The following is a 111271-nucleotide window of genomic DNA, read 5'->3' as shown; positions in this document are numbered from 1 at the left end:
ACCCCGCAGCCTCATCGGTACTCTTCGGACCACTCGCCGGCTACTGGGGAATCAGCGGGGACCACTTCCGCAGCATGACCTCGACCCCTGCCTTTGCCGAAGCGCTCGAGGGGTGGACGCCACCGCCTGAACTCGCCGATTCCGTCCGGGTCGCTCTCTGCACGGCCCTCTTCAACGCGCGACTGGCATCCCCCGCCACGGTCGACCCTCTGTTGGCGCTGCTGGGAGAGCTCGGCGCCGACTCCTCGGTGCCGTCCGTCCGGGCACTGACGACGGTGATGCTCGCCGAGGTCCAGGGCGACCGGGCCGACTTGACCACCGACCCCGACCCGCTCGTGCGTGGCCTGTCGTTGCAGTTCGCCGCCCACGAGCTGGAGAACAGCGCCGATCCGCAGGGCGCCATCGACGCGGCCCGTGAAGCGCTCGCGTTGGTGCCGGAGGAGGAGGGACCTTGGCGCCGGGCGATGCTCGACACCGAGCTCTCCGGCCTCCATGCCCAGCTCGGCGACACGGAAGGCGCTGCCGCCCACTCCCGCGCAGCCATCCCGGTGCTCGAACAGTTGGGTGCCTTCGACGACGTCGTGCAGGGGCGAGCCGTGCTTGCCGTCGCGGCACTGGAACAGGGTGACCTCGACGGAGCCCGGCGGATCCTCGACGAGATCGATGAGGATCTGATCGGCGCCACCCCGGCACCGACCTGACCGCCACGCATGCGCAGATCGCGCTGGCGAGCGGCGACGTACCCACCGGCCTGAGACTGCACCGCGAGGCCGTGGAGCACGCCCACGCCCTGCATCTGCCCGGTCGCAACGACCTGCTCACACCGTGGTCGATCCATGCCGAGGCCACCGCGCTCTCCGCCTTCGCGCAGTACGGCGAAGGTGATGACGGCGTCGAGCTGTGGGAGTCCCTGGCCGCGAAGGCCCGCGACGTGCTCGACCCGCAGCGTCCCTTCATGGACTACCCCGTCGCCGGGCTCGCCCTCGTCGGCATCGGTGTCTGGGCGCTGCTCAAGCAACCGAGCCGGGTGGCCGACGCCGTCCGCCTGCTCGTGCTCGGCAACCGCTTCGCCTACCCCGGCTTCGCACCCACGATGCGCTGGGAGCGCATGCGCGTGCTCTGCGACGAGCGCGCACCGGGGTTGGTCGACACGCTGCAGGCCGAGTACGCCGGACGGCGCGGCCCCGATCTCATCGACCAGGCCCGCGCCGCCGTCGAACAGATCCTGTAACGCCTCCGGCGGTCGAGCCCCCGGAGGTCGAGCCCGTCGAGACCCCCGGAGGTCGAGCCTGTCGAGACCCCGTCAGTGATCTCGACAAGCTCGATCAACGGGACCGGAGCTCGATCAACGGGACCGGAACTCGATCAACGGGACCGGAGCTCGATCAACGGGACCGGAGCTCGATCAACGGGACCGGAGCTCGATCAACGGGACCGGAGCTCGATCAACGAGGTCGGAGGTCGAGCAACGAGGTCGGAGGTCGAGCAACGGCATCACATCTTGCGGGAGTAGTTCCGAACCGCGAGAGGCGAGAAGATCGCGACCACGGCGATGCAGCCGAACAGCGCCCAACCGACCTGGCCGGTGAGATTGCCGTCGTTCATCAGGTCACGCACCGCGGTCACCACGTGGGAGACCGGATTGATCTTCACGAAGGCCTCAAGCCAACCCGGGAGCGTCTCCATCGGCACGAACGCGTTGGAGAGGAAGGTCAGCGGGAACATGATCATCATGCCGATCCCCTGCACGGCCTGCGCCGAGCGCGCCACCGTGCCGAGCCACGCGAAGATCCACGACAGCGACCAGCCGGCGAAGACGGTCAACGCCCACCCCGCGACGACGCCGAGCACGCCTCCACCGGGGCGGTAGCCCATGGCGAGGCCGACCCCGATCGTGATCGTCGCCGCGATGCCGTAGCGGACCACGTCGGCGAGCATCGGTCCGGCCAGCGGGGCGATCCGTGCGATCGGCAGCGACTTGAACCGGTCGAAGACGCCCTTGTCCATGTCCTCCCGCATCTGCGTGCCCGTCGCCATGCAGGCGGTGAGGGCGGTCTGCGCGAGGATGCCGGGGATGATCAGCGGCAGATAGCTCGCGACGGATCCCGAGATCGCGCCGCCGAAGATGTAGGCGAACATCGCGGTGAAGAGCACCGGCTGGATCGTCACGTCGAAGAACTGCTCCGGGTTGCGGCGCATCTTCTTGGTTGCTCGCCAGGCCATGGCGAGGGTCTGGTGGACCGTCTCCTTGAGCGACGGTCGCGCGGCGAGCACCCGCTCGGGGGTCGTCGTCGCAGCAGCTGCTGGAGCGTCAGGAAGCAGTGTGGTCATCAGGCCACCTCCTCTTCGTCGTCCTCGGCGTGGTGACCGGTGAGGGTCAGGAAGACCTCGTCGAGGGTGGGTTGGCGGACGGCGGCGGTGGTGATGTCGACCCCGCCCTGGCGCAGCGCGATGAGTACGTCGGCTGCCTGGTTGGTGTCGGCGAGTGCGGCGTTGAGTCCGCCTGCCTCGGGGGTGAGCACCGGCGCCTCCATGAGGATGCGCTCGACGATCTCGGCAGCCCGAGCCACCTGGTCGCGGTCGGCGACGCGCAGGTGCAGGGTCGAGCTGCCGACGCTGGCCTTGAGCTGGTCGGGGGTGCCCTCAGCGACCTTGCGGCCGTGGTCGATGACCGCGATCCGGTCAGCAAGCTGGTCGGCCTCGTCGAGGTACTGCGTGGTCAGCAGGATGGTCGACCCCTGCGCGACGAGCTCCCTGATGGTGTCCCACATCTGTCCGCGGGTACGCGGGTCGAGGCCGGTGGTCGGCTCGTCGAGGAAGATCAGCGGCGGTCGCGCGATCAGTGAGGCAGCCAGGTCGAGGCGGCGTCGCATGCCGCCGGAGAAGTTCTGGATCTGGCGGTCAGCGGCCTCCTCCAGCCCGAAGCGACCCAGCAGATCGGCCGCCGTACGCCGTGCCTGGGCGGTGGACTGCCCGAGGAGGCGCGCGAAGAGAATCAGGTTCTCCGAGCCGGTGAGGTTCTCGTCGACGGAGGCGTACTGCCCGGTCACGCCGACGAGCTGACGGATCTTGTGCGGCTGCTTGTGTACGTCGACTCCGAAGATCTCCGCCCGGCCGCCGTCGATCGGCAGCAGCGTGGCGAGCATGCTCAAGGTGGTGGTCTTGCCGGCGCCGTTGGGCCCGAGGACCCCGAAGATCTCGCCGCGGCGTACCTCGAGGTCGATGCCGTCGACGGCACGGAAATTGCCGAAGGCCTTGACCAGGCCCGTGGCGTGCACTGCGTTGGTGGCAGTCATGGTTGCTCCCTTCCGGGCCGGGGGTCCACCCGGCCGATGGAAGGAGCATGGGCGCCGCCGGTTTCACCGTGGTTTCAGTGCGGCTTCACCTCTCCGGAGACGCACGACGTCCTGCATCCCGGTCGCGCGGGCAACCGGGATGCAGGACGTCGTCAGGTCGTCAGTCTTCGACGGGTTCGAGCACGAAGACCGGGATCTCGCGGTCGGTCTTCTCCGCATAGGAGGCGTACGTCGGCCACGTCGCCACCGCGTGCGCCCACCAGACCGCGCGCTCCTCGCCGGTGGTCACGCGGGCGCGGTAGGGCTTGGCCTCGGGGCCGTCCTGTACGTCGACCAACGGGTGCGCGACGAAGTTGTCGTGCCAGTCGGGATTCTCGGGGCCTCCACCCTTGGAGGCGACGGCGGCGTAGACGCCGTCCTTCTCCACCCGCATCACCGGATTCTTGCGGAGCTTGCCCGACTTCGCGCCGACGGAGGTGATCACCACGATCTTGTCGTCGGTGCCCGGGAGGACATTGGCCTCCGCGCCGCCCGACGCCTCGTAGGCCGCCACCTGGTCGCGGACCCACTGCTGACTGCTCGGCTCGTACTCACCTTGAAGTGTCATGAGGTGACAACCGTGACCCCGCGCCGGGTATTCCGTCATCCACTGGTCGAGCCCGCCTCGCCCATCCGTTGGTCAAGCCCGGTTCGGTGGTCGAGCCTGTCGAGACCCGCCTCGCCCACCCCGTTGGTCGAGCTTGTCGAGACCCACCCCGTTGGTCGAGCCTGTCGAGACCGGACCGGAGGTCGAGCTTGTCGAGACCCACCCCCGTTGGTCGAGCCTGTCGAGACCTTGCCCACCGCCGTTGGTCGAGCTTGTCGAGACCTCGTTCCAGCAGCGCCTGGTGGTGGTTGTCCACAGGTTGGGTTCGTGATCCCCGTGTTGTGTCGGAGCCAAATGTTGGACTGGTTCCATGATCGAAATCGACGCCCGCCACCAGCCGTACGAGGTCTCTGACCTCGATGGCGGGACCCTGCTTGGTTTCCTGGCCGAAGACCGGGTCGTCGAGTTGAAGATGGTCCGTAGGAAGCTGCGTTTGGCTTACCAGTGGGCGATCCTGCACCCGCCGTCCCCTGACAAGCCGAAGGCGGTGGTGGGTGACGAAACCCTGTTTCCCTCCGACTGTGAAGACAAGATCTCGGGCGACGGCACTCCTGATGTCGCGTTGTTCGCGGTCGAGGAGCTCGCCGCATCAGGTGGGATGTCGCGTGGTGCCGGGTTCTCCCTGATCGCCGACGCCCTCGACCTGGTCCACCGGCTCCCGCTGTTGTGGGCGAAGGTCGAGGCCCTGGAGGTTCCGGGGTGGAATGCCCGTCGTGTCGCCCTGCTCACGAGGAAGCTGTCGTATGAGGCGGCACGGTGGTTCGACGAGCACCTCGCGGCCACTGGTCTGTCGGGGTGGCCGACGATTGAGAAGTGGTTGGCGACGGCCATCGCCAAGTTCCACCCCGACCTCGTCAAAGACCCCACCACGCCGAGGGGGAAGGCGGATTGGGGTGTGTGGCTGCACCACCCCCACGCCGGACACGAAGAAGGAGCCGGCGGTGTCGCTGGTACTTCGGAGTTGCAAGCCGTTGGTGACTCGTTGGACCTGACCCGCTTCATGGACTTGTTGTCAGCCGAGGCCGAGACGATGCGGCGCCTGGGTGACACCGACGACGTGAACCAGCGTCGTGCGAAGGCGATCGGGCGGCTCACCGACGACACCGAACAACCCACACTCGACTACACCAACGCCGACAGCGCCACCGGCGGCGACAGCAGTACCGACGTCACCGACGGAAGCGACAGCACCGGCATCGGTACCGATGCCGGTATCGGCGGCTGCACCGACGGCGCGGCCGTAGGCCTGGTCGACGCTCCCGCCCCGACCAACAGCACCGGCACCTCGTCCGGCGTCCCGTCCGACGTTGCGGCGACGGGTGGTGAGCCGGTGCTGGGCAACCCGGGGATCGGGGTGAAGCCCGGTCGGTTGGCCACGACACCGGGACCGTTCGGACGCCGGCGTGGACTGCGGGTGATGGCCCACGTCAACCTCGCGGACCTGTTCGCGTTGGGCCTCGACCCCCACCAACTCGGCCTCAACGGCGACGGCATCACCTCCACCGACCGGCTCGGACAGATCCTCACCACCCAGCTACGCGACTGGCTGGCCCGTCACGGTTCCCTTGCGACCATCACCCCAGTGGTGGATTTGAATCGCACCGATGCAGTGGATCGTCACGATCCACCCGAATGGATGGACACCCTGGTCCGACTCCGTGACCCGCACTGTGTGTATCCCAACTGTGAACGCTCCAGCTGGGACGCCGACCTCGACCACATCGACCCCTACCAACCACCCGGTGAGGGTGGTCCGCCAGGGCAAACCCGGCCCGAGAATCTGGCGCCGTTGTGTCGACGTCACCACCTGATGAAAACCCACGGCCACTGGCGTTACCGACGGGCCAGGGACGGAACGTATATCTGGACCAGCCAGCACGGCAGGACCTGGCTGGTCACCCCCAAGGCACCCACGACACCACCGAGAGCCACTGAGCATCACGGCTGGCAAGACACCAGAAGCAGCGCCTGCCAAACAAGCACCACCCGCCCACCCCGGGAGAACACACGCTCTCCCGGGGCACAGGCACGCCACCAGCCTGGGAGAGGTCTCGACAAGCTCGACCACCGACGTACGGGCTCGAGCGGCGGGGATGCCATGGGCTCGAGAACGGGATCCCGGTGGTCGAGCCTGTCGAGACCCCTCAGACCCGCGGGGCAAGGTCTCGACAAGCTCGACCAACGACGCACGGGCTCGAGCAACGGGGACGCGGGGCCGGGGTGGGACGTCCGGGGTTGCCGACGGAGCGTCAAGGGGCTTGGCCGCGGCGGGCGCCCACCCAACGCAACCCACACGAAGAACCGTGCGCACGACGCGCCGCCCCAGCGAGGGAGGTTGCCCCGGACGGCACGGCCCGGGCGGGGTCTCGACAAGCTCGACCAACGGGTCACCAGCACGGCCCGGGGCAGGGTCTCGACAAGCTCGACCAACGGGGCACCAACACGGCCACCGGGGTGCGGGGTCTCGACAAGCTCGACCAACGGGTCACCGGCACGGCCCGGGGCAGGGTCACGACACCCACGTGCAAGGTCTCGACAAGCTCGAGCAACGGGAACGCTGCGCTCAGGCGTTGGCGCGCTCCAAGCGCACGATCACACTCTTGAACGCCGGCTGGTTGCTCCCCGAGGCGACGCTGCCCAGCGGCACCAGGACGTTGGTCTCCGGGTAGTAGCCGGCCGCGCATCCGCGCGGCGTGGGATAGGGCACCACGGTGAAGTCGGCAGCCCGTCGCTCGCCGTCGGACCACACACTCACCACGTCGACCTTGTCGCCCTGCGCGAGGCCCTGCTCAGCGAGGTCCTCGGCGTTGACCAGCACCACCCGGCGGTCGCCGTGGATACCGCGATAACGGTCGTTGCTCGAGTAGGGAATGGTGTTCCACTGGTCGTGCGAGCGCATCGTCTGCAGCACCAGGTGGCCCGGCGGCACGTCGGGGATCGAGCCGGAGTTGCGGGTGAAGATCGCCTTGCCCACCGGCGTACGGAAGTGCCCCTCGTTGACCGGGCTGCCCAGCGGCAGCCCGCCCGGCTTCACCACGCGGGCGTTGAAGTCGTCGAACCCGGGCACCACCCGCGAGATCCGGTCGCGGATCAGGTCGTAGTCGGCCTCGAAGGCGGCCCACGGTACGTCGACCCGGTCACCGAGCGTGGCGCGCGCCAACCGGCAGAGGATCGCCACCTCACTGAGCAGGAACGGCGAGGCCGGCTCGAGCCGACCACGAGAGAGGTGGACCTCGCTCATGGAGTCCTCGACCGTGACGAACTGCTCGCCAGTGGTCTGCCGGTCCCGCTCGGTGCGGCCCAACGTCGGCAGGATCAGGGCCGTCTCGCCGCAGACGGTGTGGGAGCGGTTGAGCTTGGTGGAGACATGGGCGGTGAGGCGGCACCTGCGCATCCCGGCCTCGGTCACGTCACTGTCAGGGGTGGCCCGCACGAAGTTGCCAGCCATGCCGAGGAAGACCTTGACCCGGCCCTCCCCCATCGCGCGGATCGCCCGCACCGCGTCGTACCCGTGCTCGCGGGGCGGGTCGAAACCGAACTCGGCCTGCAGCGCATCGAGGAAACCGTCGGGCATCTTCTCCCAGATGCCCATCGTCCGGTCGCCCTGCACGTTGCTGTGGCCGCGCACCGGGCAGGCACCGGCCCCGGGCTTGCCGAAGTTGCCGCGCAGCAGCAGGAAGTTGACGATCTCGCGGATCGTCGGCACCGCGTGGGCGTGCTGGGTGAGGCCCATCGCCCAGCAGACGATGATCCGGTCGGCACGGAGCACCTCGTCGCGCACCGCCTCGATCTCTTCACGCGTGAGGCCGGAGGCGGCGAACACCTCGTCCCAGTCGGTCTCCCGCACGTGCTCCGCGAACTCCTCGAAGCCCACGCTCTGCGCATCGATGAACTCGCGGTCGAGCACGGTGCCCGGGCGCTCGTCCTCGGCCTCCAGGAGCAGCCGGTTGAGCGCCCGGAAGAACATCAGGTCGCCACCGATGCGGATCTGCAGCAACTTGTCGGCGATGTCGGTGCCCTTGCCCACGACGCCGCGCGGCTTCTGCGGGTTCTTGAAGCGCTTGAGCCCCGCCTCGGGCAACGGGTTGACCGCGATGATCCGGCCGCCGTTCTGCTTGCACTCCTCGAGGGCCGAGAGCTGGCGCGGGTGGTTGGTGCCCGGGTTCTGGCCCACCACGAAGACGAGGTCGGAGTGGTGGATGTCGTCGAGGCTCACCGTGCCCTTGCCGACCCCGATGGTCTCGTGGAGGGCGGTGCCGGACGACTCGTGGCAGAGGTTGCTGCAGTCGGGGAGGTTGTTGGTGCCGAAGGCGCGGGAGAAGAGCTGCAGCAGGAACGCGGCCTCGTTGCTCACTCGTCCTGAGGTGTAGAAGGCCGCCTCGTGCGGCGAGTCGAGGGAGTTGAGCTCGTCGGCCAGCAGCCCGAACGCGTCGTGCCACGCGATCGGCTCGTAGTGGTCGGAGCCGGGCCGCTTCACCATCGGCTCGGTCAGTCGGCCCTGCGCGTTGAGCCACTCGTCACTGCGCTGGGCGAGCTCGGAGACCGGGTGCTCGCGGAAGAAGTCGGCGCCGATCCGGCGCGAGGTCGCCTCGTCGTTGATGTGCTTGGCGCCGTTCTCGCAGTACTCGTTCTTGTGCCGGTGCCCGACTGCCGGGTCGGGCCAGGCGCAGCCGGGGCAGTCGATGCCGTCGACCTGGTTCATGTTGAGCAGCGTCAACGCCGTCCGCTTGGGCGACGTCTGGGCCAGGGAGTACTCCAGCGCCTTCTTGACCGCCGGTACGCCGGCGGCCCACTCCTTGGGCTCGCTCACCTCAAGGTCGGGGGTGGACTCGTGCTTCGGCGCCTTGCGCATGTCGGCTCCTCCTCGGGATCGCGATCAACCGTGGGGCCAGCCGGGGTACGCCGGCGGCTCCTCGACCACATCCTCCACCCTGCCGTCCCGGATGGCACCGCGCCAACTCACCCCCGCATCGCCCAACCCCTCGATGTAGGCCGCGAAGTGATCGAGCGCGGTGCGCACCCAACCCCGGAGCACCCGCTCCGACAGGCGGCGGAGCAGCGGCGGCGCGTCGAGGGTCATCGTGACCGTGACCCGACACCGGCTGGGGCCGACCTCCTCGAAGTGCACGTCGCCTCGGTGCGCGAGGCGCCGATCCAGACTGCGCCAGCGCACGTGCGAATCCGGCTGCTGCTCGACGATCTCGGCCAGGAACTCGTGGTTCACCGGACCGAGCCGCACCGCCCAGCGGGTCAGCGATGGTCGCGTCACGTCGACGGCGCGCACCCGAGCGAGGAACCTTGGAAAGCTCTCGAACTGGGTCCACTGGTCGAAGGCGGTGCGCACCGGCACCGCCACCTCAATGCACTCCCGCACCATGCCCATGGGGACCTCCTCCGATCCCCGGTGCCCACCACGGCCGAAAGCAGACCCGGACACGTCCCCGCGACGGTTCACCTGCACCCGTTCGGCGCCACACCGACCCGATCGACTTCCCGCGAGGGTTCACCTGCACCCGTTCGGTGCCACCTCAGCGGACCTTCGGACCCTCGCGGCGTCGTACGCCGGCAAGCAGCTCGGGCGCGGCCCGGAAGGTGATCTCCTGCACCCGCCCGTCGACGATGCGGAAGTCGAAGGCGACCTTCGGCTCGCCGCGGTGGATCCAGGCGGCACCGGGGCGTTCGCCGAGGAAGACCGAGAAGGCGGCGTGCGCAGCGCCGTTGAAGAAGGTGGCCACCTCCTCGCGACCGGCAATGCGCTCGGGAGTGCCGGCCAGCAGCGCAGCATCGTCGGCAGTGATCACGGCGTCGGGGGCCAGCAGTTGCAACAACTGGGTGAAGTCACCGCCCCGGGCCGCCGCCATGAACGCGTCGACGACCTCCCAGTCGGCGAGCTGGTCCTCCGGCGCGGGTTGCGCGACCTTGGCGCGGGCCCGTGAGGCGAGCTTGCGGGCCGCGACCGGGGTGGTGTCGAGCACCGAGGCGATGGTGTCGAACTCGAAACCGAAGCTGTCGTGCAGCACGAAGGCCACCCGTTCCTTGGGGCTCATCCGATCGAGCACCACCTGCAGGGCCACCCCGACCGTGTCGGCCAGGGCGATGTCGTCGGCCGGGTCGGGCGCGGTCCCGACGACCTCGATCTCCTCATCCGGGATGGGCACCTTGACCCGGAGCCGATCCAGGCAGAGACGGGTGGTGACCGTGGTCAGCCAGCCCGGGAGGTTGTCGATCTCGGTCCTGGTGCCGTGCAGGCGCAGCCATGCCTGCTGCACCACGTCCTCCGCCTCGGCGGCGTCACCGAGCACCTGGGTGGCGATCCGCAGCAGCCGTGGACGCTCGGCCTCGAACGCAGCCGTCTGGTCGTCGGGAAGTTTTTCGGCCATGGTGGTCACACTTTCATTCCGGGGTCCGTCAACTCCATGACGGACACCGACGCACCGGTGTGACCACGAGATGGAGATGAGACCGCATGAAGACCATGACCTGCACCGACCTCGGCGGCCCCTGCGAGCTCGCGCACACCGGCGAGACCGCCGACGACGTGATCAACGCGCAGGACCAGCACCTCAAGGACGCGGTGAAGGCCGGCGACGAGGCACACGTGCCTGCCCGCAAGGAGATGAAGGGGCGCTGGATGCACCCCAAGAAGTCGCTCGGTTGGTACAACGACGTCAAGCGCCGCTTCGCCGAGCTGCCCGAGGACTGACGTGCCGCTGCGGCGGCGTACGATCGAAGACATGCGTACGACGACCCTCGCGTGGTGGTGGCTGCTCCCAGCAGCCGAGTGACGCATGTTCGCGGGCTGCACAGCAGCCCGCGACGGTCGTGGTGTCTTTCCTGTGCAGCCCTTCTCGACCGAGAAGGAGAAAGCACATGGATTCCTACGCCGCCACCGTGGCGCGTATGCCGGCCCTGGAGCAGCGGATCGCCGAACATCCTGAGGAGTTCCGCATCCTCACCGGCGACCGCCCGACCGGGCGGCTGCACCTGGGCCACTACTTCGGCACCATCCGGGAGCGGGTACGGCTGCAGGATGCCGGCATCGACACGTTCGTCCTGATCGCCGACTACCAGGTGATCACCGACCGGGAGGCGATCGGTGACGTCGCGGGGCACGTCGCCAGCGCACTGCTCGACTACCTCGCTGCCGGTCTCGACCCCGAGCGCAGCACGATCTTCGCGCATTCCGCGGTGCCGGCGCTCAACCAACTGATGCTGCCGTTCCTCAGCCTGGTCACTGAGGCCGAGCTGCACCGCAACCCGACCGTGAAGTCCGAGCTCGCCGCCTCGGGTCGCGCTCTCAGCGGGCTGCTGCTCACCTATCCGGTGCACCAGGCGGCCGACATCTGCTTCTGCAAGGGCAACCTGGTGCCCGTGGGCAAGGACCAGCTGCCCCACATCGAGCTGACCCGCACGATCGCGCGCCGCTTCAACGAGCGCTACGGCCGCGTCTTCCCCGAGCCCGCGGCGCTCCTCACGGAGACCGCCGAGTTGCCGGGCCTCGACGGCCGGAAGATGTCGAAGAGCTACGGAAACGCCATCGCCCTGTCGATGACCGCCGACGAGACCGCGGCCGCGATCCGGCGTACGCCCACCGACTCCGAGCGTCGCATCAGCTACGACCCAGCCGCCCGCCCAGGTGTCTCCGCCCTGCTGACCACGGCCGCCGTCTGCAACGGGAGCAGCCCGGAGCTGTTGGCCGAGGAGATCGGCGATCGCGGCAGCGCCGCCCTGAAGGCGCTCACCACCGATGCGGTCAACAGCTTCCTGGCGCCTCACCGCGAGCGCCGGGCCGAGCTCGCCGACGACCCGTCGTACGTCGCGGAGGTGCTCCGGCGCGGCAACGAACGTGCCAATGTGGTCGCCGAGGAGACGCTCACCGAGGTGCGCGAGGCGATGGGGACGGTCTATGCCGCGCTCTAGAACGGCGGCGGCGGCGAGTCGAGCCAGGCTCTGGAGTCGACCGGGCCGGTGAACTCGGACCAAGTGGGTGCGCGATCCTTGTCGACCAGCGCTGCTCGGACGCCCTCGATGAAGTCGGCGCTGAGGACGACGTCGCGGGCAGCGGCGCGCTCCATCGCGAGACAGTCGGTCAGGGACCGCTCCCGGCCCCAGGCCATGAGCTCGAGCGTCACCGCCAGGCTCTGCGGCGACACTGCGTGGAGCATCTCGAGCGTCCCCTGCGCCCACGGACTGCCGTCGCGTTCGAGCCGTTCGATGATGCCCGTGACGGTGGCCGCGCCGAAGCAGTGGTCGATCTGCTCGCGGTGCGTCATGAGTGTGCTCGGCAACCCGATGTCCGGGGCGAGCGCACGCAGCACCGAGTCGATCGGCCCGTCGTGCGCAGCGAGGAGGTCGGGGATCGTGGTGAGGTCAGCGGGGGCCACCAGGTGCGTGGCCATGCCGATCGCCAGCGCGTCGGCAGCGTCGATGCGGGCACCGGTGAGGCCGAGGTAGGCCCCGATGTGCCCGGGCAGCCGGGGCAGGAAGTAGGAGCCACCCACGTCGGGGAAGAAGCCGATCCTCGTCTCCGGCATCGCGAACGAGGCGTTGGACGTGACGACCCGGAAGGGGCCGTGCACGCTGATGCCCAGCCCGCCGCCCATGCAGATCCCGTCGATCAGCGAGACGATCGGCACCGGGTGGTCGCCGAGCTTGGCGTTGACCTCGTACTCGGTGGCGAAGAAGCGGTCGCTCTCCTCCGGCCTGCCGTCCAAGGTGTTCTGCCGGACCTGCCGGATGTCACCGCCGGAGCAGAAGGCGCGGTCGGATGCCGACTCGATGGTGATCGCGCGCAGGTCTTCGCTCGCCCACCCGTCGAGCGCCGCGTTGATCTGCTCGACCATCGACAGGTTGAGCGCGTTCAGCGCCTTCGTGCGGGTCAGGATGATCCGACCGACTCGGCCGGTGCGGGTGACGTGCACATCGTCGGTCACTTCTCGACTCTCCTGGCTCTGCGGGTGGCTTCGCGGTGGTCGCGCTGCGGGTGGCTGCAGTCTCCCGCAGCCCCGCCCGCTGGTCGAAATGACACGTCCATCAGGTTGCCCTCACACGTGCAGCACCCGAGAGATCGGTCGTACGACGCCACCCTCACCGGCGCCCGGCTACCTTCGAGCCAACGATCGACGACGAGGAGTGATCCATGGCGAGCGACAACACCGAGGGCCAGAAGACCTGGACCGACCGCGCCTGCGCCTGGGTTGCCAACGACGAGTTGTTCGACCATCTCTTCGCACCCGTGACCGCGGCGGTCCTGGCGGCAGCCGACATCCGCGACGGCGAGAGCGTGCTCGACGTGGGATGCGGGTCCGGAACGCTCCTCGAGGCCGCTGTCGCGAAGGGTGCCTCGGCCACCGGGGTGGACATCTCTGGACCGATGGTCGAAGCCGCACGGATCCGGGTGCCGACCGCGAGCGCGACCGAGGCAGACGCACAGACAGCCGATCTGCTCGCCCTGCCCGGGGCGCTGTTCGACGTCGTCATGTCACGCTTCGGGGTGATGTTCTTCGCAGACCCGATCACTGCGTTCGCCAACCTCCGGGCGGCCGCGCCGGACGGACGGCTGGCCTTCGCCTGTTGGCGATCGAGGGACGAGAACCCGATGTTCAGCCAGGGCATCGACCTGCTCAACGCAGAGCTCGTCGCGCCACCAGCGCCCACTCCTCCCGGTGAGCCCGGACCGACGTCACTCAGCGATCCGGACCGTCTCGACGACGTACTCTCGCGGGCTGGTTGGCGCAACGTCGACCTGCAACCGCTCGACTTCGTCTGCGACTACGGCTCCCTGCACGGCACCGACGGCGTCGAGGAGCGGCTGTCGATCATCCTCAGCACCGGCGGCCGGGACGCCCGCGAAGAACTCGAGCCGCGGCTCGGCCCTGCGGGCTGGCAGTCATTGCTCGACCGGGTCCGTGGCACGCTTCGGCCGGCGAGCGGGAGCCTCACCCATCCTGCGGCCGTCTGGCTCGTCACCGCCGACTGACTGGGCACCGACGACACCGCGTTGGGCTCAACCTGCGGGATCGAGCACGGCCATCGTCTTGCCTGAGGTCCGCAGACCGGCCGGATCGGCCATCGCCGCCGCCACCTCCTCGAGGCTCAGCAGATCGGTGAGCATCGGCCGGAGGTCGCGTCGGGCCAAGAGATCGAGGCCGGCATCGAAGCGTTCCGGGTACTCGAAGGCACCGCGGATCTCCAGCTCCTTCATCATCACGAGCAGCATGCTCACCGGCACGTCCTCGAGGTGCACGGAGGCCATCGAGATCCGGGCCCGCGGCGCGGCGTGCCCGATGATCTCGGCGAGCATCGAGGGCTGACCCGACGCCTCGACGTACCCCTGCGTCAACGGCGTCCGCGCCTCCGGATGCATCCCGTGGAGCTCGGCCAACGTGCCCCACAGCGCGGGGTCGCTCGGGTCGAGTGCGGCCTCGGCGCCGAGCTCCAGCGCGATGGCGCGTCGCGTCGCGCCCGGCTCGACGACCACGACCGAGGTGATGCCGGCGTCGAGCAGCGCCGCCAGGGCAGCCAGCCCGACCGGCCCGGCACCGATCACGGCAACCTTCGCCCCAACAGGCAGTTCGAGGCGCTCAGCCGCGTTGATGCCGACCGCAACGGGCTCGGCAAGGGCGGCGTAGGTGAGGTCCATGTCGGCCGGAACATGCAGGATTCGGCCGTCGTCGGCGTCGCGCACCGGCAGCAGCTCGGCCAGCCCTCCCGCCGGTGCACCGTTGCCGGTCCGCCCGGTCCGGTCGTCCCCCGGATGCACGACCACGCGGTCCCCCACGGCAACGGTGCGTACGTCGGCACCCGCCTCCACGACGACGCCCGACATCTCGTGGCCCAGCGCCATCGGTGCGCCCCGGTGGTGCGACGCGCCCCCGCGTTTCACGTAGGAGAGGTCGCTGCCGCAGATCCCGCAGGCCTGCACCCGCACGATCACGTCGCGCGGACCCGCCACGGGTTCGGGCACGTCATCGACCGAAACGGTCCCGTCGCAGATCCTGATGGCTCGCATGGCCGCACGGTGCCATCGTCGAGGGCGCAGCAGAAGGGGCGGTGCCGTCCTGCAGGAGGCGCCGAGCTGACGTCTCGACGCGCTGGAGGTGTTGTTCTCGACGGGTCAGAGGCGAGAGCCGAGGGCATGGGCGAGCGTCACCGCAGTCAGGCAGGCGGCCAACGACAGCACGACGTTGAGCACGGCCTGCCGACGCGCGCCGGACTCATGGAGTCGCCACGTCTCGAAGGAGAAGGTGCTGAAGGTGGTCAACGCGCCGCAGAAGCCGACCCCGATGCCCAGCACCACCTCGCGGGGTACGTCGTGGCCGACGGCGAGGCCGGCCACCAGTCCCAGCACGGCGCTGCCGATGACGTTCACCGTCAACGTGCCCCATGGCATCGGCGTCTGGCGGCGCGCCTGCACCGCGCGGTCGAGGAGGTAGCGCGTAGGTGCCCCGAAGAACGCACCCAGGGCAACGAAGAGCACCCCGCTCACGGCGCCTCCACCCCGAGCAACCGCCGCACACCCGACCAGCCGGCGTACGCAGCACCGACACCGAGGAGCACGCTCACCGCGAGATAGCCGACCGCGACCGCGGGGTGGCCGTCACCCACCAGCTCATGGCCCTCCAGAGCGTAGGTGGAGAAAGTGGTGAAACCGCCGAGCAGCCCGGTGCCCAGCAGGGGCCGCGTCAGCGGATGGACGGTCCGCGTGAACACCCATGCCATGAGCGCACCGAGGGCGCCCGAGCCGACGACGTTGATCGTGAACGTCGCCCAGGGGAACCCTCCGGCGGCGGTCGGCCAGGATTCCTCGAGTCCGTGGCGGGCAAGTGCACCGACCATGCCGCCGAGCGCAACGACGGCCAGCACCCGCCAGAGGTTGCCACTCTCGGCACGTTGGTCGGGGACGCTGAGGTCGACGTCTGGGTCGACACCGGTGATCGGCCGAGGATCGTCTGTCATGGACTTGCTCCTACCTGGCAGGAAATGTGCGAGGTAGGGACTGTTGGCAACGCGTGCGTTGCGGTTGTCGGCGAGCCCCACCGCCATCGCGGTCCACCCTAGTGGGTGGCCACCGAAAGTACGTAGCGGACCCGTGCTCCGGGTGCTCGACAACGCCGTGAGATGCGGCGGACCACCGCGTCAGCGGGGACGGGGCCAGGGTCGCCCTTCACGGGACTCGACCGCTGCGTTGAAGCGGTGCAGCAGTCGCGCGAGCGCGGTGATGTCGTCACCCGACCAGCCGGCAAGGATCTCGCGCAACCCGCGGTGCTTGATGTCGCGGTCCTGCGTCAGCAACTCGGCGCCCTCAGGGGTGAGCTCGAACTTGCGCGCGATGCCGCCCTCCGGGTCGGGGATCCGCCGGATGAGCCCCTTGCGCATCATCGCGGCCGTTTGCCGATTGAGGGTGGAGGCGTCGAGAGCGAACGCGGCGCTCATCTGCGGGATCGACAACGGACCCTCGATCTCGATGCGACTCATCAAGGTGTAGGCACTGCGCTCGAGCTTGAGCACGGTCTCAGTGTTCCCCGGCGACATGTGGCGTCCCAGGAGCATCCCCTCGAACTCGATGCCGTGCAGCGCCGACTCGATCGCGGGGGCAACTTCTCCGACTGCATGGCCCCAGTGTATCAGGCACAACTTGTGTATCAGGCAATGAATGTGCAGGACACACTGTCGAGATCAACGGGCCCCAGCACTGACCTCGGGCAACGAGCGGCCGAGTACCGCACCGACCGTACCCAGCACCGCCAGCAGCACGAGCGCCGCCTCGTTGCCCCACAGGGCCAAGGCACCCGTCATCGCGCCGGCAGCCAGCAGCAGCACCCCCATGGCGGTGTTGGCGACCGCGACGTATTCCGTGCGCCGGTCACCCTCTGCCACGTCGACGACGTACGTCTTGCGGGCCACCCTGGTGCCCAGGTGCACGAGCGCCAGCAGCAGGTACGTCGCCGGGTAGAGCCATTCGGACTCCTTGACGGGCGGCACCAGCAGCAGGAGCAGGAAGGCGGCGATCACGACCGAGGCGCCGAGGGAGCACCAGACCATGAGCAGCCTGGAGGACTTGTCGGCGAGACGTCCGAAGACCCGGCCGCCGAGCAGCTGCGCCACGCCCTGCGCGATCACGTAGAGCCCGAGGCCCGAGAGCACGTCGCCGCCGTTGGCCACGCCGAGTGCGACGACGAAGGGCGGGCTCAACGCCGAGACCAGCAGCAGCGACCGCACCCACACGAAACGACGGAAGGTGTCGTCGTCGCGCAACAGGTGCCAGGTGGCGCGCACCCAGCCCTCGTCCTGGTCGGGGTCGAGTGTCTCGCCCTCGGGTTCGCGCACGGTGGCGAAGACGAGCAGCGCCAGGATCCACGCCACCGCCGAGCCGAGCAGGAGCACCGCCACCACCGTTGCGTCGGCCTCCACCCAGAGCTCCAGCACCAGCCCCAAGACGAGGGCAAAGGCACCGGCCAGCACCGTGACGATCCCGTTGATCTGTCCGCGCTGGCCCTTCGGGACGGTGCGGCCGAGCACGTCCTTGCTCGCCAGCGAGCACAGTGCTCGACCAAGGGCGAAGACGGTCAACGCTCCCAGAACCACCAGCCCAGCGGTCCAGCCCTCCCAGCTCAGTGCGGCCAGCGCCATCACCGCGGTGGCGACGGCCTGGGCTGCGCCGCCGGCGACCCACGCCCACTTGCGGGCGCGCAGGCGTCGTACCCACGGAGTCAGTGCTGCCTGCGGCAGCATCGAGCCGGCCTCACGGATCGGCACGAGGAAGGCGAGGAGGACGCCGGGAGCTCCGACCGCGCTCATCAACCAGGGCAGGACCGTCTTGGCATTGACCACCTCGTCGCCGATGCCCTGGAGTGCCTGCGCCCCGATCTCCCGGGTGCCGTTCGCCTCGATGTGGGCGCGGGCCTCCGCAGCGAGGTGCTCCTCCTCGTGCTCGCCCTCGGCGTGCACGAGCCTCGAGTAGAGGGTCACGGCTCCTCCTCGTTCTCCGACCGGCCTCAGCATGGCACCTGCCTGCGGCGGAGGAGCACCACTTGTGTCCCCAAGTTGCCGTTCTTGCGTGCCGAACCGAGTCGTCCCCCGCTGCCTCCCCGCGCCCCGGCCGCGACGCGCATCGGCAAGACTGACGCTCGTCCATCACCACCCAGTCGAGGAGCTCCAACCCAGTGGCCACCCCCAGCCGGATCCAGGCACCCCAGATCGACCGCATCCAGCTCGGAGAGCTGCGTGACGGCGACCCGGACGACCTGGAGCGCAACACCGACCTGGAGGGCGTGCAGTACGACGGCATCCGCGATGGTGAGCTCGACCTCGGTGGCGGGAGCCTGATCTCGCAGTGTTCCTTCCGCGACCTGGTCGTCGACGAGCTGGGACTCGCCTCGTCCCGGATCCGCGAGACCCGTTTCGACCGGGTGGCCACCTCCGTCCTCAAGATGGCGCGCACCAACCTGATGGACGTCGAGTTCTCCGGCGGCCGCCTCGGCGCCATCGAGGCCTATGACCTGCGCTGCAAGGCGGTGCACTTCAACGGGGTGAAGATCAACTATCTCAACCTGCGCGGCGCCGAGCTGGTGGACGTGCTCTTCACGGACTGCATCATCGATGACCTCGACCTCAGCCAGACCAAGGCGATGCGAGTGCGCCTCACGGGCACCCGCATCGGCAACCTCAACGTGCGCGACTCGAAACTGACCAACGTCGACCTCCGCGGCGCCCGGATCGAGACCGTCACCGGACCCTTCGCGCTTGCCGGCGCCGTACTCTCCAGCCAGCAGGTCGTCGACCTCGCGCCCGCGATGGCACGCGAGGTCGGCATCATCGTCGCCGACTGATCGGGTACGCCGCCCCACCGTTTGCGCGACCTCGGCCGCGATCCGCGCGACCTCGGCCACCGTGGGGGCGCTCTCGGCAGGTCGGGGTGTGGCATCGTCGTTCCATGGCGGTGGTTGATGACGTCCGACACCTCGGGTCGGCCCTGGAACGCTCCTACGAGGTCCACGTCCGCGGCTGCCTGAAGTTCCGGGTCAAGCAGATCGTCTACGTGGCGTTCTCCCTCGACGAGTCCGTGATGGGCTTCGCCTTCCCGAAGGAGGAGCGGGAGGGGCTCGTCGGCGGTGACCCGGCAAAGTTCCTGCTGCCGTCGGCGTCCGACCTGCGCTTCAACTGGGTCCACGCCGACCTCGCCGCACTCGATCCGGTCGAGGCACGCGAACTCGTCGTCGAAGCCTGGCGCATGGTCGTCCCACAGAAGCTCTCGCGGGCCTACGACCTCGCTCCGTTCGACCTCACCCAGCCAGGCCCTCGCCGCGAGCAGTGAGGCGGGACGGCCCCAAGGCCGGGAGCCGTCAGCCCCAGTGCAGCCACGATCTGCGACCATGCAGGCGAACATCACCCAGCAGCGGTGGGCACAGGGGAGAACGCATGGCAGACGGACAGGCGGCAACGACAGGGACGCGAGAGCTCCCGGAGTGGGCCGTGGGCAACACCCACCGCGGAGGTCCGCACTTCGGCGATCTCGTCGAGCAGATCCGCTCGGTGATGGACGCAGCGCGCCAGGTCGACGCCGACGACGACCTCACCCGCGAGCTGATCGAGGACCTCGGCAAGATCACCGCCCGCATGGAGGCCGCCAGCGTCTCCGTCGAGCAGGCGCCGGCCGACTCCCGCAAGGACCTGCCGTCGCGAGGAAATGTCTCACTGCCGCCCATCACGGTTCGCGAACTCGGCCCTGAGGGCGTCGTGGTCGAGACGACCTTCCGCCCCTTCCACATGGGTCGGGGGCTGCCCACGGCGGCATGGTCTCGTTGCTGTTCGACGAGATCTCCGGCTACGCAACCATGGAACGTGCCACCCGTGGCTTCCCCCGCACGGCCTACTTGAAGGTCGACTACCGGTCACTCACGCCGGTGGGTCGCACCCTGCGCGCCCGGGTGTGGGTGGACCGGATCGAAGGGCGCAAGCTCTTCGCCCGGGGGACCCTCCACGACGGTGACAGGTTGTGCGCGGAGATGGACGGCCTCTTCATCGAGGTCATCGACCCTCAGGGCTGACCGACAGGACAGGTCACGAGCTCGGCGGGCAGAGGCAGAACGGATGCCCGTCGGGATCGATCATGACCCGCCACATGTCGCCGCCCGGCTGCTCCTCGGCCTGTGATGCCCCCAGCGCGAGCGCATGCGCGACACCAGCGGGCAGGTCGGCGACCCGGAAGTCGAGGTGGAACTGCTGCGGGTGCTCCTGGCCGGGCCACTCGGGGCGCGCGTAGTCGGTGGCGGTCTGGAAGTTGAGGGTCGCCGTGCCGTACTGCGTCTGGGCATATCCGTGTTCGGGGTATTCCCCGGTGACCTCGCCGCCGGTCAGGTCGGCATAGAAGTGGGCGAGCCTGATGGCGTCGGAGCTGTCGATGGTGAAGGCGATCAACTCGGTGACGGGATTGGTGGTGGTCATGCCGACCACTGTGCCGCAAACCTCCGACGGACCGCGAGGGCCCGCACTCACCCCGCAGCCATCTCCCCCGTCTCGGGCGTGCCCTCGGCGCGGCCGTAACGCAGGTGGACGGTGCCGCGCCGGCCTGCCTGCGGCGGCTGGAGGAGGGTGAGATTCATTGGCACCTCACCACCGTCGAAGATCGACTTGCCGACGCCCAGGACCACCGGGTGGAGCCAGAGGTCGAGACGGTCGAAGAGCGACTCGTGGAGCAGCGTCTGCACCAGGTTCAGGCTGCCGACGACCTTGATGCGTCGGTGCCGCTCCTTGATCTCGCGCACCGAGTCGACCAGATCGGCCCCCAGCTGCTCGGACCCTGTCCACGAGAGGTCGGGCCGGCCCCGAGAAGCGACGTACTTCGGCACCCGGTTGAAGAGGTCGGCGAAGTCGCCTTCCTGGTGCGGCCAGTAGGCGGAGAAGATCTCGTGGGTCCGTCGTCCGAGCAGCAACGCGTCGGTGCCCTCGTACGCCGCGGCGACCTGATCGCCGAAGGCCTCGTCGACCAAGGGCGCCTGCCAGCCGCCGAAGGGGAATCCGATCGGATCCTCGTCAGGCCCGCCGGGCGCCTGCCCGATGAGGTCGAGGGTTGCGAACAGCTCGAGGTCGATGAGTCCGGTCATGGCGTGGCTCCCTGGTTGTCGTGGTCACCTGTGTGGACCTGCCGGGGAGCCAGGACTCATCGCACCACGCGGTGGACCGTCGACCCGCTGCTCAGCTCCCGCCCGCCGGCAGCGCTTCGAGCTTGATGTCCGGGTTGTCGCGAGCCGTGGCGTTGGCGCGCCACTGGTCGGTGAAGATCGCCAGGTGGGTGCCGTCGGAGCGCTGCAGGACCTCACAACCACGCTTGCCGGAGAGCGCCGAGGCACCAGCGGCATCAGTGACGCGAGCGACCTGGTAGTCGAGGCGGGAGAGCCGGATCGGAGAGTTGAACTCGTTGGTCATCCGCTCCTGGACCACCTCGAACTGCATCGGTCCGACTGCCGCCAGCACCGGGCTCTGGTCGCCGCGGAGGTCGGAGCGCAGCACCTGCACGACGCCTTCCTGGTCGAGCTGCTCGATGCCGCGGCGGAACTGCTTGTAGCGTCCGATGTCGGCGGCAGTCGCGGTCATGAAGTGCTCGGGTGCGAAGGTCGGCACGGGCGGGAACTCGATCTTGTCGCCGACATAGACGGTGTCCCCGACCCGCAACGCCTGGGCGTTGACGAAACCGACGATGTCGCCCGGGTAGGCATGCTCGATGGAGGAGACGTCACGGCCGAAGACCGCCTGCGCATACTTCGTGGCAAACGGCTTGCCGGTCGACGCGTGGGTGACGACCATGCCGCGGTCGAACTGGCCCGAGACGATCCGGGCATAGGCAAGACGGTCACGGTGTGCCGAGTTCATCCCGGACTGGACCTTGAAGACGAAGGCGCTGAACTCGTCGTCGGGGTGCCGCGGCGATCCGTCGACGCCCTCGACGGTCCCGGGCGCCGGCGCCAGGTCGAGCAGCAGGTCGAGCAGTTGGGCCACACCGAAGTTCTGCAGGGCGCTGGCGAACATGACCGGCGTGGTCACGCCGGCCAGGAACTTCGCCTGATCATGGTCGGCACCGTCCGCGGCGAGCAGCTCGTGCTCCTCGACGGCATCGGCCCACACCGCGGCGTCGACCTCCTCCACCTCGTCGGCGGACATCCGTCGCTCGGGCGCGCGGGACGCACCACCCGCCGTACGCGTGTACTTCACGAACTCGCCGCTACGGCGGTCGAGGACGCCGCGGAAGTCGCCGGCCTCGCCGACGGGCCAGGTCAACGGGGTCGGGCGCAGCTTGATCTTCTGCTCGATCAGGTCCATCAGCTCGAGCGCGGTGAGGCCCGGCCGGTCCCACTTGTTGATGACCGTGACGACCGGGATGCCGCGCAGGGCGCAGACCTGGAAGAGCTTGAGCGTCTGCGGTTCGAGTCCCTTGCCCGCGTCGACCAGCATCACCGCGGAGTCGACGGCCGAGAGCACCCGGTAGGTGTCTTCCGAGAAGTCGCTGTGACCCGGAGTGTCGACGAGGTTGATGACGTGGTCGCGATAGACGAACTGCAGCGCGGCCGAGGTGATCGAGATGCCGCGCGCCTTCTCCATCTCCATCCAGTCCGAGACCGTGGCGCGACGGTTGCCCTTGCCATGGACGGCGCCCGCCTCGGTGATCACCCGGGCATGTAGGGCGAGGGCCTCGGTGAGGGTGGACTTGCCGGCGTCGGGGTGGCTGATGACGGCGAAGGTACGGCGGGGGCGCTTGTCTGACACTGCACGAACCTACGCCGAGTGGGCCGGGAGCCGGAAAATCACGCAGCCACCGTCGCGACGACGGCGGCCGAGTCACCAGCTCACAGGTCGAACTCCCCGGGCGCGAGGCTGCGGAGCACGCAGAACTCGTTGCCCTCCGGATCTGCCATCACGACCCACGACTCGGCGCCGGTCTGCCCGACGTCCACTCGCTGCGCACCGAGGGCCTCGAGCCGGGCGACCTCCTCGGCCTGGGTGCAGTCGATCGGGGAGAGATCGAGGTGCACTCGGTTCTTGACCGTCTTGGCTTCGGGCACCAACGCGAAGAAGATCGAAGGAGCGAGGGGCTCCCGGCGTACGGCGTCCAGCAGCTCCGCGTTCGAGCCCCGACCAGGTCCGATCTCGACCAGGTCGGCGGAGGCCTCGAGCTCGGAGTAGCCCAGCGCCGCGCACCAGAAGGCGGCGAGCCGGGCCGGGTCCGCGCAGTCGATGTTGATCTCGGTGAGTCGGGAGGTCATGCCTGCGCCGCCGGGGTCCGCTCGAGGTCTCGAGCCATCGCGTCGGCCATGGCCTGCTCCCGGCCACCACCCGCGCGCAGTCCGGCGATGACGTTGCACCTGTCCTCGTCGGTCCGGTTCTGGCTGCGCTTGGCCTTGGCAGTCACGGACTCGATCACGAACTCGATGCCCACGATCGCCTTCGCCTGCTGGGCGACGAAGGTCTCCGGTGCATCGGTGACCGCCCAAGGGGTCGGGCGATCGCGCTCGTTGAGGTCGGTCAGATCGCTGATCGCCCGGTGCAGCCACGCCTCGTCGCGGCGTACGGTCGCCCGGCCCCGGAACTGGACGGCCGAGTAGTTCCAGGTGGGTACGACGCGGCCGTGCTCGGTCTTCGCTGCATACCACTCCGGACTGATGTAGGCCTCCGGCCCGGTGACGACCGCCAACGCGGGCGAACCGTCCGCGATCTGCCGCCAGTGGTCGTTGGCCAGCGCCATGTGGAAGATCAGCCGCTCCCCGTCCCAGATGACCGGGAGCCGAGTTGCCCGCGGAAAGCCGTCGGCACCGACGGTGACGAGCTCGGCGGCGCCGACCTGCTCGACGAGCGGTCGCACCTCGCGCTCGTCCATCATGTTGAACCGGGGGTGTACACGATTTCCAGCCTGCCACGTCACCAAGTCGCGGGCCAGGGACAGCGGAAGCTTGCTGCTCGTATGTGGCACCGAACAGCCGCCATCCCTCGAGAATCACCCCAGCGCTGCAACGACCTTCGCGCCGGTGGCGGCAATGGCCTCGGCATCACCGGGCGTCGGCACCCACGGCAGACCGAGGCGGTCACGCGACTTGTCGACGTAGCGCGGGATCACGTGCAGATGGAAGTGGAAGACCGTCTGCCACGCGTCGGCGCCACAGCAGTTGAGCAGGTTGACCCCGTCTGCGCCGAGTGCCGGCACCGCAGCCTTCGCGATCCGCTGCGCCGCGAGAGTGACCGCGGCGAGGTCGTCGGCAGGGATCTCCATCAGGTCCTTGCTGTGCCGCTTGGGAACCACGAGGAGGTGGCCGTCGGAGCCGGGGTTGATGTCCATGAAGGCGTACGTCGTCTCGTCCTCCGCCACCTTCACGCTCGGGACGGTGCCGGCAACGATGCCGCAGAACAGGCACTGATCAGTCATGCCCTGCACTGTAGGGGTGCTTCCGTCCGACGGACCGGATCACCCTCGCGAGTGGAGTTCCCCGACGACCGTGACGGCGGCGATGAGCACGCCGGCAAGCAGCAGTCCGAGCCCGAGGTGCGCCTGGAGGGCGAGGGCACCAGCTGCTGCGCCCAGCAGGATCAGGGCAATGGCGAGCACTCGGCGAGCAGTGCCGCCAGGCCGGTGGGCACCGACTCGTGAGTCGGCGGCGAGTCCGGTGATCGTGCTGGTGACGACCACGGTCGTGACGTCCTTGACCGCGATGTGCCGCGCCACGGCTGCCTGCATGCCCATGGCTGCTGCAGCCAACGTCGTGGTGGTCACCATCACCGGCTGCTCGGGATGGTTGCCCGCGACCAGCAGCACCGCCCCCAGCCCGAACATGACCAGGGCGACCAGGCCCAGCAGCACCGCGGTGACCCGACTCCACCCGGTCATCGCCGTGCGCTGCGCCCTTCCGGCGATCGCAGCTCCGACCATGAAGCCGAGCAGCGCCAACGCCGGCCCGAGCACCGGCAGGCCGGTGTCGCCGACCAGGGCCATGCCGAGGATGACCACGTTGCCGGTCATGTTGCCCGTGAAGACCTTGTCCAGCCCCAGGTAGCCGACGGCATCGTTGATGCCGGTCGTGAACGTCAGCACCAACATCAGCCAGAGGTGCATCCGGCTCGCAGGAACGGCCCGCAGCCTGTCCCTGCGCGTGGGCGCCGCTCCGGTCTCCGCGGTGGGTGCGGTCATCGGCCATCTCCTGTCGTCACGCGTGGCGTCGGTTCCTCGCGTGGAATTGTCTCCCGCACCGGGCGAGCCACGACCACGGGATGCGGGAACGCGGTGCGGCGCCGACGCCGTTCGTTGGAGTGAACCTGCTGCCTTTCGGCTTGATCGGAGCAGTTTCACTCCATCGAAGGGGACCGGTTCACCCCGTGGCCGCGTTGGCCGGCGAGGCCTGCCGGAGCATGGAGCGTGCCGGGAGGACGGCGGCGACGATCGGGATCACCACGCATGCCACGAGGATCGCGCCCAGGCTCACCCACGGGATGGTCAGCGGTACGTCGTCCAACCCTGCGGTCATCGGGATCCTCAGCAGCACCCCCACCGTGACCGTGGTGATGGCCCCCAGCGTCAGTGCCACCCCGGCGACCAACCCGGCTTCGGTGACCACGAGGCGGCGCACCTGCTCTTCCGTCGCGCCGATGAGACGCGTGGCGATGAACTCGTGCCGCCGCTGCCGGCTGCCCATCAGGAGCGTGTTTGCGATGGCAATCGCGGCATAGACCGCGGCCGGACCCAACACCAGGATGACGCTCAGCTGGTTGTTGGCGCGGGTGTCCTCGTCCCGGTCGGCCACCCACGTCGCCGCCGGCACCGCTTCCCCGGTCGTCAACTCACCAGCGAGGTCGTCGACGAGGTCAGCAGCAGGCACCCCTGTCGTCGGCACCACGAACCACGTGTCCGACGGTTCGCCGCCGTGCTCCGCAGCGAGCGCCCGCGGCATCAGGAACGTCTGCTGCAGGTTGTTGGCGTCCTCGACCTCCGCGACCACCCTCAGCCGCATCCGGCTGCCGTCCGCGAAGCGCACCCGGACCTTGTCACCCAGGTGGATCCCGTAGTCCCATGCGTAGGAGCGGGCGATCGCCATGGTCCGACCCGTCAGGTCGCCGAGATCACCCTTGTGCACCCGCGTGCCACGAGCAGCCGCGGCCACGGCCGGGTCGATGCCCTCGAAGGTCTCCTCCATCGAGTCGTCCGTCCGCTCGATCGTCACCTGCAGCAGCAGGCCGTTGTCAGCCGCCTCGACGTCGGGCCGGGCCTCGATCGTGCGAGCGTCCCGCGCGTCCGCACCGGTCACCACGACGGGCGCCTCGAGCTGCTGCCTGGTCACCCCGTTGTCCCAGTCGGCCGCAAATGAGAGCGACAGGATGAGACTGCCCGCGATGGCGGAGATCGCCAGGATCGGCGCGGCCAGCGACGTCGTACGACGCGGCAGTGCCAGCAGGTTCTGGCGCGCCAGGTCGACCAGCACGTGTCGCCGCATCCCGAGCGTCAGCAGCCGCACCAGCTGGGGGATCAGCACCGGCCCCAGGCAGACGAGTCCGATCACGATCAGCTCAGGCACGAAGATCGCCAGCACCATGGCGAGCTCCGGGCTGCCCGCGCGAACTCCGATCAGCATGGCACCGGAGCCGACCAGGCAGAGCACCCCGGTCAGGGCCCGTCCCCAGCCGATGCGGCCACGCTCGACGGCCGCGTCACGCATCGCTTGGATCGGGGCGACCTTCGCCGCGCGCTTGCCCGCCGCTCGGGCGCCGAGGAGGGCGACCGCGAGTCCGATGCCGGACGCGATAGCCAAGGGAGCCCACGGAGACACGATCGGGATCCCCTCAGGGGCCAACCCACGTTGGTGCATCACCCACAAGACGATCGGCGCGAGCAGCCACCCCAGCGCGCTCCCGACCACGGAGGCGACCACGCCGACCACCAGCGACTCGCCAAGGATCATGCGCCGCACCTGCTTCGGCGTTGCACCGACGAGGCGCAGCAGCCCCAGCTCACGCTGCCGGGCATTGACCGCGAAACCGAACGTGCTCGCGACGATGAAGATCGCCATGAAGCCGGAGAAGGTCGAGACCACCCCGAGCATCGCCATCAGGTCGTCCAGGGCGACGAGCAGATCGGTGTCGGCCGGGTCCACGGTCGTGGAGAAGGCCTCCACCGACCAGATCAGGATTGCGCTGAGGGCCAGCAGCGCCACCCCCAGGGCGAGCGCAACGAAGGAACCGGCGAAGAGCGGCCAGTTGCGACGTACGTTCTTGTGACTCAGCTGGAGCATCATCGTTCGAGCTCGCTCATGTGAGCCGCGATCTGCGCTGCGTCCGCACCGATCAGGTTGCCCACGATCAGGCCGTCCTCGAGGAAGAGCACCGAGTCCGCGTACGCCGCCGCCACCGGATCGTGGGTGACCATCACGACGGTGAGCCCGTCGTTGTCGACGGTCGAGCGCATCAACTCCAGTACCTGGCGACCGGTGCTCCGGTCGAGTGCGCCGGTGGGTTCGTCGGCGAAGACCACGTCGGGCCGTGCCACCAGGGCCCGCGCAATCGAGACCCGTTGCTGCTGACCGCCAGAGAGCTCGGACGGGCGACGGTGGTACTGCGAGGCGAGCCCCACCCGGTCCAGCGCATGACGCACCATCGACCGGCTCACGGTGTTGCCGGCCAACCGCAACGGGAGCGCCACGTTGTCGTGCGCACTCAGCGCCGGCAGCAGGTTGTAGGCCTGGAAGACGAAGCCCATCGTGTCGCGACGCAGCTCGGTGAGCTGCACCTCGGAGAGCCCGCCGAGGTCGACGCCGCCGACCCGTACCCGACCCGAGGTGGGGACGTCGAGCCCGGCCGCGCACTGCAGGAGCGTCGACTTGCCCGACCCCGACGGACCCATGATCGCGGTGAAGGAGTGCGCGGCGAAGGTGTGCGTCACCCCACGCAGCGCGTGGACCTCACCCGCGCGCGACGAGTAGGTGCGGGTGACGTTGTCCAGCACGACGGCGTGGTCGACGCCGCTCGAGCGGAGGGTCTGAGCGAGATCGGCTCGCGGCTGGCGGGTTCGCATCTTCATGTCACCCAGCCAATCGTCGTCCGAGCCTGGACACGATGGCCTGGCCGAGAGTCCTGGGGTAGCGCCTGCGCTACCGACAAGCCGCGGCGCACGGCCTAGGGTCGTGCCCATGGAACGACCCTCGACCGCAGGCGCCGCGCCGACTGCCTGGGGAGCGCTGGCCGGCAACCCGCTGAGGTTCCTGACCTCGTCCTGGCCGTTCCGTTCGTGGCTCTACCTCGCCGGGTCCTCGCTGGTCGGTCTGCTCACCTTCGTCGCGTTCCTCGCGCTCGCGCTGACCGGCATCGTGACCAGCATCGTCTTGATCGGCATCTTCCTGCTCGCCTCGATTCCGCTGCTCTTCATGGCCGTCGGCGACCTCGAACGTCGCCGGCTCACGGTCATGTCACCGGGCCAGCCGCCCCTCCCGAGCCCGCATCCGCGACTTCACGCACCGGGCCCGCGCGCCTGGTTGCGGCAGCGTCGCAAGGAGTCGATCCCTGGCCGCGAGCTGGGTTACGGCGTGATCCTCGCGGTTCTCCTGTGGTGGGTCGACATCGTGGTGGCCGTCAACGCCGTGCTCCTTCTCTCCCTCATGGCGTTGGCTCCGCTGTTGGCCCACTACGAGGAGTTCGTGGTGCTCGGATGGAGCGCCGACTCCCCGTTGGAGGCGGTGCCGGTCGGCATCGTCGGGTTCTTCGCCTTCTACGTCTTCTTCGCGTACGTCGCCACCGCACTCGCCGCAGCCCAGGTCGCCCTCGCGCGGATCCTGCTGGGCGCCAGCGACAAGCAGTTGGAGCAACGGATCACGGAGCTGCGTCGCTCCCGACTCGACCTGGTCGACGCCTTCGAGACCGAACGCAGACGGATCGAGCGGCACCTCCACGACGGGGTCCAGCAGCGGCTGGTCGCCCTGACGATGACGCTGGGACGTGCCGAGCTCGACGTACCCGAGGGGCCCGGACTGGACCTGGTGCGCCAGGCGCACGGTGAGGCCGAGGCGGCGCTCTCCGACCTGCGTGAGGCGGTTCGCGGGATCCACCCGCGGGTGCTGATCGATCACGGCATCGAGGCGGCGGTGCACGAGGTCGCCGACCGGATGCCGATCCCCGTGGCCGTCGACATCACGCTGTCCGAGCGCCTGCCGGCTCCGATCGAGGCGGCGGCCTACTTCGTCGTCAGCGAGGCGATCACCAACGTGGCACGCCACGCCGAGGCGTCGTCGAGCCGGATCACCGGCTGGGTGCACGAGGGCAACCTGGTCATCACCGTGACCGACGACGGAGTGGGGGCGCGAGCATCGGCGCCGGCTCCGGACTTGCCGGGCTGATCACGCGCCTCGACGCGCTGGGTGGAAGGCTGGAGGTCGACAGTCCCCTCGGTGGTCCGACCCGGATCAGGATGGAGTGCCCGTGCCGGATCGATCCCTGAGAGTGGTGATCGCCGAAGATCTCGCCCTGCTGCGGGAGGGCCTGGTCGGCATCGTCGAACGGGGTGGCCACGAGGTGCTCGCGGCCGTCGACACCGCGGAGGCCCTCGTCACCTGGGTCCACAACGACCCTCCCGACGTGGTGATCACCGACGTACGCATGCCGCCCGGTCTCTCCGACGAGGGGTTGCGTGCGGCGGCCACGATCCGCGAGCAGCACCCTGGGGTAGGCATCCTGGTGTTGTCGCAGTACGTCGCCGACGCCTACCTCACCTCGCTGCTCGAAGCGCCCGGCCCCGGCGGCACCGGATACCTGCTCAAGGACCGGGTCGGCCACGTGCGCGAGTTCCTCGAGAGCATCGATCGGGTGGCCAGCGGCGGGATGGCGATCGACCCTGAGGTCGTGCGACAGCTGCTCGGCCGGCGCCGCGACGACGGTCCACTCTCCGCACTCACCGAGCGGGAGCGCGAGGTGCTGGCGCTGATGGCCGAGGGACTGACCAACGGCTCCATCGCTGCCCAACTGGTGGTCAGCGAAGCGGCGGTCCGCAAGCACGTCGGCAACATCTTCGCCAAGCTCGACCTCGAGCAGGGCACCGACCGACGGGTCTCGGCCGTGTTGACCTATCTGCGCGGTTGACCCGCTCCCCGACGTCGGGGCTCAGCGCGAGACCTCGACCTCCCGCACGATCCGCGAGAGCTTCTCCGGATTGCGCACGGCATAGATCCCGCTGACCAGTCCGTCGTCGACCCTCAGCGAGATGATCCCGTCCAGCTCCCCGTCGAGCCTGATGAGCAGCGCGGGCCAGCCGTTGACGAGCACGCTCTCCACCTCCAGCGCCGCGCCGAAGCCTCCGAGCGTGGCCAGGCCCGCGCGGAGCAGGCGCGACACCTTGTCGACCCCGCTGACCGGGTTGGGAATCGCCTGCTTGATGCCACCGCCGTCGCCGACGATGACCACGTCGGGCGCCAGGATGTCGAGCAGTTCCTGGAACTCACCAGTGTCGAGCGCCCGCTGGAACGCCGACAACGCGCTCTCGGCGTCGGCTCGCGACGTGACGCCCTGCGGCCTCCGCTCGGCGACGTGGGTCCGGGCCCGGTGCGCGATCTGCCGCACGGCCGCGGGTGTCTTGTCGACCGCGGTGGCCAGTTCCTCGTAGTCGAAGCCGAACACGTCATGCAGCACGAAGACCGCGCGTTGCGTCGGAGTGAGGGTGTCGAGCACGAGCAGCATCGCCATCGAGAGGCTGTCGGCGAGGTCGACGTCGTCGGCCACGTCGGGGCTGGTCAGCAGGGGTTCCGGCAACCATTGGCCGACGTAGTCCTCCCGGCGCCGAGAGAGGGTGCGGATCTGGTCGAGGGCAGCGCGCGTCACGACGCGCACCAGGTAGGCACGCGGGTCGGCGATCTCCGACTGGTCGACACGGGACCACTTCAACCAGGTCTCCTGGACGACGTCCTCGGCGTCGGCCGCCGATCCCAGCATCTCGTAGGCGACGGTGAAGAGCAGCCCCCGATGGGTGACGAACGGATCGGCTGTCACGGGGCAGGCACCTCCTGGCGGGTCGGGGTGGCGAGCGGCTGCAGACCACAGGCTTCGGCGTACTCCGCGGACCGGATGCCCATCGCCACGTTGCCGCGGGCGGTCATGTTCATCATGCCCACCTTGGCAGTCAGTTCCACGAGTCCGGCCGCACCGATGTCCTCGAGCAGTGCTGCCGACATCGCCTCCGTGACGGTCGGCGGGGTCTGGCACATCGCTGCGGCGTACTCCATCACCCGTCGCTCCACCGCAGTGAACACGTCGGACTCGCGCCACCGGGGCACCTGCTGTGCCTTCTCCTCATCGAGGCCCTTGTCGTGCGCCATGAAGTAGTGGAGGTCCAAGCAGAAACTGCAACCGATCTCCGCTGCCGCTGCCATCGCGGCGAGCGTGCCCAGGCTGCGGTCGAGCTCGTGCCACTTCTCGGTCCTGGCACCGAACTTCATGGTGTCCATGAAGACGGCCCTGTGGTTCCACATGACTTCAGCGCCCTCGGGCACCGAACCGACCTTCTTCTTCATTGCGAACTTCAGCACCGCCCCGAGGACACCGTCGAGCTGTTTGCGGGGGATGCGGGTCGTGCCTGTCATCTTCTTCTCCTGTCGTTGGTGACTCGACATGAAGACGCCGGCCGGCAAGGTCCTGTGACACCCCGCCGAGGACTTCTGCCGGGATCGAGCAAGAACGGTCATGCGCCAGACCCCGCCGAGGGTCGATGCTGGTGTCATGCCCGTTGGTCCACCCACGCCCGATCCGTGGCGGCGCCTGCTCGACGCCGTGCTCGACGCCGACCACCAGAGCCTCGACGACATGGCGAACGGTGCCCACACCTCGCCGTTCCACTTCACCCGTCAGGTGCGCGCCCGATCAGGGGAATCGCCTGTCGCCATGCGGCGACGGGTGACCCTCGAACGTGCCGGATGGCTGCTGCAGCGCGGCATGTCGGTCACCGATTGTGCCTTCGACTCCGGCTATGAATCGGTCGAGGGGTTCTCGCGCGCCTTCACCCGCGCCTACGGCCACCCGCCGACCGCGATGCCCCCGCCGGCGAGCGCGGCCACTGGCTCCCTGCCCCCAACGGACTCCACTTCCACTCCCCCACGGTGCTGTACGTCGACTCCGGCGGTGCCGAGGAGCAGTCGGCCGGCGACGTGCTCGCCCTGCTGGTGCGCCATGACCTCGATGACGTGCGCTCGCTGCTCAGTGCCGCGACGGGACTCACGGACGCCGACTACCGCAAGCAACGCCTGCCTGACCACGTGGTGCTCGAGTGGCACGGGCCGGAGGAGTCGATTGCCGACGTCCTCACCACGCTGGTGCGCAGCAAGCTTCCGTGGCTGGCGACGATCGAGGGCAGCACTGCTCCGGCGACGGACGCACCCGACGACGTCGCGCACTTGGCCCTCGAGCACGACGAGATCGCGGCCCGCTGGCTCGCGATGATCCGCGGCGTCGAACGGCGCGGAGCCTGGGCAGACCTGGTCATCGACGCCTTGTGCGAACCGCCGGAGTCGTTCCTGATGTCGCAGATCGTGGCCCACGAGCTGACCTTCTCGGCCCACCGCCGGCAGCTGATGCGCTGGATGCTCAACGATGCCGGCGTCGTACGGACGACCGCGCTCGACCCCGACCCGATCATGTGGCACCGCGCCACGTGGCAACCCCCGACGCCGACCAACAGGGATGGAGAGCCATGACCCGTTTCCGCTTCTACACCGCGACCACCCTCGACGGCTTCATCGCCGACGAGCACGACAGCCTCGACTGGCTGCTCGACCAGCCGATCGACGAGAGTGGTGCGCTCAACTACACCGACTTCATCGGCGACATCGGCGCCCTCGTCATGGGCGCCACCACCTATCAGTGGGTGCTCGACCACAACGAGTCGACAGGTGAGTCGTGGAGCTACACCCAACCCACATGGGTGTTCACCCACCGCGACCTCGCTCCGGTGACGGACGACGTGCGGATAGTCTCCGGCAGCCCGACCGACTTCCGGCAGGAACTCGTCGATGCCGCGGGCAAGAAGGACGTGTGGATCGTCGGCGGCGGCGACCTGGCTGCCCAGTTCGCCGCCGCCGGGATGCTCGACGAGGTGATCGTGTCGATCGCACCGGTGACGCTCGGCGCTGGCCGCCCGCTGTTCACGAAGGCATACGACCTGGAGCTGCGCGAGTTCGACCGCAACAAGGCATTCCTTTGCGCGCGCTACGACGTGGTGGGCCCGCGCCCCACGCGGTGAGCCCATCCGGTCACTGCGGCATCTCGACCCACTGCACCAGTTGCCAGACCAGTCCGTTGTCGTCGGCGAACTGGCAGTAGCGCTCACCCCAGGGCTCCGTCTCCGGCTCCGTGACGACCGTGGCGCCACCGCCGGCGATGCGGGCGAACTCGACGTCCAGGTCGTCGACGACGAAGGCGATCAGCATGCCCTGACCGGCCGGGCCAGCGATCTCCTGCGGCTTGAACGTCGACAGCCCGGTCCGCAGGAAGACGACGTTGATGCCCGCGGTCGGGTGCTCGAGGGAGACGAAGCCGTCGGCCGACATCGTCTCCGTGAACCCGAAGTGTGTCGTGGCGAAGCGTGCGGAGGCGTCGACGTCAGCGACGTTGAGCGAGAGGGCGGTGGACGTGACCTGCATGTTGCTCTCCTTCGATAAACTCTGTACGGCGTACAACGTACGGCGTCATGGAATGATTCCCGACATGGAGTTGCAATGCCGCGGTCGCTGATCGACCTGCTGTGGCGCGAGCATCCGAGTGCGCCGGCACCCGGCACCCGGGGGCCTCGCGCACGCGTCTCCACCAGCGCCGTGGTGGACGCAGCGCTCGGCCTGGCCGACGCCAACGGACTCACCGCCGTCACGGTCCGACGGCTGGCAGCAGACCTGGGCGTTTCGCCGATGTCGGTCTACACCCACGTCAACAGCAGGGACGACCTGCTGGTGTTGATGGTCGACGCCGTGCACGCGCGGATGGAGCGAACGTCGTACGGCCGTCTCAGCTGGCGTTCGCGGGTACGCCGCGTGGCCGACTCCAACCTGGCGCTGCTGCGCTCACACCCGTGGCTGCTGGACCTCACCGACGAACGGACCGCGCTCGGGCCCGGCACGATCGCGAAGTACGACCACGAGCTCGCTTCCTTGGCCCCGCTGCGACTCGCCCCGACGACGTGCGACGCAGCGCTGACCTTCGTGCTCGACCACGTCCGCGGCGCCGCGCGGGCGCTGCGCCCCGACCCACGGGCAGGAGAGTTCGCGCAGCACTGGCCACAGTGGAGCGAACGTCTCGCGACCTATCTGGGCGATGACCACCCACTCGCCCAGTCGGTCGGTGCAGCCGCCGGCCAAGCGATGCAGGGCCCCTCCGACCCGTTGCTGGCGTGGGAGTTCGGGATCACTCGGGTGCTCGACGGACTCGCTGCATTGGCGCCCTGAGGAAGGTGTCCCGGGCGACCGGCGGTCAGTCGGCCTCCGAATGGGTCACGTGGGAACAGCTGCCACTGTGGTCGAGCTCCAGGCGAGCACCGATCCTCCCACCGTCGAAGTAGCAGTCGCCCTCGGTCATGGTCGAGATGCCTTCCGGACTCTCGACGTCATAGAAGAGGTCCTCCATGTCGCCGAGCAGCTCCAGGTGCCGCGTCACCGTGGCCGAGACCTCGTCGGGAGTGACACCGCGCGGCACCGAGAGCGTGACGAAGTCGATGCCGTAGGAGCGGACCACCGCGCCCTCGGCCAGCCCCGCGGCCAGCTTCTCGAAGAGAGCCACCTGCGCGCTGTCGGGGAATCCGAGGTCGGAACCGATCAGCCATCCGTACTCATCACCGGCCTGCACGCGCCACGAGGCATCAGGGAGGTCACCGTGTGCCTTCTCGAGATCGGCAAGCATCGTGAGCACGGCGTCCACACTCGACTCGGCGACGGTGAGCGTGTACTCCGTGAACACATGTGGCGCCCTGGTGACGTCCTGCGTGTTCACGTAGGCCTTCACGGCCCCCGAGGAGAGCACCGACATCGCCGCCGCGGCCGCCTTCGCCACGTCGTCGGCATCGGCTTCGGCCTCAAAGCTGCGGAGATGGATCACGTCGTCCCCGAGCACGATGTCGAGATCGCCCTCCTCCCCCTGGTGCGCGTCGCTGAAGGCGTCGTACGCCGTCGTGACCACCTCCACGACCGACTTCGTACTTGCGTCCTCCTCCATCCGCACGGAGAGCGCGATCTTGCCGGAGTCGAGGGTGACGGGCTTGCTGTAGTCGAGGCTGACGTCGGAGACACCGGACAGTTCGGAGAGGACCTCGCGCAGGTCGCCGGCCTCCGATGATCGATCGGGGCCGGCGCAGGCGGAGAACAGTGGAACCGAGAGGAAGACGAGGGATGAGAGGAGCACAGCGGGCTTCATGCCTCAAGCCTCACGAAACAGACGGGCGACGTCATGAGGCTGCGTACTCATTCCCGGGCATCACTGCACGACCCCGCGCCCGTGGTCGTCACCTCATCTTCTTGGCCGTGACCTTCACCAGCTTCTTGACCCGCGCCTGGGGCACCTTTGCGTCCTCCCGGTAGGCCTGGGCCACCGCAAGGCGCTTGCCCTTGCGGATCACGACGACCGCCACGCGGTCGACGTGACGGCCACGGTGGTCGGTGAGAAGTGGCCCTCTCTCGATCTTGAGCATCCCGAATCGCTGCTCACCGACCTTGGGGACGTGGTCGAGCCGCTTCACCTTGAACTTCCGTCCACTGCTCGTGGTGAACTTCGAGCACTTCTTCGCGACGCGCTTGTATGCCCTGAAGGCCGACTTGGCCCGCTTGACCGACTTGAACGCCGCCACCTCGACGGCGGCACCGCTGTCGACGTAACCGCCGAGGGAGAACGAGTACGCGGACTTGGCCACCACGGGCGCGTGGTCGCCGCACGTCTTGGTCGGCACCCAGATCTCATCGCTCGCGTACTTCTCGGGCAGCTCCCCGTTGAGCTCAGGGAAGATCTTGACGAGCGCCGACCTGCCGGGCACGTTCTTCTTCGTCACCTTCGCTGCTTGTGCCGGCGGCGCAGAGCCGAGGAGCAGCGCAGCAGTGAGGGCGCCCACCGCGAGGGCGGACATGCGGCTGCGATTCACTGATACCCCCGGAGTTCGTGATGGTCTGGGGTCATCCTCACCCGTTCACGCACGGACCAAACCGCCAGGAGATGGATCGGATGCCCCAGGTCACCGCACGTGTCGTCGTACCGCTCGACCCGGCCACGGCCTTCGCGGTGTCGCAGACCACCGGCGAGGTGCGGCTGACGTGGGACCCGTTCATCCGCGAGCAGCACTTCCTGCACGGCGCGACCACGCCCGGCAAGGGTGTGCAGACCCTGACCAAGGCACGGATCGGGCCGACGATGATCAGCCGGTACGCGTCGTACCGCCCACCGACGAGTGTGGGCATGACGATGGTGAAGGGGCCGTGGTTCTTCGCCTCCTTCGGTGGCGGCTGGCGGTTCAAGCCCACCGACGACGGTGCCACCGAAGCCGTCTGGAAGTACACCTACGCGATCAGGCCGTCGTGGCTGCGCTTCGTCGCCGAGCCGATCGGCCAGTGGTTGCTCGGGCGCGAGATCCGCGCCCGCATCGACGCCTTCGCAAGAGCCTGCCAGGACCCCGACGTGCTCGCTGCGGTCGCCGATCCCTCAGCTCCCTGACGGGGTCACAGCCCCGCGCTGGCACCCCATGTGCCGGCGAAGACGAACTCCGACAGCTCCTTGCGCACGCGCGGCCGCCGGTCGCGCTCGACGAGGGCCGGGTCGGCAGCCGACGGATCGCCGTACGTCCCGATCGCGATGGCGGTGGTGACGCGCCAGTGCTCCGGCACGCCGAACTCCTCGGCGACCCCATCGTGGTCGAAGCCGGCGAACTGGTGCGCGGTCAGGCCGAGCAGACCTGCTTCGACGGTGAGCATGGCGGCTGCCTGGCCGAGGTCATACATCGCATAGTCGGAGAAGGCCGGCGCATCGTCCTCCGGGCCCGAGGCCACCTGGTGGGCCGTGATCAGTACGGCGCTCGCGGCCGGCACCCACGAACGGTTGCCGGCTGAGAGGTGCTTGACGAACCGGTCGTGGGTCTCGTCGCCCCGACACGCGACGAGAAAGCCCCACGGCTGGCTGTTGCCCGCCGACGGCGACCACTGCGCAGCACGGAGCAGCCGCGCCAGCTGTGCGTCGCCGAGCACGTGCTCGGGGTCGAGGATGCGCAGGCTCCGCCGGTTGCGCAGCACATCGGACAGGTCGCCGGTCAGTTCGGTGGTCACGCAAGGGCAACTGCGCGCAACGGCAGGAGATTCCGTGCAGCCGGTCGCACACCCGTGTGCTGCGAGTGCCGTGACACGTCGAGGGCTGTTAGCCTCCTCCCCATGACCTGCGTGAAGCACTAGGAGACCGCGCCGACCTCGGCGCGCTGTCTCCGACCTCGCTTCCACGGCCCCTCGGCCGCTTCACGCTCTGGAGTTCTCGATGTCCCGCACCCACGGTGCTGGCACCTACCGCATCCTGCTCGCCGACAACCGGCTGCGTCGGACCTTCGCCCTGGCCATGCTGGGCCGGCTGGGATACGCGGTGTTGCCGCTCAGTTTCATGTTCACGGCCGCCGAGACGTCGGGGTCCTTCCGCACCGGCGCTGCAGCGATCGGCATCTTCGGCTTTGCCGGCTTGTTGATGCCGTTCCAGGCGCGGCTGATGGATGCACGGAGCCAGCGCGCCGTGCTGCCTGCCTTCGGTTCCATGTTCCTGGCAGCGATGACCGTGGCCCTGGTCATGGCCGCCACCCATGTCGACTCACCCATCGCCTGGTTCGCGGTGGCCCTCTTCGGAGGCGCGTCAGCGCCTTCGCTGGGTCCCGCAATGCGGGCCCAGTGGCGGGCCGCCACCACCGAGGCCGACCTGCCCACCGCCTACTCGCTGGACTCCGTCGCCGAGGAGTCTGCCTTTCTGGCCGGGCCGGTGATCGCCGCCGGCATGCTGGCCCTGGGGCCGGCCTGGCACGGCGCCCTGCTGGCGGCGATGCTGATCCCTGTCGGCGTGATCGGATTGGCCCTGTCTCCGTGGGCATCGATCCGACGGGAGGCGGAGGACGGTCCACGCCGGGGGATCCTCGGTCCGCTGCGCCGCGGCCGGTTCCGGGTGCTGCTGGTCGTGATGGCCGTCGGCGGATTCGCCGGCAGTCTCCACCTCACCTCGGTGGCCGGTCTGGCAGATCTCTCCGGCATGCCGGCAGTCACCGGACTCGTGGAGGCTGGTTGTGGCGTGCTCGCGGTCCTCGGCGGACTGTGGTGGGGAAGCTCGCCCGCGCCTCCACCTGGGCCTTCGACCTCGCGTCCGTCTCACTGACGCGGGGCCTGCTGCTCCTGGCCTGCGGCCTGGCTCCGTCACTGGGCGTGGTCTCCGCGGCACTGATCGCCTCCGGGGTGTTGCTCTCCCCGTGGTTCGTCTCAGCATTCACGGCTGGTGACCGGCTCAGTGATCCGACCCAGCACACCGAAGCGAGCACCTGGGTGACCACGGGGATGAACATCGGCTCCTCGTTGGGTGCCGGCAGTGCCGGTTGGGCAGTGGCAGGCGGCCACCTGTCCGTCCTGTTCCCCGTCACGGTGGTGGCCCTCGTCGGCGCGGCCGCTCTGTGCCCCTTGCTCACGACGCAGCAGGACGGCGGGCGAACCGGCTGGATGCGCGCGTGACGGATGGCCCTCAGGCCGTGATGCGTGGAAGCCGCTCGACACCGCTGATCACGTCTTCGGCGGAGGCCGTGGCGATGTAGCTCAACCTGACGTGGGGAAGCGTGGGCCCGGTGGCGACGTACGCCGTGCCGGGGGTCAGCGCGACACCGGAAGCGAGCGCGGCGGCGACGTACTGGTCGGCATCGTGGTGTGACGGCAACCCGGCCCAGAGGTGGTAGCCACCCCGCGGGACGAGGCGCAAGGAGCTCTCTCCGAGCACTCCGACGAGAGCGGCAGCGGTTGCGTCTCGCCGGCGGGCGAGCTCACGGCCCAACGCGTGCATCGCCCGGCGCCAACCCGGTGCCGTGACCACCTCCAGTGCCGTCAGCTGGAGCGGCGTCGGGACGGCCATGGAGTCGATGACGAAGGCGGCACGCAACCTCGCCATCACCGGCCCACGTGCAGCCACCGCCGCCACCCGCACGTTCGGCGACGTCACCTTGGTCAGGGACCGGATGTGGACGACCGCACCGTCCGGGTCCTGGGCGATCAGCGGAGGCGGGAGCGGCGCGGCGTCGGCATGAGCCATGTGGCGGGCGAAGTCGTCCTCGACCACGAACGCCCGGTGCCTGCGGGCGATCTGCAGCAGCTGGGCCTGCCGCTCAGCCGTCATGGTCGCGCCGGTTGGGTTCTGGAACAGCGGTTGGACGACGACCACACGGGCCCCGGAACGTTCGAGGGCGGCGTCGAGGTCGTCGGGGCGGATGCCGTGCTCGTCCATCGACACGGGCACCGGACGCAGGCCCGCCGCCAGCACGGCCGCGATGGTGCCCGAGTAGGTCGGCGTCTCGATCACCACCGGATCCCCCGGCTGGGTCAGCGCCCGGCTGATCGTGGCCAGGGCGCTCTGTCCACCTCCGCAAACGAGGAGGTCGTGGCGGCTGAGCCCGCCGCCGATGTCGGCGCTGAACCAGTCGCGCAGCTCCGGCAACCCACCCGCCGGCGGCCGTCCCCATGCCTCGGTACGTCGTGCCGCCCGTCCGAGCGCCCCGCTCAGCAGGGCGAGGGGCTGCAACTGCGGGTGGAGGTAGCCCCCGACGAGGTCGACGACGTCCGGGCCGGGCGTGGTCAAGGTGTTGAGGAGGGCCGCGCTGGTGAGGCGTCGCCTGTCGGCGCCGGCGACGTTCTCGGTGATCTCGAGCGCTGCGTCCTGCCAACTGGTGTCGCCGACGAGAGTGGAGACCCTGCCGTGGGCCCGGAAGGTGCCGGAGCCCGGACGTGATTCGACGAGCCCCCGCTGGGCCAGGAGCGCAAGGGCATGCGCCACGGTGGTCGCGCTGGCGCCGAAGCGCTGCACCAGGGCGCGCTGGCTCGGCAACTTCGTGCCCGGCGGGTCGGCTTCGACCTCGGCGGCGAGAGTGGTCGCCAGCGCCTGCGCTGCGCTATCGTTGTCCATGACGGTTCAGAGTAGCGCTATCGCTCGCGCGGAGGAAGTGCCATCGACCAACCCGGGCGCCCTTCTGGCCGGCCTGGGCGTGGTCGCCTTCTCCTTCAGCTTTCCGGCCACCGTCTGGGCGCTGGACGGCTTCGGCCCGTGGACGGTGACCGGATTGCGCGGCGTGCTGGCCGCACTCCTGGCCGGGGGCACGCTCGTGGCGCTGCGGGCACGCCTTCCTGCCCGTGGGGACTGGCCAGCGCTGATCGTCGTCGCCATTGGATGCGTGCTCGGTTTTCCCCTGCTCACGGCGCTCGCACTGCAGACCTCCGGCACGGCGCACTCCGCGGTCGTGATCGGCGCACTTCCCATGGCCACCGCGGTGATCGCCGCACTGCGCACGGGGGCACGCCCTTCGGGAGTCTTCTGGGGCGCGGCATCCGTCGGCGCCTTGACCGTGCTCGTCTTCACCCTCGCCCAGAACCACGGGCGGCCGACCCTCGGCGACCTCTTCCTCGTGGCCGCACTGCTGCTGTGCGCCGCCGGGTACGCCGAGGGTGGGCGGTTGTCGGCCCACCTGCCGAGCTGGCAGGTGATCGCGTGGGGCGTGGTCATCGCCGCGCCCGTCAGCATTGCCGTCAGCGCGGTCGCGTTGGCCCACGAACCCGTTGAGTTCACCGGCAGCGCCGTCGGCGGCCTGGTGTACGTCGCCGCCGTGTCACAGTTCCTCGGCTTCGTGGTCTGGTACCGAGGCATGGGTCTGATCGGGGTGGCGCGTGCCAGCCAGCTCCAACTGGCACAACCGCTGCTGACCCTCGTGTGGGCCGTCGCACTGATGGGCGAGGAGCTCACGGCCGCCGTACCTCTGACCGCCGTCATCGTGCTCGGCTGCATCGTCGTCACCCAACGCGCCCGCACCGGCTGAGCGCGGATCGTGGGCCCGTCGGGTCCCGATCACCACGGCCCCGGCGGCGTCTCGACGCGGATGCCGTTGTCACCTGCTGGCGTCATCCGGACCGGGATGCCACGATCGATGCATGAAGGTCCGGCGCCGTTGGCCCGCAGGAGTTCTTGCCACTCTCCTCGTCCTGACCGGCTGCACCTCGACGACCTCCGAGGACCCCGACGCGGACCCCTCCGCATCGGCAACGTCTCCCTCGTCCGACTCACCGACGCCCGACCCCACCGCACCCACGAGCCAGGTCACGGAGCCACCACACCCGATCTCCCTGGCGGCACTCGGGCAGGCCGACCTCACGGGTGGCGACCTGCGACTGGGCGCCGTGCGGGAGCAGACAGCTGCCTTCACCTCCTACGACGTCACCTTCGCCTCGACCTGGGCCGGTGCCGGCACCGGCCGCCTGAGGATCAGCGGCGTGCTCAACGTGCCGACAGGCCCCGGGCCGTTCCCGGCCGTGGTGCTCGCCCACGGCTACGTCGATCCGGCGATCTACAAGCGCGGCCAGGGCATGACCCGGGAGCGCGGACGCCTCGCCGACCGCGGCTTCGTGGCCCTGCACGTGGACTACCGCAACCACGCCGAGTCCACCGATGACCCGCGCGTGGACACCGCCGTACGCCTGGGCTACACCGTCGACGTGATCGCTGCCGTCCACGCCCTGCGCGACTCGACGGACGTGGCCGTCGACCCCGACCGGATCGCACTCTTCGGCCGGTCCATGGGCGGTGGCGTCGTGCTCAAGGCGTTGGCGCTGGAACCGGGGCTCGTCGCTGCCGGCGTCACCTGGGCATCGGTCTCGAGTCTCGAGGCTCAGAACTTCGAGCACTTCATCGCCTCGGATGCCTCGCGGGCCGACCTGCGTGCCGCCCTCCGCCAGCGACACGGCCTGCCCGATGACGATCCGGCGTTCTGGCGCGGGATCTCGGCGCGGCCCGCCTTCGACCAGATCACCGAACCGGTGTTGATGGCCCACGGCAGGTACGACGACACCTGCCCACCGCAATGGGCACGCGCCAGCCAACGCACCCTCACCGCGGCCGGCGTCGACTCGACCCTCGAGTGGTACGACGACGGGCACGCCTTCGGTCCCGCCTTCGACGCCGCGATGGACCGGACCGTGACCTTCCTGCAGGCACGGATGCCGGGTTGAGTCGGCGCTACGGGGGTCACCTGGAGCGGATCACGCGCCAGAGCAGGAGGAGGGAAGCCAGTTGGAGCAGTGCGATCACACCGGCCAATGCCCGCACGTGATCGAGGACGAGCGCGCCCGCGAGGACTCCACCCACCAGCGCACCCATTCCTTGCACCGCCGCGAAGACGCCGTAGGCCGTGGCGCGCCGCGCGGCCGGCACGAGATCAGCGACGTACGCCTTGACCGTGGAGTCCTGGACACCGGTGGCGATACCCCAGATGCCGACACCGATCAGGACCACCCCGAGTCGATCGGCGAACACCATGAGCGGGACCGCGGCCACCAGCGGCGGCACGATCAGGAGCGTGCGAGCCCCCAACGATCGAACGCGTCGCCGGTGGCGAGTGCCGCAATCGCCGCGGCAGCCATGCCCAGCGCGTAGGCGAGCGGGACCGCGGCCAACGACATCATTCCGGCATCGACGAAGCGGTAGGAGATCACCCCAAAGGTCATGAGGCCGGCGGTCGCGAGCGCGGCGGACGCCGACAGCAGGTGGAAGGCACGGGGCAACCCTCGGCCGAACGCAGCGGCCACGAACGGCGTTCGCACGGCCTGCGGCTGATCTTCTGGATCGGTCTCGGTCAGGCCTGGCGCCCGCCTTCGCAGTAGCGCCAGTATGAGCAGGGACAGCGCACCGGGCACGGCGAGCACCGCGAATCCGGGCCACAGCACGCCGGTCAACGCCGTGATCCCGGCCAGCAGCAATGGTCCGGAGAAGCCACCCACCTGGTCGAGGGCCTTGTGCACAGCAAAACCTCTGCCCGTGCCCGTGGGCTTGGCCATCCGGGCGAGCAGCGCCGACTTGGCGGGGCTGCGGACGGCCTTGCCCGTCCGCTCGAGCAGGATCAGGGTGACCGCCACTGCCAGACCCGCCCCGCCGATGAACGGGGTGATGGCGAGCAGTGGCACGCACACCGCCGTCATGCCGTAGCCGACCACTGTGAGCCGCCAGTGACGGTGACTCCGGTCGGCCCAGGGGCCGGTGACCAGGCGCAGCATCAGCGCGATGGCCTCGCCGGCGCCGGTGACCAACCCGACCGTCAACGCAGAGGCGCCGAGCGAGCCCAGGAACGGCCCTGCCATGGAGCGCATGCCCTCATAGACCATGTCCGCGGCCAGGCTGACCATGCCGAACCCGAAGATGGCCTGCCAAGGCGTCCAAGCGCGCCGCGGTCGTTCACTCGCAGCGGCCGACGATGTCTGGGTCACGTTGCACGATCATCGCACTGCGAGGTTTGCTCTAGGGTGGCCTCCCCGCCCTGCTCCGGGCATCGGCCCAGGAGGTGATCCGATGAGCACCGTCGATCCAGCAGTACGTCGTCGCGACGACCTCTTGTCTCGCCGGGGCGATCGAGGCACGCTCGCCGTCGCGATCTCGGGCCTGCTCCTGATCGTTGCGGGCGCGAGCGGAATCGGCATGTTTGCATCGCTGATGTTCGAGGACCTCCGTCACGGCGTGATCGACTCCGTCTTCGACGACCGGACGACGACGATGTCGCGCAGCATGTGGCTGCTGCCGGTCACCATCACCGTCGGGGTGGTGCTGGTGTTCGCCGGCTCGGGCATCTACAACTGGGCGCTGCGTCGCTACCTCGGCGGCGAGGCGCCGTGGTTGCTGGCGGGGCCGATCGGTTTCGCCGCCTTCACCTGCGGCTTCATCGCGCTGGTGCCGACCTGGCTCGAGCCGATCAGGATCGGCACCGCGGTCGACCCGATCTTCGAGACCGATGACTCGTGGGGCTGGGGCAGCTGGATCCTCTACCGGAGCAACATCTGGATGCCCGTCCTGTTGGTCGCCATTGCCCTCCTCTTCGCCTGGGCGGCCCGGGCCAGCGCGCGGACGCGGCGACGCATTCTGGAGGAGCGCGACCGTCTCCTGCAGACTGGGCAGCGAGTTCCGGGCCAGATCCATGACGTGAAGGTCCACTACTCCTCCGACGACAGCGGTTCTCGTCGCGCGACCGGCGCCACGCTGACGGTGAGCTATCTCGACGGCGCCCACGTGATGCGCTTCGTCGAGCGGGTCACCCGCGGCGCCGGAGCAGTCGAGGGATGCAGCCGCGCCGAAGTGCTCTTCGATCCACTCCGGCCCGACGTCGAGACCTCCGTGTTCGTCACCTTTCAGCGGATGCCGCTCCCCGGCGACTGGATCGGGCCGACTCACAAGAGCATGGGCCGGCCACGCTGAGCGCCCGGCTATAGTCTGCCCACGTGAGTCGCGTGTCGACGGCGGACAGCGCCGGGCATGGAGGCGAGCGAACCGAACAGGTGCGACATGCCAGTCAGCTTCAACCACACGATCATCGGGGCCCACGAGCCCCAACTCTCCGCCGACTTCTACCAGGCGGTCCTGGGCGCCCGACCGGCTCCCAGTTGGGGGCCTTTCGTCAACCTGACGTTGGATGACGACACGCTGCTGCAGTTCGCAGTGGCCCCGGTGAACGATCCGATCCACATGGCCTTCCTGATGACCGCGCCCGAGTTCCACCGCGGTCTCGGTGTCCTACGGGAGCTCGGCGTCGACTACTGGGCCGATCCGCGCATGCAGCGGCCACAGGAGATCTCGGACTCCGAAGAAGACGGGCTTCGCGTCTACTTCCGAGACCCCTCCGGCCACTTCTTGGAGATGCTGACCAAGCCGTATCTCTGATGCCAACGTCCAGCATCACGTCGACCACCTCGTCGCACGGCTCGACGACCCACCAGGTCAAGCGCCAGGAGTGAAACCCCGTAGACCTGAAGTGCACTCCAGGAGTGACACTGGGACCATGACCCGCCCTGTTCTCACCATCGCGCAAGCGGCCGCTGCACTCGGCCTGACGATCGACACCCTGCGCTACTACGAGAGGGACGGGCTCCTCCTCCGTCCGGTGCCACGCTCGGCGAGCGGTCACCGTCGCTACGACGAGGAGGACGTGCACTGGATCACGCTGGTGACCCGGCTTCGCTCCACGGGCATGCCGATCCGCGACGTACGCCGCTACGCCGACCTGGTACGCGCCGGCGACGGGAACGAGCCGGAACGACTGGCGTTGCTGCAGAGCCATCGCGAGGAGGTGTTGCGCCAGCTGACGGAGGTGACCGGCCACCTCGGCGCGATCGACCACAAGATCGGTATCTACGAGGACCGGCTGCGACGGGCGTCGCAACAGAGCGCTTGACCTGGAGCGCACTCCAGCATGTTTGCTGGGCAGCATGACCCTTTCCACGCGCACACTCGGCACCGACTCCCCGCTCGCCGTCTCCACCCTGGGCCTCGGCTGCATGGGGATGTCGGAGTTCTACGGCACCCCCGACGAGGCTGCCGGCATCGCCACGATCCACCGCGCCCTCGACCTGGGGGTGACCTTCCTCGACACCGCCGACATGTATGGCCCCTTCGTCAACGAGCAGCTGGTCGGCAGGGCGATCGCCGGTCACCGTGACCGGGTGCAGCTCGCGACCAAGTTCGGCAACGAACGCCTGCCTGACGGCTCCCGCCTCCGGGTCAACGGCCACCCCGACTACGTCCGCAAGGCCTGCGACGCCTCGCTCCAGCGCCTCGACGTGGACCACATCGACCTCTACTACCAGCACCGCGTCGACAAGACGGTCCCCATCGAGGAGACGGTCGGTGCCATGAAGGAGCTCGTCGAAGCCGGCAAGGTGCAACACCTCGGACTGTCGGAGGCATCGGCTGGCACGATCCGGCGCGCCCATGCCGTCCACCCGATCACCGCGTTGCAGACCGAGTATTCGCTGTTCACCCGTGACCTCGAGGACGAGATCCTGCCGACGCTGCGCGAGCTCGGCATCGCTCTGGTGCCCTACTCGCCGCTCGGCCGCGGCCTGCTGACGGGAGCCATCGTCTCCGCGCCGCCCAGCAGCGACAGCCGCGGCAGCGGCTACTTCCCGCGCTTCAGCGGCGACAACCTCACCACCAACCTCACCCTGGTCCAGCGGATCTCCGAACTGGCAGCAGCACATGGCTGCACCCCCGGCCAGTTGGCCCTCGCCTGGGTGCTCGCGCAGGGCGACGACGTCGTACCCATCCCCGGCACCAAGCGGGTGGCCTACCTCGAGGAGAACGTCGGCGCAGCCGAGCTGCACCTGACCTCCGACGACCTCAAGGCGCTCGAGGCCGCGGTGCCACGCGGGGCGGTCGCCGGGGAGCGGTACGGCGACATGGGCACCATCGACGCGTGAAACCGGGCGGGGTGGCGCCCGCCCGTCCCCGCTCTCGCTGGAAGAACACCACTCACTCAGCGGGAGTGTCGCCAAACGGCCAGGCCTGCGCAACACACTCCTGCTCGGGTCCGGTTCCCGGTCCCGCCACCACGACGTCTCGCGCCCGGCCGAGTCGGGCGCGCCCCTCCTGAGGAGACCTCATGCGCACCGGCATTGCATCCCCGATCCTCGCCCTGTCCGGCGGCCGTCCGGCCTGGGAGCACGAGGCCGGTCCTGCGGAAGTGGTCACGTTGGCCCGCGCGGCGGATCGCCTCGGCTACGAGTTCCTCACCTGCCCCGACCACGTCACCGTGCCGGTGGGATTCAGTGGCGGCGAACGCTTCTACGACGCCCTGGCGACCTTCTCCTACTTGGCTGCCGTCACCGAACGGATCCGATTCCTACCGTTCGTGCTCGTCGTGCCCTACTACCACCCGCTCGAACTGGCGAAGCGCTACGGCACGCTCGACCACTTCAGCGGTGGGCGACTCAATCTCGGCGTCGGGGTGGGGCACCTGGAGGAGGAGTTCGCCCTTCTCGGCGCACCCTTCGACGACCGGGGTCCCCGCGCCGACGACGCGCTGCGGGCACTGCGTGCCTCGCTGGGCCGACCGGTCGCGACCTACCACGGCACCCACTACTCGTTCGAGAACATGGCGATCGAACCGCACGCCGTCCAGGAGCACCTGCCCATCTGGGTCGGCGGAAACACCCGCCGAGCACTGAATCGTGCCGTCACACTCGGCGACGGGTGGGCTCCGGCCCCAGTCGCGTTCCGCGGGCCTGACGCCGACCGGCTCCGCTCCATGCTCGCCGAGGTCGACTCCCCCGAGGGCTTCGACGTGCTCCTCGGCACGGCCGACCCCCTGGACCCCATCCGGGAGCCGGAGCGCGTCGCCGACGTCCTCGGGGAAGCCGCGGACGCGGGAGCCACCGTGCTGCGCCTGACAGTGCGTCACGACTCGTTGGAGGAGTACCTCGAACAGCTCGAGGCCTATGCGGAGTCAGCAGGGCTCCCGATCCAGCGAGACTGAGTCCCTACCAGCCCAGGATGGGCGACGACGGGCCGAGCCACTCAGGCCGACGGGCCGAGCCACTCAGGCCGACGGGCCGAGCCACTCAGGCCGACAACCCGCGGTTCCAGGCCGGCGTACCGAGCAGGACCGCCCGGAGGCTGCGGCCGCGAGCAATCCGCACCGTGCTTCCCGGGGCGACCCCCAGCAGCTCCTCGGGCAACAGGTACGGCGTCGCCGTGATCGTCGTGCCGTCAGCGAGACGCAACTCGAGACGCACCAGCGAACGTGGGCCGAGCACGTCTTCGCCGATCCCCAGGGCGGTCACCTGAGCCGTGGCGATCGTGCCGGTCGCCACGGCCTCTTCCGCCGCGTCGGGCAGCCATCCCTTCGCGATCCGCGCCTGCACGTCGAGCCTGTCGAGGTCACGCACCTCTGTCTGCGGCTCGATGTGCACGAGGTGCCGCATCGTGGGGTGGCGACGAAAGCCGAAGAGAGCACCGAACTGCGCCTCACAACCACTCGTGGCCTCCAGCCATACCTCGTCGTGGACGAGTCGACCCGAGGAGTCCTCACCGGTCACCCGGACGCGGTGCTTCCCGTCGCTGCTACCACCCCAGGTACGGACCGAGCAGTCGAGCACCCGCGCGACCTCGAGCTCCGTCCCAGGCACCGGGCGCTCCTCCTTGACCCCGGGCGGGAAGCCGCAGCAGGCGCCGACGAAGGCGACACCCAAGGCGATCGGCACCGTGATCGTCCAGGAGTGCGGCCACAGGAGCAGCACACCCAGCCCGCCGACAAGGGCGAGGAGCAGGGCAAGTGCAGCGACCCGCAGCCGACGCACTGCCACCCGGACCGCGGCGCTCTGGGCCGCCACCATGAAGTGGTCGGGCTCCCCGGGGCCGACGACGGCGGTCATCCGCTCCGTCATCTCAGTACCATCCCGTTCCGAGCCGCCAGATCCCGTCGGGGTCGAGCGCCACCGGGAGCTTCGCCGTACGACGCACCAGCGCGAGTTCCGCCGGGCGCAGGAAGCCGGCCACCTCGTGCTCGACCTGTTCTCGATCGCGGAAGCGTGCCCGGATCTCGACGTGACCGCGGTGGACCCGTCCGGTCGGCCGCACCTCCTGCGGCTCCACGACGGCGGCGCGGCCGGGCAGGGTGAGGGCAGCAGCAGTCGGCAGGTCCATCACACCGAGGCTCACGCGGTGCTCGAGCAACACTCGCCTGGTCTCGTCCTCGGAGAGGTTCTGGGCGATCTCGAAATCGCCGTCCTCCTCCCGTCGCACGGGGACGAGGGCCCCCACCCGGGCGTTGTCCGGGCGGCCGATGTCGATCGGCACGGGGATCGCTGCCGGCGAGTCGGGCAGCCGCAGGACGAGCACGCCCGTGGTGCTGCCGTCTTCGTGGGAATCCTCACCTCCCGTGCGCCGCACGATCTCCCCGACCACGTGCGCGGGTTCGAAGTCCCCGACCCGCGGGGTGCCGAACCAGGTCGCGACATCGACGGGCTCTCGGCCCCACGTCTCGGTGCGCCCGCGGAGAGCCTCTTCCGGGTCGTACACCCGGAGCGGCTCCCGCAACTGCTTGTAGAGCGCGGTCGTGATCCACCAGACGAAGAGCAGGCCCGCGGCAAGCCAGAACGAGATGATGGCGGACCCGATGACCATGACCCGCACCTTAGATGAGTTGTTCCATGGGGAAGTGGCGGACTCGGAGCACCCCGCGCCGCCCAACTTGTCTGAGGAGTTGTAGGTTCGTCCCGCGCCCAAAGGTCGTTCCGGGGCGCGAACGTGCTGAACGAGAGGGAGTCGATGACCGACCACGCGGTCCTGCAACTGGAGTCCGTCCACTTCGTCCGCGAGTCCCGCCAGATCCTCGTCGACGTCGATCTGACCGTCCGCGCCGGAGAGCACTGGGCCCTCATCGGGCCCAACGGCGCTGGCAAGAGCACCGTGCTCAGCATGTGCGGCGCAGTCGAGCACCCCACGAGGGGCAGCGTCCACGTGCTCGGCCACAAGCTGGGTCGGGTCGACATCCGCGACCTGCGACGCTCCATCGGACACGTCAATCCGCGGCACCCCTCCGCTCGCCGCTCACCCCGCGCGAGGTGGTGCTCACCGGCGCAACAGGCACCACCGAGCTGATGCCACGCTGGGAGCCACATCCGACCGAGAGCGCGCGGGCCGACGAGCTGGTCAAGCTGCTCGGACTGGATGCGCTCACCCGAGCCACCTGGCCCACCATGTCCCAAGGCGAACGCGGCCGAGCCCTCATCGCCCGCGCACTGATGCCGGACCCGCCACTCCTGCTCCTCGACGAACCGTCCACCGGGCTCGACGTCGCCGCTCGCGAACAGCTCCTCGCCACCGTCGACCACCTGCACCGGTCCCAGCCGGAACTCGCGACGGTCTTGGTCACCCACCACCTCGAGGAGCTCCCCGAGACGACCACCCATGCTGCACTGATCAAGGACGGCCGACTGATCCACGCCGGCCCGGCGCAGGACGTGCTGACCACCGAACGGGTCACCGAATGCTTCTCCTACCCGATCGAGATCGGCCACCACGCTGGCCGCTGGCATGCCCGAGCACTGCCTCAGCGACCTCACGGTGATGGTCACGCGACGATCCCCGACCGCCGCTGAGCCACGACTTCAGGACGCGGCGGAGGGCCAGTTCGCCAGGATCGCGTCGAGTGCGACCAAGGTGGCAGCCCAGGAGTCCGCGGCGCTCCGCTCGGAGTGACTGAAGCCTCCGGCGAGCTCAAGCTCCACGAACCCGTGCAGCGTGCTGTTCATCATGCGCAGCGCGTCTGTCGCATCAGGCTCCTCCAACGCATAGGAGCGCAGCACGGCCCGACTCAGCGCGGCGTGACGCGCCCCGGCACGAGCGGCACTCGAGCCGGGCTCGATCTCGATCCGCATCGAGGCGTACTGCCCCGGGTGCTCGGCAGCGAACCTGCGATAGCCGTCGGTGAGCGCAGCGAGGGCGGCACGGCCCGACAGCCCGGCGATCGCGGACGCCACCTGGTCAGCGAGTTCGTGGAAGGCCGCCTCCGCCACCCGGACCTGGAGCTCCCTCAGGTTGCGCACGTGGGAGTAGAGGCTCGCGTCCTTGACCCCGAATCGTCTGGCGACGGCGGCCACCGTCACCTTCGCGAAGCCGATCTCGTCCGCGAGCTCAGCGGCGGCCTGCGTCAACACTTCCGGCGTCAGTCCCGCACGGGCCATGAGGCGCCTTCCATTTGATCCATAAACCTAGGTGTCCTAGGCTGCTACCTAGATATCCAAGGTTACCGTACGGCAGGAAGCGCCCGTGAACGTCCCGATCATCACCCGCGACCTCGCTCCCCTCATCCACGGGGCAGCTGAGCTCGAGACCACTGCGCACGGCATCAAGCCCCACCGACTCCCGGCCTGGGCACGCGCACAGTGCGATGACGGGCAGCTCGCCATGGCGGAGGCCAAGCCGTCCGGCGTACGCCTGCGCTTCCGTACGTCGGCAACATGCGTGGAACTGGTGGCACTGCCGACCAAGTTCGCCTACGTGGGCGTCCCGCCCGGCCCCGAGGGCCTGTATGACCTGCTGGTCGACGGTGAGCTCTTCGCCCAAGGGGCGGCCGACAGCGGCCACACCCTGCTCATCGACATGGCACGCGGCGGCATGGAGCACCAGCCGGGCGAGCCCGGATCCGTGACCTTCACGGGCCTCCCCGCGAAGGAGAAGGAGGTCGAGATCTGGCTGTCCTTCCGGGAGGTCACCGAGGTCATCGAGCTGCGGACGGATGCCCCCGTACTGCCAGCCACTCCCTCGACCAGGAGGTCGTGGCTGCACCACGGCAGCTCCATCAGCCATGGCTCGGACGCCGCGAGCCCGTCCCGGACCTGGCCGGCGATCGCGGCAACGCTCGGTCAGGTCGACCTGACCAACCTCGGACTCGGTGGCAGTGCGCTGCTCGACCCGTTCGTCGCACGCACCATCCGCGACACCCCCACCGACCTGATCAGCGTGAAGATCGGCATCAACCTGGTGAACCTGGACCTGATGCGCCGACGCGCATTCGGCCCGGCCCTGCACGGCTTCCTCGACACCATCCGCGACGGGCACCCCGACGTACCCCTGCTCGTGGTCTCCCCGCTCTTCTCCGCGATCCACGAGGACACTCCCGGACCCGCCATGCCCGTCTTCGACGACGGACCGACCCGTTTCCGCGCCGCCGGCGACCCGCGCGGCGTTGCCGCTGGACAGCTGACACTCACGGTGATCCGCGAAGCGATGAGCGGCATCGTCGAGCAGCGCAGGAGCACCGATCACCACCTGCATCTCCTGGACGGGCTTGCCCTCTACGGCAGCCATGACAGCGAGTCACACCCGTTGCCCGACAACCTGCATCCCGACGCGGCGACCCACGAGCTGATCGGAACGAGGTTCGCCGAGCAGGTGTTCTCCGACGGCGGCGCGTTCAGCGACCAGGCTGTCTGAGCCTCCACACCAGCACCGCCGCCACCACTCCGGCCACACACGGCAACAGCACCAGCAGGCCGAACAGCGGCGCGAGACCCACTTCTCCCGACGTGTCCTGGGTCAGCGCCGCAGTGAGGGAGACGCCGAGACCCAGAGTCGCCATCACGGTCACCACCAACCGCGCCCGACGCTGCCTGCGGACGGCCACGATCGAGACCAGCCAGCCGACGACCCCAAGGCCACCCAGCGTCGCCAGGAGAGCGAGCCACGCGGTCACCGCCGAGTCGACCCGCCCGTCGGAGTAGGCCGGATAGCCGTCACGGATGTGGTCCTCGAGCACCTGTTGGGCCAGCAACGGAACGCAGGCGGCGATGACTGACAGCACGAGACCGGCACCGAGGAGGGCAAGCACTGCTCGCTGACGCTCGGCGTTCACCATCGGTTCTCCTGCACGCGAGAGGGGATCGACCTTGGTATTTTCGTACATGTAAATAAAGTAGAACGTCGAACGCGCCGTTGTCCAGCACGAAGATGACGGCGGCCCCACGACTCGACACCTGCTGGGAGGATGGGAGCGTGCCTCGATCGAACGCTTCGCCCGGCCGCACCGGGCGGCCACCACGGACGTCGCGCAGCGACGTCCTCGCTGCGGCCCGTCTGATCATCGAGCGGGACGGCTGGGAGAAGCTGACCGTACGGCGCCTCGCCGGCGAGATCGGGGTGAGCCCGATGACCATCTATCACCACATCGAGGACCGCGGCGACCTCCTGGTCCAGCTCGTCAACGACCAGCTCGCCCGGACGCCTACGCCCGAGTTCCCGGAGGACCCCCGCGACAGGATCGTGGCTGCCGGCGTTGCCGGACGGGACGCACTGGCCGCCCAGCCCTGGATCGCCGAAGTGGTCACGACCGATGGTTTCCTCAGCCGGCTCGGCGGCACCTCGATCTGGATGGTCGAGGCCATCGTGTCCGGAGCACTCGCGTCGGGCTGCACCGCGGAGCAGGCGATCCTCGTCTTCCGCAACACCTGGTACTTCACCGTCGGCGAGATCCTCGTCCGGGCAAACACCCGAACCCGGCGTGCTGACGCGGGAGCAACTGCATCAGCTGCCATCTTCAGCCACCCGGATCCCTCGGTCAGTGATCACGACGCTGCCGAGCTGCCGGGCCTCGCAGCAGTCGGCAAGCACTGGGTCGAGGTCTCAGCGCGTGACACCTTCGCCGAGGGTCTCGCCGCGCTCGTCGATGGCCTCCTCAGCCAGGCGGCCCGCCAACGGGAGCAGTGAAAACGTGTTGGCACGCGAGGCCGGGCGACGATTGACTCACCGACATGAGCAACTCGCCTGAGGGCTTCGGTTACTCGGTCCGCAAGGACGGATCGGTGTCCATCACCCACCACGGCCGCCCCGCGGGCACACTCCGCGGCCAGCGCGCCGCCGACTTCCTCGAGGACGTCGAGACGGCCGACGACCAGGAGTTGATGGCCCGAGTGACCGGCAACTACAAGCACGGCAACGAACGCACCGCCCGCGACCATCCACGCAACCGCAACCGCTGAGCGCGATGGCACCACGCACCACCGCCGAACTTGGCAGCAACTCGTGCTGCGATGTCCGAAAATCGCTGGTCGCAAAGCCTCTGCCACCGTAGCGTTCGATCGTGCCCACTTCCCGACCCTGGCTACCGCTCGCGGCGGTGGGGTTCACCCTGGTCGCCTGGGCCTCGGCATTCGTGGCCATCCGGCATCTCGGCGAGGAGGTGCCACCGGGCTCGCTGAGCCTGGGCCGACTCCTGGTTGCGGTCCTCGCACTGGGGGTGATGGTCCGGCTCTCCGTGCCGGCCGTTCGGCGACGTGTGCCCACGAAGCGGGAATGGCCACTGATCATCCTCGGGGGCGTGTCGTGGATCGGCATCTACAACGTCGCGCTCAACGAGGCAGAGCGTCGGATCGATGCCGGAACCGCTGCGCTGATCATCCAGATCGGGCCGATCATCGTGGCGCTCCTGGCCACCTTCCTCTTCCGCGAACGTCTCACCCAGTGGCTGCTGATCGGACTCGGCGTCGGCTTCGCCGGCGTGGTCATCATCGGCCGTTCCTCCTCCGAGGGCGACAACGGCGACTTGGTCGGCGTACTCCTCACGGCACTCGCTGCGGTGACGTTCGCAGTGGGGGTGGTCACCCAGAAGAAGCTGCTCGTGGGTGGGATGACGGCCCTGGAGATGACCTTCTGGTTCTACGTCGTGGGCGCGGTGGCCTGCCTGCCGTGGTCGGTCGAGCTGGTGGGCGTGGTCCGCGACGCGACCGCGTCCGACCTGATGTGGATCGCCTACCTGGGCATCGTGCCGAGTGCGCTGGCATTCGTGACCTGGGCCTACGCCCTCAGCCACTCCGATGCCGGCAAGTTCGCACTGTCCACGTTCCTGGTGCCCTTCATCACCACGTTGATGGCCTGGCTGGCGCTCGGCGAAGTGCCTCCGGCACTGGCCTTCGTCGGCGGCGCGATGTGCATCATCGGAGTCCTGCTCACCCGCCGGAAGCCGCGCACCCTTGAGCAGGTCCCGGAGCCCGCACCGGGGGCAGCTCGGTAGTCGAATCCCGATGCGAATGGGAATCATTCTCATTTGTGGGTTAAGGTCTCCGGCGTGCCTTCCTCCACGTGCGCTCCTCCCGCGGCCAAGCAGACCGCGCCGCCCTCCCGACTCTCGTTCCCCGCCGTCCTGACGCTCCTCACCATCGGGCTCGCCACGGGCATCGTGGTGTGCATCGGTATCGGCCCGATCGGCGTCAGTCCCGCAACCACCCTCAAGGTCCTGGCCGCTCATCTCCTGCCCGGCGAGCACACGGCCGACTGGTCGCTCGTGGAAGAGCGGATCGTGTGGGTCTTCCGAACGCCCCGGGTGCTCCTGGCGGCACTCGTCGGCGCGAGCTTGGCCCTGGTGGGGGTGATCCTTCAGGCCGTCGTGCGCAATCCACTCGCTGACCCCTACTTGCTCGGCGCGTCCTCAGGAGCAGCACTCGGCGCGGTGATCGGTCTGGTCCTCGGCGCATCGGTGCCGGGACTGCTGGTGTCGGGCTCGGCCTTCGGCGGTTCCGCGCTCGCCTGCTTCCTGGTCTATCTCCTCGCATCACGCGGTGGACGCATCGAGCCGCTTCGCCTGGTGCTCGCCGGCGTCGCCCTGTCCTATCTCTTCAGCGCCGTGACCAGCTGGATCACGGTCACCGCCGAGCACGGCAAGCTTCCAGGTCTGCTCTTCTTCCTGCTGGGCAGCATCTCCTCTGCCTCATGGGCGACCTTGGCCCTGCCGGGTGCCGGACTGGCGCTGGGTGCGGCGTACGCCTGGTGGCGCACCGGCCACCTCAACGCCATCATGACCGGCGACGAAACGGCCACCTCACTCGGTGTCGACGTCTCACGGTTTCGGGTCGAGACGCTGCTGGTCACCTCACTGATGGTGGGGTGCGTGGTGGCCGTCGCTGGTGGGATCGGCTTCGTGGGCATGGTGGTTCCGCACGCCTGCCGCCTCCTGGTCGGCGCCGACCATCGCCGCCTCTTGCCCGTCTCCCTGCTCGGCGGCGCCCTGCTGCTGGTCGCCGTCGACACCGTCGCTCGCACTGCGGCCGCTCCCCGGGAGCTGCCGATCGGCGTGGTCACCGCTCTGATCGGCGCTCCGTTCTTCCTCTGGCTGTTGCGCAGTCGCCCAACCGGGGGCATGGCATGAGCGCAACTCACCCTGCGGTGGAGATCCGGGACCTGCACGTCACGATCGACCGGAGCACCATCCTCGAGGACGTCTCGCTCGAGGTCCCGAGCGGACTGGTCGTCGGACTGCTCGGACCGAACGGCTGCGGAAAGTCGACACTGCTCCGGGCCACGTACGGTGCCCTCCGACCACGACATGGAGTCGTGCGCACTGCCGGTCTCGACGTGGCCACCACCCGGCCGAGGGACCTGGCACGCCGCTGCGCCGTGCTCAGCCAGGACCATGCGACCGATCTGCAGCTCCGGGTGATCGACGTGGTGCTGCTCGGGCGCATCCCGCATCCCCGCCGCCGCGACGGCGGATCCGACATTGCCTTTGCCGAGCACTGCTTGGGCCGCGTCAACGCCACAGCGATGGCCGAACGTGACTTCGCGACACTGTCCGGCGGCGAACGCCAGCGGGTGTTGCTGGCGCGCGCACTGTGCCAAGAACCTGAGGTCCTGCTCCTCGACGAACCCACGAACCATCTCGACGTGGCGCACCAGCTCGACCTGCTGGAACTGGTGCGCGCGCTGGGCATCAGCACCCTCGTGGCGCTCCACGACCTGACCCTCGCTGCCGCCTACTGCGACCGGATCGTGCTCCTGAAGAAGGGTCGGCTCGTCGCCCAGGGCACCCCCGAGGAAGTCCTCACCAACGCGCGTGTGGAGCAGGTGTACGGCGTCGCCTGCGACGTGCTCACCCACCCACTCACCAGCCGGCCACTGATCACCGTCGCTCCGCGACGAACCGCAGGACCCGAAGCTCCGCCAACCATCCACTCGACGTCGTCCGACGTCAACTGATCTGAGGAGTCCCATGTCCTTTCCCGAACCCGCACGACGTCGCAGGCTGCTCCCTGCCTCGGTCCTCACTGCGACCGCGATGGTGGCGACCGGCTGCGGCACGGTGTCACACAACGAGGCCGCGGCAGAGCAGGGCGGTGAGGGCTATCCGGTGACCACCTCCGGCTGCGCTGGCCGAGACGTCGCCGTCGCCTCCCCACCACGACGGGTGGTGACCATGCACCCGAGCATCACGGAGGTCCTGATCCAGCTCGGCGTCGGGGACCGGGTCGTCGCGCAGGCCCAGTCGGGGCTCGGTGAACCCTCTGCCGAGCTGGCTGACGAGGTTGCGGCCGTCCCGACCCTGAGCACCGACAGCCCGCCGGACAAGGAGACGCTGATCGAGCAGGAGCCCGATCTCGTCCTGAGCGGCACGGAGTACGAGTTCAACACCGAGATGGGGTTCGCTGGCTACGACGATCTCGAGGCCCTCGGCATCCCGGCCTACACCGCTGCTGCCGGCTGTGCAGAGCGGCGCTCCAGTGGGACGGTCGCCGACACCTTCGTCGACCTGGCCTTCCTCGGTCAGGTCTTCGACGTGTCCGAGCGGGCAGCGAAGCTCGAGGACGACGCACGCGGCCGCCTGGAGGCCGTCGCTGAGCAGATCACGGGGATCCGTCCGGTGCGCACCGCCCTCGTGTATGTCGAGGGCGGCAAGCTCTATGCGATCGGCGGTGCCGTCGAGGCCGACATCCTCCGCCTTGCCGGTGGTGAGAGTGTGTTCGCTGACGACCAGGGGCTCTTCACGGACTTCTTCGCTGCCGAGGTCAACCCCGAGGTCGTTCTTGCCAAGGACCCCGACGCGTTCGTCTTCAGCGTCACGGACGCCGAGCACGAACGGAAGACCCGCGAGTACCTGACCACCACGTTCGCCCACACTGCTGCGGTTCGGGAGGGCCGACTGGTGGCCGTCGACAACACGTTCGTGCAGCCCGGGACCCTCAGCAGCGTGGAGGGCGTGGAAATCGTCGCCGAGGGTCTGCACAGGTGAGCCCACCGACCGGAGCCGTCACGGCGGAACCGCCGCGGCTCGACCGGGACCTGCTGCTCTTCACCGCGGCGCGGATGGTCGCGGTCGCAGGGTCCGGGATCACGGCGGTGGCAACGACAGTGCTGGTCTACCGGCTGTCCGGGTCAGCGTTCCTCACCTCGCTGGTGGCCGCCGCGCAAGTGGCGCCCTACCTCGTGTTCGGACTGCTCGCAGGTGCGATGGCGGACCGGCTGCCACGCCGTCGGGTGATGGTGACCAGTCAAGGTCTCTGTGCCGTCGCACTGCTGAGCATCCCGGCGGCCCACGTCGGCGACCACCTGGGCGTCGCACAGGTGCTGCTCGTTGCCCTGCTCCTTGCCACCGGCTTCGTGTGGTTCGACGCAGCGGCCTTCGGAGCGCTCCCCGCCATCGTCGGACGCGACCGCCTGGTGGCAGCGAACAGTGTGGTGTGGACCAGCACCACGATCGTCGCGGTCGCCGCGCCCGCGGTCGGCGGTGTCGTCGTCGTGACTCTCGGCCCGGAGTGGGCGCTGGCCGTCGACGCAGCGGCGTACCTGCTGGCTGCTGGCCTCATTCTCCGGATCGCCGCATCGATGGACCCCCACCACACCCGAGGAACCGTGCCGCGTCCGGGCACCAGCATCCGAGCGGACATCGCGGAGGGCCTACGTTTCGTCGCACGGCATCCGCTGGTGCGGTCCCTCACTCTGATCGGTGTCGGCAACTCACTCGTGGCGGGTGCCGTCACCGCGCTGCTGGTCGTGTTCGCCACCGAGGAGGTTCACGTCCCTTCAGAGGGACACGGGCTCGGGGTGATGCTCGCAGCCGTCGCACTCGGTGGCCTCCTGGCCGCCACCATGCTGTCGTGGCTGACCGCCAGGATCCCCACCGGGCGCCTCACCCTCGCCGCACTGGCCCTGGGGATCCCCTGCCTTGCCTGTCTGGCCGCGGTGCCGCCGTATGGGGTGGCACTTGCGTTGCTGGTGGTGTGGAGTTGTTCGAGCACGTTGGTGATCCTCAACGGGATCGCCGCGAGGCAGCGTGTCACGCCGGATCACCTGCAGGCTCGGGTCAACACCACAGCCCGCCTGGTCGCCTGGGGCGGCACGCCGTTCGGTGCCGTCACTGGCGGCATCGTCGCCGAGGCAGCGAGTGTCCCGATCGCACTCGCGGGTGCCGCCGCAGTGCTGTCGGTCACCGTGTTCCTGGGCATGACCGCTGTCTGAGTACGTGTCCTGAGCCGGGCGCGCCACCGGTTCAGCGGGCTCGTCAGACCAGCCCGAGCTCCGCGCCCAGGCGGGCAGTGAGATCGGGGGCGGCGTACGCCTCGATCTCGACGATCCGACCGTCGACGACGGTGAACGCCATGATGCTGAACAGTGCGCCGTGCAAGGTGGTCACCGCGCCAGCGGCCCCGTTGACGTAGGCGGGGTGCACGATCCGGTCGGGGTGGGCATACATGATCGCGTTGCCGGCGACCTTCTCGGCGCCACGGTGGCCGGTGATGCCCGAACCCATGTCAGCGTGGAGCACGACGTCGGGATGGAGCACGGCGACGAGCCGCTGGAGGTCGCCGTCACGGGCGGCAGCGAAGAAGGCATCGACGACCGCACGCTGCCGGGTCAGGTCTGCGTCGGGTGAAGGTGCCCGGCCCTGGACACGACGCCGCGCTCGACTGGCCAGCTGGCGGGTCGCGTCACGGGACTTCCCGAGGATGGGTGCGATCTCGTCGAAGGGGAGCGCGAAGAGGTCGTGCAGCACGAACGCGAGCCGCTCCGCTGGCGAGAGCTGGTCGAGCACCACCAGCAGGGCGATGCCGACGGAGTCGGCGAGCAACGCCTGGTCGACCGGGTCGCCGGCATCGCCTTCGAGCGTGACGACCGGTTCGGGCAGTCGCTCCAGCCGCTCATCAAGGGAGTCCTCACGGTGCGTCGCACGGGCCCGCAACACGTTGAGCGAGATCCGGGACACGACCGTCGTGAGCCAGCCGCCGAGATTGTCGATGTCCCCGGGGGCCGCATCGTCGCTACGGCTCAACCTGAGCCAGGCCTCCTGGACGGCGTCCTCCGCCTCCGCGGTGGAGCCGAGCATCCGGTAGGCAACGCCGAACAGGTGCCGGCGGTGCTCCTCGAACCGGTCGGTCAACCAGTCTTCGTGTGCCATCTCTCGCCCTCCGCCTTCTCGTCCCTGGTCCCGATGTCCTGACCCGCGAGACACGACAGATGTGACATACGGAGGCGAGCGAGGAGAGTTTCGTCCCGGCTGTCACATTCGGATCGCGCTGCGGGTCAGGGATGGCACAAGGACGAAACCACATTGTCGAGGAGTACGAGCGATGACCATCCAGCCCCGCATGGCCAACCCCGCCACGATCATTCCCCAGGCCTACAAGGGGATCGGCAACCTCTTGGCCGCATCCGCATCGGGCGGCCTGCCCACAGCCACGGTCGAGTTGGTCGCGTTGCGCGTGAGCCAACTCAACGGCTGCGCGGCCTGCATCCAGGGCCACGTCGTCACGGGTCCGACGGTGGGACTGACGCCGTCGCAGATGGTGGGCCTCGCGGCCTTCCGCGAGTCCCCGTTCTTCGACGAGGCCGAGAAGACCGCCCTTGAGCTCACCGATGCGCTCACCCGACTGGCCGGTGCGACGAACGCGGTCCCCGACGAGCTCTGGCGCGAGGTCACCAAGCACTACGACGAGCAACAGGTCGCCGCGCTGATCCTGACCATCGCCACCCACAACCTCTTCAACCGGATCAACATCGCCGTGCGCGAGCACGCGGAGCAGCCCTTCTGGACACGGTGAGACAACGACGTTCCACGCTGCGGTGGTGGGCCTAGCCCCACCACCGGAGGGGACCCAGCGCCATGGCGCGGGCTCCCTCACCCGCGAAGACTCGAACCATGACCATCGAGCGCTCCGCACCCACCCTCCGCGCCGGCCACGGCGGCTCCGACTTCGCCGAACTTCGCCGCCGCGTCGATGCCGCCGGGCTGCTGGACCGACGACCCGGCTACTACCTGCTCCGGTTCACCCTGGCCGGTACGGCGCTCGTTGCTGCCTGGGCGGCCTTCGTCGCCATCGGCAGCACGGCCTGGCAGTTGCTCACCGCCGTCGTACTGGCCGTGGTCTTCGCACAGCTGGCCCTGCTGGCCCACGACATCGCGCACCGGCAGGTCTTCCGGACCCGCCGCCCGAGCGAGATCGCCGGCCGCCTCGTCGGCAACCTCGGGGTCGGGATGAGCTACGGCTGGTGGATGGACAAACACACCCGGCACCACGCGAATCCGAACCACGAGGAACTCGACCCGGACGTCTCCCCCGACCTGCTGGTGTGGTCGCAGGAACAGGCGCGCAACGCGCGCGGACCGGCTCGGTTCATCGGCAAGTACGAGGCGTTCCTCTTCTTCCCGCTGCTCACCCTCGAGGCGTTCAACCTCCACGTGTCGAGTGTCCGCGCAGTGCTGCGCCCCGGCCTGCCGAGCCGGAAGCTGGAGGCCGGGCTGCTGCTCGCCCACGCGGTGATCTATCTCAGCCTGGTGTTCACGGTGCTCTCCCCGGACTCGCCGTCGCGTTCATCCTGGTCAACCAGGCGGTGTTCGGCGTCTACCTCGGCTGCTCGTTCGCACCCAACCACAAGGGCATGCCGACGCTGACCGGCGCCAAGGAGCCGGACTACTTGCGCAAGCAGGTGCTCACCTCACGCAACGTGCGCGGCGGCCCGGTCACCGACATCGCACTCGGGGGTCTCAACTACCAGATCGAGCACCACCTCTTCCCGAGCATGCCGTGCGCCAACCTGCGCCTGGCACAGCCGATCGTGCGCGACTTCTGCGCCGAACGCGGGGTGGAGTACGCCGAGGCCGGGCTGGTCGAGTCGTATGCGATCGCCCTGCGCCACATGCACGCGGTCGGTGAACCGCTGCGTGCACGTGACCAGAGAGGCCCGCGGCGTCAGGAGTGACAGCCGTCTGCGTCGCAGACGATCCCCGCCTCGGGGTCCGTCGCCGCGATGCGACGCAACTCGGTGATCGTGTCGGGGAGGCGCTCCAGGGCCGCCCGCTCGACGTGCACCAGGTCGAGCTGCTGGCGCGCGCGATGGGCAACGACGAGGTCGAGGTCCTCCGGCAGCTCACCGTCTTGGAGTTCTTCAAGCACCATGAGCACCTGGACGGCGCCGTCGCGTGGAGTGGGCTCGTCAGCGCCGACCGGCACAGGACCGAAGCCCACCGACAACCACACGTCGTCACTGACCTCGCGCACCTCCAGCATGGCGGCATGGAGGTGTACGCCGGCGGCCGCGACGGCCGCGGGCACGACCCCGTGATCCATCTCGTAGGGGTCCACCGAGACGTCCCCGATCGCCACGCGGTCCACATCGACGTCGGACAGCCGCTCCCACACCGTGTCGATCTCCGAGACGGTCGCACGGCTCGTGAAGCGCACCTCCTGAATGCCTTCGTCGTCCACCACGACCGCGCTCACCACGCCCCGCTCGTCACGCAGGTCGTCGACGAGGCGGTGCAGACGTTGGGTGTCGGAGCGATACCAGAGCGCACCTGCCACCACGATGACGACGACCGCCGCCACGAGGACGATCCGAGGACCGGAGAGCCTGGTGCCCGAGCTGCTCACTGTTGGCGACGAGCCACGTCAGGCCACCTGCGCGGACTTCACGTAGGCGACGATCGCATTGGCGTGGCCGTGGCCGAGGCCGTGCTCGTCCTTGAGCCAGGCAACCACTTCCATGTGCTTGGCGGTCTCCAGCCGTCCGACAACGAGGTCGAGCCACTCCTGGATGGGCCGCCCGTACTTCTGCTCGATGCTGGGGAAGTAGGACGCAGGTCCCTTGGCTGTCTCACCCGGCGCGATCTCGGGTGCCTTCACACGCTTGTCCACCATGGAGACAAGGTTAGTGCGCCGCACTGCGATGAATCGGAGATCCGGCTCAGGTCTTCACCTGCAACCTGACACACGGTCAGCCGAGGAGGAGACATGGGCAAGGTCGCCTGGGGATTCACGTCGTCGATCGACGGCTTCATCGCCGGCCCGGGACACGACATGGGATGGATGTCCGCCTGCGAACCGCTGGCGGAGGGCACCACCGAACGCATGGCAGCAGCAGTCGCCGTGATCATCTCCGGACGAAACGGCTACGACGCGGCGAAGGAACAGCAGGATGAGCGGGACAAGACCACCTCCGCGGCGTACGGCGGTGCCTGGTCCGGGACCGAGATCGTGTTGACCCACCGGCCGGAGGAGCTCGCCGACGACCCGACCGTCGTACCGCTGAACTGCGACATCACGACAGCCGTCCGTCATGCGCGACAGATCGCCGGCGACGGGGACGTGCAGATCATCAGTGCAGACATCGGGCGACAGGCGCTCGAGCACGACCTCGTCGACGAGCTCCAGGTGTTCGTCGCCCCGGTCTTCCTCGGCGACGGAGTCCGGATCTTCGACGTCCCCGGCGGGCGGCGGATCGACTGGGAACTAGTGGAGATCTACGAGGACGGTCTGCGCAGCTTCGGACGGGCCTACCGGCCCAGGAGACGTTGACGCCGACCGGGCCACGGGCGGTGTCGGGAGTGTCAACGGGCTGCTGACGACACGCGTCCTCGGCGTCACCAGGTAGGCGGTGGCCACGGCCAGCCCGATCCGCGGCAGGTCGGAGCTCTTGCGATAGGTCAGGTGGAGTGACTCGCAACGAGGTGAGAACTTCGCCTTGAACGCGTGGAGCGACGCGAACCCGTAGAGCGGTTCGAGGACCTGAGCGGAACGCTCCAGCATGCGCTGAAGCCATCCGTCCGGCTCGCCGATGCTGCGTGTGAGCGGCGCCGCCGACAGCGACACCGTCTGGGCACCCTCACCCTGGAAGGCAAGGCACGACTCTGCGATCAGGAACTCGATCACCGGTTTGAAGCCGTCGTCGGGTCGGCGCATCAGATCGAGGGTCCAGCCGTCGATGCGTCCCCCACCCCCGTGGATCGGCATCCAGGAGAGGAACCCGTGCACCCGGTCCTCGTCGTCGAGTGCCAACGCGACGCGAACCCGTGGGTCCATCGCATGGTCGACGCCGCCCAGGGTGAAGCCGAGCTCGGGGTGCGCTGACGCCGCAACCAACCGTCACTGATCGCGCGCACCTGCGCGATGATCCGGGGATCCGCATCCGCGAGGGTGACCAGCTCGAAGCGGATCCCGTCACGACCGGCCCGGTTGCGCGCCGTACGGATGTCTTGCCACTTCTTCCCGCGGAACTCCAGATCGGTGAGGTCCAACAGGGTGTCCTCGCCGATCTGGAGGTTGCGGCCACCGATCGCCCGGGCAACCGGCCCGCTCACCGCGAAGTGGGAGGGGATCAGGTGCTCGTCGGCGCAGAGTGCTTCGAACGCCGCCGGGGCACGACGGATCCAATCGGTGGTGCCGATCGGGTCACCGAGCGCGAGAGCCACCCCGAGGTGCCGTCGGTAGGCGAGGTAGCCCCCGCCCTGCGGGTCGTAGAGGTAGCGCACGCCCGGCCACGTGGTCATCCAGGAGATCGAGCCGCCACCCTCACGTTGCAGGTGATGGACGGCGCGGTCACGGTTGACGACAGCCTGCTGCCGGGGGCGACTCCTGGAGCCGATGACCAGGCCTGCGGCGACGGCGATCAGGTGCACCAGGTCGGCGAGGTTGCCGATGAAGAGGAAGGAGGAGACGACGTAGGCAACCAGCGTGCCCCGTGCGAGACGACGTACTCCGGTGCTCATGAACGCGGTCATCACGGCGCCGACGGCCAACGCACCGCCCGACGGGCCGACGTCCAGTGCCTGTGCCATCGCACCCGGGCCGAAGGCCAGGATCAAGGAACTGGCGGCGAGCACGCTGCCGACCTGGGTGCCCAGCCAGAGCAACGCCGTACGACGCGTGCCGAGTCGCGGTTCCGCGTAGCCGACGCAGAGCGCGAAGCTGGCCAGCACCGGGAGGTAGCACCACGGTGCGATCGCCAGGAACGGTCCGGTGAGCAAGCCCCACCACTGGCCGGACGTCAGGGCGGCCGGGCCGTAGGCGAGGTCGCGGCCCCAGGCGTGGTCGAGGATGCCACCGGTCATCGCGCCCGTGGCCAGTCCCACGACCACGATGAGCAGCAGGCCGAACACGGTGAAGGGCCGGCGGCGCACGGCGGCGAGGCGATCCGGCGTTCGGGGCGGTTCAACGGCAGTGGCTGACATGCCTCCAGCCTTGTCGGAAGCAGGGCCGGCGTCAGTAGTGCTGTGCCCCCAGTGGGGGTAGTGCTGGGACTACCCCGGCCGATGCTCGCATCGGTTCTGCCCTCGGCAGAAGCACTGCCCCGGACGCCGAGTCAGTGGCTAGCATCGCGACATGGCTCATCTGCTGCCGCTGCGCCCACCGTCCGACCAGCCCGAGCCCGTGGCGCCCGAACCACTGTGGCGCGAGGTGACCGGCGAGCTGCTCCGCGAACGACGCCATGCCCGTGGCGAGAAGCTGAGCGAGACTGCCAGCCGGGCCGGCATCTCGACGCAGTACCTCTCCGAGATCGAGCGGGGCCGCAAGGATCCCTCCTCCGAGGTGCTCTCCGCCGTGGCCGGTGCCCTCGACCTCACCCTGCGTGACCTGGCTGCTGCCGCCGCGCGCCGGTTGTACGTCGTGTCGTCGGGTCCGACGTCGCTCCCCCAAGGCATCGGTGCCCTGCGCGGACCACTGGCGTTGGCCGCTTGACCGAGTTCAGCGGCGGCTGATCACCGCGTCGGCCAGTCCGTAGGCGACTGCCTCGTCGGCGCGGAAGATCCGGTCACGGTCGGTGTCGCGCCGCAGCGTCTCGACGTCCTGACCAGTGTGCTGGGCCAACGCCTGCTCCATCTCCTCGCGCACCCTCAGGATCTCGTCCGCAGCGAGGATCAGGTCCGGGATCGTGCCACGTCCCTGCCCTGACGGCTGGTGCAGCATGACCCGGGCATGGGGCAGCAGTGTCCGCTGCCCCGGCGCCCCGGCCGCGAGCAGGAGGGCAGTGCTCGAGAAGGCCTGCCCCACGCAGGTCGTCGCCACCGGTGCCCGGCAGAAGCGGATCGTGTCGTAGAGCGCGAAGGTTGCCGGGATCGAGCCGCCCTCGGAGTTGATGTAGAGGTTGATCGGAGCGTCGGGGTTCTCCGCATCCAGGTGCAGGACCTGCGCGATCAGGGCGTTGGCGACACTGTCATCGATCTGCGTGCCGAGGTAGACGATCCGCTCCTCGAGGAGACGGCTGTAGACATCCATCACCTTGTCGCCACGCGGCGTACGACTGATCACGTTGGGGATGGTGTAGGTGCTCATCGGTCGACCTCCTTCGTCGGGGCGGCAGGCTGCAGCCCGGTGGTCCGGCGCGGGTGCGGGCGGAGTTGCTCGAGGTCGGTCACGAGATGGTCGAGGAATCCGTAGTCACGGGCCTCCGCCGCGGTGAAGACGTGGTCGCGCAGCGAGTCCTCGAAGACCTGCTCGAACGACTTCCCGGTGCGTTCGGCGATGACCCCGAGCACCGTGTCGCGCATCTGGCGCAGGTCATCGGCCTGCAGCTCGATGTCGACGGCGTTGCCGCCGATGCCGGCGGACCCTTGGTGCATCAACACCTTGGCGTGCGGCAGTGCATGCCTCTTGCCCTCGGTGCCGCAGCACAGCAGGAACTGACCGGCGCTGTAGGCCATGCCCAGGGCCACCGTGGAGACGTCGTTCGGGACCAGGCCCATGGTGTCCGCGATGGCCAGCATCGCGGGCACCGAGCCGCCGGGAGAATTGATCCAGAGACTGATGTCGGTCTCCGGGTCGTCGGTCGCGAGCAGCACGAGCTGAGCGCACAGCATCGCACCGATCTCGTCGTCGAGTGCTGAGTCGAGCAGCAGGATGCGGTGCCGGAGCAGGTCCTCTGCGGTTCGCTTGCCGAGGGCCAGGGTTCGGGGTTCGTCGGTCATGCCCCGAGCCTGACGCCGCGGCGGCGGACGCAGAAGGGCGTGCCGCTCGCAGCGGATCTGCTCTCGGCGGAGTCGCTACACGGGCGCTCCGACGCCCCACGGGCTGGTGCGCGATCGGGCACGTGTCAGCGCGGCCGAGGTTGTTCGGCGGGAGACGGCACACGAGTGTGCGTCACGCGATCACGGCCGCCGGTTCCAGAACTGGTGGGTCAACCCGCTGGGGCTGGTGAGCGACTCGACCGCGTAGTCGGCTGCCACGTCATCGAGACCCTCGAACAGGGAGACCCCGCGCCCGAGAGTGACCGGCACGATCGCCAGATGCATGAAATCGATCAGTCCGGCCGCCAGGAACTGGCGCACCGTCGTTGGCCCGCCACCGATGCGTACGTCGAGCCGACCTGCGGCCGCCCTCGCCTGGCCGAGCACGTCCTCCGCACTGCCGTCCACGAAGTGGAAGCTCGTGCCGTTGGCGAATTCGATGGGAGGACGCGGGTAATGAGTCATCACGAACACGGGGGTCTGGAAGGGCGGTTCGTCGCCCCACCAACCGCGCCACTCGTGGTCGGGCCATGCGCCCTGCTGCGGACCGAACTTGCGCCGCCCCATGATCTCGGCGCCAATGCCCTGGCCCCACGTGCTGGTCAGCGCATGGTCGAAGGTGACCGGACTGTCGTCGACGCGGTCGATCCCGTGGATCGCCCTCCCGTCGAAGCGGCTGAAGAGACGTTCGGCGCCACCGATCGGTTGCTCCAAGGTCACCTCCTCCCCCGCGGCGTACCCGTCGAGCGAGACGTTGAGGTTGTGGACCCTGGTGCGTGACATGTCGACTCCTTCGAGCGGTTGGTGACCTGGACTCATCAGTGGTGGGCAGTGGACCACGAGGGATCGCGCCCGGTCTGCGCGAGGGTCAGGTCGAGCCTCGAGGCGTCCGCCTGAACGGCCACGACCGGGCCGAACGGACCTTGGCCTGCCGGCAGGCCGCTGGCGAAGAGGTCGAGGAAACGGTCGATCACGTCGAGTTGGTCGGGGCCGACCCGGAGCACCTGGCCCGTGGCGCTTGCGAGGTCCCAGCCGTGCACCGTCAGCTCCTCGACGGCGACCACGGCGTTGTCCGCGGCATCCATGTCGATCCCGCCGGCGGACACGCGGCCGTGCCACGCCTCCTCCGCCGCCCAGGCGCGGGCGAGTGCGTCGAGTTGCCGCGGGATCTCCACGCGCCAGTCGGGTACCAGCGACTCCGGCGGTGCGCTCGGCTGTTTGTGGGCATTGTCGGTGAAGACGGTTGCGAACTGATGGACGTGCGCAAGCAGGTCGGCAACCGTCCAGTCCGAGCAGGGCGTCACCTCGCCGAGCTGGGCCTCCTGAACGCCCGACACCAGGCGCTTCATCTCCTCCGTGGCTGGGCCGAGATCGAACATGCCCTTGCTCCTCTGCCGTCGTTGCGGTCGGTGCGGAGGTCGCCGCACCACGAGGTAGACCGGGGTCCCGGACCGGAATCATCGGTTCTTCGCGTGCGGGTCCCTCGTCCGGCGGCGCGACTCCGGGGTCCGGGTCTTCGCCGACGCCTGAGAGGCCACCGCTGGCTGGTCGCGGCGCGGGGCTCGTCTGCCTCCTAGGTTCGTCGGTGGAATCTGACGTCTCCGTCTGGGAGGTGTTGGGTGGTGTAGGTGTCGTCGTGGACGACGCGGTGGTGATGGGCACACAGCAGGACCCCGTTGTCGAGGTTGGTGTCGCCGCCGTGGCTCCATTCGAGCCAGTGGTGGGCCTCGCACCAAGTGCCGGGGATGTCGCAGCCCTCGGCACGGCACGTGGTGTCGCGCAGCAGCAGCGCCCGGCGTTGGGCCTTGGTGAACAGCCGTTGGGAGCGGCCCACGTCGAGGACCTCCGAGGCAGAGCCGAGGACGGCGGGGATGACGTTGGCCATGCACGCCAACCGGCGGGCCTCCTGTGCGGAGATCTCCTCGGTCGCCTCGCCCGGCAGCACCCCGTGCAGGGCCGCTTCGCCGAGGTCGGCCCGCAACTTCTCCAGACCCAACGTGACCACCAGCGTGGTGGCATCCCCGCCGTGGATGGGTAGCCGGTCGGGGTCGAGCGTCTCCAGCAACTGCACCAACGCCAACCCCAGCTTGTGGGTGTGCCGGCCACTGCGGGAACAGCCCGACGCACACGTGGCCGGCAACGGCGGGGTGTCGTCCGCAGCCTGCGGCTCGTCGCTGGCCGCCGGCCCCACGCCACCCAACTGGTCCACGCGACCCTCCCGGTCCGCGCCACCCAACTGGTCCGCGCCGTCGCCTTCCTTGCCGCCGCCGACCTGCCGGTTGCTGCCCTTCTCGTGGCCTTCCTTCTTGTCGCTCTCCTTCTCACTGTTCTGGCCGTCGGCGTCCGTCTCCTGCTGCTCGGGGGTGTCGTCCTGCTGCTCGGTGTCGTCCTGCTGCTCGGGGTCGTCCGGTTGGTCGGTGTCGTCCGGTTGGTCGCTGTCGGTGTCGGTGTCGCTGCAGTGCTGGTGGAGGCCATCGGGGTTGCGGGGACTGGTGTAGGCGTGCAGGAACCCCGACAACCGCTTCGCCGCCGCATCGGGCAGCAACGCCGACAGGCGAGTGGTGCCATCACCCTTGGACCGCATCGACAACTTCGTCTTCGCCCACGCATTGCGCTCCTCGGCGCGCAGCTGCCGCTCCAAGATCTCATCGGCGACCTCGGGAGCCACGGTGAACAGGATCCGCCGGCCCAGCCACGCCAACTGACGCGGGCCGAAATCGGCCGCGAACTCGATCAACTTCTCCTCCGCCGCCAACTTGGTCTCAGCCGCGACCTCCTCCGGTAGCCGGTCCAGCGCCCGCACGATCGTGCGAGCCTGGTCCACCGTCACGCCACCGGCAGCGACCGCAGTCCCCAACCGGGGATACCGGTCATCCAACGCTTGGGCCAGCCGCAGATCCGCCCGCGCCTCTTCTGCCCGAGCCCGGGCGTTCGAGGCCAGCCAGTCCGCGACGTCACGACCACCCTGCGCGGCAGCCACGTCACCGGCCACCGCCATGGTCCGCAACCGCAACTCCGCCGCCGCCGACTCGACCCGCGAGGCCGTCAACAACGCCGCAGCCTTCTCCGGCGTCGACAAGAACGCCGGGTTCGCGCTGGTCACCTCACCCAACGCCGCCAATGCGGTGTCCAGAGCCGCGTTGATCGGGTGCACCATCCCGTGCTCACCTCCTTCCCTTCTCTTGCTTCATGTGCAGTTGCTTCTTCGTGTGCTGTTCGAACGCTCTGCTTCAGGAACTTGCGCTCGTTTCCCTCGAGTTACCCCACCTCCGATATCGACTGCAACCACCGTAGGAAACCGCTCCGACACTTCACGGAGACGGCGAACGCCGCCTGTGGACAAGCCCCCGACGAGGGCAGCAACTGGTCTCGACAAGCTCGACCAACGGAGCCGGGGCCGAGGATTGGCCGCCGACGGGGCCGGGTCTCGACAGGCTCGACCAACGAGGGGTCTCGACAGGCTCGACCAACGGGGCTGGGTCTCGACAGGCTCGACCAACGGGGCCGGGTCTCGACAGGCTCGACCAACGAGGGCCGAGGCCGAGGATTGGCCGCCGCCGCGCGGGGTACGTTGCCCCACTGCCGCCGAAAACGATCGAAGGACAGCAGATGGCAGACAACGACTTCCTCGAAGTGATCGAGACCGAGGTGAGCCACGACCCACAGAACCTCGCGCTGCGCGAGGACTTCATCACCCTGCTGCTGGAGGCAGACCCGGACCGCGCCGCTGCCGAGCTGACCACCTTCGAGGCCATGGGCGGCGACCCTGCCCGCGTGCGCGTGCTGCGCGCTCGTGTGATGGCCGCGCGACTCCGAGGAACGACGGCGCCGCCCAGCGAGCCGGCAACGCCGAGCGCACCGGCACCGATCCCGACGCCCTCCGTGGCCGACGTCGAGCACGAGGATGCTGCGCCCGGCCTGTGGGACGCCGAACGTCCGGCCGTGACCCTGGCTGACGTCGCCGGACTCGCCGAGGTCAAGAAGCATCTCGACGAGACGTTCCTCGCCCCGCTGCGCAATCCCGAGATGGCGGCGGCGTTCGGTCAGAAGCCCGGTGGCTCCCTGCTGATGTACGGCCCGCCCGGGTGCGGCAAGACCTTCATCGCCCGGGCGATCGCCGGCGACCTGGGGGCATCCTTCATCCACGTCGCCCTGGCCGACCTGATCAGCAAGTGGATCGGTGACAGCGAGAGGGCGATCCAGGCCGTATTCCGCGACGCGCGCGCGTCCGCGCCCTGCGTGATCTTCTTCGACGAGTTCGACGCGCTCGGCGGACGGCGTACCTCCGGCGGTGGCGGATCGCAGTCGATGCGGATGATCGTGACCCAGCTGCTCGAGGAGCTCGACGGTGTGTCGAGCGCGAACGACGGCGTCTACTTCCTGGCCGCGACGAACCGCCCGTGGGACATCGATCCCGCGCTCCGGCGTCCGGGTCGAATCGACAAGACCGTCCTCGTGCTGCCACCCGACTCGGTCGCCCGCGCCGCGATCCTCGGGGGCGACCTCGACGGCAAGCCGGTCGACGGCGTCGACCTCGCTCGGGTCGCCGGGGCAACCGAGGGCTTCTCAGGCGCCGACATCGCGCACGTGGTGAAGGTGGCCCTGCAGTCGGCCCTGTCGGAGTCGATGGCGGCAGGCTCCGTCGTACCGGTCACGACCGAGTCGCTGCTCACCGTCGCGAGCGGAGTCAGCCCGTCGACCACGTCGTGGTTCGACCAGGTGGCACCGGTGCTGGAGTACGGCGCCGACGACGGCACGTTCGACCAGTTGCGTGCCTACCGTGTGAAGCGCGGCATGCGATGAGTAGCGACGAAGGCGTCGACCTCGTCCAGAGGGACTCCGACATGGCGTGGGAGCTGTTCGAGGTCCAGCCCACCCACCCCGAGATCGCCAAGATCGCGCATCGAGTGCTGGCCCAGGACCCCAGGCGAAGCGGGATGCGCATCCTGCTCGCGATGCACAGCAAGGCGAGCGGCGAGCCGGACGCGGCGCGCGAGATCCTGCTCGACGTGATCGGCCGGCGCGACCGGCAGTTCGTGAACGCCGCCCGCCAGTTGCGTGATCTCGAGCAGGACGAGCACCACCATGCCGAGGCACGGCGCTGGGCTGAGATCGTCCTGCGCGAGGACCAGGAATACTGGCTCGACTGGATGGAGTTCGGTGCCATCGCCGCCCTCGCGGGCGACTTCGAGTTCGGGTGGAAGACGCTCGACGACGCGGTCGAGCACTGCGCGCGCTCCGAAGCGGACGACCTGCCTTCGGCGCTCGTACGACGGGCCATCTTCCTGCTCCAGAGCTATGCGCCGCCGGAGCGCTTCATCCCGGCTGCCGAGGAGGCCATGCGCGCCGACCCCTCGGACGAGTTCGTCGGAGTGCCGCTGACCTGGGCCTATCTGCACCAGGGGCGCTTCGACGATGCGGAGGAGCTGTGCCTGCGGATGCTGCGATTGAACCCGACCGAGGCCCTGCCGGAGATCGCCCTCACGATGATCCGCACCATGCGAACGACGATCGACGAGAACGGCTTGTCGATGGACCAGGTGCACGACGCCGGCATCCTCAAGCAGTACTGGAACCAGCAGCGTGATGAGCAACTCGGCATTGATCTGGCCTCGGCACTGGATGCGTTGGAGCAGGTGATGCCGGCGGACCTCCGGGCAGCCCTACGTCCTCCCGCCGACGACGAGACCGCGCAGAACTCTCCAGGGGACCAGCAGATCGCTGCTTGGCACGACGGGCAGCGGCCGGGCACCGGCTCCGCCTGGGGGTTGATGGCGACTTCCGGCTGATGTCCGCCGCCGAGGTCGGGGCAATGGATCAGGAGATCGAAGCGAATCCCGAGTCCCATCCCGAATGGGAGGAAGTGGTCCTCAGCGATGCCTACACGCAGCTGATGACCGACGACGCGGGTGGCTACGTCATCGCCACGGCACCCGGGCCGCTCGTGATCCGCCGCTCAGGCGCCGATGACCAGCACTTCGCGCGCAGCCTCGCGGACTGGGTCTGGGATCGGGTGGCGGCGTTCGGCGGTCGCGACCCCCGCCCCGTACGGCGCGAAGACGAGAGCAGTGCCTCGACGAGCGACCCACTCGACCCCCACCCCGACGTGCTGGCCGAGCTCGACCGGCTCAACGATGCCTGCCGAGCTGCCCCCGGCGACACCGATCCCCAGGTCGAGCTCTGGACCGCGGTGACTGCCCTCGACCACTGGGTGATCATCAACCGCGGCACGCCCGAGGCCCCGCGACCCTACTCACTCGCCGGTCAGCCGGGCGCGATGCTGTGCGTCTACAGCAGCGCGACCCGCGCGAAGGCGGCAGCGTACGCCAGCGGCCTCGTCCCTGACGGCGACCCTGTTCCGCTGCTTGCCGTGCCGCTGCCAGCAGCCCTCGACTGGGTGATGTCGTTCGGCGAGCACGGTGTCGTGGGGGTGACCATCGACCATCCGCGGCTCGGCGCCTGGTGTCCCTTGGCCAACCTTCCCCGGCTGCGGCAGCTGCGCGAGCAGTAGGAGGGGTTCACACCGCCGCGGCAGCCCGTCCCGCACGACGACCGAAGAAGCTCCCGTCGCCGAGCGAGCAACCGCTCGCATAGTTCGAGGCGGCGATGCCGAGCGTCGTACGGCCGGCCGCGTAGAGGCCCGGGATGGCGTCACCGTCGACGTCGAGGACGGCACCGTCGACCGACGTACGCAGTCCGCCCAAAGGAAAGCCGGAGGTCTGGCCCCGTACGTCGAAGATCCCGATCGGACCCTCGAGTGGCCGCAACCACTGCGCAGCCTTGTGGAAGAGCGGATCTGCGCCGGCTGCCGCGCTCCGGTTGTATGCATCGAGCGTGGCAGCGAGGGAGCCCTGAGGGAGTCCGGCCTCGGCCTCGAGCTCGGCGACATCGTCGGAGACCCAGTTCGGCGGCGGGATCATCCGGGTCCCCTTGGGGGCGGCGACCGCCTCGTCGACCGCACGCTGATCGGCCACGATCAATGCCTGGTTGCGCTGCTGCAGGGCGGTGGCGACGCCGATCCGCCCGGGGTAGGTGTCCTCGTTGATGAACCGCTGCCCGAGGCCGTTGACGACCAGGCTTCGCGCCATCAGTCCGGGGTCCGCGTGGATCGCGACCTCGCAGTTGTCCATGTGGGCGACGTCCGCGCCCACCCACTGCGCCGCACGCATCGCCTGGCCGTCGTGCTCCTCGATGGCCGAACCGGGCCGGCCGGAGAGCGCCGGGACGTGCTGCTCGACGAGCTCCGCGTTGTAGGCGAAGCTGCCACTGGCGAGCACGACACCGCGGCGGGCGCGGATCGCCACCTTCTCGCCGTACGTCGTCACGACGATCCCGCAGACGCTTCCGTCGGCGTCGATCACCAGGCGCTCGAAGCGCGAGTCGGTCCGGAGGCGTACGCCGGAGGCGAGCGCGGTGTCGACCAGCGGTTTCACGAGCATGTAGCCGCCCCCGCGTTCGCCGGTTCGCTTGTCCGCCATCTGCGGTAGGTGACCGCGCGGCGCCGGGCGGATCGTCTCCGCGAAGGGATGGGCGTTCTCACCACCGCAATACATGAGTCCCTCGTCGGCGGCCGGCTCCCAGCCGGGCTGGTCGAAGAACTTGGCCCGGAACGGCACTCCGCACGAGACCAACCAGTCGAAGTGCTCGACACTGCGCTCGGCATAGATCGCCAACTTCTCGTCGTTGGTCCCGGTGCCGAAGGCAGCCTTCATGAAGGCATACATGTCGTCGGGCGAGTCCTCGAACCCGCAGGCCTTCTGCAGCGCGGTGCCACCGCCCAGGTAGATGAAGCCGCCAGCCATCGCCGCTGCGCCGCCCCAACCCGACGTCCGTTCGACGGCGAGGACCGAAGCCCCGGAGGCCGCGGCTCCAGCGGCCGCAGCAGCGCCGGCGACGCCGAACCCGACGACGACCACGTCGGCCTCGTCATTCCAGGTGGACACCTCGGCTGCGGTCAACGGTCGGGCGCTGCGGCGAACGGGTTTGGTCTCCACGTGGTCCTCCTTCAGGATGTCCCGCCACGCTAGGCAAACCGCCGTTGCCAGGACGGGCTTGTCCGTTCACCGGGAGCGCCAACGTGCACGTTCGCGGCGGGACGGCGGCCTGCGGATCACGGCCCGGTCCATCGTCAGAGTGCGACGGTTCAGTGCCCCACCCGGCCGGTGTCGTAGGCCCACATCGCGATCTCCACCCTGTTCCGGGCGCCGATCTTGGTCAGCAGGCTCGCGACGTGGGTCTTGGCCGTCGTCAAGCTGATGAACAGCTCGGCGGCGATCTCGACGTTCGTGCGGCCGACGGCAACCAGTCTCAACACCTCCTCCTCGCGTTGGGTGAGCGGCACGATCGGTTGGGTACGGCGTTTCGACGAGGCCCCCGCGGCGAGGGTCGCCAGCAGCCGCCGGGTGATGTTCGGCGCGATCAGGGCATCGCCGACGGCGGCGGCATGGACGGCTTGGACCAGCAGTTCTGGCCCCGCATCCTTGAGGAGGAATCCTCGCGCGCCGGCCCGAAGCGCGCCGTGGACGTATTCGTCCAGGTCGAACGTCGTGATCACCACCACCGCGATCGGGTCCGCGACGTCCCGCCCTGCGAGGAGCTCCGTCACCTCGATGCCGTCCAACCCGGGCATCCGAATGTCGACCAGGCACACGTCGGGGCGAAGCTGATGCGCCAGCTCGACGGCGGCGAGACCGTCGGCGGCCTGACCGACGACCTCGATGTCGGGCTGGGCGCCAAGGATCATCGACAGGCCGGTGCGCACCAGATCTTGGTCGTCGGCCACCAGCACGCGCACCGTCATCGGGGCACCTCCACCGGCAGCTCGGCGTCGACCGCCCACCCGCCCTCAGGTGTCGGCCCAGCGTGCAGCGTGCCGCCGAGCAACTGCACGCGCTCGGTCATCCCGCGCAACCCGAAGCCATGGGTCACTGGCCGCGCCGGGTCGGTCCGGCCATCGTCGGTCACGCGGAGTCGCAGCCTTCCTGCACCCCCGGTGACCTTGATCTCCACCCGCGTGGCGTTCCGGGCGTGCCGCAGCGCATTGGTCAGCGCCTCCTGCGCCATCCGATACACGGCCGCGTCGACCTGGGGCCCAAGTCCGGCCAGATCACCTGCCACCTCGACGTCGACGACGGGGGCTGGGTCGCGACGGGCCAGGGACATCAGGTCGGCGACGCCGAGTTGCGGAGCGTACTCGGCCGGTGCTCCATCGCGCAGTACCCGGACCATCGCCCGCATCTCCGCCAGTGTTCGCGACGCTTCCCCTTCGATGGCCGCAAGCGCATCGAGCGCCGCTTCCGGTCGAATCCCGGCCATCGCCCGGCCAGCCTGCGCCTGCACGGTGATCGCCGAGACATGGTGGGCAACCGAGTCATGCAGCTCACGCGCGAGGCCGACCCGTTCCTGGCTGCGGACCTGGTCGAGTGCCCGACGCCAGCTCTCGGCCCGGTAGCGGAACGCTGCTCCGCCCGCCACAGCTGCCGCCAGGATGGCGAGCCCGCCGAAGAGCTCGGTCGCCCCGGTGTAGTCGGTCGCGATGCTGAACGCAGCACCGACCAGCACCACCGCCAGCCCGAGCACGATCTGACGGCCTGAACCCCAACGGACCAGCGCGTAGACGAGCACCAGGATGTAGCTCATCGTGTGCAGGCCCACCCCCGAGATCCCGGCCAGCTCGCTCGCCAAGCCCAATGCCGTGCCGGTGCCGAAGCCCACCACGACACAGACCAACGGATGGGTACGCCGCCACAGCAGCACCGGTGCGAGACCGACCGCCACGATCGTCACGACCGGCCGCCAGGTGACGTCCTCGCGGAGGATTCCCTCGAGCAGCGCCGTCACCATCACCACGCCGACCAGCACCCGGTCGCGCCACGCCCGTTCAGGTGGGTCGGCGGCGCGGGGCTCGTCCCAGAGCGAGCGCACGGCGGTGGTGATCACGCGCCCAGCCTAGGGACTGCCGAGGCGCCGGGGACCGGCCGAAAGAACGAGACGCCGCTCCTCCCCATGGCGGAGGAAGGTCCGGCCTCGACGCCGATGTGCTCGAGCCGGCGCTCCACGAGCGTGGAAGCATGCACATTCCGATCACCGGGCGGATTGCCCGCCAGTCAGCGCGCCGGCCATGGCTCACCCTCGGCGTCTGGGCGGCGCTGCTCGCCGTCGCCTTCATCAGCGCCGGCACCATGGGAGAGCACGTCACGTCGGCCCAAAAGAACCTGGTCACCACCGAGGCGGACCGCGCCGCGGAGCTCGACGCCGACCTGCGCGCGAGCGTCGGGGGCCAAGAACTCTTCGACGAGTCCGTGATCGTCACCTCTACGGCACACCATTACGGCGACCCGGCATTCGACACCGCCATCGCCGAGGTCACGACTGCCCTGCAGGCCACCCGAGGTGTCGTGGACGTCGTCACCCCCGCGCTTGGCGCGCCGGTCGCGCCGAACGGTACGTCGGCGATGGTGCAGTTCCAGACCACGGCGGACACGGCCGTCGTACAAGCAGTGATGGATGCTGTCGACGCCTTGGAGCACGACGGCGTCGAGACCTTCGTGTTCGGCGCCGAGTCCACGGCGCTCGCGTTCAACGAGCTCGCTGCCGACGAGCTGGCCAGGGGCGAGCTGTTCGGCCTGGCGGCTGCACTGGTGATCCTGGTCTTCGTGTTCGGCGCGCTCGTGGCTGCGGGGCTTCCGCTGCTGGTGGCGATCGTGTCGATCGTCACCGCCACGGGTATCGGCGCGGTTGTCGCCCGTGCCCTGGACAGTGCTGGCCTGCCGATCTCCGACTCGCTGACGATCTTCGTCGCGATGCTGGGCCTGGCCCTCGGCATCGACTACTCGCTCCTCAGTGTCCAACGCTTCCGCGAGGAGCTCGCTCGCGGCGCGAGCACGATGGACGCCATCACCACGACCGGCTCCACGGCCAACCGGGCCGTGCTGTTCTCCGGTGCCACCATCGTGGTGGCGCTGGGCGGGTTGCTGCTCGTGCCGCTGAACATGTTCCTTGGCATCGCCGTCGGGGTGATCCTGGTGGCGGTCACGTCGGTGACGTCGGCGCTGTTCCTCCTGCCTGCGCTGCTGGGGCTGCTGGGTCACCGCGTCAACAAGGGGCGCGTATCGAAGGCGCAGCCAGGTGACGAGTCCGTGCGGTGGCGGTGGCTGTCCACCCTCGTCGTGTCGCGCCCGGCACTGGCGGCCGTGCTGGGTGTCGCGGTCCTCGCAATCGCAGCGTCGCCCTTGTTGACCATCAAGCTGGCCACCGCGGGACCCGACGACATGCCGGAGGACTTCGTCGCGCACCGGGCCAACGAGGTGCTCGTCGAGGAGTTCGGCTGGACGGACACCGCCACGATGGTGGTGATCACCGGGGCCGCAGGAGATGCCAGTGCCGTGGACGGCCTCGCGGCCGAGGTGGAGTCGGATCCCGGCTTCGCCGGCACCACGGTGGACTGGCGCGGGACGACAGCCTTCATCGACACCCACGACCTGTACGACGCCGGCGACTCCGAGTCGACCGAGGCCATCGACCGATTGCGGACCGTGCTCATCCCATCGGCCCTGGCCGGGAGCGATGCGACGGCAGTTGTCGGCGGCACCCGGGCCTACGCCATGGACGAGCTCGAGCTGCTCACCAGCCGCGCGCCGTACGCCGTGGCGATCGTCCTGACCGTCACGTTCCTGCTCCTGCTGGTGATGTTCCGCTCGATCGTGATCCCGGTGAAGGCCATCATGCTGAATCTGCTGGGCACCCTTGCCACGTTCGGGATCGTCGTCGCGACGTACCAGTGGGGGTGGGGAGTCGCATTGTTCGGGTTCCCCCACCTGGACGGCATCTCGCCCTACATGCCGGTGATGATCTTCGCGCTCGTGTTCGGCCTGTCGATGGACTACCACGTGTTCCTACTTGCTCGGGTCAAGGAACGGTACGACGCGACGGGCGACACGTTGGCTGCCGTGATCGAGGGTGTCACCCGTACCGGCCCCCTGATCACCGGTGCAGCGCTGATCATGGTGGCTGTCTTCTCAGGCTTCGCGGCCGCCGGGATCCCGGAGCTGTCGCAATGGGGCTTCGGTCTCGCGGTCGGCGTGCTGTTGGACGCCGCGGTGATCCGCGTGCTGCTCGTGCCCGCCGCGATGGTGTGGCTGGACAAGGCCAACTGGTATCTGCCGCGATGGCTCCACTGGCTGCCGACCCTCACCCACGAGCCAACTTCCGCACCCACCCCGGACGAGTCACGCGAGCCGGCACTCGAGTGACTCACCAATTGCCGCTCGGCAACACAACAATCACGTTGTCGTTCGCCCACCGTCCCCGGTGCGCAACACGGAACAGCGTGGGGGCGGCCCGGATCGAGCGAGCTCGTCAAGAGCGAGACCCTAGTGAGCCATGTCGACGAAGCGGCTGTAGTGGCCCTGGAAGGCGACGGTGATGTCGCGAGTGGGGCCGTTGCGGTGCTTGGCGACGATCAGGTCGGCCTCGCCGGGGCGGGTCGATTCCTTCTCGTAGACGTCTTCGCGGTGCAGCAGGATGATCATGTCCGCATCTTGTTCAAGCGACCCACTTTCACGAAGGTCGGAGGCCGCCGGCTTCTTGTCCGCACGCTGCTCCGGACCACGGTTGAGTTGCGAGAGCGCGATGACGGGGACTTCGAGTTCCTTGGCGAGCAGCTTGATCTGACGGGAGAACTCCGAGACCTCGAGCTGACGGGACTCGACCTTCTTGCCGGACGACATCAGCTGCATGTAGTCGATGACGATGAGACGGAGGTCGTGGTTCTGCTTCAACCGACGGGCCTTGGAGCGGATCTCCATCATCGTCATGTTGGGGCTGTCGTCGATGAACATCGGCGCCGACGAGACCTCGCCCATCTTGCGAGCCAGCCGCGCCCAGTCGTCGTCGTTCATGTTGCCGTTGCGGATGTGGTTGAGCGGCACCTTCGCCTCGGCCGAGAGCAGTCGCATCGTGATCTCGGCCTTGTTCATTTCGAGGCTGAAGAAGACACTCGCCATGTTGTTGTGGATCGACGCCGAGCGGCAGAGGTCGAGGGCCAGCGTTGATTTGCCCATGGCCGGACGCGCGGCGACGATGATCATCTGCCCCGCGTGCAGGCCGTTGGTGAGCTCGTCGAGGTCGGCGAAGCCGGTGGGCACGCCATAGATGCCCTCTTCACGGTTGCCGATCGCCTCGATCTCGTCGAGGACGCCTTCCATGATGTCGGCCAGCGGTGCGTAGTCTTCGGCCGCCCGCTTGTCGGTGATCTTGTAGACCTCGGCCTGGGCCTCGTCGACGAGCAGGTCGACATCACCCTCACCGGCGTAGCCGATCTGCGCGATCCGGGTGCCGGCGCCGACCATCCGGCGCAGGATCGCCTTCTCGCGCACGATCTCGGCGTAGTACTCCGCGTTGGAGGCGATCGGCACGTTGGCGGCCAGCGTGTGCAGATAGGCAGCGCCGCCTACCTTCACCAGCTCACCTCGCCGCTGGAGCTCGGCAGCCACGGTCACCGGGTCGGCCGGCTCGCCACGGCCGTAGAGGTCGACGATCGCATCGTGGATGATCTCGTGCGCGGGCCGGTAGAAGTCGGCGCCGCGAGTGACCTCGCTGACGTCGGCGATGGCGTCCTTGCTCAGCAGCATCGCGCCGAGCACGCTCTGCTCAGCGGCGTTGTCGGACGGCGGCGTGCGGTCGCCGGCTTCGCGTGGCGCCTCGCCCGGCTCGTAGGCAGCGGGGCCATCGCCCCACTCCTCGAAGTCCGGCGGAAGACTGTCGACGTGATCGTCCACGCTCACCCTGGCCACTCCTTCACCACTCGTGTCCTGCGGTATGCCAACAGGTGTAGCGGGCACCCCGACACTTGCCGTCGAGCACGGCAAATCGCCCCGGATCATGAGGTTGCCGAGCCCGCCTTCGCGCGACAGTACGTTGCCGATGACGCAACGCGACAGCGGCCTATCCACAGGCACCTGTGGATAACTGTGGACGGGTGGTGGAAGAGCAGCGTGTCGCTGTGCACTGGCTGGGGATCACCCTGTGGAATCTCGAACCCCACACACCCCAACACGGCCCTGACCTGCGGATATACGTTTTCACACCTGTGGACAAGAAGAAGGTGAAAGAAATTTCGTTCACCTGTGGTCCACCCGGGGTTCGCTTGTTTCTTTGTCGACATGGCGCCGGTCAGGTGTCCGGTTCCCACAGAAGTGCGCGAGTTGTACACAGCCCAATAACGCGCATCGACAGGCCGTGTCAAGGCGGATCAACCCTGTGTGGACGCCAACTGTCTCGCGATGGAAGGATCTCCCCCGTGACCACCGGCCAGGATCTCCCCGTGCAGCGTCTGACGCGCTCCGCCTGACGTGGCAACGGAGACCTCCCGCCGCCGCTGGATCCCGCTCGGACGCACCGACCGCGAGATCCTCGCCCTGGCGATCCCGGCCTTCCTGGCGCTCGTCTCCGAGCCGCTCTTCCTGCTCGCCGACGCCTCGATCATCGGTCACCTCGGCACCACCGAGCTCGCCGCACTGGGCGTGGCCGGATCCGTGATCACCACGGCCATCGGTCTGTGCATCTTCCTCGCCTACGGCACCACTGCCTCCGTCGCTCGCAAGCTCGGCGCCGGCGACCTCCGCGGCGCGCTGGCCCAGGGCATCGACGGGGTGTGGCTCGCGGTGCTCATCGGCACCGTCGTCACCGTGCTCGGCATGACGTTCGCCTCCGATCTCGTGGGGCTCTTCGGCGCCGCCGACGCCATCACCTCCGATGCCGCCGACTACCTCCGCATCGCCTTCCTCGGCACCATCCCGCTCCTCGTGGTGCTGGCCACCACCGGCGTGCTCCGCGGCCTGCTGGACACGCGTACGCCGCTCATCGCCGCGGCGGCGGGCAACCTCTTCAACATCATCTTCAACCTCGCGCTCGTGCACGGGTGGGGACCGCTGCCCGCCCTCGGCCTGGTCGGCTCCGCCTGGGGCACGGTGCTCGCCCAACTGCTGATGGCCCTGGGCCTCGTTGCGGTCGTCGTGCGCGGCGCCCGCCGCCAGGGTGCACCGCTGAGCCCGGACCTCCCGGGGGTCCGCGCCGCCGGACGTGCCGCCGTACCCCTGCTCGTCCGCACCCTCACCCTGCGGGCCTCGCTCCTCGTGACGACGTACGCCGTCGTGCAGGGCGGCGACGACACCTCGGTGGCCGCCCACAACCTGGCCTTCGCGCTCTGGTCGTTCCTGGCGTTCGTGCTCGACTCGCTCGCAATCGCCGCCCAAGCCCTGACCGGGCGCGCCCTCGGCGCCGGAGACCTCGACTCCACCCGACGACTGACGCGCCGGATGACGTGGTGGGGCATCTGGTGCGGGGTCGTCACCGGACTGGCACTGGCACTGGCCAGCCCTGTCGCCGGGCATCTCTTCACCAACGACGCCGCCGTGGTCGACAAGCTCGCTCCGGCGCTGCTCGTTGCCGCTCTCGCCCAACCGATCGCGGGTGTCGTGTTCGTGCTCGACGGGGTGCTGATCGGTGCGGGCGACGGCAACTATCTGGCGTGGGCCGGCGGCGTCGTCTTCTTGGTCTACACACCCTTCGCGCTGCTGGCCACCGGCCTCGTCGGCGTGTGGTTGGCCTTCGCGGTCGCGTTCATGGGCGGGCGGTGCGTGACCCTCGTGCACCGGGCCAGGGGCACCAGCTGGATGGTCTCCGGCTGATGCCCCTGCTCGCGGGCGGTCAGCCAGCCAGCCGCGACTCCCGGTCGTAGTTCAACCCCAGGTGCGCTGGCTGTCGCGCCCAACGGAACGCGAAGACCATCACCAACAGGGTTGCCACGAACGGCAGCATCTCGATGAACTGGTGGGGGATGCCCAGGCCCATCACCTGCGCCTTTTGGCCCAACGCATCCATCGCCGCGAAGAACGCTGCCCCTGCCACGACGTACGCCGGTCGCCAGCCACCGAGGAAGGCGAGTGCGATGACCAGCCATCCGCGACCGGCAATCATCCCGTCGGTGTAGATCCCCGTGAAGTGCAGTGGGAAGTAGGCACCGGCGATGCCGATCAATCCCGAGCCGACCACAGTCGACCAGGTCCGGGCCAGGGTGACGTTGACGCCGAGGCTGTCGGCCGCCTTGGGGTTCTCGCCCACCGAGCGGAAGTTCAGGCCTGCGCTGGTGCGCTGCATGAACCAGTAGAGGACGATCGACAAGACCACGGCGAAGTAGAAGAGGTAGTCCTGCCGGAAGAGTGCCTCACCGATGACGGGGATGTCACTGAGCACCGGGATCTCGAACTTGGTGAGCGTCTCGACCTTGGGTGGAGTCATCGTGACACCGATGACCTCCCGGTAGAACAACCCGGCAGCACCCGTCGCGGCGAAGAAGAGCGCGAGCCCGACCACGAACTGGTCCAACCTCAACTGGGTCGTCATGTAGGCCAGGACCAGGCCGATCACGGCTCCGGCCAGGAAGGCCATCAACAGGCCGGTCATGTTGGAGCCGGTCTTGTAGGCGGTGATGAACCCGACGGACGCACCGAGGGCCATCACCCCCTCCTGGGTCACGTTGAAGACGCCGGTGCGACCACTGAGCACGGTGCCTTGGGCGGCGAGGGTGAAGACCACCCACATCGGTGCGACGAGGACGAGGAAATCACTCATGCGGCAGCCCTCCTGAGCCGATCGCGGACCACATCACTGAGCAGCAGCAGGAGCAGGATGAGTGCCTCGATGACGAGCATCATCTCCACCGGCACCTGTGCCATGAGTTGCATCGTGCCGGCACCGAACTCCAGCACCGCGATGCCGAAGGCGATCACCGGCAGCGCGATCATCGAGCCCCGCGCCATCAGCCCGACGATGATGCCGAGCAGCAGGAAGTTGGACTGCATCCCCTCGAGCATGCGTCCGTGCACACCAGCGACGTCGATGGCGCCGGCCAACCCTCCGGCAGCGCCTCCCAGGAGGAGGCCCGCGCCGGCGAGCTTCGTCGTACGCACGCCGTTGACCATGGAGGCCCGCAGGTTGTCGCCCACGGCGCGCATCTCGAAGCCGGTCGGAGTGAACTTCATGCCCACGGCGATGAACAGAGCCAGCGCGAGCACGAGGATCACGCCGCTGTGCAGGCCCGGCGCCTCACCGATCAGAGGCAGTCGGGCCCCCTCACCGACCGGGGTCGTCGCCGGGTGCCCGGCTCCCGCGTCCGGCCAGACCTTGGTCGCCACCCAGTCGATCAACTTGAACGACACGAAGTTGAGCAGCACCGTGCTGAGGATCTCGTTGACCTTGAACCGCACCAGGAGCACGGCCGCGATCCCCGCCCAGACGGCACCCGCGAGGACCCCCGCGATCAGCGTGGCAGGGAGGAGTACGACGGTCGGCAGGTCCGAGAAGGTGATGCCGATCGCGACGCCTGCCGTGGCGCCGACCAGCATCTGCCCCTCCGCGCCGATGTTGAACTTGCCCGTCGCCAACGGGATGGCGAACGCGTAGGCACACAGCACGATCGGCACCCACTTGTGGAGGGTCTCGATCATGCCCAGACGGCTCTCGAACGAGCTGGTGAGCACTGCCCGCAACGCCTCGACGGCGTCGTAGCCCATCAGTTGGATGAGCAGGCCGCCGATGAGGAAGGCCACCACCACCGAGAGCACATAGGGCACCACGACCCAGGCGACCTTGGACACCACACCGGCCCGGGGCGGGGCCGGCACTCCTGTCGTGGCGCTCATGCGGCGCCCTCCTCACCGAGTCCGGTCATCCGGCGACCGACCTCATAGGGGTCGACCTCGCCACTGGCCCATTCACCCACCTGCGCTCCTTGATAGAGCGCGACCACGCGATCGGAGATGGCGAGCACCTCGTCGAGGTCCTCGGAGACCAACAGCACCGCGCAGCCCTCGTCCGTCGCGGCGCGGATCTGCTCGTAGACGAACCGGGTCGAGCCGATGTCGAGTCCTCGCGTCGGGTTGTGGAGCACCAGGAAGCCGGGCCGGTGCGCGAAGGCTCGAGCAAGGATCACCCGTTGGATGTTTCCGCCGGACAGGTCACCGGCCCGGGTCGCCGCCGAGTTGGCGCGGATCGAGAAGGTCGCGATCGCCTGCTCGGCACGTTGCTTGGCTCCCCGCCAGTCGATCAGTCCACCCTTCCGCGCCCGCGAGGCACGGTGGGAACCCAGGATCAGGTTCTCCGTGATGCCCAGCTTGGGAAGGATCCCGTCGCGGTGCCGATCCTCCGGCACGTAGGCGACACCGCTGTCGAGCCAGGTCGCCGTCGGGGTGCCACTGAGTTGCTTCTCGCCCACCTTCAGCTGGCCGCGCAGCGGCGGCCGTACTCCGGTGAGAGCCTCGGCCAGCTCGACCTGGCCGTTGCCGGCCACCCCGGCGAAGCCGACGACCTCGCCGGCCCCGACCGTGAGGTCGAAGTCGTGGATCAGCTCCACACCGTGGTCGTTGCGCACGGCAGCCCCGGTGACGACCACCCCGGGCTCGAACGTCCTGCGCTCGTGCGTCTCCTCGACGATGGCCTGCACCGCGTCGTACGACCCGTGGCTCTCGCCGACCATGACCGCAGCGAGGTGCTCCTGATCGGTCTCGGACCGCTCCAGGGTCTGCACCCGGGCACCGTCACGCATCACGGTCATCCGGTCGCACACCGCGAGGGTCTCGCGGATCTTGTGGGTGATCAGGATGACGCTCATCCCCTCGTCCACCATCGTCCGCAGCGAGGCGAAGAGCGCATCGACCTCCTGCGGAGTGAGGTTGGTGGTGGGCTCGTCGAGGATCAGGATCTTGGCGCCGCGATAGAGGGCCTTGAGGATCTCCACCCGCTGTCGCACACCCACCGGCAGCTGCTCGATCGTCGCGTCCGGGTCGACCTCGAGACCGAAGCGTCGGCTCAACTCGACGATCCGGTCGCGCGCTGCGGCCATCCCGCTGCCGTGCGATCCCTCCGGGCGGGTGCCCAGCACCACGTTCTCGACGACGGTGTAGTTCTCGACCTGGAGGAAGGTCTGGTGCACCATCCCGACGCCGAGGGCGATGGCGTCCTTGGGTGAGTTGATCGAGACCTCCTCACCGTCGATCCGGACCGCACCGGAGTCGGCCGCATAGAGACCGAAGAGGACATTCATCAAGGTGGTCTTCCCGGCACCGTTGCCACCGAGCAGACCGTGCACCTCCCGGGCGGCGACCTCGAGGGAGACCGCGTCGAGGGCACGCACCGGGCCGAAGGTCTTGACGACCTCGTGCATGTGCAGGCGGGGTACGTCGTTCATCACCACCAGCTCACTTGACTTCGGACTGGTTGAGCTTGACGGTGATGCTTCCGTCCTCCACGCCCTTCACTGCCTCCTCGGCAGCCTGCTTCGCCTCGGCCGGCACGGTGTCGCCGATGGAGACGTCGGTGCCCTTGCCGAAGCCCATGACGTAGACACCACTGGTCTCGCCGTCCTTGATCTTGGCGAGGATCTCCTGGAGCGGCAACGAGAAGTCGTAGAGGACCGTGGCCGCGTAGTGGTCGGGGTCGTTGGACGACTTGTCGGTGTACTTCACCGTGATCCAGGTCTTGCCGACCGGCTCGTCCTTCATCGCCTCGAAGGCGCCGACGACACCGAGGTTGAGCGAGGTGATCACCACGTCGTTGCCACTGTTGAGCAGCTGCGAGGTGAACTGGGTGCCCTTGACGGTGTCGTTGAAGTCGCCCGTCCACACCGACTGCAACTTGGCCTTCTTCCCCGAATCGGTGATGCCCTGTTCGAGCGCGTGCACCTCGGCGTAGGAGAAGGGCAGCGAGAGTCCGCCCAGGTAGCCGACCTTGCCCGACGTGCTCAGGTGCGCAGCCAGGACACCGAGGGGGTAGAAGACCGTGTGGAAGTTGCGGTCGATGACCCACAGGTTGTCGGGCTGGTCGGCAGGCACACCGTCGAACTCGGCGATGAAGTTGACGTCGGGGTTCTCCCGGGCGACCGTCGCCGTGGCGTCGTAGAACTGGGAGCCGTGCGTCCACACCACGCCGTAACCCTGGGAGACGTACTGCCGGAGCTTGCCCTCGATGTCGGGCACTGCGACGCTCTCGGCGTACGACGTGTCCGCACCGTCCTTCTTCACGGCCTCGAGTGCCTGCAGGCCGATGGCGTTCATGTCGGCGTCGGTGACGGGGCCGGAGAAGATGGCGGCCACCTTGTCGCCGTCCCCCGATGACGATCCTCCGCCACAGGCGGAGAGGACGAGGCTGGCGCCCAGGGCGACGGCCACAGCAGCATGACGAAGGGAACGCATCAAGGTCTCTCCTGTTTCGTTGATGATGCCCATCAACCTAGAGCCGATGAGACCTACATCACCGTGGACAGATTCGCCCAAAGTGGAGCCCGGTCTTTGGCGACACCTGTGGCTGCCGGTCGGTCAGCGGCAGCGACCACCCCGCCGAGTCGCCCGTGCCGGCGCCTATCCTGAGCCCCGTGAGCAGCGACGAGTCCGCGGCCGAGCGGGCCCGCCCCGAACGCCGGCCGATGACCGCGCTGCAGCGGATCGCGATGGGATTGGTGGTCGTCGCACTCGACACCTTGGGCCGCGTCGACATCCTGCCCGACCCGATCGGGTGGGCGCTGGTCATCTGGGGGTCGGCGCACTGGCCCTCCCTGCCCGCAACGCGCTGCTCATCTCCGCCTGGGTTGCCCTGGCCACCTCCGCTGTCCTGTGGGTGCCTGCAGCCAAGGCTTGGGTCGCCGACGCAGACCTCGCCCTGCAGTGGGCGACGTCGCTGCCCGACCTCGCCTTCGTCGTCATCCTGTCGCGGGCCCTCGTCGGCGCGGCCCGGGCGCGGCAGCCCGTCGACCGGTCGGTCGCCGGTCGGTTCGGCGTCGCATTGTGGGGCGCCGTCATCGTCACCGCCATGGTCCCGGTCGGCTCGGCCGCCGACTCGGGAGCGATCGTCGAATATGCCGAGATCGGCTTCGTGCTGCTCTGGCTCTACCTGATCTGGAACCTCTTCTCAGTGCACGCGCGGCCCTGGCTCGGCGGCCCAGCACCGGCCCAGCGCCACTGACCGCGCAGCCGTCCGCCACGTCGCGAGACGCAGACGTCCCCGGCACCCTTCGCGGGGCACCGGGGACGCTGGAGCGACGACGTCAGCTGCAGGTGACGACGATCTCGAACTTCTTCTCGAAGAGCTCCGTGGGCTTGGCGGTGTCGGTGCCCTGCGCCGTACCGGTCACGGTGTAGGTGTCACCGTCGACCGCGACGTCGGCGGAACCGAGCTCGGCGCCAGCCATGCCCGAGACGGCGAGCGTGACGCCGTCGACCATGATGCCCAGCGACTCCACCTTCGGGGTGTCCTCGTCAGTCATCACCAGGCCCAGGCCAGCGGACGCGTCGGCGCTGCCGACGGTGATCTTCCCGCCCTGCTTCAGGCACTGGATGTTGGAGGTGTCCAGCCCGGCAAGCTCCTCGCCGTCGACCTTCACCGTGGCCGCGCCGTCCGCGGAGGTCGCCGGGGCGTCGTCCTCCTCGGTGACGGGCGGTTCGGCGTCGTCCTCGGTGACGGGCGGCTCCGCGTCGTCCTCGGTCGCGTTCTCCTCCGTGGTCTGGCTGGAGTTCTCGTCCGACTTCTTGTCGTCGTCGCTGTCGTCGCCACACGCGGCGAGAGTTCCGGCGAGGGCCAGCACTGCGACGCCCGAGACCAGGACCTTCTTGATCCTCATGAGTTCTTCCCTTCGTCTGGACGGACCCGCTCCGAGCCCGTGGCGGCGCGGGTTCCGCCCACGGTCCACCGCAACTCACCGTCTCCGCGGAGCCCGCCCGGCAAACGTGTCGCGGCCGTCGTCTCATGCGGGACACGTTGTGACCTCTCACACAACACCGCATGCCGGGTCAGCCCACGGTTCCCCGCACCGGCAGGGCGCAGCACTCACCCGCGCCCGAAGCGGGCGTCCACCCAGCCCGTCACCAGATCCGCGAGCTCATCGCGGGCGCCCTCGGTGAGGAAGTAGTGGTCAGCGTCCAACTCGTGCGATTCCTTGTCGCTGGCTCCGATCAGATCGAAGATGGCCGCAGCATCGCTGGGGAAGACACCCGTGTCCGCGTTGCCGTTGACCACGAGGGCAGGCACGGTGATCTTCGGCAGGTGCGCGCTCGCTCGCGTCTGGGAGTCCTCCAGACTCCACAGCGACAGCCAGGTGCGAAGCGTGCAGGCCGATGCGATGCCGAAGACGGACTTGTTCGCACGCTCCGGCACCCCGCCGTAACACATGTTGGGCTCACGTTTGGTGGGCTCCAGGGTTGGATCGACCATGCGCGGATCGGCCCAGGTGCGCGCCACCGAGAACGGCCGGTCGTGATAGCCGGCTGCCGTCAGCCGCTCGAGCTCCGCCTTGACCCAGTTGGTGATCCGCTTGTTGCGCGCCTCCTGTGCCGCCCGATAGCGGGCGACGAACTCATCGCTGTACGACGGTCCGTTGGCCGGGTTGAAGAGGTCCAGTGTCGAGTCGGTGGCGACAGGATCGGCCTCGTCCACCACGGATCCGTCCATCCAGGCGGTCAGGACGTCAGGACGCCCCAGGTGGGCGGCAGTGGAGATGTAGGCGTCTCCCGGCAGCAGTTCGTCGGCGCCGCGCGCCAATCGCATGCCTTCCAGCGGTCGCACCACGGCCTCGACGGCCTGCGATTGGTAGGAGGCCATGAGCGACCCGCCGCCGGAGTTGCCGAGCAGCACCACGATCTCCGCTCCCGCCACCTCCTTCAACCATCGAACGCCGACACCGATGTCCGAGAGCGCGTGATCCAGCAGGAAGTGTGCCTCGTCTCCGCGGAAGCGGGTGTTCCAACCAAGGAAGCCAAAGCCCCGCTCTGCCAAGAACTCGGCCATGTAGTGCTCGGAGAAATCGATCTGGTAGTGGGTCGCGATGAAGGCGATCCGGGGAACTTCCCGGAAGGCCGGTGGTAGACGCCCTGACAGGGGTGTCCACCGGCACCCGCCCGTGGAAGGTTGAGCGAGGGGAGCCCCACGAAGGTGCGCTCGACGGCCATGTCCACTCCAATCTTACGAATATGACATTGCATTCGTATCAGAACGGAGGCGCCACCGTCCACCCCTCCGCCACCGAGCCAACAGCGACCGCCCGCAGCGGGCAGGGAGGCCCGGCCCGGCCTACCGGAGAACGCGCAGGATGGGGTCGCGGCCTGCGCGCGGCCCATCGCCCGACACCGCCCCGGGCTTCACGGCTTCCAGTAGATCGAGCGGAACCAGATGTCCGCCAGAGTCTCGATGCACGCCTCGTCATCGACCGTCGCGGCACGGCCGTTGGCCAGTTTTTCGTAGCAGAACTGATTGAGCATCGCCACGATGGCCTCGGCCGCCAAGCGGGGATCCACGCCGGGGCAGTAGCCCCGCGACTGCGCGCGCACGATCGAGCGGGCGATGCCGGCGACGGGCTCCTCGCACAAGGAGTCCCACACCTTTGCGAACTCGTCGTTGACCATCGCCAACTGGTAGACGCCCACCATCTCCGCCAGCCGTTCGCGGTAGGTCTCCCAGTGGGCGCGCGTGGCGATCCGAACCCGCGACCTGGCGTCCGTCGGAGCCGTCGCCTCCGCAATCAGAAGGCGTTCCCGGGCCTCGTCCTGGAACTGGCGGGCCCAGTGCTCGAGCAGCGCCTCCTTGGAGTCGTAGTAGTTGTAGAACGACGCCGGCGACTTGCCAGCCTCCTTGACGATGTCGGACAGCGTCGTCTTCAAGAACCCCTTCTCGGCGATCAGCTTGCGCGCCGCCGCATGGATGGCCTCGAGCGTCTCCCGTCCACGCTTGGTCGGTCGGGCCTCTTCACTCACCGCGTCCCACTTCCTCTCCCCCGTTCCACCCGGCCGCCACCACGACCAATCCGGCGCCCCGGCGTCCCGGCGAACTTTCCGCCTGCCTGCTTTGTGGCCTCACCTTAGCGACCCACGTTCCGGACTGGCCAAATACAAACCTGATGTTAGGATCGTATTTGAGGAAAGGATCTGACCATGACCAACACCCAGTTCGAGCTCCGCGGCTTCAACCACGTCGCGCTGGTCTGCTCCGACATGCAGCGGACCGTCGACTTCTACAGCGGCGTGCTGGGCATGCCGCTGATCAAGACCGTGGAGCTCCCCGACGACATCGGGCAGCACTTCTTCTTCGACGCCGGCAACGGCAACTCGCTGGCCTTCTTCTGGTTCCGGCATGCCCCCGACGGAGTCCCCGGCATCTCCCACCCGGAGGAGAAGCCCGGCTTCGGCGAGTGGATCAGTGCGGTGAGCTCCCTCAACCACGTCGCCTTCGACGTACCGGCCGAGAAGTTCAGCGAGTACCGCGCCAAGCTCAAGGAGGCTGGCGTCCGCGTCGGTCCGATCGTCAACCACGACGACAGCCCCTCCCAGGTGGCCACCGAGATGCATGAAGGGGTCTACGTGCGTTCGTTCTACTTCCAGGACCCGGACGGCATCCTGCTGGAGTTCGCCACCTGGCTGCGCGAGTTCACCCCGGAGGACGTCCGGCACCAGCCCGCCACCGGCACCGACCGCCGTCCACCGGTCGACGCCTGAGAATGCCGCAGCCGTCCGAGCACTCATCGAGGACACTCTTCGAGAAGGTCTGGGACGAGCACGTCGTCGTCCCAGGTGACGGCGGCCCCGACCTGCTCTACATCGACATGCACCTGCTGCATGAGATGACCTCACCCCAGGCATTCGCGGGTCTGCGCGCTTCCGGCCGGCGGGTACGTCGTCCTGATCTCACCATGGCCACCGAGGACCACAACGTCCCGACCTTCGGCGTCAACGAACCCATCAGCGACCCACTCAGCCGCCAGCAGATCGATCTGGTCCGCCGCAACTGTGCCGACTTCGGCGTCCCGCATCACCCCATGGGCAGCCGCGGCAACGGCATCGTGCACGTGATCGGCCCGGAGCAAGGCCTCAGCCAACCGGGCAGCACGCTGGTCTGCGGCGACTCCCACACCTCCACCCACGGTGCCTTCGGGGCGCTGGCCTTCGGGATCGGCACCTCCGAGGTGGAGCACGTGTTGGCCACCCAGACACTGTGGATGCGCCGGCCGGAGTCGATGGTGGTGGAGATCTCGGGCGCTCTTCCGTCCGGCGTCACGTCCAAGGACGTGGGCCTCCACGTCATCGCTGCTGTCGGCACCAACGGTGGTGCCGGCCACGTCATCGAGTACCGCGGCGATGCGGTTGCGGCAATGACGATGGAGCAGCGGATGACGCTGTGCAACCTCACCATCGAGTGCGGCGCTCGAGCCGGGATGGTCGCCCCCGACGCGACCACCTTCGCCCACCTGGCCGGGCGTCCCCATGCGCCCTCAGGGGAGTTGTGGGACCAGGCCCTCGCCCACTGGACCACGCTGCGCACCGATGACGGCGCCACCTTCGCCCGTACCGTGCGGATCGACGCCGCCGACATCTCGCCGCGGGTCACCTGGGGAACCGATCCCTCCCAATCGGTGCCGCTCGACGGCCGGGTTCCCGAGCCCGGGCAGTACGCCGACGCGAGCGCTCGTGCCCGCGTCGAGCAGGCCCTGGCCTACATGGACCTGGCCCCTGGTACGCCGATGCGCGAGATCGCGGTCGACACGGTCTTCATCGGTTCCTGCACGAACGGGCGGTTCGAGGATCTCGCAGCCGCAGCCGCCGTACTCCGGGGACGCCGAATCGCTGACGGGGTCGACGCGATGGTGGTGCCGGGCTCACGGCTGGTCGCCGACCGGGCAGAGGAGGACGGCCTGGCCGACATCTTCCGGGCCGCCGGCTTCAGCTGGCGCAGTTCCGGATGTTCGATGTGCACGGCCATGAACCCCGACGCGCTCGGTCCGGGCAATCGCTCGGCCTCGACCACCAACCGCAACTTCGAAGGGCGCCAAGGTCCTGGCGCGCGCACTCATCTGGTCTCGCCCGCCGTGGCCGCGGCCACCGCCGTGGTCGGTCGGCTCGCCGCCCCCGACGACCTCTGACAGCTCTCGAGCTCAACCCTCCCCGGCGAGGTAGGACTCCCGCACCTCACGCTTGAGCAGCTTGCCGGTGGGCGTGCGCGGCAGATCGGTGACGAACTGCACCCGGCGCGGTGCCTTGTAATGGGCGATTCGCGCACGCACGAACTCGATCATCTCGGACGCCAGCGCTGCGGAACCCTTGGCGTCGTCGGCCAACTCGACGAGGGCGACGACCTCCTCGCCCATCTCTTCATGGGGGACGCCGAAGACAGCGGCGTCTCGCACGGAGGCGTGCTCGAGCAGGGCGTTCTCCGTCTCCTGCGGATAGATGTTCACACCGCCGCTGATGATCATGAAGGTGGCCCGGTCACTGAGGTAGAGATAGCCGTCCTCGTCGACGTGACCGATGTCCCCGAGCGTGCTCCAGGACGGGTGCGCCGGATGGGAGACACTGCGGGTCTTGGCGTCGTCGTTGTGGTAGTTCAGTGCGGCGCCGGGCGGCTCGAAGTAGATGAGGCCGATCTCGCCGGCGTCGAGCTCGCGGCCGTCGTCGTCGCAGACGTGCACCTGCCCGACGATCGGCCGCCCCACGGTGCCCGGATGTGCCAGCCACTCCGGGGAGGTGCAGTAGGTCATGCCCACGCCCTCGGAGCCGCCGTAGTACTCGTGCAGGACCGGACCCCACCAGTCGATCATCGCCCGCTTCAGGTGCGGCGGACACGGCGCGGCCGTGTGCGAGGCGACCCGGAGCGAGGAGACGTCGTACCGCTCCCGGACCTCCTGCGGCAGCGCCAACAGCCGGTGGAAGTGGGTCGGCACCCACTGACTGTGGGTGACCCGGTGCCTCTCGATGAGCACCAGTGACTGCTCGGGGTCGAAGGCGTCCGGGCAGACCACCGTTCCGCCGGCGACCTGCGTCGCGATCGAGAGGAAGAGTGGCGCCGCGTGGTACAGCGGTGCCGGAGTCATCGTGACCGTCTGCTGGTCCAGTCCCAACAGGGGCACCAAGTAGGGCTGGCGGGGGTTGCGCACGTCCCGCCCGGAGAGGTCGCGCTTCACGCCCTTGGGGTGACCGGTGGTGCCGGAGGTGTACATCATGAAGTCGCCGCGCGGCTCGTCGACGAGTCGCTCCGCCGGCATCCGCGCAAGGATCTGCTCGTAGCGGTCGAAGCCGGCGTGGTCCCCGCCGAAGACAAGTCGGTCGGCGCAACCATCGACGTCCGCCAACGCCTCGGCCAGGAGCGGCGCGAAACGAGTGGAGACCACCACTGATCGGGCACCCGAGTCGGCGATGACATGGGCCACCTCGACGCTGGAGAAGTGCCAGTTCACCGGGGTGAGGTGCAGGCCGCTGCGTAGCGCCGCCCACACCACCGTGAAGTACTCGGCGCAGTTCTCGGCCAGGACCGCGACCCGGTCGTCGGGCCGGATCCCTTCCGACCACCAGTACTGCGCCAGTCGGGCGGAGCTCTCGTCGAGCTCCCGGTAGGTCAGGGTGCGACCGTCAGCCATCACCACCGCGGTCTTCTCAGGCGTGCTCTCGGCATGGGTCCCAGGAAACACTTCAGTCCTCCTCAGTCGGGCGCACTTCACGTGCCCGGACCAGCGCGGTCAGGGTCGCGTTGACCGGCGCCGCCAGTCCTGCCTTGGCGGCCTCACGCGGGACCGCCCCGTTGATGACATCGATCTCGCTCGCCCGACCTGCCTCGAGGTCGAGCAGCGCCGACGGCTTGGCCAGAGGCATGCGAGCAGCGAAGTCCCGCACCAGCGCCACCGGATCCTGGACCTCCAGGCGGACGCCGACAGCGCGGGCGACCTCCCACGCCTCGGTCGCCGCAGCCCGGCTCACGGCGCCGAGATGCTCGTCGTCGCGCACCTCGCTCACGGTCAGACCAGTGAGGGCGCACGGTGCGCTGTAGGCCACGTTGCAGATCAGCTTCTCCCACTGCATCGGCAGGATCTCCGGCACCGCCTCGGCGTCGAAGCCGGCCAGTTGCCAGGCCTGGGCAATCTCCTCGACCTGCTCGAGCCTCCCGCCGCCGTGTGCTCCGAAGCGCAGGGCGCGCATCGCGTTGTGGTGGGCGCTGCCCGGACTCCGCAACGATGCGCCGAAGCCGCTGGCGATGCCCACCACCAACCGCTCCGCCCCAACGATCTCCGCGACCAGCTCAGCGGAGCCCAGTCCGTTCTGGATCGTGAGCACCTGGGTGCCGGGGCCGAGCAGTGGGGCGAGGGAGGCCGCCGCGTCGGCGACGTGCGCCGCCTTGACCGCGAGCACCACCAGGTCCACCACTGCCGCTGGCACCTCGGTGTGGGCGGAGATCCGCACCACCCGGTCCCCGTCCGGTCCGGAGAGGGCCAGGCCGTGCTCGTTGATCGCGCGCACGTGATCGGCCCACGCATCGACGACCAGCACCTCGTGGCCGACCGATGCCAGCCGCGCGGCGTAGACGGATCCCATCGCGCCGCAGCCGACGACGGCGATCCGTGTCCGCTCCAGGGTCATGCCACCAACCTCGCGATGTGCTGGTCGAGACCGCCCTTGGCCTCGAGTCCGAAGCCTGGCTCGTCGGACGGGACGATCAGACCGCCCTCGACCCGGCAGGCGTCGGTGTAGCCACCGAACGGCTGGAAGACGCCCGGATAGGCTTCGCAACCGCCGAGGCCGAGGCCAGCGACGATGTGCAGGTTGAGCATGTGCCCGCCATGAGGCAGGGCTGCCGCGCGGGCGAATCCGCGCCGCTCCATCTCGGCGATCATGCCGGCGTACTCAGTGAGTCCGTAGCTCAGCCCCGCATCCATCTGCAGCAGGTCGCGGTCGGGCCGCAGCCCGCCGAAGCGCAACAGGTTGGTGACGTCCTGCACGGAGAAGAGGTTCTCGCCGGTGGCGATCGGGCCGCCGTACGCTTCAGCCAGCTCTGCGGTCAGCGCGAAGTCGAGCGGGTCGACCGCCTCCTCGTACCAGCGCAGCCCGTAGGGCTCCAGGGCCTGGGCATAGGTGAGGGCGCGATCGCGATCGAAGGCACCGTTGGCGTCGACGGCCACCCGGGAACCGCCGCCGGCGACGTCGATGGCCGCTTCGAGCCGCCGCAGATCGCGTTCCAGGGGAAGCCCGCCGATCTTGATCTTCACCGCTTCATAGCCGGCATCGCGGTACTCCCGGACCTCGGCACGCAGCGCGGTCACCTCGTCGCCGTCGCGGTAGTAGCCACCGGCGGCGTAGACCGGCACACCAGCGGCAGCGGCGACGGTGCCGAAGTGCCGCGCGATGGTGGCGTACGCCGGCTCATCGGCATGCTTGGCCAAGGCGTCCCAGCAGGCCAGCTCGAGCGCGCTCGCCGCCGCCGCCCGGTCGCCGTGACCCCCGGGCTTCTCGTCACGCATGGCGCACGCGAGCACCCGGGCCGGATCCAGCAAGCCCCCTTCGGGCGCCTGCAACGTCGCCGGGTCGGCGGCCAGGACCCGTGGGATCATCCGCTCCCGAAGGATGCCGCCCTGTGCGTGTCGCCCGATGGAGTTGAAGGCCACCCCCACCACCGGCACACCCGCACGGCGGACGTCGGTCACCACCGCGACCAGGGAGACCCGATGGTGGGAGAAGTCCACCACCGCGTTCGAGATCGCGCCCGAGAGAGGGACATCGATCTCACGAATCTCGACGATACGCACGTATTACCTCCGTGAAGTGTGGGGCGGCCCCGTGCGGGAGCCTCCGGACCGTCATCCTTGGGCGCGGTCCATGGTCAGGTTGAACTCGAAACGGTCCGCCGGGTGGAGCGAGACCGTGGTCAGGTGTCGAGTTCCCGCAGTGCCGATGTAGGTCCGCAACACCTCGAGAGCGGGGGAACCGGCGTCGGCCTCCAGCAGTTCTGCCAGCTCGCCGGGTACGGCGCGCGCCCGGAGTCGCTGGTCCACACGGGCCGTCACCACCCCGGTGCGCTGCTCGATGATGTCGTTGACCAGTCCGTCGGGCCGCTGCACCGCATCACCCACCCGCTCCGCGACATCGGGTGCCAGGAACAAGTCGGTGTGGCACAAGGGGCGCTGGCCGGCGTTGAGCAGCCGCAACATCTGGACGTGCACCATCGGCGTCCCCTCGGTGAGGCCGAGCCGGACGGCGAGGCCACTGTCGACCACCGTCGCCCGGCTGCTCAGGAAGCGCCGCACCGTCTCGGTGGAGTACTGCACCAGCTCGTTCATGGTGGTGACGGTGCGCGCGTAGCCGACGGGCGGACGGACCGCCTCGACAACGGTGCCGATCCGCCGGCGACGGGAGACCAGGCCGAGGCCCGCGAGTGTGTCGAGGGCAGAACGGACCGTCGCCCGGGAGACTCCGAACGTCTCGGCCAGCTCGATCTCCGTCGGCATCTTGCTGCCGACCGGATAGACCGCGGCCTCGATCTGTTGGATCAGTTCCTGCGCGACCGCCTCATAGCGAGGAGCGGAGCGGACGGTCGCTGCTGATTCGAGCGTCATGGATCAGGCCATCGCACTCGGGACCCGGCAGATGTCGCTGTGCGCCATCTGCGCCTGCACCAGCCGCACCAGGAACTCGCCCTTGTCGGCGGCGGCGTCCGGGTCCTGCCACCGGTTGTCGGTCTCCCGGGGATCAGTGTCGTGCAGGAAGAGCTCACCGAGCTCGCTCCCTCGTAGACGGAGATCCGTCCCGAGTCGGTGACCAGGGTGCGCATCCGCAGCGGCACCCCCGCCCCGATCGCGTCGAACATCTCGTCCTCCTCGATGTAGACCTCGTCGCGGACGCTCGCCTCGGCGTCGGTCAGCACCGCGACCTGGCTCCGCCCATGGACGCCGGGCATCGGGTCGGCGCCGGCCAGGTCGAGGAGCGTCGGCCCGATGTCGAGCGTCGAGGCGAACGCGTCACTCCTGGCGCTGGCACAGCCCGGGCCCGAGAGCACGTAGGGCACCCGGATCGGACCCTCGTAGTGCATCGCCATCTTCAGCATCACGCCCTGATCGCCGAACATGTCGCCGTGGTCGCTGGTGATGACGAAGACCGTGTTCTCCAGTTCGCCGCGCTCCTCGAGCTCGGCGACGATCCGACCGACGACATCGTCGATGAAGGTGATCGCGCCGTACTGCTTGGCGAGCGCTTCGCGGAACTGCTCCTCGGTCGCAGCGAACGGCATCATCTTGCTCGGCTGCTCGCCGCGCTTGCGGCTCCACTGACGCAGGTGCGGCATCGACCGGGTGTGGTCGGCCCAGAAGGTCTCCGGCAGCTCCAGCTCCGCGGGGTCATACATGTCGTAGTAGCGGCCCGGCGGGGTGAAGGGATGGTGCGGATCCGGGAACGACATGTGCAGGAAGAACGGCTCGCCGGCCGCCTCACGGATGAAGTCGCCGGAGCGCTCCCCACCCAGGCCGTCGGATACAGCTCCTCGGGCATCGCCGGCCGATAGACCTGGCGCCACGACGAGGAGACCTCGAGCGCGGCATTCTCACCGCGCTGCGCCGGGTCGAAGCCGCGGTCGCGGAGCCAATGCTCGTAGTGACCACCGCAGTAGTCGGCGTGGTCGATGGCGAGCTCCACGTGCTCGAAGCCGTAGAAGTCCTCGGGCATCTCGACCCAGCCGGCGCGATGCCGCTCCAGGTTCTCGTACTGGTCCCAGCCCGCGGGCCAACGCCGATCGAGTACGTCGCCGGCCGCCGCGGAGCCGAACACCTCACGGCGGTGGCCGGCGGCGACCTTCGGGTGGTGGCCGATGTTCTGCAGGTGCGCCTTGCCGACGAGACCGGTGCGGTACCCAGCATCACGGAGCCGACGTACGAACGTGTCCGCGTCATGGTCGAGCGGGATGCCGTTGAAGCGGGTGCCGTGCGAGGAGGGCACCCGTGCGGTGAGCAGGCTCGAGCGATTGGGCATGCATACGGGGTTCGCGACGTAGCCGCGGTCGAAGACGGTGCCGCGCTCGGCGATCGCGTCGAGATGCGGCGTACGCACCACCGTGTTGCCGCCGAAACCGAGGTGGTCGGCTCGCAGCTGGTCTCCGGTGATCAGCACGATGTTGGGGCGCCGGCCGTGCTCGCTCATGAGACCGCCCTCTCCCGGCCCTGCCAGTGCCGCTCGCGCAGCACCCGCTTCAGCACCTTGCCGGTCGCGTTGCGCGGCAACTCGGTCACCAGTTCGACCGACCGCGGGCACTTGAAGCCCGCCAACCGATCCCTCGACCATGCCAACAACTCCTCCTCGTCGAACGTCTGCTCCGCCCGGGTGACGACGACCGCGTGCAGGGTCTCGCCCCACCGGTCGTCGGGGATCCCGATCACCGCGATCTCCGCGACCGCCGGATGCTCGCCGAGCACCCGCTCGATCTCGGCCGGGTAGACGTTCTCCCCGCCGGAGATCACCATGTCCTTGGCCCGGTCCACCAGGCTGAGGTAGCCGTCCTCGTCGAGCACGCCGATGTCTCCGATCCGCCAGTAGCCGTCGGGGTCAGTGCCTCGGCTGTCGCCTCGGGGTTGTTCCAGTAGCCGTCGAACGGGAGGCTGCCTCGCACCAGGATCTCGCCCGGGGTCCCAACCGGTACGTCTCGCAACTGCGCGTCGACGATGCGCAAGTGCCAGCCCAGGGCCGGCTTGCCCGCGGTGTGCAGTCGTGGCGAGTCCGGCGTGTGATCGGCGGGGTCGAGCGTGGAGACCGGGAAACCGCCGGTCTCGGTGCACCCGTAGTTCTGCCGGAAACGGCAGCCGAGGATCTCGATCGCCTCACGCAGCAGGGCCGGCGAGATCGGTGAGGCGCCGTAACCGATCTCGACAAGGGCAGAAAGGTCCGGCGCGGACTCCCGGGAGCGCACCTCGTCGATGAGCATCGCGATCGCCGTCGGCACCAGGTTGGTGAACTGGATGCGGTGCTCGACCAACGCGTCGAGGAAGGCCGCGGGGCGGAAGGAGGAATGCACGTGGGCCGTGCCGCCGATGAAGAGCGGATAGGTGACGTTGGCAAGTCCGGCAAGGTGGAAGAGCGGCATCGCGCGCAGGTGCCGCGAGCCGGGCTGGGCCTCGGGAACGGTCAGCTTCAGATACATCGCAGAACTCATCAGGCGCTGATGGGAGACCGGGACGAACTTCGGCAGATTGCCGGTGGTGCCGCTCGTGTGCAGCAGCACCGCCGGATCCTGCGGAGAGACCCGCACGTGGGTGGAGTGAGGGCGCGGACGGGCGAAGGTGGGCTGCGCGGCCTCCTCAGTGGTCACCGTCACCGGGAGCTCGACTCCGGCAGCGGCGAGCAGAGCAGTACCTGGCTCATCGACCAGGATGCCGCGCGGGCCGGCGAGGTCGACCAGGCCCGCGAGCTCCTGGGGCGCCACCCGATGGTTGATCGCGGCCGGTACCGCACCGAGGTCGGTCAGTGCGAAGAGATGGGCCATCCAGTCGGCACTGTTGTGGGCGAGGATCGCCACCACGTCGCCGGCTCCGATCCCGCGCTCCGCCCAAGCGCCGGCGAGTCCGTCGATCCGAGCGGCCAGCTCGGCGTAGGTCAGCGACGTACCGAGGTCATCGACCAGGGCGGGAGCATCCGGGTCGACCTCGGCCCGCCAGGCCAGGAGTTGGTTCCAGTTCAGCATGTCTTCCTCTCAGCCGGTCCGGCCAGGGCACGTCGGCGGGTGTGGGGATCGAGCGACGGGGTGGCCGCCAGGAGATCGGCGGTGTAGGCCTGTTGCGGAGCCGAGTAGACCTGCTCGGCCGGCCCCTCCTCGACGAGGCGGCCGTGATGGACCACCGCGAGCCGGTCGCTCACGTGGCGCATCAGCGCGAGGTCGTGGCCGATGAACAGGTAGGCGACACCCGTCTCACGCTGGACGTCGTTGAGCAGGTTGACGATGGTGCTCTGCGTGGAGACGTCGAGGGCGCTGACCGGCTCGTCGCAGACGATCAGGGAGGGACGACTCGCCAGGGCACGGGCGATGCCGATGCGCTGCCGCTGCCCTCCGGAGAAGGCGATCGGACGACGGCTGGCCATCTCGGGCTCCAGGCCCACCTGGGTGAGCAGTTCGGAGACCCGGCTCCGGATCAGCGACGCGTCGTTCGACTCGTGAACGCGGATCGGCTCGGCAATGATGTCCTCGATCGTCCACGCTGGGTTGAGCGAGGCGGTCGGGTCCTGGAAAATCGCCTGCACCTCCCGGCGGTACCACTTCGGCACTCGCTTGAAGGCGGTGACCTCGTGGTCCTTGAACCAGATGCGACCGGACTGACAGCCGAGCAGGCGCAACACCGCGCGCGCGATCGTCGTCTTGCCGGAGCCGGACTCACCGACCACTCCCAGCGTCTGACCTGCACCCAGGGTGAGGCTGACCCCCTCCACCGCCGGCACCGACCGCGTGAACCACCCCCGCGAGGGGTAGCTGATCGTGACGTCCTCGATCCGCAGCAACTCCTCCGCCATCTCAGCGGCCCCCTCTCGACTCGATCTGCAGCAACTCCTCGACCCGGATGCACCGTGCCCGCCCGTCCGGCGTCTCCACCAGCGGCACCGAGGCCGTGGTGCACGCAGGTACGGCGGCCGCACACCGCGGCGCGAACCGGCAGGCATCGGGCCAGCTTCCGGGCACCGGCACGCCCCCGGGGATCACCTCGAGCGCCGTACCGCGCGGCCGGTCCTGACGCGCGGACTCGATGAGCGCCGCGGTGTAGGGGTGCGACGGCGAGGCGAACATCGTCTCCACCGAGCACTCCTCGACGACCTCGCCGGCATACATCACCGCCACCCGGTCCGCGAGCTGGGCGATCATGCCGAGCTCGTGGGTCACGAAGATCATCGCCATCTTGGACTCGTCCTGGAGGTCGAGCAACAGGTCGCCGATCTGGCGCTTCAGGGTCACGTCGAGCGCCGTGGTCGGCTCATCGGCGATCAACAGCACCGGGTCGCAGCTGATTGCCAGCGCCACCATGGCCCGCTGCGCCATGCCACCGGAGAGCTCATGGGGGTAGTCGCCGATCCGGTGCTGCGGCTCTCGGATACCGACCCGCTGCAGCAGGTCGATCGCCCGGATCCGCGCCTCCTTGCGCGAGACCTCCTGATGGGTGCGGAGCGCCTCGGTGATCTGGTTGCCGATCGTGAAGGCGGGGTTGAGCGCACTGCTGGGCTCCTGGAAGACCATCGCGATCCGGTCACCCCGGACCCCGTTGAGGTCACGCTCGCGCAGGCCGAGGAGCTCCTGCCCCTCGAGCCGGACCGACCCGCTCGTGGCGACCATGCCGTGCGGGAGCAGACCCATCGTGGCGAGCGCGGTGATCGTCTTGCCGCTGCCGGACTCGCCAACCAGCCCCAGGGTCTCGCCCGCATGCACCGAGAACGACACGTCCTCGATGATCTGCACGGTGCGGGTGTCCGCAAGGTAGGAGACACCCAGCCCGCGCACGTCGAAGAGCGGCGCCTGGGCTCCGCCCGCCCCACCGACTCGGCGCGGGCCGTTCTCGACAACCTGGGCGGACGACGTGGGAGGCACGGCGACGGTCGTCCCGACGCCGGGACCGGCCAGTTGCCGCAGCCGGCGCCCCAGCTGCCGTGGCTCCCCACGGAGCACCCCGAGCAGCGCATCTCCGACGAGGTTGAGGCTCAGCACCGTGAGGCCGATCGCAAGGCCCGGTGGAATGATCAGGAAAGGCTGCTGGCTGATGAGGGTGCCACCCTGGGCAACCATCACGCCCCACGTCGCGGTCGGTGGTTGGGCGCTCAGGCCCAGGAACGAGAGCGCGGCCTCGGCGAGCAACGCTGCGGCCATGGTCAGGGAGGTCTGCACGACGAGCGGGCCCATGATGTTGGGCAGCACGTGTCGACCGAGGATCCGCGTCCACGGCACGCCGGTGACGTGCGCCGCCTCGACGTACTGCTGCTCACGGACCACCAGCACCTCACCGCGGGTGACCCGCACGAACGTGGTGGAGAAGATCAGGCCGAGTGCAAACATCGCCTGGACGACGCCGGGGCCGATCGCGGCAATCACCGCGATGGCGATGATCATGCCGGGAAGGGCCGTGACGGCGTCCACGATCCGCATCGTCACCTTGTCGAACCAGCCGCCGAAGAATCCTGCCGCCAACCCGACCGGTACGCCGATGACAAGTGCGATTCCGGTGGCCTCCAAGCCGGCGAGCACGGCGCTCCGGCTGGAGTACACCAAGCGCGAGAAGGTGTCACGTCCCAGCAGATCGGTCCCCAGCCAGAAGCCACGAGAAGGGCCTTCGAGCGAGTGGTCCAGGTTGCGGGCCAGGGGGTCGTGGGGCGAGAGCAGCCCGGGCGCGAGAGCGGCGAGAGCCACGGCGAGCAGGAAGAGCAGTCCGAGGACGGCCAGTGGGTCGCGCACGATGCCACGAAGCACACCGGCGAAACGTCCGGGCGTCGCCACCGTGGGAGCCGCCGGAGTCACTGAAACAGGGTTGCTGGTCACTGGGGCCTCACCTTCGGGTTCACCAGGCCGTAGCCCAGGTCGACGAGCAGTTGCGCGGCCGCCACCGCCAATCCGGTCACCACCACCACGCACTGGATCACCGGCATGTCGCGGGTGTTGACGGCTTCCAGGGCCAGCCCGCCGAGCCCATGGATGCCGAAGACCTGTTCCACCACGACGGCGCCACCCAGCAGATGTGCGAAGTGAAAGCCCATCGTCGTGAGCACCGGTCCGCAGGAGTTCTTGAGGGCGTGCTTGCCGATGACACTCGACCTGCGTAGACCCATGGCCCGCGCGGTGCGGATGTAGGGCTTCTGCAGGGTCTCGATCATGGAGGAGCGGGCATGGCGGGCGAGCATGGCCGCCACGACGGCACCGAGGGCCAGGGCGGGCAGCACGAGAGAGGAGAGCCAGGGGCCGATGCCGAGCTCCGGCGGGCTGTAGCCCGTGGCCGGGAACCAGCCCAGGCGCATGCCGAAGAAGGCGACCAGCAGGAGCGCCAGCCAGAAGGCAGGCATCGCGAGTCCCGCGGTGGCCAGGATCATGATCCCGCGGTCGACGAGGCTGCCCGGCCGGAGCGCGGCGAACGATCCGGCCGGCACGCCGATCAGGACGCCGACGAGGATGCCCGCGACGGCGAGGGTGAAGGTGACTCCGAACCGCTGGGTCACCACCGGGAGGACCTCGCTGCCGTCAAGCAGCGAGCGGCCGAAGTCACCCTGCACCGCGTGGGTGATCCAGTTCCAGTACTGCAGGGGAGCGGAGACGTCCAGCCCGAGCTGGCTGCGGACCTGAGCGATCTGCGCATCGGTGGCCGACGAACCGGCGATCGTCTCGGCCGGATCCCCGGGCACCAGCTGGATCAGGAAGACACTGATCAGGGAGACGAGGAAGAGCAACGGCACCAAGGCCAGCAGTCGACCACCGATGAGCTTGAGCATGGATCAGTCCTTGGTCACGCCGCGCAGCGAGGGACCCATCGGCCAACCGGGCGCAGGCTTCACGCCGCTGAGGGTCGAGTTCCACGCGATGGTCGAGTGGTCGGTGTAAAGGTTCTGCCAGATCGCCTCGTCGCTGATCTCGGTCAGCATCGACCTGTAGATCTCGTCCTGCTCGGCCTCGTCCTCGGCGTCCAGGGCCTGCTGGTGGAGGGCGCTGATCTCGGGAGAGGCGACCTGGTAGGGGTTCATCGGGCCGTTCTCTGCCACCCGCACGCCGTACAACTGCTCGGGATGGATCTCCTTGATCGGCGTGAGCATCGCGTCGAAGTTCTTCGAGCGGTTCTCCTGGTCCAGCGTGCCCGGCTGGATGAGCTTGATGTCGACCGTGATTCCGACGTCCTTGAGGTCCGCCTGGATCGCCTCGGCGGCCGACGTGAAGGTCCCGAAGGTCGGAATGGTGAACCGGGGATTGGCGACGCCCGACTCGCGCACCAGCTGACGGGCCTTCTCGGGATCGAACGCGTAGCCGGATTCGAGTCCGTCGACGTGGAAGGGCGAACCTTCGGAGAAGACCTGCGTCATCGGGGTCGCCTGGCCCATGAGGACGGTGTCGACCAACGCTTGGCGGTTGATCGCATAGCCGACCGCCTGCCGAATCTTCTCGTTGGCGAGCGCGGATCCGGAGTCACGAGCGACGAAGTGCAACAGCCAGTGGTTCCCCTCGGAGACCGCCGACTCCAGATCGGACTTCTCGACCGTGGCCACCTGGGTACGGTCCACCTGGGCGAGGTCGACCTGACCGCTGATCAGTGCGTTGGAGCGGGCAGCCGCGTCGGTGAGCACCTCGATCTCGATGCGCTTGAGCGACTGGACCGCGGTGTCCTCGAACTCCTGGTTCGGCGTGTAGACGTAGACCACCCCGGCCTTGGTGGCCTTCTGGTCGAGCACATAGGGCCCGGTGCCGACTGGCGTGGTCGCGATCTCACCGCCCGAGGTCGCGGCCGGCGAGGCAACCATGCCGGCCACGTCGGTGAGAGTCAGCGGAAGCGCCGGCGACGGCGCATTCAGGGACAGCACGACCTCGCTGTCGCCCTCCACGTCAACGGACTTCACGTTGGCCAGGGCGGCGGCAGCCGGGCCGCCTGCCTGCTGGTTGTGCTCCAGGGCCGTGACGACCGCCGCAGCGTCGAGGTCCGTGCCGTCGCTGAAGCGTCGGCCGGAATCGATGGTCATCCTCAACTCGGTCTTGTCCAGCGTCCAGTCGCTGGCCAGGCCCGGCTCGATGCCGCCGTCCTCGCCCACGGTGAGGAGGGTGTCGTACACCGGGTCCAAGAACACGCGCTGTCCCTGTCCGGGGTTCAGACCAGGGTCGAAACTCTGGACGTCGACCACCGTTGCCACCCGGACAACGCCTTCGGAACCCGCTGCATCGTCGGCTGCTCCGCACGCCGTCAGCAGCGCGCCGACAACGGTCAATGCTGCCCCGGCCACCAGATGACCCCGGTGCTTCTTCGCTACCCGCATGACCTCTCCTCTGAATACAAACCTAACATCAGGTTTGTTTATAGAGGTGTGACGCCCGTCTCGTCAAGGTCCGGACCATAAGAAGCAAAAGATCCCTGATTCGCCTCAGCAGCTCGATCTGCATCGATTGGTACGTATCAAACCGCGCGCCCGGCTCGTCGCGTCGACCAACTGGCGCGACCCGGTGGCCACCACGAAACTCCCCGAAATGCACCTCACCCCCGGCCCGTGAGGGCCGAGGGTGAGGTGGTGGATCGGGGTGCGGTCAGGCGCCGACCACGTTGAGGGCCACCTTGGCGGACACCTCGTCGTGGAGCTTGACCGAGACCTCGTGGGCGCCGAGCGCCTTGATCGGGTTGCCGACCACGATGGTCCGCTTGTCGACCTGCTCGCCGGAGGCCTCCGTCAGAGCGGCGGCGATGTCGGCCACGGTCACGCGACCGAAGAGACGGCCGCCTTCACCGGAGCGGACAGCCAGCTTGACCGGCTTGCCCTCGAGCTTGCCCTTGACCTCGACCGCGTGGTCGTGGTCGCGCAGGGCGCGGGAGGAACGGGCGGCCTTGATGGACTCGATGGTCTTCTCGCCACCACGGGTCCAACGGATCGCGTCGCCACGGGGGATGAGGTAGTTGCGGCCGTAGCCGTCCTTGACCTCGACCACGTCGCCAGCGGCGCCGAGGCCGTCAACTTCCTGGGTCAGGATGAGCTTCATCGTCTGATCTCCTTCTTCCCGCTCAGCGACCGGCGGAGGTGTAGGGCAGCAGCGCCACCTCGCGGGCGTTCTTGACCGCAATGGCCACGTCGCGCTGGTGCTGGACGCAGTTGCCGGTCACGCGACGCGCACGAATCTTGCCGCGGTCGGAGATGAACTTGCGGAGCAGCGTGGTGTCCTTGTAGTCGACACCGGTCGCCTTCTCCTTGCAGAACTGGCAAACCTTCTTCTTGGGCTTGCGAATCACTGCCTTGGCCATTGTGGTGCTTCCTTTCTGAAGCCCGGCATGCGCCGGAATGGGTGTTGGCTAGGGGTAGGGAGATCGGATCAGAACGGAGGTTCTTCGGAGCCACCGACACCGGGGGCACCCCACGGGTCGTTGGCCGGAGCGCCACCTTGGCCGCCGCCCTGCGGAGCCGGAGTGGCCCACGGGTCGTTGGCCGGAGCAGCAGCCTGACCGCCACCGAAACCGCCGCCACCCTGGGCGCCGCCGAAGGAGTTGCCTCCACCGCCGCCGCCCGAGAAGCCGCCGCCACCCTGACCGCCGCCGCGAGCGGCGCGGGTGACCTTGGCGGTCGCGAACTTGAGGCTCGGGCCGATCTCGTCGACCTCGAGCTCCATCACCGTGCGCTTCTCACCCTCGCGGGTCTCGTAGGAGCGCGCGGTGAGGCGTCCCTGAGCGACGACACGCATGCCGCGCTGCAGGGACTCCGCCACGTTCTCGGCAGCCTGACGCCAGATCGAGCAGCGCAGGAACAGCGCCTCGCCGTCCTTCCACTCGTTCGTCTGACGATCGAACGTGCGGGGGTGGACGCGATGGTGAAGTTCGCAACCGCTGCACCCGAAGGGGTGAAGCGCAGCTCCGGGTCGGCAGTGATGTTGCCGACCACGGTGATGACTGTCTCGCCTGCCATGTCAGGACTCCTAGCTGATCCGTCTGATGTCTGTGCCCATCGTGCCGTCATCCCCCGACAGGAGCCAGAGGTTCTGCACAGGCACAGGAAATCAGAATGGTGGGTGAGCGCTCAGCCCACCCGGTGGTCCGACGGCAGCCGGACCGGGTCAGATGCTCAGGCCGCGGCCCGCAGCACCTTGGTGCGCAGGATCGACTCGTTGAGGGAGAGCTGGCGGTCGAACTCCTTGACCGTGGCCGGCTCGGCCTTCAGGTTGATCACGACGTAGGTGCCTTCGGCGATCTTGTTGATCTCGTAGGCCAGGCGGCGACGTCCCCAGACGTCGACGTTGTCCACGACACCCTTGTCGTTGGTGATCACGGCGAGGTACTTCTCGAGGCTGGCCTCGACAACACGCTCGTCAATCTCGGGGCTGAGGATGACCATCACTTCGTATGCACGCATAGCGGTCTCCACCTCCTTTGGACTCGGCGGCCACGGTCTCTCCGTGGCAGGAGGGCATTGCGTTCGTCCCGGATGCGCCACCATCTGGGTGGGCAGAGCCGAAGGACACCACAGACTAACAGCGCCCCGGCGTACGTCGTGAATCGAGAAAGCGGGTTGGCACCGGTGCCGCTGGGTAGGGTGAACGCGTCATGAGCGCACACGTGGGGGCACCGCTGGCCGGACGCTACGTCCTGGTCGACCAGATCGGCGCCGGAGGCATGGGATCGGTGTGGCGCGCCTGGGACCTGCGCAACCAGGCGTTCGTCGCCGCCAAGCTGCTGACCCACACCGACAGCGGCATGCTGCTGCGCTTCGTGCGTGAGCAGTCGCTGCGCATCCAGCACCCGCACGTGGTCGCGCCCAGCGGCTGGGCCGCCGAGGACCATCTCGTCGTCTTCACCATGGACCTGGTCCGCGGTGGGTCGGTGCACACCCTCCTCGGCGACCACGGCGCGCTGCCGATCAGCTATGCGACCGTCGTACTCGACCAGACCCTCCAGGCCCTCGCCGCGATCCACGAGGCCGGTGTCGTCCACCGCGACATCAAGCCCGCCAACCTGCTCCTCGAGGCCACCGGCACCGGTCGTCCACACGTGCGGGTGGGCGACTTCGGCGTCGCGGCGCTGATGGACGACGTACGTCTCACCATGCACCCGGGTGCCATCGGCACCGACGGCTACATGGCCCCCGAGCAGCGCCTCGGCGCACCGCCCAGCCCACAGCAGGACCTCTATGCCGTCGGCGTCGTCGGCATCCAGATGATCACCGGCCTCGGCCCCCGCCACCAGAAGGGCATCCCGGCCGGCCCCTCCACGACTGGCTCGCCTGGCTGAGCGCCGACGAGGCCCACGCTCGTCCCGAGTCGGCCGTCGCCGCGCTGCAGGCCCTGCGTCAGATCGGGGTCCCCACCGGCACCCCGTGGCGCCAGGACCGCGAACCCCCGGAGGTCTTCGACCAGCTCAACGACGTCGCACCTCCGGCCGTCCCCAGCGGCTCCGGCTCGGGTGCCGGGTCGGGCGGCAGCGGGATCACCCAGTTCGGCACCCGCCCCCAGCCGTGGTCCGGTACGCCGCCCGTTGCCTCCGGCGCGCCCGTGCAGCGGTCCGCCACCACCTTGGTCGCCGCGCTCGTCTGCTTCCTCGGCGCCATCGGCCTCGCCCTCGCCGCCGTGCTCATGCTCCTTGCCTGACACCGGTTGCCGACTGGTGGCGGCGGCTTGCTGCCACCTGGCGACACCAAGTCGCCGCTGTCTCCGGATTCACCTGGAGATCGGGCCGGAGCGGTCGAGGATCGCGGTGAGATCCGTGCCGGCGGGAAGGGTGCCGTAGGAGTGACCCCAGTCGCCGCCGAGACGGGTGGCGCAGAAGGCATCGGCGACAGCAGTCGGTGCGTGGCGCACCAGCAGCGATCCCTGCAACGCGACGGCCATGAGCTCGACGAGGCGGCGGGCCCGCATCTCCAACTCCGCCGGGTCGGCGAGCTCCGCACCGATGCGCTGGACGGCGGCGTCCAGCCGGGGGTCGGCGCCCGCGGAGAGGGCGAACTCGGCCATCAGCGCCTCCACGGAGGCGGGTTCGCGCCCCAGTGCCCGCAGCACGTCCAGCGCGTTGACGTTGCCCGACCCCTCCCAGACGGAGTTGAGCGGCGCCTCACGGTAGAGGCGCGGCATGCCTGACTCCTCGACGTAGCCGTTGCCGCCCAGGCACTCCAACGCCTCGGCAGTGAAACCGGGACCGCGCTTGGTGACCCAGAACTTGCCGATGGCCGTGGCCAGGCGGCGGAAGGACTGCTCCTGCTCGTCGCCGCGCACCGCCCGGTCGGCGGCTCCGGCCAGCCGCAGCGCCAAGGTGGTGGCGGCCTCGGACTCGATGGCCAGGTCGGCGACGACGTTGCGCATCAGCGGCTGGTCGACGAGCCGCCGCCCGAAGGCCGCCCGGTGACGTACGTGGTGCACCGCCTCGACGAGCGCCTTGCGCATCATTCCGGCCGATCCCGACACGCAGTCGAGCCGGGTGCAGGTGACCATGTCGATGATCGTCTTCACCCCTCGCCCCTCGGGGCCGACCAACCAGGCAACGGTGCCGTCGAACTCCGGCTCCGAGGAGGCGTTGGAGCGGTTGCCGAGCTTGTCCTTGAGCCGCACGATGCGGAAGGTGTTGCGGGTGCCGTCGGGCAGCACCCGCGGCACCATGAAGCAGGAGAGCCCACCCGGTGCTTGGGCGAGCACCAGGAACAGGTCGCTCATCGGCGCCGAGGTGAACCACTTGTGTCCGGTCAGCGTGAACACTCCCGACTCCGCCGTGGGCGCGGCAACCGTCGAGTTGGTGCGCACGTCCGAGCCACCCTGTCGCTCGGTCATGCCCATGCCCGCGATGAGCCCGCGCTTGGTGGTGGGCACCCGCAGACCGGGGTCGTAGACGCGCGAGCTGAGCAGCGGCTCGTAGGTCGCCGCCAGCTCCGGGTTGTGCCGCAGTGCTGGCACCACCGCGTAGGTCATCGTGATCGGACAGCCGTGGCCGGCCTCGGTGTGCTGCCACGCCAACGAGGTCGCGGTACGGGCCACGTGGGCGCCGGGCCGCGGATCACTCCAGGCCGCGCCGGCCAGCCCCTCGGCGACCGAGGTGCGCATCAGGTGGTGCCACGACGGGTGGAACTCGACCTCGTCGATGCGGTGACCATAGCGGTCGACAGTGCGCAGCTCCGGCTCGAAGTGGTGGGCGTCCTCGGCCCACTGCTGCGCCTCGACACTGCCTGCCAGCAGGCCCACCCGGCGTACGTCGGCCTCGGCCCAGCCAGCCCCCTCACGGTGGAGCCCCTCGATCAGGGCCGGATCGGCCGCGGCGTCGTAGGGCGCGTGCGGCGGCGGCTGGTTGGTGACCTCGTGCGGGGCAGGCAGCGTGACGTCCATGGCACCCACATTACGCCGTAGAATCAAATGATGGAAGGTCTGTAATAACGCGAACATCTAGAGTTCACCCGTGCTCAACGACCTCCGCCCACTCAGCGCACGATCCCTCGTGCTGAGCCTGCTGCTGGGCACCCACCCGGCGGAGATCCCGGTCAGGAGCCTCGTTCCGGTCGCCGAGCAGCACGGGGTCAGCGGCGCGACGCTGCGGGTCGCACTGAGCCGGATGGTGCAGGCAGGCGACCTCGTCACCAGCGATGCCAGCTATCGCCTCAGCGACCGGCTGCTCGCTCGCCAGGCCAGGCAGGACGAGGCCCTCGCTCCGGACACCCGGGACTGGGACGGCAGCTGGCACCAGGCGGTGGTGACCGCGACGGGCCGCGACGCCGCGCGTCGAGTCGACTTGCGCCGGGAGCTCCTCGACGCCCGCCACGCCGAGCTCCGCGAGGGCGTGTGGCTACGGCCCGACAACCTCGAGCCACCGGCCTGGTCGGACGCCACGGTCGCCGACACCGTCATGCTGCACGCCCGCCCCGACACGGACCCCGGCGAGCTGGCCGCACGGCTGTGGGAGCTGGATCGCGTGGACCCGGCGCGGCCGGCTGCTCGCCCAGCTCTTCGCCGACGCCTCCGACCCCGCCCGGCGGATCACCGTCGCCGCCGCGACCGTGCGCCACCTGGGCACCGACCCGCACCTCCCTGGCCGAGCTCCTCGCCCGCCACCTGGCCGGCGCCGGAGCTGCGGGCGACGTACGCCGGCTACCGCGCCGGAGCTCTAACGCGCTGGGATCTCGACCTGACCGACGGCACCGATGGCTCGAATGACCGCGAGGGTTCACGTGTGAACCCTCGCAGCAACTGGCACGGACGAGCGCTCACCGCGACGGTTCACGTGCACCCTCGCAGTGCCCGGGCGCTCTGCCGCGTGCCGTCTGACGTACGGCTCAGCGTCGACTGAACAACAGCCCGAGACCGACCAGT

At 69.0% G+C, this 111271-nt stretch carries 120 protein-coding genes and 4 pseudogenes (1 of these 124 cut by a window edge); 50 read left to right on the top strand and 74 right to left on the bottom strand.

Annotated elements, in window-relative coordinates; genetic code table 11:
- Both L1066_RS05250 and L1066_RS05245 read left to right on the top strand, forming a co-directional pair.
- Positions 1-701, top strand: the 3' portion of a protein-coding gene (locus tag L1066_RS05250; RefSeq protein WP_235735379.1) for an ATP-binding protein. The gene continues 1051 nt to the left of window position 1, outside the view; 701 of the gene's 1752 nt are visible here — the last part of the coding sequence; its start codon lies beyond the left edge, outside the window; the stop codon is at positions 699-701.
- Positions 702-772: 71 nt separating this feature from the next.
- On the top strand, positions 773-1231 hold the full coding sequence (locus tag L1066_RS05245) for a hypothetical protein (protein ID WP_235735305.1): 459 nt from the start codon (positions 773-775) through the stop codon (positions 1229-1231).
- A 263-nt stretch (positions 1232-1494) separates the two neighbouring features.
- Here the strand turns inward: L1066_RS05245 and L1066_RS05240 are convergent, their stop codons facing one another.
- From L1066_RS05240 to L1066_RS05210, 7 genes are all read right to left on the bottom strand, one after another.
- Positions 1495-2331 (bottom strand): ABC transporter permease, encoded by an 837-nt coding sequence (locus L1066_RS05240; RefSeq protein WP_235735304.1) that lies wholly within the window; start codon positions 2329-2331, stop codon positions 1495-1497.
- Complete coding sequence (locus tag L1066_RS05235) at positions 2331-3296, bottom strand: ATP-binding cassette domain-containing protein (RefSeq protein ID WP_235735303.1); 966 nt, start codon at positions 3294-3296, stop codon at positions 2331-2333. Before L1066_RS05235 ends, L1066_RS05240 begins: the two co-directional genes overlap by 1 nt.
- 160 nt (positions 3297-3456) lie before the next feature.
- Positions 3457-3903 carry a nitroreductase family deazaflavin-dependent oxidoreductase gene (locus tag L1066_RS05230; RefSeq protein WP_235735302.1) on the bottom strand — a complete coding sequence of 149 codons (447 nt, stop codon included), beginning with the start codon at positions 3901-3903 and terminating at the stop codon, positions 3457-3459.
- Between the two features lie 1161 nt (positions 3904-5064).
- Positions 5065-5319 (bottom strand): hypothetical protein, encoded by a 255-nt coding sequence (locus L1066_RS05225; protein ID WP_235735301.1) that lies wholly within the window; start codon positions 5317-5319, stop codon positions 5065-5067.
- Between the two features lie 1186 nt (positions 5320-6505).
- Entirely contained in the window at positions 6506-8794 is a 2289-nt protein-coding gene (locus L1066_RS05220; protein ID WP_235735300.1) for an FdhF/YdeP family oxidoreductase, read from the bottom strand.
- A 24-nt stretch (positions 8795-8818) separates the two neighbouring features.
- Complete coding sequence (locus L1066_RS05215) at positions 8819-9325, bottom strand: SRPBCC family protein (RefSeq protein WP_235735299.1); 507 nt, start codon at positions 9323-9325, stop codon at positions 8819-8821.
- Positions 9326-9470: 145 nt separating this feature from the next.
- A complete protein-coding gene (locus tag L1066_RS05210) occupies positions 9471-10322 on the bottom strand; it encodes a sigma-70 family RNA polymerase sigma factor (RefSeq protein ID WP_235735298.1) in 852 nt (283 codons plus the stop codon).
- Positions 10323-10408: 86 nt separating this feature from the next.
- Here L1066_RS05210 and L1066_RS05205 point away from each other — a divergent pair, with 86 nt between their 5' ends.
- Together L1066_RS05205 and trpS are read left to right on the top strand one after the other, a co-directional pair.
- Positions 10409-10645 carry a DUF1059 domain-containing protein gene (locus tag L1066_RS05205; RefSeq protein WP_235735297.1) on the top strand — a complete coding sequence of 79 codons (237 nt, stop codon included), beginning with the start codon at positions 10409-10411 and terminating at the stop codon, positions 10643-10645.
- Positions 10646-10812: 167 nt separating this feature from the next.
- Complete coding sequence (trpS, locus tag L1066_RS05200; protein ID WP_249224273.1) at positions 10813-11862, top strand: tryptophan--tRNA ligase; 1050 nt, start codon at positions 10813-10815, stop codon at positions 11860-11862.
- Here trpS and L1066_RS05195 read toward each other — a convergent pair.
- A complete protein-coding gene (locus tag L1066_RS05195) occupies positions 11859-12875 on the bottom strand; it encodes an enoyl-CoA hydratase/isomerase family protein (protein WP_235735296.1) in 1017 nt (338 codons plus the stop codon). The two genes, trpS and L1066_RS05195, sit on opposite strands and share 4 nt — an antisense overlap.
- A 206-nt stretch (positions 12876-13081) precedes the next feature.
- Between L1066_RS05195 and L1066_RS05190 the strand changes: the two genes are divergently transcribed.
- Positions 13082-13921, top strand: a complete 840-nt coding sequence (locus L1066_RS05190) for a class I SAM-dependent methyltransferase (protein ID WP_235735295.1) — start codon at positions 13082-13084, stop codon at positions 13919-13921.
- A gap of 27 nt (positions 13922-13948) precedes the next feature.
- Here L1066_RS05190 and L1066_RS05185 read toward each other — a convergent pair whose 3' ends face one another.
- The 5 genes from L1066_RS05185 to L1066_RS05165 all read right to left on the bottom strand — a co-directional run bounded on the left by L1066_RS05185 (position 13949) and on the right by L1066_RS05165 (position 17913).
- Positions 13949-14953 carry a zinc-dependent alcohol dehydrogenase gene (locus tag L1066_RS05185; RefSeq protein ID WP_235735294.1) on the bottom strand — a complete coding sequence of 335 codons (1005 nt, stop codon included), beginning with the start codon at positions 14951-14953 and terminating at the stop codon, positions 13949-13951.
- A gap of 105 nt (positions 14954-15058) precedes the next feature.
- The gene (gene crcB, locus L1066_RS05180; RefSeq protein WP_235735293.1) at positions 15059-15430 is read right to left on the bottom strand and encodes a fluoride efflux transporter CrcB; all 372 of its coding nucleotides are present in this window, start codon (positions 15428-15430) and stop codon (positions 15059-15061) included.
- Positions 15427-15900, bottom strand: coding sequence for a fluoride efflux transporter FluC (locus tag L1066_RS05175; RefSeq protein ID WP_235735292.1), 474 nt, complete (start codon positions 15898-15900; stop codon positions 15427-15429). Before L1066_RS05175 ends, crcB begins: the two co-directional genes overlap by 4 nt.
- Before the next feature lie 180 nt (positions 15901-16080).
- A complete protein-coding gene (locus L1066_RS05170) occupies positions 16081-16578 on the bottom strand; it encodes a MarR family winged helix-turn-helix transcriptional regulator (protein ID WP_235735291.1) in 498 nt (165 codons plus the stop codon).
- Positions 16579-16620: 42 nt separating this feature from the next.
- Positions 16621-17913 (bottom strand): MFS transporter, encoded by a 1293-nt coding sequence (locus L1066_RS05165; RefSeq protein WP_235735290.1) that lies wholly within the window; start codon positions 17911-17913, stop codon positions 16621-16623.
- A gap of 194 nt (positions 17914-18107) precedes the next feature.
- On the opposite strand from L1066_RS05165, the gene L1066_RS27510 reads away from it, so the two are divergent.
- The 4 genes from L1066_RS27510 (at position 18108) to L1066_RS05145 (ending at position 19991) form a co-directional block, all read left to right on the top strand.
- The gene (locus L1066_RS27510) at positions 18108-18773 is read left to right on the top strand and encodes a pentapeptide repeat-containing protein (protein WP_235735289.1); all 666 of its coding nucleotides are present in this window, start codon (positions 18108-18110) and stop codon (positions 18771-18773) included.
- Positions 18774-18877: 104 nt separating this feature from the next.
- Positions 18878-19258, top strand: a complete 381-nt coding sequence (locus tag L1066_RS05155; RefSeq protein ID WP_235735288.1) for an MmcQ/YjbR family DNA-binding protein — start codon at positions 18878-18880, stop codon at positions 19256-19258.
- Between the two features lie 104 nt (positions 19259-19362).
- Complete coding sequence (locus L1066_RS05150; RefSeq protein WP_235735287.1) at positions 19363-19821, top strand: hypothetical protein; 459 nt, start codon at positions 19363-19365, stop codon at positions 19819-19821.
- Positions 19779-19991 carry a PaaI family thioesterase gene (locus L1066_RS05145; RefSeq protein ID WP_235735286.1) on the top strand — a complete coding sequence of 71 codons (213 nt, stop codon included), beginning with the start codon at positions 19779-19781 and terminating at the stop codon, positions 19989-19991. Before L1066_RS05150 ends, L1066_RS05145 begins: the two co-directional genes overlap by 43 nt.
- A gap of 13 nt (positions 19992-20004) precedes the next feature.
- On the opposite strand, the gene L1066_RS05140 is transcribed toward L1066_RS05145, so the two are convergent.
- The 9 genes from L1066_RS05140 to L1066_RS05100 all read right to left on the bottom strand — a co-directional run bounded on the left by L1066_RS05140 (position 20005) and on the right by L1066_RS05100 (position 27991).
- On the bottom strand, positions 20005-20388 hold the full coding sequence (locus L1066_RS05140) for a VOC family protein (protein WP_235735285.1): 384 nt from the start codon (positions 20386-20388) through the stop codon (positions 20005-20007).
- A 47-nt stretch (positions 20389-20435) separates the two neighbouring features.
- The gene (locus L1066_RS05135; protein ID WP_235735284.1) at positions 20436-21047 is read right to left on the bottom strand and encodes a dihydrofolate reductase family protein; all 612 of its coding nucleotides are present in this window, start codon (positions 21045-21047) and stop codon (positions 20436-20438) included.
- Between the two features lie 91 nt (positions 21048-21138).
- On the bottom strand, positions 21139-22704 hold the full coding sequence (locus L1066_RS05130) for a peptide chain release factor 3 (RefSeq protein ID WP_235735283.1): 1566 nt from the start codon (positions 22702-22704) through the stop codon (positions 21139-21141).
- Positions 22705-22784: 80 nt separating this feature from the next.
- Entirely contained in the window at positions 22785-23201 is a 417-nt protein-coding gene (locus L1066_RS05125) for a VOC family protein (protein ID WP_235735282.1), read from the bottom strand.
- A complete protein-coding gene (locus tag L1066_RS05120; RefSeq protein ID WP_312007110.1) occupies positions 23198-23857 on the bottom strand; it encodes an FMN-binding negative transcriptional regulator in 660 nt (219 codons plus the stop codon). The genes L1066_RS05125 and L1066_RS05120 overlap by 4 nt, the downstream gene beginning before the upstream one ends.
- A gap of 72 nt (positions 23858-23929) precedes the next feature.
- Positions 23930-24355: an HIT family protein gene (locus L1066_RS05115; protein WP_235735280.1), complete on the bottom strand. Its 426-nt coding sequence runs from the start codon at positions 24353-24355 to the stop codon at positions 23930-23932.
- Between the two features lie 39 nt (positions 24356-24394).
- Complete coding sequence (locus L1066_RS05110; RefSeq protein WP_235735279.1) at positions 24395-25114, bottom strand: YoaK family protein; 720 nt, start codon at positions 25112-25114, stop codon at positions 24395-24397.
- A gap of 178 nt (positions 25115-25292) precedes the next feature.
- On the bottom strand, positions 25293-27209 hold the full coding sequence (locus L1066_RS05105; RefSeq protein ID WP_235735278.1) for an FtsX-like permease family protein: 1917 nt from the start codon (positions 27207-27209) through the stop codon (positions 25293-25295).
- Positions 27206-27991 carry an ABC transporter ATP-binding protein gene (locus tag L1066_RS05100; RefSeq protein ID WP_235735277.1) on the bottom strand — a complete coding sequence of 262 codons (786 nt, stop codon included), beginning with the start codon at positions 27989-27991 and terminating at the stop codon, positions 27206-27208. Before L1066_RS05100 ends, L1066_RS05105 begins: the two co-directional genes overlap by 4 nt.
- Before the next feature lie 109 nt (positions 27992-28100).
- Here L1066_RS05100 and L1066_RS05095 point away from each other — a divergent pair, with 109 nt between their 5' ends.
- Positions 28101-29300: a sensor histidine kinase gene (locus L1066_RS05095; protein WP_235735276.1), complete on the top strand. Its 1200-nt coding sequence runs from the start codon at positions 28101-28103 to the stop codon at positions 29298-29300.
- Positions 29301-29382: 82 nt separating this feature from the next.
- Positions 29383-30039, top strand: coding sequence for a response regulator transcription factor (locus L1066_RS05090; RefSeq protein WP_235735275.1), 657 nt, complete (start codon positions 29383-29385; stop codon positions 30037-30039).
- Between the two features lie 21 nt (positions 30040-30060).
- Here the strand turns inward: L1066_RS05090 and L1066_RS05085 are convergent, their stop codons facing one another.
- The gene (locus tag L1066_RS05085; protein ID WP_235735274.1) at positions 30061-30942 is read right to left on the bottom strand and encodes an RNA polymerase sigma-70 factor; all 882 of its coding nucleotides are present in this window, start codon (positions 30940-30942) and stop codon (positions 30061-30063) included.
- Positions 30939-31532 carry a carboxymuconolactone decarboxylase family protein gene (locus L1066_RS05080; RefSeq protein WP_235735273.1) on the bottom strand — a complete coding sequence of 198 codons (594 nt, stop codon included), beginning with the start codon at positions 31530-31532 and terminating at the stop codon, positions 30939-30941. Before L1066_RS05080 ends, L1066_RS05085 begins: the two co-directional genes overlap by 4 nt.
- Positions 31533-31632: 100 nt before the next feature.
- On the opposite strand from L1066_RS05080, the pseudogene L1066_RS28400 reads away from it, so the two are divergent.
- The 3 genes and pseudogenes from L1066_RS28400 to L1066_RS05070 all read left to right on the top strand — a co-directional run.
- Positions 31633-31917: pseudogene (locus tag L1066_RS28400) on the top strand (helix-turn-helix domain-containing protein); the annotation flags it as partial.
- 128 nt (positions 31918-32045) lie between these two features.
- A complete protein-coding gene (locus tag L1066_RS05075) occupies positions 32046-32639 on the top strand; it encodes a hypothetical protein (protein WP_235735272.1) in 594 nt (197 codons plus the stop codon).
- Positions 32636-33184 (top strand): dihydrofolate reductase family protein, encoded by a 549-nt coding sequence (locus tag L1066_RS05070; protein WP_235735271.1) that lies wholly within the window; start codon positions 32636-32638, stop codon positions 33182-33184. The genes L1066_RS05075 and L1066_RS05070 overlap by 4 nt, the downstream gene beginning before the upstream one ends.
- Before the next feature lie 10 nt (positions 33185-33194).
- Here L1066_RS05070 and L1066_RS05065 read toward each other — a convergent pair whose 3' ends face one another.
- On the bottom strand, positions 33195-33584 hold the full coding sequence (locus tag L1066_RS05065; protein WP_235735270.1) for a VOC family protein: 390 nt from the start codon (positions 33582-33584) through the stop codon (positions 33195-33197).
- A gap of 75 nt (positions 33585-33659) precedes the next feature.
- Here L1066_RS05065 and L1066_RS05060 point away from each other — a divergent pair, with 75 nt between their 5' ends.
- Positions 33660-34379, top strand: coding sequence for a TetR/AcrR family transcriptional regulator (locus L1066_RS05060; protein ID WP_235735269.1), 720 nt, complete (start codon positions 33660-33662; stop codon positions 34377-34379).
- 25 nt (positions 34380-34404) lie between these two features.
- Here L1066_RS05060 and L1066_RS05055 read toward each other — a convergent pair whose 3' ends face one another.
- The gene (locus L1066_RS05055) at positions 34405-35340 is read right to left on the bottom strand and encodes a hypothetical protein (protein ID WP_235735268.1); all 936 of its coding nucleotides are present in this window, start codon (positions 35338-35340) and stop codon (positions 34405-34407) included.
- 88 nt (positions 35341-35428) lie between these two features.
- Positions 35429-36043, bottom strand: coding sequence for a hypothetical protein (locus L1066_RS05050; protein WP_235735267.1), 615 nt, complete (start codon positions 36041-36043; stop codon positions 35429-35431).
- A gap of 95 nt (positions 36044-36138) precedes the next feature.
- Here L1066_RS05050 and L1066_RS05045 point away from each other — a divergent pair, with 95 nt between their 5' ends.
- Positions 36139-36624: an SRPBCC family protein gene (locus L1066_RS05045; RefSeq protein WP_235735266.1), complete on the top strand. Its 486-nt coding sequence runs from the start codon at positions 36139-36141 to the stop codon at positions 36622-36624.
- Positions 36625-36629: 5 nt separating this feature from the next.
- Here L1066_RS05045 and L1066_RS05040 read toward each other — a convergent pair whose 3' ends face one another.
- Entirely contained in the window at positions 36630-37229 is a 600-nt protein-coding gene (locus L1066_RS05040; RefSeq protein ID WP_235735265.1) for a nitroreductase family protein, read from the bottom strand.
- Positions 37230-37431: 202 nt separating this feature from the next.
- On the opposite strand from L1066_RS05040, the gene L1066_RS05035 reads away from it, so the two are divergent.
- Together L1066_RS05035 and L1066_RS05030 are read left to right on the top strand one after the other, a co-directional pair.
- Complete coding sequence (locus tag L1066_RS05035) at positions 37432-38304, top strand: MFS transporter (protein WP_235735264.1); 873 nt, start codon at positions 37432-37434, stop codon at positions 38302-38304.
- The gene (locus tag L1066_RS05030) at positions 38247-38651 is read left to right on the top strand and encodes a hypothetical protein (RefSeq protein WP_235735263.1); all 405 of its coding nucleotides are present in this window, start codon (positions 38247-38249) and stop codon (positions 38649-38651) included. Before L1066_RS05035 ends, L1066_RS05030 begins: the two co-directional genes overlap by 58 nt.
- 10 nt (positions 38652-38661) lie before the next feature.
- Here the strand turns inward: L1066_RS05030 and L1066_RS05025 are convergent, their stop codons facing one another.
- On the bottom strand, positions 38662-40086 hold the full coding sequence (locus tag L1066_RS05025; protein ID WP_235735262.1) for an aminotransferase-like domain-containing protein: 1425 nt from the start codon (positions 40084-40086) through the stop codon (positions 38662-38664).
- Here L1066_RS05025 and L1066_RS05020 point away from each other — a divergent pair.
- Both L1066_RS05020 and L1066_RS05015 read left to right on the top strand, forming a co-directional pair.
- Positions 40085-40990 (top strand): DMT family transporter, encoded by a 906-nt coding sequence (locus L1066_RS05020; protein WP_235735261.1) that lies wholly within the window; start codon positions 40085-40087, stop codon positions 40988-40990. The genes L1066_RS05025 and L1066_RS05020 overlap by 2 nt on opposite strands.
- A 112-nt stretch (positions 40991-41102) precedes the next feature.
- The gene (locus tag L1066_RS05015; protein ID WP_235735260.1) at positions 41103-42176 is read left to right on the top strand and encodes an alpha/beta hydrolase family protein; all 1074 of its coding nucleotides are present in this window, start codon (positions 41103-41105) and stop codon (positions 42174-42176) included.
- Positions 42177-42192: 16 nt separating this feature from the next.
- On the opposite strand, the gene L1066_RS05010 is transcribed toward L1066_RS05015, so the two are convergent.
- Together L1066_RS05010 and L1066_RS05005 are read right to left on the bottom strand one after the other, a co-directional pair.
- Positions 42193-42513, bottom strand: a complete 321-nt coding sequence (locus L1066_RS05010) for an MFS transporter (protein WP_235735259.1) — start codon at positions 42511-42513, stop codon at positions 42193-42195.
- Between the two features lie 2 nt (positions 42514-42515).
- Entirely contained in the window at positions 42516-43427 is a 912-nt protein-coding gene (locus tag L1066_RS05005; protein ID WP_235735258.1) for an MFS transporter, read from the bottom strand.
- Positions 43428-43509: 82 nt separating this feature from the next.
- Between L1066_RS05005 and L1066_RS05000 the strand changes: the two genes are divergently transcribed.
- The 5 genes from L1066_RS05000 (at position 43510) to L1066_RS04980 (ending at position 47458) form a co-directional block, all read left to right on the top strand.
- On the top strand, positions 43510-44406 hold the full coding sequence (locus tag L1066_RS05000; protein WP_235735257.1) for a hypothetical protein: 897 nt from the start codon (positions 43510-43512) through the stop codon (positions 44404-44406).
- An 87-nt stretch (positions 44407-44493) separates the two neighbouring features.
- Positions 44494-44868 (top strand): VOC family protein, encoded by a 375-nt coding sequence (locus tag L1066_RS04995; RefSeq protein WP_235735256.1) that lies wholly within the window; start codon positions 44494-44496, stop codon positions 44866-44868.
- 118 nt (positions 44869-44986) lie between these two features.
- A complete protein-coding gene (locus L1066_RS04990; RefSeq protein ID WP_235735255.1) occupies positions 44987-45379 on the top strand; it encodes a MerR family transcriptional regulator in 393 nt (130 codons plus the stop codon).
- A 34-nt stretch (positions 45380-45413) separates the two neighbouring features.
- Positions 45414-46403 carry an aldo/keto reductase gene (locus L1066_RS04985; protein WP_235735254.1) on the top strand — a complete coding sequence of 330 codons (990 nt, stop codon included), beginning with the start codon at positions 45414-45416 and terminating at the stop codon, positions 46401-46403.
- A 182-nt stretch (positions 46404-46585) separates the two neighbouring features.
- Positions 46586-47458: an LLM class F420-dependent oxidoreductase gene (locus L1066_RS04980; RefSeq protein ID WP_235735253.1), complete on the top strand. Its 873-nt coding sequence runs from the start codon at positions 46586-46588 to the stop codon at positions 47456-47458.
- Between the two features lie 85 nt (positions 47459-47543).
- On the opposite strand, the gene L1066_RS04975 is transcribed toward L1066_RS04980, so the two are convergent.
- Complete coding sequence (locus L1066_RS04975) at positions 47544-48368, bottom strand: hypothetical protein (protein WP_235735252.1); 825 nt, start codon at positions 48366-48368, stop codon at positions 47544-47546.
- 1 nt (position 48369) lies between these two features.
- The gene (locus L1066_RS04970) at positions 48370-49107 is read right to left on the bottom strand and encodes a hypothetical protein (RefSeq protein ID WP_235735251.1); all 738 of its coding nucleotides are present in this window, start codon (positions 49105-49107) and stop codon (positions 48370-48372) included.
- A gap of 123 nt (positions 49108-49230) precedes the next feature.
- Here L1066_RS04970 and L1066_RS26445 point away from each other — a divergent pair, with 123 nt between their 5' ends.
- Both L1066_RS26445 and L1066_RS26440 read left to right on the top strand, forming a co-directional pair.
- Entirely contained in the window at positions 49231-49584 is a 354-nt protein-coding gene (locus L1066_RS26445) for an ATP-binding cassette domain-containing protein (RefSeq protein WP_312007052.1), read from the top strand.
- The gene (locus L1066_RS26440) at positions 49584-50084 is read left to right on the top strand and encodes an ATP-binding cassette domain-containing protein (protein WP_283095286.1); all 501 of its coding nucleotides are present in this window, start codon (positions 49584-49586) and stop codon (positions 50082-50084) included. The genes L1066_RS26445 and L1066_RS26440 overlap by 1 nt, the downstream gene beginning before the upstream one ends.
- 9 nt (positions 50085-50093) lie before the next feature.
- Here L1066_RS26440 and L1066_RS04960 read toward each other — a convergent pair whose 3' ends face one another.
- A complete protein-coding gene (locus L1066_RS04960) occupies positions 50094-50669 on the bottom strand; it encodes a TetR/AcrR family transcriptional regulator (RefSeq protein ID WP_235735250.1) in 576 nt (191 codons plus the stop codon).
- 85 nt (positions 50670-50754) lie between these two features.
- Between L1066_RS04960 and L1066_RS04955 the strand changes: the two genes are divergently transcribed.
- A complete protein-coding gene (locus L1066_RS04955) occupies positions 50755-51921 on the top strand; it encodes an SGNH/GDSL hydrolase family protein (RefSeq protein ID WP_235735249.1) in 1167 nt (388 codons plus the stop codon).
- On the opposite strand, the gene L1066_RS04950 is transcribed toward L1066_RS04955, so the two are convergent.
- Entirely contained in the window at positions 51902-52342 is a 441-nt protein-coding gene (locus L1066_RS04950; RefSeq protein WP_235735248.1) for a hypothetical protein, read from the bottom strand. The genes L1066_RS04955 and L1066_RS04950 overlap by 20 nt on opposite strands.
- Positions 52343-52479: 137 nt before the next feature.
- Between L1066_RS04950 and L1066_RS04945 the strand changes: the two genes are divergently transcribed.
- From L1066_RS04945 to L1066_RS04915, 7 genes are all read left to right on the top strand, one after another.
- Positions 52480-53190, top strand: a complete 711-nt coding sequence (locus tag L1066_RS04945) for a TetR/AcrR family transcriptional regulator (RefSeq protein ID WP_235735247.1) — start codon at positions 52480-52482, stop codon at positions 53188-53190.
- Positions 53191-53234: 44 nt separating this feature from the next.
- The gene (locus tag L1066_RS04940) at positions 53235-53462 is read left to right on the top strand and encodes a hypothetical protein (RefSeq protein ID WP_235735246.1); all 228 of its coding nucleotides are present in this window, start codon (positions 53235-53237) and stop codon (positions 53460-53462) included.
- A gap of 101 nt (positions 53463-53563) precedes the next feature.
- Positions 53564-54493: a DMT family transporter gene (locus L1066_RS04935; protein ID WP_235735245.1), complete on the top strand. Its 930-nt coding sequence runs from the start codon at positions 53564-53566 to the stop codon at positions 54491-54493.
- Positions 54494-54547: 54 nt separating this feature from the next.
- Positions 54548-55624, top strand: coding sequence for a FecCD family ABC transporter permease (locus tag L1066_RS04930; protein ID WP_235735244.1), 1077 nt, complete (start codon positions 54548-54550; stop codon positions 55622-55624).
- Entirely contained in the window at positions 55621-56451 is an 831-nt protein-coding gene (locus L1066_RS04925) for an ABC transporter ATP-binding protein (protein WP_235735243.1), read from the top strand. The genes L1066_RS04930 and L1066_RS04925 overlap by 4 nt, the downstream gene beginning before the upstream one ends.
- A 13-nt stretch (positions 56452-56464) precedes the next feature.
- Entirely contained in the window at positions 56465-57481 is a 1017-nt protein-coding gene (locus L1066_RS04920; RefSeq protein ID WP_235735242.1) for an ABC transporter substrate-binding protein, read from the top strand.
- Positions 57478-58707 carry an MFS transporter gene (locus tag L1066_RS04915; protein ID WP_235735241.1) on the top strand — a complete coding sequence of 410 codons (1230 nt, stop codon included), beginning with the start codon at positions 57478-57480 and terminating at the stop codon, positions 58705-58707. Before L1066_RS04920 ends, L1066_RS04915 begins: the two co-directional genes overlap by 4 nt.
- A 43-nt stretch (positions 58708-58750) precedes the next feature.
- Here the strand turns inward: L1066_RS04915 and L1066_RS04910 are convergent, their stop codons facing one another.
- Positions 58751-59644, bottom strand: coding sequence for a sigma-70 family RNA polymerase sigma factor (locus L1066_RS04910; protein WP_235735240.1), 894 nt, complete (start codon positions 59642-59644; stop codon positions 58751-58753).
- Positions 59645-59816: 172 nt separating this feature from the next.
- Here L1066_RS04910 and L1066_RS04905 point away from each other — a divergent pair, with 172 nt between their 5' ends.
- The 3 genes from L1066_RS04905 (at position 59817) to L1066_RS28395 (ending at position 61446) form a co-directional block, all read left to right on the top strand.
- The gene (locus tag L1066_RS04905; RefSeq protein ID WP_235735239.1) at positions 59817-60287 is read left to right on the top strand and encodes a carboxymuconolactone decarboxylase family protein; all 471 of its coding nucleotides are present in this window, start codon (positions 59817-59819) and stop codon (positions 60285-60287) included.
- Positions 60288-60385: 98 nt separating this feature from the next.
- Positions 60386-61138 carry a fatty acid desaturase family protein gene (locus L1066_RS04900; protein WP_376707643.1) on the top strand — a complete coding sequence of 251 codons (753 nt, stop codon included), beginning with the start codon at positions 60386-60388 and terminating at the stop codon, positions 61136-61138.
- Positions 61078-61446 carry a fatty acid desaturase family protein gene (locus L1066_RS28395; protein WP_376707642.1) on the top strand — a complete coding sequence of 123 codons (369 nt, stop codon included), beginning with the start codon at positions 61078-61080 and terminating at the stop codon, positions 61444-61446. Before L1066_RS04900 ends, L1066_RS28395 begins: the two co-directional genes overlap by 61 nt.
- On the opposite strand, the gene L1066_RS04895 is transcribed toward L1066_RS28395, so the two are convergent.
- Positions 61437-62117, bottom strand: coding sequence for a hypothetical protein (locus L1066_RS04895; RefSeq protein ID WP_235735238.1), 681 nt, complete (start codon positions 62115-62117; stop codon positions 61437-61439). The genes L1066_RS28395 and L1066_RS04895 overlap by 10 nt on opposite strands.
- An 18-nt stretch (positions 62118-62135) precedes the next feature.
- A complete protein-coding gene (locus L1066_RS04890) occupies positions 62136-62384 on the bottom strand; it encodes a DUF4287 domain-containing protein (protein WP_235735237.1) in 249 nt (82 codons plus the stop codon).
- 93 nt (positions 62385-62477) lie between these two features.
- Here L1066_RS04890 and L1066_RS04885 point away from each other — a divergent pair, with 93 nt between their 5' ends.
- Positions 62478-63041, top strand: coding sequence for a dihydrofolate reductase family protein (locus L1066_RS04885; protein WP_235735236.1), 564 nt, complete (start codon positions 62478-62480; stop codon positions 63039-63041).
- Here the strand turns inward: L1066_RS04885 and L1066_RS26435 are convergent.
- Positions 62976-63545, bottom strand: coding sequence for a phosphatidylglycerol lysyltransferase domain-containing protein (locus tag L1066_RS26435; RefSeq protein WP_283095285.1), 570 nt, complete (start codon positions 63543-63545; stop codon positions 62976-62978). The two genes, L1066_RS04885 and L1066_RS26435, sit on opposite strands and share 66 nt — an antisense overlap.
- A 56-nt stretch (positions 63546-63601) precedes the next feature.
- Positions 63602-64231 (bottom strand): annotated as a pseudogene (locus L1066_RS26430) (phosphatidylglycerol lysyltransferase domain-containing protein); the annotation flags it as partial.
- A 613-nt stretch (positions 64232-64844) separates the two neighbouring features.
- Here L1066_RS26430 and L1066_RS04875 point away from each other — a divergent pair.
- Positions 64845-65201 carry a helix-turn-helix domain-containing protein gene (locus tag L1066_RS04875; RefSeq protein ID WP_235735235.1) on the top strand — a complete coding sequence of 119 codons (357 nt, stop codon included), beginning with the start codon at positions 64845-64847 and terminating at the stop codon, positions 65199-65201.
- A 6-nt stretch (positions 65202-65207) separates the two neighbouring features.
- On the opposite strand, the gene L1066_RS04870 is transcribed toward L1066_RS04875, so the two are convergent.
- The 5 genes from L1066_RS04870 to L1066_RS04850 form a co-directional block, all read right to left on the bottom strand.
- Positions 65208-65795, bottom strand: a complete 588-nt coding sequence (locus tag L1066_RS04870) for a ClpP family protease (protein ID WP_235735234.1) — start codon at positions 65793-65795, stop codon at positions 65208-65210.
- Positions 65792-66427, bottom strand: coding sequence for a ClpP family protease (locus L1066_RS04865; protein ID WP_235735233.1), 636 nt, complete (start codon positions 66425-66427; stop codon positions 65792-65794). Before L1066_RS04865 ends, L1066_RS04870 begins: the two co-directional genes overlap by 4 nt.
- A gap of 180 nt (positions 66428-66607) precedes the next feature.
- Entirely contained in the window at positions 66608-67249 is a 642-nt protein-coding gene (locus tag L1066_RS04860) for a dihydrofolate reductase family protein (protein ID WP_235735232.1), read from the bottom strand.
- 35 nt (positions 67250-67284) lie between these two features.
- Positions 67285-67845, bottom strand: coding sequence for a TIGR03086 family metal-binding protein (locus L1066_RS04855; RefSeq protein ID WP_235735231.1), 561 nt, complete (start codon positions 67843-67845; stop codon positions 67285-67287).
- 194 nt (positions 67846-68039) lie between these two features.
- A complete protein-coding gene (locus L1066_RS04850; RefSeq protein WP_235735230.1) occupies positions 68040-69623 on the bottom strand; it encodes an HNH endonuclease signature motif containing protein in 1584 nt (527 codons plus the stop codon).
- Between the two features lie 452 nt (positions 69624-70075).
- Here L1066_RS04850 and L1066_RS04845 point away from each other — a divergent pair, with 452 nt between their 5' ends.
- The 3 genes from L1066_RS04845 to L1066_RS04835 are packed head-to-tail and all read left to right on the top strand — an operon-like array spanning position 70076 to position 72977.
- Positions 70076-71269, top strand: coding sequence for an ATP-binding protein (locus L1066_RS04845; RefSeq protein ID WP_235735229.1), 1194 nt, complete (start codon positions 70076-70078; stop codon positions 71267-71269).
- The gene (locus L1066_RS04840; RefSeq protein WP_235735228.1) at positions 71266-72255 is read left to right on the top strand and encodes a tetratricopeptide repeat protein; all 990 of its coding nucleotides are present in this window, start codon (positions 71266-71268) and stop codon (positions 72253-72255) included. The genes L1066_RS04845 and L1066_RS04840 overlap by 4 nt, the downstream gene beginning before the upstream one ends.
- Before the next feature lie 23 nt (positions 72256-72278).
- Complete coding sequence (locus L1066_RS04835; protein WP_235735227.1) at positions 72279-72977, top strand: hypothetical protein; 699 nt, start codon at positions 72279-72281, stop codon at positions 72975-72977.
- A 7-nt stretch (positions 72978-72984) separates the two neighbouring features.
- Here L1066_RS04835 and L1066_RS04830 read toward each other — a convergent pair whose 3' ends face one another.
- From L1066_RS04830 to L1066_RS04820, 3 genes are all read right to left on the bottom strand, one after another.
- On the bottom strand, positions 72985-74460 hold the full coding sequence (locus L1066_RS04830; protein ID WP_235735226.1) for an FAD-dependent oxidoreductase: 1476 nt from the start codon (positions 74458-74460) through the stop codon (positions 72985-72987).
- Between the two features lie 149 nt (positions 74461-74609).
- Positions 74610-75266, bottom strand: a complete 657-nt coding sequence (locus L1066_RS04825) for a response regulator (protein WP_235735225.1) — start codon at positions 75264-75266, stop codon at positions 74610-74612.
- A complete protein-coding gene (locus tag L1066_RS04820) occupies positions 75263-76405 on the bottom strand; it encodes a sensor histidine kinase (protein WP_235735224.1) in 1143 nt (380 codons plus the stop codon). The genes L1066_RS04825 and L1066_RS04820 overlap by 4 nt, the downstream gene beginning before the upstream one ends.
- 131 nt (positions 76406-76536) lie before the next feature.
- On the opposite strand from L1066_RS04820, the gene L1066_RS04815 reads away from it, so the two are divergent.
- Positions 76537-78717, top strand: a complete 2181-nt coding sequence (locus L1066_RS04815) for an MMPL family transporter (RefSeq protein WP_235735223.1) — start codon at positions 76537-76539, stop codon at positions 78715-78717.
- 120 nt (positions 78718-78837) lie between these two features.
- Here L1066_RS04815 and dnaB read toward each other — a convergent pair whose 3' ends face one another.
- Positions 78838-80250, bottom strand: coding sequence for a replicative DNA helicase (gene dnaB, locus L1066_RS04810; protein ID WP_235735222.1), 1413 nt, complete (start codon positions 80248-80250; stop codon positions 78838-78840).
- A 567-nt stretch (positions 80251-80817) separates the two neighbouring features.
- On the opposite strand from dnaB, the gene L1066_RS04805 reads away from it, so the two are divergent.
- Positions 80818-82155, top strand: coding sequence for an MATE family efflux transporter (locus L1066_RS04805; protein WP_235735221.1), 1338 nt, complete (start codon positions 80818-80820; stop codon positions 82153-82155).
- A gap of 19 nt (positions 82156-82174) precedes the next feature.
- Here L1066_RS04805 and L1066_RS04800 read toward each other — a convergent pair whose 3' ends face one another.
- From L1066_RS04800 to L1066_RS04785, 4 genes are read right to left on the bottom strand one after another with little or no spacing between them, the layout of a single operon-like run.
- A complete protein-coding gene (locus L1066_RS04800) occupies positions 82175-83098 on the bottom strand; it encodes an ABC transporter permease (RefSeq protein WP_235735220.1) in 924 nt (307 codons plus the stop codon).
- Positions 83095-84168, bottom strand: a complete 1074-nt coding sequence (locus L1066_RS04795; protein WP_235735219.1) for an ABC transporter permease — start codon at positions 84166-84168, stop codon at positions 83095-83097. The genes L1066_RS04800 and L1066_RS04795 overlap by 4 nt, the downstream gene beginning before the upstream one ends.
- Positions 84165-85712: an ABC transporter ATP-binding protein gene (locus tag L1066_RS04790; protein WP_235735218.1), complete on the bottom strand. Its 1548-nt coding sequence runs from the start codon at positions 85710-85712 to the stop codon at positions 84165-84167. Before L1066_RS04790 ends, L1066_RS04795 begins: the two co-directional genes overlap by 4 nt.
- 10 nt (positions 85713-85722) lie before the next feature.
- A complete protein-coding gene (locus L1066_RS04785; RefSeq protein WP_235735217.1) occupies positions 85723-86715 on the bottom strand; it encodes a BMP family protein in 993 nt (330 codons plus the stop codon).
- Between the two features lie 319 nt (positions 86716-87034).
- Between L1066_RS04785 and L1066_RS04780 the strand changes: the two genes are divergently transcribed.
- Positions 87035-87481 (top strand): hypothetical protein, encoded by a 447-nt coding sequence (locus L1066_RS04780; RefSeq protein ID WP_235735216.1) that lies wholly within the window; start codon positions 87035-87037, stop codon positions 87479-87481.
- Between the two features lie 82 nt (positions 87482-87563).
- Here the strand turns inward: L1066_RS04780 and L1066_RS04775 are convergent, their stop codons facing one another.
- From L1066_RS04775 to L1066_RS04765, 3 genes are all read right to left on the bottom strand, one after another.
- Positions 87564-88136, bottom strand: coding sequence for a lipoprotein LpqH (locus L1066_RS04775; RefSeq protein ID WP_235735215.1), 573 nt, complete (start codon positions 88134-88136; stop codon positions 87564-87566).
- A 206-nt stretch (positions 88137-88342) separates the two neighbouring features.
- Positions 88343-89299, bottom strand: a complete 957-nt coding sequence (locus tag L1066_RS04770) for an alpha/beta hydrolase (RefSeq protein ID WP_235735214.1) — start codon at positions 89297-89299, stop codon at positions 88343-88345.
- Positions 89300-89649: 350 nt separating this feature from the next.
- A complete protein-coding gene (locus L1066_RS04765) occupies positions 89650-90261 on the bottom strand; it encodes a TetR/AcrR family transcriptional regulator (protein WP_235735213.1) in 612 nt (203 codons plus the stop codon).
- Positions 90262-90438: 177 nt separating this feature from the next.
- Between L1066_RS04765 and L1066_RS04760 the strand changes: the two genes are divergently transcribed.
- Positions 90439-90999 carry a VOC family protein gene (locus tag L1066_RS04760; RefSeq protein ID WP_235735212.1) on the top strand — a complete coding sequence of 187 codons (561 nt, stop codon included), beginning with the start codon at positions 90439-90441 and terminating at the stop codon, positions 90997-90999.
- A 2-nt stretch (positions 91000-91001) separates the two neighbouring features.
- Entirely contained in the window at positions 91002-92420 is a 1419-nt protein-coding gene (gene leuC / locus L1066_RS04755) for a 3-isopropylmalate dehydratase large subunit (RefSeq protein WP_235735211.1), read from the top strand.
- Positions 92421-92432: 12 nt separating this feature from the next.
- On the opposite strand, the gene L1066_RS04750 is transcribed toward leuC, so the two are convergent.
- The 16 genes and pseudogenes from L1066_RS04750 to rpsF form a co-directional block, all read right to left on the bottom strand.
- Entirely contained in the window at positions 92433-93962 is a 1530-nt protein-coding gene (locus L1066_RS04750; RefSeq protein ID WP_235735210.1) for an acyl-CoA synthetase, read from the bottom strand.
- Between the two features lies 1 nt (position 93963).
- Positions 93964-94905 (bottom strand): ketopantoate reductase family protein, encoded by a 942-nt coding sequence (locus L1066_RS04745; protein ID WP_235735209.1) that lies wholly within the window; start codon positions 94903-94905, stop codon positions 93964-93966.
- Positions 94902-96068 carry an enolase C-terminal domain-like protein gene (locus L1066_RS04740; protein WP_235735208.1) on the bottom strand — a complete coding sequence of 389 codons (1167 nt, stop codon included), beginning with the start codon at positions 96066-96068 and terminating at the stop codon, positions 94902-94904. The genes L1066_RS04745 and L1066_RS04740 overlap by 4 nt, the downstream gene beginning before the upstream one ends.
- Before the next feature lie 51 nt (positions 96069-96119).
- Positions 96120-96875: a GntR family transcriptional regulator gene (locus L1066_RS04735; protein ID WP_235735207.1), complete on the bottom strand. Its 756-nt coding sequence runs from the start codon at positions 96873-96875 to the stop codon at positions 96120-96122.
- Positions 96872-97714, bottom strand: coding sequence for a sulfatase family protein (locus L1066_RS04730; RefSeq protein WP_235735377.1), 843 nt, complete (start codon positions 97712-97714; stop codon positions 96872-96874). The genes L1066_RS04735 and L1066_RS04730 overlap by 4 nt, the downstream gene beginning before the upstream one ends.
- Positions 97715-98118: 404 nt before the next feature.
- Positions 98119-98448 (bottom strand): annotated as a pseudogene (locus tag L1066_RS04725) (sulfatase-like hydrolase/transferase); the annotation flags it as partial.
- The gene (locus tag L1066_RS04720; RefSeq protein WP_235735206.1) at positions 98445-98816 is read right to left on the bottom strand and encodes an AMP-binding enzyme; all 372 of its coding nucleotides are present in this window, start codon (positions 98814-98816) and stop codon (positions 98445-98447) included. The gene L1066_RS04720 and the pseudogene L1066_RS04725, both read right to left, overlap by 4 nt.
- Positions 98762-99982 (bottom strand): class I adenylate-forming enzyme family protein, encoded by a 1221-nt coding sequence (locus L1066_RS04715; RefSeq protein ID WP_235735205.1) that lies wholly within the window; start codon positions 99980-99982, stop codon positions 98762-98764. The genes L1066_RS04720 and L1066_RS04715 overlap by 55 nt, the downstream gene beginning before the upstream one ends.
- On the bottom strand, positions 99976-100803 hold the full coding sequence (locus tag L1066_RS04710) for an ATP-binding cassette domain-containing protein (protein WP_235735204.1): 828 nt from the start codon (positions 100801-100803) through the stop codon (positions 99976-99978). The genes L1066_RS04715 and L1066_RS04710 overlap by 7 nt, the downstream gene beginning before the upstream one ends.
- Before the next feature lies 1 nt (position 100804).
- Positions 100805-102808 carry a dipeptide/oligopeptide/nickel ABC transporter permease/ATP-binding protein gene (locus tag L1066_RS04705; protein WP_235735203.1) on the bottom strand — a complete coding sequence of 668 codons (2004 nt, stop codon included), beginning with the start codon at positions 102806-102808 and terminating at the stop codon, positions 100805-100807.
- Positions 102805-103749, bottom strand: a complete 945-nt coding sequence (locus L1066_RS04700; protein ID WP_235735202.1) for an ABC transporter permease — start codon at positions 103747-103749, stop codon at positions 102805-102807. Before L1066_RS04700 ends, L1066_RS04705 begins: the two co-directional genes overlap by 4 nt.
- Before the next feature lie 3 nt (positions 103750-103752).
- A complete protein-coding gene (locus L1066_RS04695; protein ID WP_235735201.1) occupies positions 103753-105273 on the bottom strand; it encodes an ABC transporter substrate-binding protein in 1521 nt (506 codons plus the stop codon).
- A gap of 265 nt (positions 105274-105538) precedes the next feature.
- Positions 105539-105985: a 50S ribosomal protein L9 gene (rplI, locus tag L1066_RS04690; RefSeq protein WP_235735200.1), complete on the bottom strand. Its 447-nt coding sequence runs from the start codon at positions 105983-105985 to the stop codon at positions 105539-105541.
- Between the two features lie 22 nt (positions 105986-106007).
- The gene (rpsR, locus tag L1066_RS04685; RefSeq protein WP_235735199.1) at positions 106008-106244 is read right to left on the bottom strand and encodes a 30S ribosomal protein S18; all 237 of its coding nucleotides are present in this window, start codon (positions 106242-106244) and stop codon (positions 106008-106010) included.
- 68 nt (positions 106245-106312) lie between these two features.
- Positions 106313-106899, bottom strand: a pseudogene (locus L1066_RS04680) (single-stranded DNA-binding protein).
- 156 nt (positions 106900-107055) lie between these two features.
- The gene (rpsF, locus tag L1066_RS04675; protein ID WP_235735198.1) at positions 107056-107343 is read right to left on the bottom strand and encodes a 30S ribosomal protein S6; all 288 of its coding nucleotides are present in this window, start codon (positions 107341-107343) and stop codon (positions 107056-107058) included.
- Positions 107344-107534: 191 nt separating this feature from the next.
- Here rpsF and L1066_RS04670 point away from each other — a divergent pair, with 191 nt between their 5' ends.
- Entirely contained in the window at positions 107535-108218 is a 684-nt protein-coding gene (locus tag L1066_RS04670) for a serine/threonine-protein kinase (protein ID WP_235735197.1), read from the top strand.
- A 58-nt stretch (positions 108219-108276) separates the two neighbouring features.
- Here the strand turns inward: L1066_RS04670 and L1066_RS04665 are convergent, their stop codons facing one another.
- Together L1066_RS04665 and L1066_RS04660 are read right to left on the bottom strand one after the other, a co-directional pair.
- Positions 108277-108561: a hypothetical protein gene (locus L1066_RS04665; protein WP_235735196.1), complete on the bottom strand. Its 285-nt coding sequence runs from the start codon at positions 108559-108561 to the stop codon at positions 108277-108279.
- Positions 108562-108643: 82 nt separating this feature from the next.
- Positions 108644-110293, bottom strand: coding sequence for an acyl-CoA dehydrogenase family protein (locus tag L1066_RS04660; protein WP_235735195.1), 1650 nt, complete (start codon positions 110291-110293; stop codon positions 108644-108646).
- 70 nt (positions 110294-110363) lie between these two features.
- On the opposite strand from L1066_RS04660, the gene L1066_RS04655 reads away from it, so the two are divergent.
- On the top strand, positions 110364-111248 hold the full coding sequence (locus L1066_RS04655; protein ID WP_235735194.1) for a PaaX domain-containing protein, C- domain protein: 885 nt from the start codon (positions 110364-110366) through the stop codon (positions 111246-111248).
- The last annotated feature ends 23 nt before the right edge of the window (positions 111249-111271 follow it).

Origin of the sequence: Nocardioides alcanivorans (assembly GCF_021555175.1) — a bacterium.
GTDB lineage: Bacteria > Actinomycetota > Actinomycetes > Propionibacteriales > Nocardioidaceae > Nocardioides > Nocardioides alcanivorans.
Note: the sequence above shows the minus strand (reverse complement) of the source record. Positions and strands in the feature narration are given on the sequence as shown.

Excerpts from the sequence above, each read along its gene's own strand:
- L1066_RS05240 (WP_235735304.1), bottom strand. The coding sequence starts at position 2,331 with ATGACCACACTGCTTCCTGACGCTCCAGCAGCTGCTGCGACGACGACC.
- L1066_RS05235 (WP_235735303.1), bottom strand. The coding sequence starts at position 3,296 with ATGACTGCCACCAACGCAGTGCACGCCACGGGCCTGGTCAAGGCCTTC.
- L1066_RS05230 (WP_235735302.1), bottom strand. The coding sequence starts at position 3,903 with ATGACACTTCAAGGTGAGTACGAGCCGAGCAGTCAGCAGTGGGTCCGC.
- L1066_RS05220 (WP_235735300.1), bottom strand. The coding sequence starts at position 8,794 with ATGCGCAAGGCGCCGAAGCACGAGTCCACCCCCGACCTTGAGGTGAGC.
- L1066_RS05215 (WP_235735299.1), bottom strand. The coding sequence starts at position 9,325 with ATGGGCATGGTGCGGGAGTGCATTGAGGTGGCGGTGCCGGTGCGCACC.
- L1066_RS05210 (WP_235735298.1), bottom strand. The coding sequence starts at position 10,322 with ATGGCCGAAAAACTTCCCGACGACCAGACGGCTGCGTTCGAGGCCGAG.
- L1066_RS05205 (WP_235735297.1), top strand. The coding sequence starts at position 10,409 with ATGAAGACCATGACCTGCACCGACCTCGGCGGCCCCTGCGAGCTCGCG.
- trpS (WP_249224273.1), top strand. The coding sequence starts at position 10,813 with ATGGATTCCTACGCCGCCACCGTGGCGCGTATGCCGGCCCTGGAGCAG.
- L1066_RS05190 (WP_235735295.1), top strand. The coding sequence starts at position 13,082 with ATGGCGAGCGACAACACCGAGGGCCAGAAGACCTGGACCGACCGCGCC.
- L1066_RS05185 (WP_235735294.1), bottom strand. The coding sequence starts at position 14,953 with ATGCGAGCCATCAGGATCTGCGACGGGACCGTTTCGGTCGATGACGTG.
- L1066_RS05175 (WP_235735292.1), bottom strand. The coding sequence starts at position 15,900 with ATGACAGACGATCCTCGGCCGATCACCGGTGTCGACCCAGACGTCGAC.
- L1066_RS05155 (WP_235735288.1), top strand. The coding sequence starts at position 18,878 with ATGGCGGTGGTTGATGACGTCCGACACCTCGGGTCGGCCCTGGAACGC.
- L1066_RS05150 (WP_235735287.1), top strand. The coding sequence starts at position 19,363 with ATGGCAGACGGACAGGCGGCAACGACAGGGACGCGAGAGCTCCCGGAG.
- L1066_RS05145 (WP_235735286.1), top strand. The coding sequence starts at position 19,779 with ATGGAACGTGCCACCCGTGGCTTCCCCCGCACGGCCTACTTGAAGGTC.
- L1066_RS05140 (WP_235735285.1), bottom strand. The coding sequence starts at position 20,388 with ATGACCACCACCAATCCCGTCACCGAGTTGATCGCCTTCACCATCGAC.
- L1066_RS05135 (WP_235735284.1), bottom strand. The coding sequence starts at position 21,047 with ATGACCGGACTCATCGACCTCGAGCTGTTCGCAACCCTCGACCTCATC.
- L1066_RS05125 (WP_235735282.1), bottom strand. The coding sequence starts at position 23,201 with ATGACCTCCCGACTCACCGAGATCAACATCGACTGCGCGGACCCGGCC.
- L1066_RS05115 (WP_235735280.1), bottom strand. The coding sequence starts at position 24,355 with ATGACTGATCAGTGCCTGTTCTGCGGCATCGTTGCCGGCACCGTCCCG.
- L1066_RS05110 (WP_235735279.1), bottom strand. The coding sequence starts at position 25,114 with ATGACCGCACCCACCGCGGAGACCGGAGCGGCGCCCACGCGCAGGGAC.
- L1066_RS05105 (WP_235735278.1), bottom strand. The coding sequence starts at position 27,209 with ATGATGCTCCAGCTGAGTCACAAGAACGTACGTCGCAACTGGCCGCTC.
- L1066_RS05100 (WP_235735277.1), bottom strand. The coding sequence starts at position 27,991 with ATGAAGATGCGAACCCGCCAGCCGCGAGCCGATCTCGCTCAGACCCTC.
- L1066_RS05095 (WP_235735276.1), top strand. The coding sequence starts at position 28,101 with ATGGAACGACCCTCGACCGCAGGCGCCGCGCCGACTGCCTGGGGAGCG.
- L1066_RS05080 (WP_235735273.1), bottom strand. The coding sequence starts at position 31,532 with ATGACAGGCACGACCCGCATCCCCCGCAAACAGCTCGACGGTGTCCTC.
- L1066_RS05070 (WP_235735271.1), top strand. The coding sequence starts at position 32,636 with ATGACCCGTTTCCGCTTCTACACCGCGACCACCCTCGACGGCTTCATC.
- L1066_RS05065 (WP_235735270.1), bottom strand. The coding sequence starts at position 33,584 with ATGCAGGTCACGTCCACCGCCCTCTCGCTCAACGTCGCTGACGTCGAC.
- L1066_RS05060 (WP_235735269.1), top strand. The coding sequence starts at position 33,660 with ATGCCGCGGTCGCTGATCGACCTGCTGTGGCGCGAGCATCCGAGTGCG.
- L1066_RS05055 (WP_235735268.1), bottom strand. The coding sequence starts at position 35,340 with ATGAAGCCCGCTGTGCTCCTCTCATCCCTCGTCTTCCTCTCGGTTCCA.
- L1066_RS05050 (WP_235735267.1), bottom strand. The coding sequence starts at position 36,043 with ATGTCCGCCCTCGCGGTGGGCGCCCTCACTGCTGCGCTGCTCCTCGGC.
- L1066_RS05045 (WP_235735266.1), top strand. The coding sequence starts at position 36,139 with ATGCCCCAGGTCACCGCACGTGTCGTCGTACCGCTCGACCCGGCCACG.
- L1066_RS05035 (WP_235735264.1), top strand. The coding sequence starts at position 37,432 with ATGTCCCGCACCCACGGTGCTGGCACCTACCGCATCCTGCTCGCCGAC.
- L1066_RS05020 (WP_235735261.1), top strand. The coding sequence starts at position 40,085 with ATGACGGTTCAGAGTAGCGCTATCGCTCGCGCGGAGGAAGTGCCATCG.
- L1066_RS05025 (WP_235735262.1), bottom strand. The coding sequence starts at position 40,086 with ATGGACAACGATAGCGCAGCGCAGGCGCTGGCGACCACTCTCGCCGCC.
- L1066_RS05015 (WP_235735260.1), top strand. The coding sequence starts at position 41,103 with ATGAAGGTCCGGCGCCGTTGGCCCGCAGGAGTTCTTGCCACTCTCCTC.
- L1066_RS05000 (WP_235735257.1), top strand. The coding sequence starts at position 43,510 with ATGAGCACCGTCGATCCAGCAGTACGTCGTCGCGACGACCTCTTGTCT.
- L1066_RS04995 (WP_235735256.1), top strand. The coding sequence starts at position 44,494 with ATGCCAGTCAGCTTCAACCACACGATCATCGGGGCCCACGAGCCCCAA.
- L1066_RS04990 (WP_235735255.1), top strand. The coding sequence starts at position 44,987 with ATGACCCGCCCTGTTCTCACCATCGCGCAAGCGGCCGCTGCACTCGGC.
- L1066_RS04985 (WP_235735254.1), top strand. The coding sequence starts at position 45,414 with ATGACCCTTTCCACGCGCACACTCGGCACCGACTCCCCGCTCGCCGTC.
- L1066_RS04980 (WP_235735253.1), top strand. The coding sequence starts at position 46,586 with ATGCGCACCGGCATTGCATCCCCGATCCTCGCCCTGTCCGGCGGCCGT.
- L1066_RS04975 (WP_235735252.1), bottom strand. The coding sequence starts at position 48,368 with ATGACGGAGCGGATGACCGCCGTCGTCGGCCCCGGGGAGCCCGACCAC.
- L1066_RS04970 (WP_235735251.1), bottom strand. The coding sequence starts at position 49,107 with ATGGTCATCGGGTCCGCCATCATCTCGTTCTGGCTTGCCGCGGGCCTG.
- L1066_RS26440 (WP_283095286.1), top strand. The coding sequence starts at position 49,584 with ATGCCACGCTGGGAGCCACATCCGACCGAGAGCGCGCGGGCCGACGAG.
- L1066_RS04960 (WP_235735250.1), bottom strand. The coding sequence starts at position 50,669 with ATGGCCCGTGCGGGACTGACGCCGGAAGTGTTGACGCAGGCCGCCGCT.
- L1066_RS04950 (WP_235735248.1), bottom strand. The coding sequence starts at position 52,342 with ATGGTGAACGCCGAGCGTCAGCGAGCAGTGCTTGCCCTCCTCGGTGCC.
- L1066_RS04940 (WP_235735246.1), top strand. The coding sequence starts at position 53,235 with ATGAGCAACTCGCCTGAGGGCTTCGGTTACTCGGTCCGCAAGGACGGA.
- L1066_RS04925 (WP_235735243.1), top strand. The coding sequence starts at position 55,621 with ATGAGCGCAACTCACCCTGCGGTGGAGATCCGGGACCTGCACGTCACG.
- L1066_RS04920 (WP_235735242.1), top strand. The coding sequence starts at position 56,465 with ATGTCCTTTCCCGAACCCGCACGACGTCGCAGGCTGCTCCCTGCCTCG.
- L1066_RS04910 (WP_235735240.1), bottom strand. The coding sequence starts at position 59,644 with ATGGCACACGAAGACTGGTTGACCGACCGGTTCGAGGAGCACCGCCGG.
- L1066_RS04905 (WP_235735239.1), top strand. The coding sequence starts at position 59,817 with ATGACCATCCAGCCCCGCATGGCCAACCCCGCCACGATCATTCCCCAG.
- L1066_RS04900 (WP_376707643.1), top strand. The coding sequence starts at position 60,386 with ATGACCATCGAGCGCTCCGCACCCACCCTCCGCGCCGGCCACGGCGGC.
- L1066_RS04890 (WP_235735237.1), bottom strand. The coding sequence starts at position 62,384 with ATGGTGGACAAGCGTGTGAAGGCACCCGAGATCGCGCCGGGTGAGACA.
- L1066_RS04885 (WP_235735236.1), top strand. The coding sequence starts at position 62,478 with ATGGGCAAGGTCGCCTGGGGATTCACGTCGTCGATCGACGGCTTCATC.
- L1066_RS26435 (WP_283095285.1), bottom strand. The coding sequence starts at position 63,545 with ATGGACCCACGGGTTCGCGTCGCGTTGGCACTCGACGACGAGGACCGG.
- L1066_RS04875 (WP_235735235.1), top strand. The coding sequence starts at position 64,845 with ATGGCTCATCTGCTGCCGCTGCGCCCACCGTCCGACCAGCCCGAGCCC.
- L1066_RS04870 (WP_235735234.1), bottom strand. The coding sequence starts at position 65,795 with ATGAGCACCTACACCATCCCCAACGTGATCAGTCGTACGCCGCGTGGC.
- L1066_RS04865 (WP_235735233.1), bottom strand. The coding sequence starts at position 66,427 with ATGACCGACGAACCCCGAACCCTGGCCCTCGGCAAGCGAACCGCAGAG.
- L1066_RS04860 (WP_235735232.1), bottom strand. The coding sequence starts at position 67,249 with ATGTCACGCACCAGGGTCCACAACCTCAACGTCTCGCTCGACGGGTAC.
- L1066_RS04855 (WP_235735231.1), bottom strand. The coding sequence starts at position 67,845 with ATGTTCGATCTCGGCCCAGCCACGGAGGAGATGAAGCGCCTGGTGTCG.
- L1066_RS04850 (WP_235735230.1), bottom strand. The coding sequence starts at position 69,623 with ATGGTGCACCCGATCAACGCGGCTCTGGACACCGCATTGGCGGCGTTG.
- L1066_RS04845 (WP_235735229.1), top strand. The coding sequence starts at position 70,076 with ATGGCAGACAACGACTTCCTCGAAGTGATCGAGACCGAGGTGAGCCAC.
- L1066_RS04840 (WP_235735228.1), top strand. The coding sequence starts at position 71,266 with ATGAGTAGCGACGAAGGCGTCGACCTCGTCCAGAGGGACTCCGACATG.
- L1066_RS04835 (WP_235735227.1), top strand. The coding sequence starts at position 72,279 with ATGGATCAGGAGATCGAAGCGAATCCCGAGTCCCATCCCGAATGGGAG.
- L1066_RS04825 (WP_235735225.1), bottom strand. The coding sequence starts at position 75,266 with ATGACGGTGCGCGTGCTGGTGGCCGACGACCAAGATCTGGTGCGCACC.
- L1066_RS04815 (WP_235735223.1), top strand. The coding sequence starts at position 76,537 with ATGCACATTCCGATCACCGGGCGGATTGCCCGCCAGTCAGCGCGCCGG.
- L1066_RS04800 (WP_235735220.1), bottom strand. The coding sequence starts at position 83,098 with ATGAGTGATTTCCTCGTCCTCGTCGCACCGATGTGGGTGGTCTTCACC.
- L1066_RS04795 (WP_235735219.1), bottom strand. The coding sequence starts at position 84,168 with ATGAGCGCCACGACAGGAGTGCCGGCCCCGCCCCGGGCCGGTGTGGTG.
- L1066_RS04790 (WP_235735218.1), bottom strand. The coding sequence starts at position 85,712 with ATGAACGACGTACCCCGCCTGCACATGCACGAGGTCGTCAAGACCTTC.
- L1066_RS04785 (WP_235735217.1), bottom strand. The coding sequence starts at position 86,715 with ATGCGTTCCCTTCGTCATGCTGCTGTGGCCGTCGCCCTGGGCGCCAGC.
- L1066_RS04775 (WP_235735215.1), bottom strand. The coding sequence starts at position 88,136 with ATGAGGATCAAGAAGGTCCTGGTCTCGGGCGTCGCAGTGCTGGCCCTC.
- L1066_RS04770 (WP_235735214.1), bottom strand. The coding sequence starts at position 89,299 with ATGGCCGAGTTCTTGGCAGAGCGGGGCTTTGGCTTCCTTGGTTGGAAC.
- L1066_RS04760 (WP_235735212.1), top strand. The coding sequence starts at position 90,439 with ATGACCAACACCCAGTTCGAGCTCCGCGGCTTCAACCACGTCGCGCTG.
- leuC (WP_235735211.1), top strand. The coding sequence starts at position 91,002 with ATGCCGCAGCCGTCCGAGCACTCATCGAGGACACTCTTCGAGAAGGTC.
- L1066_RS04745 (WP_235735209.1), bottom strand. The coding sequence starts at position 94,905 with ATGACCCTGGAGCGGACACGGATCGCCGTCGTCGGCTGCGGCGCGATG.
- L1066_RS04735 (WP_235735207.1), bottom strand. The coding sequence starts at position 96,875 with ATGACGCTCGAATCAGCAGCGACCGTCCGCTCCGCTCCTCGCTATGAG.
- L1066_RS04730 (WP_235735377.1), bottom strand. The coding sequence starts at position 97,714 with ATGTCGTTCCCGGATCCGCACCATCCCTTCACCCCGCCGGGCCGCTAC.
- L1066_RS04715 (WP_235735205.1), bottom strand. The coding sequence starts at position 99,982 with ATGCTGAACTGGAACCAACTCCTGGCCTGGCGGGCCGAGGTCGACCCG.
- L1066_RS04710 (WP_235735204.1), bottom strand. The coding sequence starts at position 100,803 with ATGGCGGAGGAGTTGCTGCGGATCGAGGACGTCACGATCAGCTACCCC.
- L1066_RS04700 (WP_235735202.1), bottom strand. The coding sequence starts at position 103,749 with ATGCTCAAGCTCATCGGTGGTCGACTGCTGGCCTTGGTGCCGTTGCTC.
- L1066_RS04695 (WP_235735201.1), bottom strand. The coding sequence starts at position 105,273 with ATGCGGGTAGCGAAGAAGCACCGGGGTCATCTGGTGGCCGGGGCAGCA.
- rplI (WP_235735200.1), bottom strand. The coding sequence starts at position 105,985 with ATGAAGCTCATCCTGACCCAGGAAGTTGACGGCCTCGGCGCCGCTGGC.
- rpsR (WP_235735199.1), bottom strand. The coding sequence starts at position 106,244 with ATGGCCAAGGCAGTGATTCGCAAGCCCAAGAAGAAGGTTTGCCAGTTC.
- rpsF (WP_235735198.1), bottom strand. The coding sequence starts at position 107,343 with ATGCGTGCATACGAAGTGATGGTCATCCTCAGCCCCGAGATTGACGAG.
- L1066_RS04670 (WP_235735197.1), top strand. The coding sequence starts at position 107,535 with ATGAGCGCACACGTGGGGGCACCGCTGGCCGGACGCTACGTCCTGGTC.
- L1066_RS04665 (WP_235735196.1), bottom strand. The coding sequence starts at position 108,561 with ATGAGCACGGCGGCGAGGGCGAGGCCGATGGCGCCGAGGAAGCAGACG.
- L1066_RS04660 (WP_235735195.1), bottom strand. The coding sequence starts at position 110,293 with ATGGACGTCACGCTGCCTGCCCCGCACGAGGTCACCAACCAGCCGCCG.